The organism is Roseisalinus antarcticus, from assembly GCF_900172355.1.
GTDB classification, from domain to species: Bacteria; Pseudomonadota; Alphaproteobacteria; order Rhodobacterales; family Rhodobacteraceae; genus Oceanicola; species Oceanicola antarcticus_A.
In genome coordinates, this window is record NZ_FWFZ01000007.1 from 1 (window position 1) to 108701 (window position 108701).

General features: G+C 67.8%; 108 protein-coding genes, 1 tRNA gene and 2 pseudogenes (1 of these 111 running past the window's edge). 58 read left to right on the top strand and 53 right to left on the bottom strand.

The features are described from left to right. Positions 1 to 170: 170 nt before the first annotated feature. A pseudogene (locus tag ROA7023_RS08275) lies at positions 171 to 1015 on the top strand (ATP-binding protein); the annotation flags it as partial. A 126-nt stretch (positions 1016 to 1141) separates the two neighbouring features. Here the strand turns inward: ROA7023_RS08275 and ROA7023_RS08280 are convergent. The 4 genes from ROA7023_RS08280 to ROA7023_RS08295 form a co-directional block, all read right to left on the bottom strand. After that, on the bottom strand, positions 1142 to 3313 hold the full coding sequence (locus ROA7023_RS08280) for a GumC family protein (protein ID WP_085878556.1): 2172 nt from the start codon (positions 3311 to 3313) through the stop codon (positions 1142 to 1144). A gap of 266 nt (positions 3314 to 3579) precedes the next feature. Then, positions 3580 to 4596 (bottom strand): isopenicillin N synthase family dioxygenase, encoded by a 1017-nt coding sequence (locus tag ROA7023_RS08285; RefSeq protein ID WP_085878557.1) that lies wholly within the window; start codon positions 4594 to 4596, stop codon positions 3580 to 3582. Then, complete coding sequence (locus tag ROA7023_RS08290; protein WP_085878558.1) at positions 4593 to 5270, bottom strand: pyroglutamyl-peptidase I; 678 nt, start codon at positions 5268 to 5270, stop codon at positions 4593 to 4595. Before ROA7023_RS08290 ends, ROA7023_RS08285 begins: the two co-directional genes overlap by 4 nt. After that, a complete protein-coding gene (locus tag ROA7023_RS08295; protein WP_085878559.1) occupies positions 5267 to 6082 on the bottom strand; it encodes an alpha/beta fold hydrolase in 816 nt (271 codons plus the stop codon). The genes ROA7023_RS08290 and ROA7023_RS08295 overlap by 4 nt, the downstream gene beginning before the upstream one ends. Positions 6083 to 6466: 384 nt before the next feature. Here ROA7023_RS08295 and ROA7023_RS08300 point away from each other — a divergent pair, with 384 nt between their 5' ends. From ROA7023_RS08300 to ROA7023_RS08325, 6 genes are read left to right on the top strand one after another with little or no spacing between them, the layout of a single operon-like run. Beyond that, the gene (locus ROA7023_RS08300; RefSeq protein ID WP_159458466.1) at positions 6467 to 7438 is read left to right on the top strand and encodes an ABC transporter substrate-binding protein; all 972 of its coding nucleotides are present in this window, start codon (positions 6467 to 6469) and stop codon (positions 7436 to 7438) included. A gap of 1 nt (position 7439) precedes the next feature. Next, the gene (locus tag ROA7023_RS08305; RefSeq protein ID WP_085878561.1) at positions 7440 to 8918 is read left to right on the top strand and encodes an amidohydrolase family protein; all 1479 of its coding nucleotides are present in this window, start codon (positions 7440 to 7442) and stop codon (positions 8916 to 8918) included. Further along, entirely contained in the window at positions 8915 to 9685 is a 771-nt protein-coding gene (locus tag ROA7023_RS08310) for an ABC transporter ATP-binding protein (protein WP_085878562.1), read from the top strand. The genes ROA7023_RS08305 and ROA7023_RS08310 overlap by 4 nt, the downstream gene beginning before the upstream one ends. Next, positions 9682 to 10455 (top strand): ABC transporter permease, encoded by a 774-nt coding sequence (locus tag ROA7023_RS08315; protein ID WP_085878563.1) that lies wholly within the window; start codon positions 9682 to 9684, stop codon positions 10453 to 10455. Before ROA7023_RS08310 ends, ROA7023_RS08315 begins: the two co-directional genes overlap by 4 nt. After that, positions 10448 to 11254, top strand: coding sequence for an ABC transporter permease (locus ROA7023_RS08320; RefSeq protein ID WP_085878564.1), 807 nt, complete (start codon positions 10448 to 10450; stop codon positions 11252 to 11254). Before ROA7023_RS08315 ends, ROA7023_RS08320 begins: the two co-directional genes overlap by 8 nt. After that, a complete protein-coding gene (locus ROA7023_RS08325) occupies positions 11251 to 12045 on the top strand; it encodes an SDR family NAD(P)-dependent oxidoreductase (protein WP_200812477.1) in 795 nt (264 codons plus the stop codon). The genes ROA7023_RS08320 and ROA7023_RS08325 overlap by 4 nt, the downstream gene beginning before the upstream one ends. A 2-nt stretch (positions 12046 to 12047) precedes the next feature. On the opposite strand, the gene ROA7023_RS08330 is transcribed toward ROA7023_RS08325, so the two are convergent. Continuing rightward, complete coding sequence (locus ROA7023_RS08330) at positions 12048 to 12761, bottom strand: GntR family transcriptional regulator (RefSeq protein WP_085878565.1); 714 nt, start codon at positions 12759 to 12761, stop codon at positions 12048 to 12050. Positions 12762 to 12964: 203 nt separating this feature from the next. On the opposite strand from ROA7023_RS08330, the gene allB reads away from it, so the two are divergent. From allB to ROA7023_RS08345, 3 genes are read left to right on the top strand one after another with little or no spacing between them, the layout of a single operon-like run. Then, positions 12965 to 14395, top strand: a complete 1431-nt coding sequence (gene allB, locus ROA7023_RS08335) for an allantoinase AllB (protein WP_085878566.1) — start codon at positions 12965 to 12967, stop codon at positions 14393 to 14395. Then, the gene (locus ROA7023_RS08340; protein ID WP_085878567.1) at positions 14389 to 15423 is read left to right on the top strand and encodes a Gfo/Idh/MocA family protein; all 1035 of its coding nucleotides are present in this window, start codon (positions 14389 to 14391) and stop codon (positions 15421 to 15423) included. The genes allB and ROA7023_RS08340 overlap by 7 nt, the downstream gene beginning before the upstream one ends. Then, positions 15420 to 16292: an amidohydrolase family protein gene (locus ROA7023_RS08345; RefSeq protein WP_159458467.1), complete on the top strand. Its 873-nt coding sequence runs from the start codon at positions 15420 to 15422 to the stop codon at positions 16290 to 16292. Before ROA7023_RS08340 ends, ROA7023_RS08345 begins: the two co-directional genes overlap by 4 nt. A 12-nt stretch (positions 16293 to 16304) precedes the next feature. Here the strand turns inward: ROA7023_RS08345 and ROA7023_RS08350 are convergent, their stop codons facing one another. From ROA7023_RS08350 to ROA7023_RS08365, 4 genes are all read right to left on the bottom strand, one after another. Beyond that, the gene (locus tag ROA7023_RS08350; RefSeq protein ID WP_085878568.1) at positions 16305 to 17324 is read right to left on the bottom strand and encodes an NAD-dependent epimerase/dehydratase family protein; all 1020 of its coding nucleotides are present in this window, start codon (positions 17322 to 17324) and stop codon (positions 16305 to 16307) included. Positions 17325 to 17426: 102 nt separating this feature from the next. Then, on the bottom strand, positions 17427 to 18416 hold the full coding sequence (locus ROA7023_RS08355; RefSeq protein WP_085878569.1) for a cyclodeaminase: 990 nt from the start codon (positions 18414 to 18416) through the stop codon (positions 17427 to 17429). Next, a complete protein-coding gene (eutB, locus tag ROA7023_RS08360; RefSeq protein ID WP_085878570.1) occupies positions 18406 to 19407 on the bottom strand; it encodes a hydroxyectoine utilization dehydratase EutB in 1002 nt (333 codons plus the stop codon). The genes ROA7023_RS08355 and eutB overlap by 11 nt, the downstream gene beginning before the upstream one ends. Before the next feature lie 86 nt (positions 19408 to 19493). Continuing rightward, positions 19494 to 20519 (bottom strand): LacI family DNA-binding transcriptional regulator, encoded by a 1026-nt coding sequence (locus tag ROA7023_RS08365; protein ID WP_085878571.1) that lies wholly within the window; start codon positions 20517 to 20519, stop codon positions 19494 to 19496. 119 nt (positions 20520 to 20638) lie between these two features. Between ROA7023_RS08365 and ROA7023_RS08370 the strand changes: the two genes are divergently transcribed. From ROA7023_RS08370 to ROA7023_RS08375, 3 genes are all read left to right on the top strand, one after another. Next, positions 20639 to 20715 (top strand) — tRNA-Arg (locus tag ROA7023_RS08370). Positions 20716 to 20937: 222 nt separating this feature from the next. Next, positions 20938 to 21456 carry a hypothetical protein gene (locus ROA7023_RS23745; RefSeq protein ID WP_143535490.1) on the top strand — a complete coding sequence of 173 codons (519 nt, stop codon included), beginning with the start codon at positions 20938 to 20940 and terminating at the stop codon, positions 21454 to 21456. Positions 21457 to 22003: 547 nt separating this feature from the next. Continuing rightward, a complete protein-coding gene (locus tag ROA7023_RS08375; RefSeq protein WP_159458468.1) occupies positions 22004 to 22357 on the top strand; it encodes a hypothetical protein in 354 nt (117 codons plus the stop codon). A 27-nt stretch (positions 22358 to 22384) separates the two neighbouring features. On the opposite strand, the gene ROA7023_RS08380 is transcribed toward ROA7023_RS08375, so the two are convergent. After that, a complete protein-coding gene (locus ROA7023_RS08380; protein WP_085878573.1) occupies positions 22385 to 23089 on the bottom strand; it encodes a winged helix-turn-helix domain-containing protein in 705 nt (234 codons plus the stop codon). Beyond that, positions 23061 to 23342 carry a hypothetical protein gene (locus tag ROA7023_RS08385; protein WP_085878574.1) on the bottom strand — a complete coding sequence of 94 codons (282 nt, stop codon included), beginning with the start codon at positions 23340 to 23342 and terminating at the stop codon, positions 23061 to 23063. Before ROA7023_RS08385 ends, ROA7023_RS08380 begins: the two co-directional genes overlap by 29 nt. Before the next feature lie 162 nt (positions 23343 to 23504). Between ROA7023_RS08385 and ROA7023_RS08390 the strand changes: the two genes are divergently transcribed. The 3 genes from ROA7023_RS08390 to ROA7023_RS08400 all read left to right on the top strand — a co-directional run bounded on the left by ROA7023_RS08390 (position 23505) and on the right by ROA7023_RS08400 (position 26048). Further along, complete coding sequence (locus ROA7023_RS08390) at positions 23505 to 24092, top strand: hypothetical protein (RefSeq protein ID WP_085878575.1); 588 nt, start codon at positions 23505 to 23507, stop codon at positions 24090 to 24092. A 124-nt stretch (positions 24093 to 24216) separates the two neighbouring features. Beyond that, on the top strand, positions 24217 to 24855 hold the full coding sequence (rnhB, locus tag ROA7023_RS08395; protein ID WP_085878576.1) for a ribonuclease HII: 639 nt from the start codon (positions 24217 to 24219) through the stop codon (positions 24853 to 24855). Between the two features lie 86 nt (positions 24856 to 24941). Then, positions 24942 to 26048: a site-specific DNA-methyltransferase gene (locus tag ROA7023_RS08400; RefSeq protein WP_234992100.1), complete on the top strand. Its 1107-nt coding sequence runs from the start codon at positions 24942 to 24944 to the stop codon at positions 26046 to 26048. 146 nt (positions 26049 to 26194) lie between these two features. Here the strand turns inward: ROA7023_RS08400 and ROA7023_RS08405 are convergent, their stop codons facing one another. Beyond that, positions 26195 to 27328 carry an alkane 1-monooxygenase gene (locus ROA7023_RS08405; RefSeq protein WP_085878577.1) on the bottom strand — a complete coding sequence of 378 codons (1134 nt, stop codon included), beginning with the start codon at positions 27326 to 27328 and terminating at the stop codon, positions 26195 to 26197. Between the two features lie 57 nt (positions 27329 to 27385). Further along, positions 27386 to 28444, bottom strand: a complete 1059-nt coding sequence (gene mutY / locus ROA7023_RS08410; protein ID WP_085878578.1) for an A/G-specific adenine glycosylase — start codon at positions 28442 to 28444, stop codon at positions 27386 to 27388. Between the two features lie 67 nt (positions 28445 to 28511). On the opposite strand from mutY, the gene ROA7023_RS08415 reads away from it, so the two are divergent. From ROA7023_RS08415 to ROA7023_RS08425, 3 genes are read left to right on the top strand one after another with little or no spacing between them, the layout of a single operon-like run. After that, positions 28512 to 29024, top strand: a complete 513-nt coding sequence (locus ROA7023_RS08415) for a DUF721 domain-containing protein (protein WP_085878579.1) — start codon at positions 28512 to 28514, stop codon at positions 29022 to 29024. A 24-nt stretch (positions 29025 to 29048) separates the two neighbouring features. After that, entirely contained in the window at positions 29049 to 29717 is a 669-nt protein-coding gene (locus ROA7023_RS08420) for a DsbA family protein (protein WP_085878580.1), read from the top strand. Continuing rightward, positions 29714 to 30832 carry a CaiB/BaiF CoA transferase family protein gene (locus ROA7023_RS08425; protein ID WP_085878581.1) on the top strand — a complete coding sequence of 373 codons (1119 nt, stop codon included), beginning with the start codon at positions 29714 to 29716 and terminating at the stop codon, positions 30830 to 30832. Before ROA7023_RS08420 ends, ROA7023_RS08425 begins: the two co-directional genes overlap by 4 nt. On the opposite strand, the gene lpxK is transcribed toward ROA7023_RS08425, so the two are convergent. From lpxK to ROA7023_RS08460, 7 genes are all read right to left on the bottom strand, one after another. Then, complete coding sequence (gene lpxK / locus ROA7023_RS08430) at positions 30814 to 31827, bottom strand: tetraacyldisaccharide 4'-kinase (RefSeq protein ID WP_085878582.1); 1014 nt, start codon at positions 31825 to 31827, stop codon at positions 30814 to 30816. The two genes, ROA7023_RS08425 and lpxK, sit on opposite strands and share 19 nt — an antisense overlap. Before the next feature lies 1 nt (position 31828). Further along, on the bottom strand, positions 31829 to 32983 hold the full coding sequence (locus ROA7023_RS08435) for a 3-deoxy-D-manno-octulosonic acid transferase (RefSeq protein ID WP_085878583.1): 1155 nt from the start codon (positions 32981 to 32983) through the stop codon (positions 31829 to 31831). A gap of 14 nt (positions 32984 to 32997) precedes the next feature. Continuing rightward, a complete protein-coding gene (locus tag ROA7023_RS08440; protein ID WP_085878584.1) occupies positions 32998 to 33243 on the bottom strand; it encodes a DUF4170 domain-containing protein in 246 nt (81 codons plus the stop codon). A gap of 56 nt (positions 33244 to 33299) precedes the next feature. Next, a complete protein-coding gene (locus ROA7023_RS08445) occupies positions 33300 to 34091 on the bottom strand; it encodes a 3'(2'),5'-bisphosphate nucleotidase CysQ (protein ID WP_306372480.1) in 792 nt (263 codons plus the stop codon). Further along, positions 34078 to 35424, bottom strand: a complete 1347-nt coding sequence (locus ROA7023_RS08450) for a TldD/PmbA family protein (RefSeq protein ID WP_085878585.1) — start codon at positions 35422 to 35424, stop codon at positions 34078 to 34080. The genes ROA7023_RS08445 and ROA7023_RS08450 overlap by 14 nt, the downstream gene beginning before the upstream one ends. A gap of 104 nt (positions 35425 to 35528) precedes the next feature. Then, positions 35529 to 37079 carry a DUF2125 domain-containing protein gene (locus ROA7023_RS08455; RefSeq protein WP_085878586.1) on the bottom strand — a complete coding sequence of 517 codons (1551 nt, stop codon included), beginning with the start codon at positions 37077 to 37079 and terminating at the stop codon, positions 35529 to 35531. A 96-nt stretch (positions 37080 to 37175) separates the two neighbouring features. Then, the gene (locus tag ROA7023_RS08460) at positions 37176 to 38693 is read right to left on the bottom strand and encodes a DUF2125 domain-containing protein (RefSeq protein ID WP_143535493.1); all 1518 of its coding nucleotides are present in this window, start codon (positions 38691 to 38693) and stop codon (positions 37176 to 37178) included. A 129-nt stretch (positions 38694 to 38822) separates the two neighbouring features. Between ROA7023_RS08460 and ROA7023_RS08465 the strand changes: the two genes are divergently transcribed. Continuing rightward, on the top strand, positions 38823 to 39572 hold the full coding sequence (locus tag ROA7023_RS08465) for an SDR family oxidoreductase (protein WP_085878588.1): 750 nt from the start codon (positions 38823 to 38825) through the stop codon (positions 39570 to 39572). A 45-nt stretch (positions 39573 to 39617) separates the two neighbouring features. On the opposite strand, the gene ROA7023_RS08470 is transcribed toward ROA7023_RS08465, so the two are convergent. Further along, the gene (locus ROA7023_RS08470; protein WP_085878589.1) at positions 39618 to 39917 is read right to left on the bottom strand and encodes an HNH endonuclease; all 300 of its coding nucleotides are present in this window, start codon (positions 39915 to 39917) and stop codon (positions 39618 to 39620) included. Positions 39918 to 39957: 40 nt separating this feature from the next. Between ROA7023_RS08470 and ROA7023_RS08475 the strand changes: the two genes are divergently transcribed. After that, positions 39958 to 41142 (top strand): TIGR03862 family flavoprotein, encoded by a 1185-nt coding sequence (locus ROA7023_RS08475; RefSeq protein ID WP_085878590.1) that lies wholly within the window; start codon positions 39958 to 39960, stop codon positions 41140 to 41142. Here the strand turns inward: ROA7023_RS08475 and ROA7023_RS08480 are convergent. Further along, positions 41123 to 42037 carry a glutathione S-transferase family protein gene (locus ROA7023_RS08480; RefSeq protein WP_085878591.1) on the bottom strand — a complete coding sequence of 305 codons (915 nt, stop codon included), beginning with the start codon at positions 42035 to 42037 and terminating at the stop codon, positions 41123 to 41125. The genes ROA7023_RS08475 and ROA7023_RS08480 overlap by 20 nt on opposite strands. A 611-nt stretch (positions 42038 to 42648) precedes the next feature. Between ROA7023_RS08480 and ROA7023_RS08485 the strand changes: the two genes are divergently transcribed. The 3 genes from ROA7023_RS08485 to ROA7023_RS08495 all read left to right on the top strand — a co-directional run bounded on the left by ROA7023_RS08485 (position 42649) and on the right by ROA7023_RS08495 (position 45782). Further along, entirely contained in the window at positions 42649 to 44775 is a 2127-nt protein-coding gene (locus ROA7023_RS08485; protein WP_085878592.1) for a YjbH domain-containing protein, read from the top strand. Then, positions 44772 to 45446 (top strand): YjbF family lipoprotein, encoded by a 675-nt coding sequence (locus ROA7023_RS08490; RefSeq protein WP_085878593.1) that lies wholly within the window; start codon positions 44772 to 44774, stop codon positions 45444 to 45446. Before ROA7023_RS08485 ends, ROA7023_RS08490 begins: the two co-directional genes overlap by 4 nt. Positions 45447 to 45536: 90 nt before the next feature. Beyond that, the gene (locus ROA7023_RS08495) at positions 45537 to 45782 is read left to right on the top strand and encodes a hypothetical protein (RefSeq protein ID WP_085878594.1); all 246 of its coding nucleotides are present in this window, start codon (positions 45537 to 45539) and stop codon (positions 45780 to 45782) included. Between the two features lie 139 nt (positions 45783 to 45921). Here ROA7023_RS08495 and holA read toward each other — a convergent pair whose 3' ends face one another. From holA to ROA7023_RS08520, 5 genes are all read right to left on the bottom strand, one after another. Then, positions 45922 to 46950 (bottom strand): DNA polymerase III subunit delta, encoded by a 1029-nt coding sequence (gene holA, locus ROA7023_RS08500; protein WP_085878595.1) that lies wholly within the window; start codon positions 46948 to 46950, stop codon positions 45922 to 45924. Beyond that, complete coding sequence (gene lptE / locus ROA7023_RS08505) at positions 46947 to 47441, bottom strand: LPS assembly lipoprotein LptE (RefSeq protein WP_085878596.1); 495 nt, start codon at positions 47439 to 47441, stop codon at positions 46947 to 46949. The genes holA and lptE overlap by 4 nt, the downstream gene beginning before the upstream one ends. Next, a complete protein-coding gene (gene leuS / locus ROA7023_RS08510; protein WP_085878597.1) occupies positions 47428 to 49992 on the bottom strand; it encodes a leucine--tRNA ligase in 2565 nt (854 codons plus the stop codon). Before leuS ends, lptE begins: the two co-directional genes overlap by 14 nt. A 74-nt stretch (positions 49993 to 50066) precedes the next feature. After that, entirely contained in the window at positions 50067 to 50519 is a 453-nt protein-coding gene (locus tag ROA7023_RS08515) for a DUF3576 domain-containing protein (protein WP_085878598.1), read from the bottom strand. Positions 50520 to 50752: 233 nt separating this feature from the next. After that, positions 50753 to 51895, bottom strand: a complete 1143-nt coding sequence (locus tag ROA7023_RS08520; protein WP_085878599.1) for a porin — start codon at positions 51893 to 51895, stop codon at positions 50753 to 50755. A 244-nt stretch (positions 51896 to 52139) separates the two neighbouring features. Between ROA7023_RS08520 and ROA7023_RS08525 the strand changes: the two genes are divergently transcribed. Then, on the top strand, positions 52140 to 52790 hold the full coding sequence (locus ROA7023_RS08525; RefSeq protein ID WP_085878600.1) for a YggS family pyridoxal phosphate-dependent enzyme: 651 nt from the start codon (positions 52140 to 52142) through the stop codon (positions 52788 to 52790). On the opposite strand, the gene ROA7023_RS08530 is transcribed toward ROA7023_RS08525, so the two are convergent. The 3 genes from ROA7023_RS08530 to ribA all read right to left on the bottom strand — a co-directional run bounded on the left by ROA7023_RS08530 (position 52787) and on the right by ribA (position 55446). Beyond that, positions 52787 to 53281: a L,D-transpeptidase family protein gene (locus tag ROA7023_RS08530; protein ID WP_085878601.1), complete on the bottom strand. Its 495-nt coding sequence runs from the start codon at positions 53279 to 53281 to the stop codon at positions 52787 to 52789. The two genes, ROA7023_RS08525 and ROA7023_RS08530, sit on opposite strands and share 4 nt — an antisense overlap. Then, positions 53281 to 54279, bottom strand: a complete 999-nt coding sequence (locus tag ROA7023_RS08535) for an LLM class flavin-dependent oxidoreductase (protein WP_085878602.1) — start codon at positions 54277 to 54279, stop codon at positions 53281 to 53283. The genes ROA7023_RS08530 and ROA7023_RS08535 overlap by 1 nt, the downstream gene beginning before the upstream one ends. A gap of 87 nt (positions 54280 to 54366) precedes the next feature. Continuing rightward, the gene (gene ribA / locus ROA7023_RS08540; protein WP_085878603.1) at positions 54367 to 55446 is read right to left on the bottom strand and encodes a GTP cyclohydrolase II; all 1080 of its coding nucleotides are present in this window, start codon (positions 55444 to 55446) and stop codon (positions 54367 to 54369) included. A 189-nt stretch (positions 55447 to 55635) separates the two neighbouring features. On the opposite strand from ribA, the gene ROA7023_RS08545 reads away from it, so the two are divergent. The 5 genes from ROA7023_RS08545 (at position 55636) to ROA7023_RS08565 (ending at position 60414) form a co-directional block, all read left to right on the top strand. Beyond that, complete coding sequence (locus ROA7023_RS08545) at positions 55636 to 56322, top strand: response regulator transcription factor (protein WP_085878604.1); 687 nt, start codon at positions 55636 to 55638, stop codon at positions 56320 to 56322. Positions 56323 to 56526: 204 nt separating this feature from the next. Beyond that, entirely contained in the window at positions 56527 to 57204 is a 678-nt protein-coding gene (locus tag ROA7023_RS08550) for a DUF2270 domain-containing protein (RefSeq protein ID WP_085878605.1), read from the top strand. 68 nt (positions 57205 to 57272) lie between these two features. Next, on the top strand, positions 57273 to 58322 hold the full coding sequence (locus tag ROA7023_RS08555; protein WP_085878606.1) for a trans-3-hydroxy-L-proline dehydratase: 1050 nt from the start codon (positions 57273 to 57275) through the stop codon (positions 58320 to 58322). Positions 58323 to 58402: 80 nt separating this feature from the next. Continuing rightward, a complete protein-coding gene (locus ROA7023_RS08560; protein ID WP_085878607.1) occupies positions 58403 to 59551 on the top strand; it encodes an aminotransferase class I/II-fold pyridoxal phosphate-dependent enzyme in 1149 nt (382 codons plus the stop codon). Between the two features lie 74 nt (positions 59552 to 59625). Beyond that, the gene (locus ROA7023_RS08565) at positions 59626 to 60414 is read left to right on the top strand and encodes an exodeoxyribonuclease III (RefSeq protein ID WP_085878608.1); all 789 of its coding nucleotides are present in this window, start codon (positions 59626 to 59628) and stop codon (positions 60412 to 60414) included. Positions 60415 to 60448: 34 nt separating this feature from the next. Here the strand turns inward: ROA7023_RS08565 and ROA7023_RS08570 are convergent, their stop codons facing one another. Further along, positions 60449 to 61084, bottom strand: a complete 636-nt coding sequence (locus tag ROA7023_RS08570) for an SGNH/GDSL hydrolase family protein (protein WP_085878609.1) — start codon at positions 61082 to 61084, stop codon at positions 60449 to 60451. 135 nt (positions 61085 to 61219) lie between these two features. On the opposite strand from ROA7023_RS08570, the gene trxA reads away from it, so the two are divergent. Genes trxA through ROA7023_RS08585 form a run of 3 tightly spaced genes read left to right on the top strand, consistent with a single transcriptional unit; the run spans position 61220 to position 63036 of the window. Next, the gene (gene trxA / locus ROA7023_RS08575; protein WP_085878610.1) at positions 61220 to 62140 is read left to right on the top strand and encodes a thioredoxin; all 921 of its coding nucleotides are present in this window, start codon (positions 61220 to 61222) and stop codon (positions 62138 to 62140) included. Positions 62141 to 62167: 27 nt separating this feature from the next. Further along, positions 62168 to 62806, top strand: a complete 639-nt coding sequence (locus ROA7023_RS08580) for an LON peptidase substrate-binding domain-containing protein (protein ID WP_085878611.1) — start codon at positions 62168 to 62170, stop codon at positions 62804 to 62806. Beyond that, entirely contained in the window at positions 62803 to 63036 is a 234-nt protein-coding gene (locus ROA7023_RS08585; RefSeq protein ID WP_085878612.1) for a Trm112 family protein, read from the top strand. Before ROA7023_RS08580 ends, ROA7023_RS08585 begins: the two co-directional genes overlap by 4 nt. A gap of 40 nt (positions 63037 to 63076) precedes the next feature. Here the strand turns inward: ROA7023_RS08585 and ROA7023_RS08590 are convergent, their stop codons facing one another. Continuing rightward, positions 63077 to 64318 (bottom strand): UbiH/UbiF/VisC/COQ6 family ubiquinone biosynthesis hydroxylase, encoded by a 1242-nt coding sequence (locus tag ROA7023_RS08590; protein ID WP_085878613.1) that lies wholly within the window; start codon positions 64316 to 64318, stop codon positions 63077 to 63079. A 44-nt stretch (positions 64319 to 64362) separates the two neighbouring features. Between ROA7023_RS08590 and ROA7023_RS08595 the strand changes: the two genes are divergently transcribed. The 5 genes from ROA7023_RS08595 to ROA7023_RS08615 all read left to right on the top strand — a co-directional run bounded on the left by ROA7023_RS08595 (position 64363) and on the right by ROA7023_RS08615 (position 71691). Further along, positions 64363 to 65688, top strand: coding sequence for an amidase (locus tag ROA7023_RS08595; RefSeq protein ID WP_085878614.1), 1326 nt, complete (start codon positions 64363 to 64365; stop codon positions 65686 to 65688). Between the two features lie 120 nt (positions 65689 to 65808). Beyond that, on the top strand, positions 65809 to 66996 hold the full coding sequence (locus ROA7023_RS08600; RefSeq protein WP_085878750.1) for an aminotransferase class I/II-fold pyridoxal phosphate-dependent enzyme: 1188 nt from the start codon (positions 65809 to 65811) through the stop codon (positions 66994 to 66996). A 9-nt stretch (positions 66997 to 67005) separates the two neighbouring features. Further along, positions 67006 to 70047: a DNA translocase FtsK gene (locus tag ROA7023_RS08605; protein WP_085878615.1), complete on the top strand. Its 3042-nt coding sequence runs from the start codon at positions 67006 to 67008 to the stop codon at positions 70045 to 70047. A 105-nt stretch (positions 70048 to 70152) separates the two neighbouring features. Beyond that, complete coding sequence (locus tag ROA7023_RS08610; RefSeq protein ID WP_085878616.1) at positions 70153 to 70947, top strand: pyrroline-5-carboxylate reductase family protein; 795 nt, start codon at positions 70153 to 70155, stop codon at positions 70945 to 70947. A 135-nt stretch (positions 70948 to 71082) separates the two neighbouring features. Next, the gene (locus tag ROA7023_RS08615; RefSeq protein ID WP_085878617.1) at positions 71083 to 71691 is read left to right on the top strand and encodes a LolA family protein; all 609 of its coding nucleotides are present in this window, start codon (positions 71083 to 71085) and stop codon (positions 71689 to 71691) included. A 45-nt stretch (positions 71692 to 71736) separates the two neighbouring features. Here the strand turns inward: ROA7023_RS08615 and ROA7023_RS08620 are convergent, their stop codons facing one another. Further along, positions 71737 to 72324, bottom strand: a complete 588-nt coding sequence (locus ROA7023_RS08620) for a transglycosylase SLT domain-containing protein (RefSeq protein WP_085878618.1) — start codon at positions 72322 to 72324, stop codon at positions 71737 to 71739. A 229-nt stretch (positions 72325 to 72553) separates the two neighbouring features. Between ROA7023_RS08620 and hspQ the strand changes: the two genes are divergently transcribed. After that, on the top strand, positions 72554 to 72880 hold the full coding sequence (hspQ, locus tag ROA7023_RS08625; RefSeq protein ID WP_085878619.1) for a heat shock protein HspQ: 327 nt from the start codon (positions 72554 to 72556) through the stop codon (positions 72878 to 72880). Positions 72881 to 72890: 10 nt separating this feature from the next. On the opposite strand, the gene ROA7023_RS08630 is transcribed toward hspQ, so the two are convergent. Further along, complete coding sequence (locus tag ROA7023_RS08630; RefSeq protein ID WP_085878620.1) at positions 72891 to 73541, bottom strand: TetR/AcrR family transcriptional regulator; 651 nt, start codon at positions 73539 to 73541, stop codon at positions 72891 to 72893. Positions 73542 to 73617: 76 nt separating this feature from the next. On the opposite strand from ROA7023_RS08630, the gene ROA7023_RS08635 reads away from it, so the two are divergent. Continuing rightward, on the top strand, positions 73618 to 74322 hold the full coding sequence (locus ROA7023_RS08635) for an NAD(P)-dependent oxidoreductase (protein WP_085878621.1): 705 nt from the start codon (positions 73618 to 73620) through the stop codon (positions 74320 to 74322). 38 nt (positions 74323 to 74360) lie between these two features. Here ROA7023_RS08635 and ROA7023_RS08640 read toward each other — a convergent pair whose 3' ends face one another. Then, complete coding sequence (locus ROA7023_RS08640; protein WP_085878622.1) at positions 74361 to 75932, bottom strand: gamma-glutamyltransferase family protein; 1572 nt, start codon at positions 75930 to 75932, stop codon at positions 74361 to 74363. Between the two features lie 251 nt (positions 75933 to 76183). On the opposite strand from ROA7023_RS08640, the gene msrC reads away from it, so the two are divergent. Both msrC and ROA7023_RS08650 read left to right on the top strand, forming a co-directional pair. Further along, positions 76184 to 76636 (top strand): free L-methionine (R)-S-oxide reductase MsrC, encoded by a 453-nt coding sequence (gene msrC, locus ROA7023_RS08645; RefSeq protein WP_370739209.1) that lies wholly within the window; start codon positions 76184 to 76186, stop codon positions 76634 to 76636. Positions 76637 to 76693: 57 nt separating this feature from the next. Beyond that, positions 76694 to 77341 carry a pseudouridine synthase gene (locus ROA7023_RS08650; RefSeq protein WP_085878623.1) on the top strand — a complete coding sequence of 216 codons (648 nt, stop codon included), beginning with the start codon at positions 76694 to 76696 and terminating at the stop codon, positions 77339 to 77341. Here the strand turns inward: ROA7023_RS08650 and ROA7023_RS08655 are convergent. Then, positions 77338 to 77991, bottom strand: a complete 654-nt coding sequence (locus ROA7023_RS08655; RefSeq protein WP_085878624.1) for a peroxiredoxin — start codon at positions 77989 to 77991, stop codon at positions 77338 to 77340. The genes ROA7023_RS08650 and ROA7023_RS08655 overlap by 4 nt on opposite strands. A gap of 186 nt (positions 77992 to 78177) precedes the next feature. Between ROA7023_RS08655 and ROA7023_RS08660 the strand changes: the two genes are divergently transcribed. Next, entirely contained in the window at positions 78178 to 79107 is a 930-nt protein-coding gene (locus ROA7023_RS08660; protein ID WP_085878625.1) for a ring-cleaving dioxygenase, read from the top strand. Continuing rightward, positions 79104 to 79697, top strand: a complete 594-nt coding sequence (locus ROA7023_RS08665; RefSeq protein WP_085878626.1) for an alpha/beta hydrolase — start codon at positions 79104 to 79106, stop codon at positions 79695 to 79697. Before ROA7023_RS08660 ends, ROA7023_RS08665 begins: the two co-directional genes overlap by 4 nt. Before the next feature lie 68 nt (positions 79698 to 79765). On the opposite strand, the gene ROA7023_RS08670 is transcribed toward ROA7023_RS08665, so the two are convergent. From ROA7023_RS08670 to ROA7023_RS08720, 10 genes are all read right to left on the bottom strand, one after another. Next, the gene (locus ROA7023_RS08670; protein ID WP_143535494.1) at positions 79766 to 80341 is read right to left on the bottom strand and encodes a L,D-transpeptidase; all 576 of its coding nucleotides are present in this window, start codon (positions 80339 to 80341) and stop codon (positions 79766 to 79768) included. Positions 80342 to 80482: 141 nt separating this feature from the next. After that, a complete protein-coding gene (locus ROA7023_RS08675; RefSeq protein WP_085878627.1) occupies positions 80483 to 81034 on the bottom strand; it encodes a L,D-transpeptidase in 552 nt (183 codons plus the stop codon). 58 nt (positions 81035 to 81092) lie between these two features. Next, positions 81093 to 81662 (bottom strand): L,D-transpeptidase family protein, encoded by a 570-nt coding sequence (locus ROA7023_RS08680; protein WP_085878628.1) that lies wholly within the window; start codon positions 81660 to 81662, stop codon positions 81093 to 81095. A 155-nt stretch (positions 81663 to 81817) separates the two neighbouring features. Beyond that, positions 81818 to 82063 carry a LysR substrate-binding domain-containing protein gene (locus tag ROA7023_RS25655; RefSeq protein WP_085878629.1) on the bottom strand — a complete coding sequence of 82 codons (246 nt, stop codon included), beginning with the start codon at positions 82061 to 82063 and terminating at the stop codon, positions 81818 to 81820. Between the two features lie 3 nt (positions 82064 to 82066). Next, positions 82067 to 82720 (bottom strand): LysR family transcriptional regulator, encoded by a 654-nt coding sequence (locus ROA7023_RS08690; protein WP_085878630.1) that lies wholly within the window; start codon positions 82718 to 82720, stop codon positions 82067 to 82069. 315 nt (positions 82721 to 83035) lie between these two features. Then, a complete protein-coding gene (locus ROA7023_RS08700) occupies positions 83036 to 84253 on the bottom strand; it encodes an MFS transporter (RefSeq protein ID WP_085878632.1) in 1218 nt (405 codons plus the stop codon). A 198-nt stretch (positions 84254 to 84451) separates the two neighbouring features. Beyond that, on the bottom strand, positions 84452 to 86584 hold the full coding sequence (gene pnp, locus ROA7023_RS08705; protein ID WP_085878633.1) for a polyribonucleotide nucleotidyltransferase: 2133 nt from the start codon (positions 86582 to 86584) through the stop codon (positions 84452 to 84454). Positions 86585 to 86880: 296 nt separating this feature from the next. Continuing rightward, positions 86881 to 87150 (bottom strand): 30S ribosomal protein S15, encoded by a 270-nt coding sequence (gene rpsO, locus ROA7023_RS08710; RefSeq protein ID WP_085878634.1) that lies wholly within the window; start codon positions 87148 to 87150, stop codon positions 86881 to 86883. A gap of 142 nt (positions 87151 to 87292) precedes the next feature. After that, positions 87293 to 88561, bottom strand: coding sequence for a calcium-binding protein (locus tag ROA7023_RS08715; RefSeq protein ID WP_085878635.1), 1269 nt, complete (start codon positions 88559 to 88561; stop codon positions 87293 to 87295). A gap of 133 nt (positions 88562 to 88694) precedes the next feature. After that, positions 88695 to 89225 (bottom strand): DUF1643 domain-containing protein, encoded by a 531-nt coding sequence (locus ROA7023_RS08720; protein WP_085878636.1) that lies wholly within the window; start codon positions 89223 to 89225, stop codon positions 88695 to 88697. A 418-nt stretch (positions 89226 to 89643) separates the two neighbouring features. Between ROA7023_RS08720 and ROA7023_RS08725 the strand changes: the two are divergent. Then, positions 89644 to 89931: pseudogene (locus ROA7023_RS08725) on the top strand (DUF4386 family protein); the annotation flags it as partial. 45 nt (positions 89932 to 89976) lie between these two features. On the opposite strand, the gene truB reads toward ROA7023_RS08725, so the two are convergent. Genes truB through rbfA form a run of 3 tightly spaced genes read right to left on the bottom strand, consistent with a single transcriptional unit; the run spans position 89977 to position 92030 of the window. Next, positions 89977 to 90885, bottom strand: a complete 909-nt coding sequence (truB, locus tag ROA7023_RS08730; RefSeq protein WP_085878637.1) for a tRNA pseudouridine(55) synthase TruB — start codon at positions 90883 to 90885, stop codon at positions 89977 to 89979. 30 nt (positions 90886 to 90915) lie between these two features. Beyond that, positions 90916 to 91644 carry a phosphodiester glycosidase family protein gene (locus ROA7023_RS08735; RefSeq protein WP_085878638.1) on the bottom strand — a complete coding sequence of 243 codons (729 nt, stop codon included), beginning with the start codon at positions 91642 to 91644 and terminating at the stop codon, positions 90916 to 90918. Continuing rightward, complete coding sequence (gene rbfA / locus ROA7023_RS08740; protein ID WP_085878639.1) at positions 91641 to 92030, bottom strand: 30S ribosome-binding factor RbfA; 390 nt, start codon at positions 92028 to 92030, stop codon at positions 91641 to 91643. The genes ROA7023_RS08735 and rbfA overlap by 4 nt, the downstream gene beginning before the upstream one ends. 66 nt (positions 92031 to 92096) lie before the next feature. Here rbfA and dapB point away from each other — a divergent pair, with 66 nt between their 5' ends. Beyond that, complete coding sequence (gene dapB / locus ROA7023_RS08745) at positions 92097 to 92906, top strand: 4-hydroxy-tetrahydrodipicolinate reductase (protein ID WP_085878640.1); 810 nt, start codon at positions 92097 to 92099, stop codon at positions 92904 to 92906. A gap of 45 nt (positions 92907 to 92951) precedes the next feature. Then, positions 92952 to 93320: a hypothetical protein gene (locus ROA7023_RS08750; protein WP_085878641.1), complete on the top strand. Its 369-nt coding sequence runs from the start codon at positions 92952 to 92954 to the stop codon at positions 93318 to 93320. Between the two features lie 14 nt (positions 93321 to 93334). On the opposite strand, the gene ROA7023_RS08755 is transcribed toward ROA7023_RS08750, so the two are convergent. Further along, positions 93335 to 93511 carry a DUF1674 domain-containing protein gene (locus ROA7023_RS08755; protein ID WP_085878642.1) on the bottom strand — a complete coding sequence of 59 codons (177 nt, stop codon included), beginning with the start codon at positions 93509 to 93511 and terminating at the stop codon, positions 93335 to 93337. 87 nt (positions 93512 to 93598) lie between these two features. Here ROA7023_RS08755 and ROA7023_RS08760 point away from each other — a divergent pair, with 87 nt between their 5' ends. The 10 genes from ROA7023_RS08760 to ROA7023_RS08805 all read left to right on the top strand — a co-directional run bounded on the left by ROA7023_RS08760 (position 93599) and on the right by ROA7023_RS08805 (position 105677). Beyond that, positions 93599 to 94876 (top strand): RsmB/NOP family class I SAM-dependent RNA methyltransferase, encoded by a 1278-nt coding sequence (locus tag ROA7023_RS08760; protein ID WP_085878643.1) that lies wholly within the window; start codon positions 93599 to 93601, stop codon positions 94874 to 94876. A gap of 75 nt (positions 94877 to 94951) precedes the next feature. Then, a complete protein-coding gene (locus ROA7023_RS08765; protein ID WP_234992101.1) occupies positions 94952 to 96721 on the top strand; it encodes a heparinase II/III family protein in 1770 nt (589 codons plus the stop codon). After that, the gene (gene purH / locus ROA7023_RS08770) at positions 96718 to 98307 is read left to right on the top strand and encodes a bifunctional phosphoribosylaminoimidazolecarboxamide formyltransferase/IMP cyclohydrolase (protein WP_085878644.1); all 1590 of its coding nucleotides are present in this window, start codon (positions 96718 to 96720) and stop codon (positions 98305 to 98307) included. The genes ROA7023_RS08765 and purH overlap by 4 nt, the downstream gene beginning before the upstream one ends. 15 nt (positions 98308 to 98322) lie before the next feature. Continuing rightward, positions 98323 to 98814: a signal peptidase II gene (gene lspA / locus ROA7023_RS08775; protein ID WP_085878645.1), complete on the top strand. Its 492-nt coding sequence runs from the start codon at positions 98323 to 98325 to the stop codon at positions 98812 to 98814. 53 nt (positions 98815 to 98867) lie between these two features. Further along, positions 98868 to 99377, top strand: a complete 510-nt coding sequence (locus ROA7023_RS08780) for a DUF3035 domain-containing protein (protein ID WP_085878646.1) — start codon at positions 98868 to 98870, stop codon at positions 99375 to 99377. A gap of 93 nt (positions 99378 to 99470) precedes the next feature. Continuing rightward, positions 99471 to 100814: a M16 family metallopeptidase gene (locus ROA7023_RS08785; protein ID WP_085878647.1), complete on the top strand. Its 1344-nt coding sequence runs from the start codon at positions 99471 to 99473 to the stop codon at positions 100812 to 100814. Next, entirely contained in the window at positions 100811 to 102121 is a 1311-nt protein-coding gene (locus tag ROA7023_RS08790) for a M16 family metallopeptidase (protein WP_085878648.1), read from the top strand. Before ROA7023_RS08785 ends, ROA7023_RS08790 begins: the two co-directional genes overlap by 4 nt. 89 nt (positions 102122 to 102210) lie before the next feature. Continuing rightward, positions 102211 to 104064 carry a DNA mismatch repair endonuclease MutL gene (mutL, locus tag ROA7023_RS08795; protein ID WP_085878649.1) on the top strand — a complete coding sequence of 618 codons (1854 nt, stop codon included), beginning with the start codon at positions 102211 to 102213 and terminating at the stop codon, positions 104062 to 104064. Continuing rightward, the gene (locus ROA7023_RS08800; RefSeq protein ID WP_085878650.1) at positions 104061 to 105236 is read left to right on the top strand and encodes a DNA recombination protein RmuC; all 1176 of its coding nucleotides are present in this window, start codon (positions 104061 to 104063) and stop codon (positions 105234 to 105236) included. Before mutL ends, ROA7023_RS08800 begins: the two co-directional genes overlap by 4 nt. 42 nt (positions 105237 to 105278) lie before the next feature. After that, entirely contained in the window at positions 105279 to 105677 is a 399-nt protein-coding gene (locus ROA7023_RS08805; RefSeq protein ID WP_143535496.1) for a hypothetical protein, read from the top strand. Here the strand turns inward: ROA7023_RS08805 and ROA7023_RS23750 are convergent. The 3 genes from ROA7023_RS23750 to ROA7023_RS08815 all read right to left on the bottom strand — a co-directional run bounded on the left by ROA7023_RS23750 (position 105598) and on the right by ROA7023_RS08815 (position 107530). Then, positions 105598 to 106194, bottom strand: a complete 597-nt coding sequence (locus tag ROA7023_RS23750) for a hypothetical protein (protein WP_143535497.1) — start codon at positions 106192 to 106194, stop codon at positions 105598 to 105600. The two genes, ROA7023_RS08805 and ROA7023_RS23750, sit on opposite strands and share 80 nt — an antisense overlap. Before the next feature lie 126 nt (positions 106195 to 106320). Beyond that, the gene (locus ROA7023_RS08810; protein ID WP_085878652.1) at positions 106321 to 106974 is read right to left on the bottom strand and encodes a ChrR family anti-sigma-E factor; all 654 of its coding nucleotides are present in this window, start codon (positions 106972 to 106974) and stop codon (positions 106321 to 106323) included. Positions 106975 to 106978: 4 nt separating this feature from the next. After that, positions 106979 to 107530 (bottom strand): sigma-70 family RNA polymerase sigma factor, encoded by a 552-nt coding sequence (locus ROA7023_RS08815; RefSeq protein WP_143535498.1) that lies wholly within the window; start codon positions 107528 to 107530, stop codon positions 106979 to 106981. Positions 107531 to 107754: 224 nt separating this feature from the next. Between ROA7023_RS08815 and ROA7023_RS08820 the strand changes: the two genes are divergently transcribed. Next, on the top strand, positions 107755 to 108701 hold the 5' portion of the coding sequence (locus tag ROA7023_RS08820; protein WP_085878654.1) for an NAD(P)/FAD-dependent oxidoreductase. 352 nt of this gene lie beyond the right edge of the window; 947 of the gene's 1299 nt are visible here — the first part of the coding sequence; the start codon lies at positions 107755 to 107757; the stop codon falls past the right edge of the window.

Sequence of the window (108701 nt, forward strand, 5' to 3'; positions counted from 1 at the left end):
TACAGGTCTCGCAACCCGAACCTTCTCCGAAGATCGACGGTGACCGCCAGCGTCACCACCGGCCGCGCACTGCGCTACGCCGGAGGCTCCGCGCGCGGCCTCCTACACCACTTCCCGGGACACTACCAAGGCGTGCCGGAGGCACGACGGGCCAGCTGAAGCTCTACGGCATGAGGACAGCCTACGACGAGATCATCGCCGTCTTGCCGGAGGCACGCTTCCGTCGTGACGGTCAAGCGACGGCACGAACCACAACAGGTCATTCATTGCCCGGCAGGCGATTGCGAAGCAATCTGCCGAGAGGGGCGACCTCCCGGCCGCCGAGATCAGTGAGAAGCAGGCACGCTCGATCGAATGCCAGCCGACCATCGCCAAGGTGCCGCTCGCCAGGAAGATCGAGGAGTGCGACGTCGAGGGTCGTCCAGAAGGGCGCCATCGGGTCGAGCCCGATGGACGACGAGGTCAACGGGACCCCGATCCGTGACCTCGCCACCGGAGACGTCCTCGACCACCCGCGCAATCTCGTGCTGATCGGCGGAACGGGAACCGGCAAGACCCGTCTTGCCGTCGGTATCGCCCGTGCCTGCATCCGCAACGGCCGTCGCGGCCGGTTCTTCAATGGTGTCGATCTGGTGAACAAGCTCGACGCCGAAGCCCGCGCCGCAGCGCGGACCTGATCTTTCGCCTCGACGTGTTCGCCATCGGTCTCGAACGCATGGCGACGCGATGGCTCACTCCTTGACGGGCTCGGCTATCTCCCGTCCGCTCGGAAAGGCGGCCAGCTCGTTCAGCGGGGAAACGGCCCAGTGGACCGTTTCCTGAACCCGCGTCACGCCACCTCATCGGCAAGCCCCACGAGCGGAGCTCGATCATCGCCACGACCAATCCCGCCTTTGGCGAATGGCCGACCGTCTTCGGCGACGCGACGATGACCGCTGCGCTCCTCGACCGCCCGACGCATCGCTGCGAGACCGGCGGCGGCGGCAACGAAAGCTGGCGCTTAAAGAACCGAGCCCAACGCAAAAGCCACCCCCGCCGGCCCGCCGCCGCTGCGTCACACGAGGACTGCGCAGCGCCGGACCAGCTCAGCTCCGGAGGGGTCAATGCCGGACGCCGATGAGGGGGCACGAATAGATGCTGATCAGCTGGTGTAGTACTTCGACCCGTAACTGGAATAGGCGCCGTAGCGACCGCCGTAGCCGTAGCGCTTCATGCCCTTGGGGCTGATCTGGCTCAGGACCAGGCCGGTGATGGCCTGGTTGCTGACCTCGAACAGGCGAAGCGCTTCCTCGACCTGGCTGCGCGAGGTGCTGTCCCAGCGCACCGTGAAGATCACCGCGTCCGACACCTGGGCGATGATCCGCGCGTCGGGCACGACCAGTGCGGGCGGGGTGTCGATGATGATGTTGTCGTAGCGGCCGCGCATTTCCAGCAGGAACTCGGCGAAGCGTTTGGAGGAGAAGAGATCGGCGGCATTGGTCTTGGTCCCTTCGCCGCCGAGGACGTCGGCGCCAAATTCCGGCAGCGTGTGGATCACCTCCCCCAGCGTGGCCTCTCCGGAGAGGAGCGAGACGAGGCCCTTCTTGGGCAGGTTCTCGAAGTAGATCCCGAAGGTTCGGCGGCGGATGTCGCCCTCGATGATCAGGACGGAGCGCCCCATTCCGACGAGATTGTGCGCCAGGGCGAGGGAATTCGTGGTCTTGCCCTCGCCCGGGATCGACGAGGTCGAGACGATCACCTTGGGCGGATTGTCGACATTGGACAGCATCAGCGAGGTGCGCAGGTTGCGCACGGCCTCGGCCGCGGCAGAGGTCGGCTTCTCGGAGAGATACTGGACGACCCGCCGGCGTTTGCGCGCGGGGATGACCGGGATCTGGCCGATCACGGGATAGCCGATGTCCTGCTCAAGGCTGCGGGCGGTGCGAAAACCCGTGGACATCGCCTCGCGCACCAGGATCACGAGGCTGCCGAAGATGATGCCGAGGAGCGCCGCGCCCAGAACGATGAGCGTCTTTCGCGGCGAGAATGCGGCGATCGGCGGGACGGCATCTGACAGGATCCGGCTGTCGGCTTCCTGTATCCCCTGCTGGGCGGAGGTCTCGTTGAGCCGGTTGAGGAAGTATTCGTAGAGCAGCCGGATCGCCTCGGCCTCGCGGGTCAGCTGCTGCAGCCTGATCAGGTCCTCGCCCTGGGTGGCGATCTGGGTTTCGAGCCCGGCGATCGAGGTCTGCAGGGCTTCGATCTGCTGCTCGGAGCGCATGGCCTCCAGCTCGGCGCGCTGGATGATCTGCTGGAACCGGGTGTCGAAGGCCTGGGCGATGGTCTCGCTCGTGGCGACCCGGGGCAGGAATTCCGACAGCTGGGAATCATTGGCGGCGGCCGCCTTGGCCCCGGGGGTCTCGGCGGCGCGCATGGCCGCCAGCCGGGCCTCGGCCGAGGCCGCGGCGATCGAGGCGGCCTCGGCCCGGTCGCGCACGTCCTTGAGCTGTCTCTCGAGCCCGGCGAGCGCCTCCGGCGAGACCAGATCGGTCGATGTGCTGAATTCCGCGCGGACCGCTTCGGCGCACTCCAGGTCGACCTGGAGCTCTGCGACGCGGTCGGACAGCCAGCTGGTGGCCTGCTCCATAGCCTCGAATTTCACGTCCAGCTGGTTGACGATGTAAAGCTCTACGATCGTGTCGGCGATCAGGGCGGATTTCTGGGCGCTCTCAGTCTCTACGCTGACTTCGAACACATAGCTTTGCGGCACGTTCCGCACGGCCACATGGGCCAGCAGCGAGGTGATCACGTTGTCGCGAATCCGGGCCTCGACCTCTTCGATGGGGCGGGGCGGCGGGGGTTGCCGCGGCCCGAGGATGAGCACGCGGACCCGTTCCTTCAGGACCCGGAACCCGGAGGGGTCGTTCAGGGCCTCGTTGAATTCGGGATCGGTGATCAGGTCGAGCTCGTCCACCACGCGGCCCATCAGGCCCCTGGCGCGCAGGATCTGCACCTCGGAGTTGAGCTCGGCCGTGCCGCCTGTGATGCCCGAGGTCAGACCTTCGAGGTTGGTCACGTTCGCCTGCTCGGTCTCGAGGATGACCACGGCGGTGGACCTGAACATGGGCGTGGCCGCGACATAGGCATAATAGCCGCCGGCCAGCACCGTCAGGGTCGTCAGCAGAGCGATGACCCACTTGCCCCGCCAGAGCGTGCCCAGCAGCGCGACAAGATCTATGGTGTCACCGTCGCTCTGTCCGTTGGACGGAGGCAGGGCCGCCTCGGCCTGGTTTGACGGTCCGATTGAACGGATGGCCGGAAAGCCCTTTGTCATTCTGTCTATCCCATCCCGTTCGGCGGCGTCTCACGTCCGTCACAAGGCATTGCTTCGACACTCCTGCCGAAGGGAATACTATCTGAAAAATCGTCAGGCCGCGAATAACGAACCATTGTCAACGCACAACATGCGTCAAAGCGCCTTTTTGAGGCATCTGTCAATCCAGTGGCATCGAATGACCCGCTCCCGGACACCGAAACGCATCCGGGCGATCAACCAAGGGGCGCCGAGGACCGTGCGCGGGGGTGCAGCGAAAGGGACGCTCAGGCGGCCGGGGCGGTGTCGAGGTAGGACATGCCCTTCTTGTAGAAATCGTCCATGAACTGCCCGAAATGCAGCGGCGGGTATGCGTTGGTCGTTCCCGGTTCGACCAGGCAGGGCACCGGCGAGATGATCGAATCGTAGTCGGGGTTCGCGAAATACGGCATCGAGTAGCGGTCCTTCACCGACCGGTTCACCACGCGGTGCATGGTCGAGATGAAGCGGCCGTTGGTCCAGCGCATCATCATGTCGCCGATGTTGATGACATAGGTGCCCTTGATCGGCCGGGCCGCGACCCATTCCTGCTCCAGGTGCCCGACCTCCAGGCCGCCGGCGTCGTCCTGCATCAGGATGGTAAAGGCCCCGGTATCGCGATGCTCGCCGGCGCCGATCTGGAAATCCTCCTCGCGCTGCGACGGCGGCTTGGGATAGAACAGCAGGCTCTGCTGGATCAGCGGCCGGCGGTAGAACGGGTCGAACCAGCCTTCGGGCAGGCCGAGGCCCAGGGCGAACGCGCGGCGCAGCAGGGCGGAGAGCACTTCCATCTCGGCCATGTAGGTCTGCATCGTGTCGTTGAAGCCCGGCAGGTGGTCGACCCAGCGGTTGGGCAGGTGCATCGGCTTGCGCATCACCACGTCCGGGTCGTCTTCGGGCAGGTCGAGCATAAAGCGGTAGGTCTGGATGCTGCCGCCGACGGCGCCGCCCTCGCCCTGCTGCTTGGTGGGCACGTATCCGCGCCACCAATCCTTGGTCGCGGCGGATTCCATCCGCTTCTCGAAGGGCTGGTCGAAAAAGGCCTTGTTCGCGCCGAACGCATCATCGATCAGCGATTGCGCGATGCCGTGCCCGGAGATGTAGAAGAACCCGACGGTGCGGCAGGCTTCGGCAATCTTGTCGGCGACGGCCTGGCGGTCGCGCAGCATGCCGTGGCGCAGCCTGTGCAGGTCGATGACGGGAATTTCGTTGGCCGAGATGTCCTTGGCCTTGTCGTAGACGCGCGGGGTGTTCTGGTCGGTCATGAGACGTCTCCGTTTGCGGTGGAAGAGAGCGCCGCCAGCAGGATGCGCAGCCCGGCGATCTGGTCGGCCAGGGCCATGCTGGGCAGGGCGCGGGGGGTGAGGGGCGCGGTATCGCCGCCCGGGGGCCCCTCGGACATGAAGCGGGCGACCTGCTCGGGCAGATACGGCAGATGGAAAAAGCCGCAGGGGCCATCGAGCCCGGCGGCCTCCATCGCGCCGAGGGCGGCGTAAAGGGTCGTGTTGCACAGGTGGGTGCCTGCAAAATGCGAGACGCGGGCAGGCAGGCCTGCCGCGCGGATGCGGGCGGCAAGGCCATGGGCGTCCCATGTGGCCAGCCGCGCCGGGGGGCCGTCCGGATCTATCGGGCGCCCGTAGGCGGGGCGCTGGCCGTAATTGTCGGCGACGCCGAAATCGAGCCGGTTGATCGAGGTCGTCTCGCACCGCATCACGCATTCCCCGGGCGCGAGGCCAAGCGAGACCACGAAGGCGGGCCTGTGCTCGGCGATCAGTTTGGCCATGTTGCCGGCAACACGCTCCAGGCTGACGTCGGTCGCCACGGTGTGAATCCGGACATCGCCGAACTCCAGCCCGTCCAGGTGGGACAGCAGCGTCTGGGATGGGCTGTCGGGCAGGCCGGCGAAGGGCTGGGATCCGGTGACGAGACCTGTCTTCATGCCGCGGCCCTCCCCAGTAGCCGCGAGAGCGCGGCGTTGAACAGCTCGGGCTGCTCGACCGTCGCCATGTGACCGCTATCGGGGATCATCTCGAGCTCCGCGCCCGGTATCAGGCCGGCGAGCCGGGCGGCGGCCTCGGCGGTGACGAAGCTGTCGTCGCGGGCGGTGATCACGGCGGCGGGGCACGCGATGTCGGCCAGCGCGGGTTCGTAGTTGCATCCGAAGGTGGCGCGGAACGCGTGGTGCAGGCTCTGCTGATCCATCGCGGCCCGCCACCGGATGAAATCGGCCACCGGCCCGGGATTGGCCTTGGCCCAGCTGCGCCCGAAGATGCTGTCAGCCTGTTCCGTGGCGAATTGCTGCGGACCCAGCGACACGGCGCGGTCCAGCATCGCCTCGGTTCCCGCCTGTCCCTCCGGAGAGCTGCGCACCCCGCCGCAGGCCAGCACGAGGCCCCGCAGGTCGAGGCCGTGGCGGCTTGCCAGGTCCACGGCGACGCAGCAGCCCATGGAGAAGCCGACGAGCACAAGCGAAGAGATCCCGAGCTCTGCCAGCAGCGCCTCGAGGTCGTCGGCATAGTCCGAAATCGTGATCGGCGCAGTGATGTCGCTCGATTGTCCGACGCCGCGCAGGTCCGGCGCGATCACCTGCCAACCGCCGATCACCAGCGGGTCGATCTGCTCGCGCCACAGGCGCTCTGCGTCCCAGCCAAGCCCGTGGATCAGCAGAACGACGGGCCATTCCGCCTCTCCTGCGTGAAGATACGAGATGGTCCCGCTCTCGGAGGACGCTCTGATCGCCAGTAATTCCATGACGGGAGATGGCCAACCGTGCTTCACCGAAACAATGGCTTTTTCGGCCTTCCCGACCTGAATCGCGCATTAATCGCCGATCGCCTAATTCCTGTGCATCCCAGCCTCGAATCTGCGAGTTTTTCGACAATCCAAGGATTATCGAAAATATTGAGCTGCTGCGCCGCGGCGGAGACTCTGCGCTTTGTGCGAGCGATGGTCTTGTTCGCGCAGGCTGGGGCACACCGACCCAGCGGTCGCGAGAGTGGCCTGACAATTGTCAACGATCTGATCAGGGGGACTACAAAAATGACCAAGACACGCCGTCCGGAAAGCAGACTTTTCACGCCACATCTCAGCCGCCGTGGATTTTTGCAGCGCTCTGCCGCCGCATCGGGCGCCTTCATGTTGCCCGCCGGGCTTGCCGGCCAGGCCTTCGGTGAGGCCCACGGGTTCGAAAAGGTCGTCCACCAGCTTGGCTGGGTGAAGTCGATCCAGTTCGGCGGCCATTTCGCCGCCATCGAGAACGGATATTTCGAGGACGAAGGCATCGAGGCCGAGTTCGTCGCGGGCGGTCCCGGCGGCATCGGCACCGACGTGGCCGTGGGCTCCGGCCAGGCGATGACCAGCGACACGGATGTCGAGGGCACGGTGCGGTCGCGGATGAGCGGGATCCCCCTGAAGGCCTTCGGGGCCATCATGCAGAAGGCCCCGGGCGCGATCATGTCGCTGGCCGACAAGCCACTGACCTCGCTGTCCGACTTCTCGGGCAAGACGGTCGCGTTGCCCGACGGGATGCGGCCTCAGCTGAGCGCCCTGCTTGCCACCGCCGACGTGGACCCCGATTCTGTCACCTTCGTGCCGGTCGGGACCGACCCGGGCATCCTCGCCGCCGGTCAGGTCGACGGCTATTACGGCTGGGCGACCAACCAGGGTGTCATGCTGCAGACCCGCGGCGTCGACATCGAGATCGCCTACATGAACGATCTTGGCGTGCCGGGTTACGCCGGTGTTCTCGTCGCCACCGACGAGACGATTGCCGAGAAGTCCGACCTGCTGACCGCCTGGCTGCGGGCCGAGATCAAGGGCTGGCAGTGGCACCTGGCCAATCCCGAAGAGATGGCCGTGCTCATGGTCGAGAAATACGGTCAACGCGGTCTCGACCTCGAGGCGCAGACGCTCGAAAGCAAGATGATGGCCGATTTCGTGCCGGTCGGCGACGCGGCCGAGAACGGCCTGCTGTGGATCGAGCCTGCGCCCTTCGAGGCGGCCATCGCGTTCAACGTGGCTGCGGGCGAGTTGGAAGAGGGCGCGATGAGCACCTCCGATGCGATGACGCAGGACCTCATCGCGGCCGCCCACGCGACGCTGGGCTGACGTGACCGAGACTGCGACAGAGCTGGCCTTCGACCACCTCCTGCGGGGTCCGTCCCGGCAGGAGGTGGGCGGGGGCACAGTCACCTTCGGTCCCGACGGCATCACCGCCGTCGAGACCGGGGGGTCCGGCCCGCCCGTCGGCCAGGTCGTGCTGCCCGCGCTCTGCAACGCCCATGACCACGGGCGGGGGATGCGGACCACGGCCTTCGGCGCGGGGGACGACGCGCTGGAAGTCTGGCTGACCCGCCTGGGGCTGGAGCCGAAGGTGGACCCCTATCTGCGGGCCGCCGTCGCCTTTGCGCGGATGGCGCAGGGCGGCATCGGCATTATGAATCACTGCCACAACACGCAGGACCCCGACGCGCTGATGGACGAGGCTCGCGCCGTCGCCCGCGCCGCACGGGATGTCGGGGTGCGCGTGGCCTTCGCCGTGCCGCTGATGGGCCACAACCCGATCACCTACGGCGATCCGGCCCCCCTGCTGAAGGCCGTCGGGCCGGAGGCCGCGGCGCGGATCAAGGCCCGCAAGATCATGCCGTTCGCCGATCAGCTGGCCATCGCCGAAGACATATTCGCCCTCGAAAGCCCGCATTTCATGCCGCAATACGGCCCTGTCGGGCCGCAATGGGTCGATGACGCGACGCTGGCCACCGTGGCAGACCGCTCCGCCAGCCTGGGGCGCAGGGTCCACATGCACCTGCTGGAAACGGAATCGCAGCGGCAATGGGCCGACGCGGCCTATCCCGGTGGCTTGGTGTCCCACCTCGATGGCCTCGGCCTGTTGTCGGAGCGTTTGACCGTCGCCCACGGCGTCTGGCTGACGCCGGATGAGTGCGCCCTGCTGGCAGAGCGCGGGGTGATGGTGTCGGTCAACACCTCGTCGAACCTGCGGCTTCGGTCCGGCATCGCGCCGGTGGCTGCCTACATCAAGGCCGGGCTGCGGTTCGGCATGGGGATGGACGGGATGTCCTTCGACGATGACGAGGACGCCCTGCGCGAATTGCGCCTGCTGTGGACCCTTCAGCGCGGGTTCGGTGTGCACGACGTGCTGGACCGGGACCGGCTGTGGCAGGCGGTGGTCGCGGACGGGCGGGCGGCGATCCTCGGCCCGGACGATGGCGGCCGGATCGCGCCAGGGGCGCCGTCGGATGTGCTCGCGCTCCGGACCGACCGGATGATGGCCGATGTGGTGCCCGGCCGGGCGAGCGCCGAGGACCTGATCCTGGCCCGCGCGACCAAGGCTGATGTGGCAGGACTGTGGATCCACGGCCGCAAGATTGTGACCGACGGTGCCTGCCTGGGCATCGACCTGCCGGCGCTGGAGGCGGAGATGCTCGCACAGGCGCGATCGGCCGCAGAGGCCGCTCCGGCCGACCTGGACGAGGTCGCCCGGATCGAGGCGGCCTACCGCGATTATTATCGCACGGGCTGTCATTGCCACCCGGCCCCGGGCCCGGCTGGGGCGGAGACGACACCATGACCGAGATCGCGATCTCCGGCGTGTCCAAGAGTTTCTCGCTTGGCAAGGGCGAGATCCAGGCACTTGCGGATATCGAAATCACCTTTCCGTCGGGCAGTTTCACCGCCCTCATCGGCCCCTCGGGCTGCGGAAAGTCGACCCTGTTGCGGCTGATCGCCGATGTCTTTCCGCCGACCACGGGCAGCATCCGCGTGGGCGACCATGGCCCCGACGCGGCGCGGCTGTCGCACGAGATCGGCTTCGTCTTCCAGGATCCGACCCTTCTTCCCTGGCGCAACGTGGTCGAGAACGTGCGCCTGCCCGCGGAGGTCGCCAAGATCGCGCCCCGGCGGGACCCTGCCGCGCTGACCACGCTGGTCGGTCTGGCCGGGTTCGAGGAGGCGCGGCCGTCGCAGCTGTCGGGCGGGATGCAGCAGCGCGTCGCCATCGCGAGGGCGCTGGCGCTCGACCCCAAGGTCCTGCTGATGGATGAACCCTTCGGCGCCCTGGACGAGATCACGCGGCAGCGCATGAACATGGAGCTGCTCAGGATCTGGAAGGAATCGGGCGCGACCGCGGTCCTCGTCACCCATTCGATCAGCGAGGCCGTCTTCATGGCGGACACCGTGGTCGTCCTGTCGGCCAACCCGGGCCGTGTGTCAGAGGTCATCTCCGTGGATCTTCCGCGGCCTCGGCGGCTCGACCTGATGCGGGACGCACGGTTCAACAGCTACGAGAACAAGGTGCGCGAGGCCCTCTTCGGGGACGACATGAAGGTGCCGGCATGACCCCCGCGGGGACGTTGCGCAGCATCGCGCCGCCCGCAGCGGTCATGGTGGCCTTGCTGGCGCTCATGGAGATCGCCAAGGCCGCCGGCTGGCTGCCGATCACGGTTCCCGCGCCCAGCCAGGTCGTCGCCGTGATCCCCGCCCAATGGGACAACCTGGTCTATCATGCGGGGGGCACGCTGCGGTCGGCCCTGCTTGGCTATTTCGCGGCGGCCTGCGCGGCGCTGGCGCTGGCCTCGCTGGCGCTGTCGCGCGAGGGGGCGGAACGGCCGATCCTCAGCCTCGGCGTGCTGATCGACTGCGTGCCGCTGATCGCGCTGGCGCCGATCTTCGTCATCTGGATCGGCCAGGGGTCCGCGCTCTACATCACCATCGCAGGGATTTCGTCGTTCTTTCCGCTGCTTCTGGGCACGGTACAAGGGTTCAAGGCGACGGACCGGTCGACCAGAGAGCTGTTCCACGTCATGGCCGCGAACCGCTGGCAGCGGCTGCGCCTGCTCGCGGTGCCGAGTTCCCTGCCCTATCTCTTCGCGGCGATGAAGGTTGCGGCCCCGCTGGCCCTTCTTGGCACACTCATCGCCGAATGGATGGGGGCCGAGCGGGGGCTGGGCGCGATGATCCTCTACGCGCTCTTCTCATTCAACGTGCCCGTGGTGTGGCTGACCATCGTGACGATCTGCGGCCTGTCGGCAGGGGCCTACGGGCTGATCGCCCTGCTTGAGGCGCGGATCGTGAACTGGGGCCCCAAGGGGGTGTCCGGCCATGGCTGATACCGCGCCCCACCAGGCCGACAAGCGCCCCTCGCGCTATGCCGAGTCGCAGGAGCGGCTGGCCGCCCTGGGACGGTTCGCGCGGTTCGTGGCGGTCGTGCTCGTCGTCGTCGTCGTCCTTTGGCAGGGGGCGATCAGCCTGCTGGATATCGAACCCTTCGTGGCGCCGGACCCGCTCAGTGTCGGGCAGGCGCTGGTCCAGGAAACCGATGCGCTTGCGGTCGCTCTGGCCTATACCCTGCGCAGCACGGTGGGCGGCGTGGCGCTGGCGCTGGTCCTCGCGGTGAGCATCGCCGGGCTCTTTACGCTGTCGCCGCTGCTGTCGCGGGCGCTGTTGCCGCTTATCATCATGCTGCGCACCGCGCCGATCCTGGCGATCGCGCCGCTGCTGATCCTGATCTTCGGACGCGGGCAGACCACCTCCATCGTGGTTGTGGTGATCGTCTCGTTCTTTCCGATCATGGTGAATGCGGCGCGGGGCTTTGCCTCGCCCAAAGCCAATGCGCTGGAGCTGATGCATGTCTGCGGCGCCAGCTGGTGGCAGACCTTCACCCGGGTCCGGGTGCCCTTCGCGCTGCCCTTCATCTTTACCGGCATCCGCATGGCCAGCGCCGGCGCCGTGCTGTCGGCGATGCTGGCCGAATGGCTGAGCGGGGCGCCGGGGATCGGCACGCTGATCCTCGAGGCGTCGTCGTTCCGCAAGCTGCCGCTGATGTGGGCAGGGGTGGTGGTCAGCATGATCACCGCGACGGCGATCTACGGCCTGACCGTCTGGATGGAGCGGAGGCTGTCACGATGAGCATCCCGATGGGGCTGGAGGGGCAGGCGGTCTTCGTGACCGGCGGTGCCAAGGGAATGGGCCGGGCGATCACCCTGCTGCTGGCCGAGGCGGGCGCTGACCTGGTGCTGGCCGGGCGCGACACCGACGCGCTGGAAGCGGTCGCCGAAGAGGCCCGGGCGCTGGGCCGCGCCGCCCTGGTGGTGCCCTGCGACGTGACGGACGAGGCGAGCGTCCAGTCCGCCGTCGCCAGCGCGACCCGGACGATGACGCCCGCGTCCTGGGGGCTGGTCAACATCGCGGGCGGGACCGGACCCTCGGGCAAGATGCTGTGGGAGCACAGCGTGGCCGACTACCACGATGTCTTCGACGTCAACGTCCTGGGCCCGTTCCTGACGATGAAGCACATGCTGCCGGTCATGCTGGGCATGCAGGCGGGCGCCGTGGTCAACATCGGCGGCACCTTCGGCTTCAAGGGGGTGCGCCAGGCATCGGCCTATGGCGCCACGAAATGGGCGCTGCGCGGTTTCACCAAGTCGGCCGCGCTGGAGGCGGGGCCCTTCGGTGTCCGGGTCAACATGGTCTCTCCCGGCGGTGTCGAGGGGCCGCGCCTGACGCGGCAACTGGGCGAGGCCGCCGTGCGCGAGGGGATCGAGCCGCAGGAGGCCTATGACCGGTTCTGCCGCACCGCGGCCCTGGGCCGGATGAGCACGGACCAGGACGTGGCGCTGTCGGTGCTGTTCCTGCTTGGGCCGGGGGGGCGCAACATCACCGGGCAGGACCTGCTCGTGGATGGCGGGACGATCGTATGACCTTAGGTCAGCCGCGTCAGCGCGTCGGCCACCGCCTCTCCGGTGTCGGTCACGTGCACAGCCAGCAGGTCGCGGCAGGCCACCGCGTCCCGGTCGAGGGCGGCGATCAGCAGGGCATCGTGCTGCAGGGCAAGGCGGCTTTGCATCGACCGGGCCGGAATGGCGAAACGGCGATACCGGTCGAACTGGTCGATCAGCAGCGTGCAGAAATGGATCGTCCAGTCAGAGCCGCAGGCCGCGATCAGGCTGAAGTGAAAGTCGCGGTGGCACTGCTCCCACTTGCCGGAGCGGTCGCTGTCGCCCAGCGGCGTGACGATCTCGGCCGCCGAGCCCAGCCGCTTCAGCCGCCTGTGGGCCAGCAACAGCGCTTCTTCCCAGCCCTCGTCGCCGCGGGTGACCGAGGCCTCGGCCGCGCCGGGTTCCAGCCGGCGGCGCATGGCGACGATATCTGCCCAGTCGGCGGGATCGAGCGGCGGCACACGAAAGCCGCGATTGCTCTCCTGCAGGACCAGTTTCTGCGAGGCGAGCCGGAACAGCGCCTCGCGCAGCGGGCTCGCGCCGATGTCGTAGCGGGTGCGCAATTCGGCAAAGCGCAGGTTCGAGCCCGGCGCGAAGACCCCCATCAGGATGTCGCGCCGCAGCACCGCATAGGCATGGTCGCTGGCCAGCAGAATGCCGCCGTTCTCGCCCGCGCCGGCCTGGTCCTGAAGCGTCATTCGCCTGCCGGCCTTTGTGTCATGCCTCTACCTGTTCCCGAATGTCGCCGTTCCGAAGGCGCACATCAAGTCAGCTTCGCCCGCGTCCGCGCCTCCGTCGCCCGGAATGATGATTTGCGCGGCCGGATCGGGCCGGATGTTGCCAATGACGGCGTATCGGTGATCTGACAAGCCAAGAATGCCCAAGACCAGAAGGAAACGTGATGAGCGAGCGCAGCGTCGAGACGGTGATCTCCAACGGAACCATTGTGAACGAGGACGGCCGTCAACAGGCTGACATCGCCATCGACGACGGCCGCATCGTGGGCATCGGCGCCCCCGGCACGCTGCCCGCCGGACGCGAGGTGATCGACGCCGAAGGCCAGATGATCCTGCCCGGCATCATCGACGTCCACGTCCATTTCCGCGAGCCCGGCATGACCCACAAGGAGGATTGGGGCACCGGCAGTGCGGCCGCGGCGCTGGGCGGGGTCACCACCGTCTTCGACATGCCCAACACCGACCCGCCGGTCGACACGCCAGCGCATTTTGCCGAGAAACTGGCCTTCGCCGAAGAGAAATCCATCGTCGATTTCGGCATCTACGGCCTGCTGGGCGAGCATAACCTCGACCAGCTCGAGGCCTTGGCCGAGGCCGGTGTCTGCGGCTTCAAGCTGTTCCTGGGCAACACGACGGGCGATCTGCCCTGTCCCAACGACGGGGCGGTGCTCGAAGGGTTCGAGATCCTGGCCCGGCTCGGCCTGCGCTGTTCGATCCACGCCGAGAACTCGCCGATGCTGTTCTGGCGTCAGAACCGGCTGAAGGCGGCGGGGCGCAACGATCCGCTTGCCCATCTTGCGGCGCGGACGGACGTGGTCGCGGTCGAGGCGCTCAGCCGGTCGGGGGTGATCGCCGAATGGACGGGCGCACGCATCCATATCGTGCACGAAAGCTGTGCCGCGAGCCTGCCCTATATCCGCTTCTTCAAGGAGCGCGGCGTGGACATCACCGTCGAGACGCTGCCGCAGTATCTCTATCTCGCGGCCGAGGAGATGCTGAGCCCCGGCGGCGACCTGATCCGCATGAACCCGCCGATCCGCCAGCGCGCCCACCAGGAGCCGCTCTGGGCCGGGCTGAAGGACGGCACGATCGACATGGTCTCCACCGATCACGCGCCCCATGCGCTGAGCGAAAAGGACGCGCCGACGATCTGGGACATCGCCTGCGGTTTTCCGGGGGTGCAGACCTCGCTGCCGCTGATGCTGGATGCGGTGGCCAAGGACCGGATGACGCTTGAGGACGTCGTGCGCACGATGAGCGCGGCCCCGGCCCGGGCCTTCGGCCTGTTCGGGCGCAAGGGCGTCGTGCGGGTGGGGGCCGAGGCAGACCTCGCCCTGGTCGATCCGAACAAGGCGCATACGATCCGCGCCAGGGAACTGGCGTCGCGCGGAAAGCTGACGCCCTATGACGGCTGGACGGTCCAGGGCAGCGTCATGCGGACGCTGGTCCGCGGCCAGACCGTCGCGGTCGATGGCAAGATTGTGGGCAAGGCGGGCTCCGGCCGCCTGGTCCGGCCCGAGATGCCGCCGCCCGCGCCACGCAACACCGCCACGACCATGCAGGCGATCATGACGCCGGGTGCGCAGCCGTGGTGATCCGCGTCGGGCTGATCGGCGCAGGCATGATCGGGGGCTGGCACGCGCGGATCGTGGCCGAGGGGGCCAGCGCACTCGCAGCGGTCTGTGACCTGGACATGGCCCGGGCCTCGGCGCTGGCCGACAGATACGGGGCGGCGGCCTTTGATGATCCGGCCGCGTTCTTCGCCTCTGGGCTCGACGCCGTCATCATCGCCACGCCCGAGGCGGCCCATGCGGGCAACGTCGCCATGGCCGCCGAACAGGGCTGTGCGGTGATGATCGAAAAGCCCGTGGCCCCCGACCTCGCCACCATGCGCGAGATCATCGCCGTGGCCGAGGCGGCGGGCATCACCGCCATGGCCGCCCATGTGGAACGGTTCGAGACCGGATCCGCGCAGTTGCAATCGGCGGTGGCCGAGGGTGTCTGCGGCCGCGTCGCCTCTATCCTCGCGCGGCGGCAGTTCGGCCCCGGCGAGGTCGGGCGCTTTGCCGGCAGCTCCTCGACCCTCAGGATCCTGGGCATCCATGATTTCGACCTGGTGCGCTGGGTCCATCCGGGCGCGATCGCTTCGGTCCATGCCATGGCCGGCCGGGGCGCGCTGCACGCGGCGCACGGGATGGACGATCATGTCATCACCACCATCGGGTTCGAGGATGGCGCCGTCGCCTGCGTCGAGAGCGCCTGGACCCTGCCCCCCGCCTATGCGCGGTTCGACAGCCCCGAGGGTTGGCAGGCGGCCGGCAACAACCGGCTGGATGTCTACGGGGCGAAGGGCTTCGTCTCCAACGACATGTCCCTTCGCAATCAACAGCTTGTAGCATTCGACGCGGCCGAGGGCTTTCGCGCGGCGGGAATCCGTCATCAGCCCGTGGTGCACGGCCGGGTGCAGGGTGCGTTGCGGGCGGAGGTCGAGCATTTCCTCGATTGCGTCGCAAGCGGCGCGGCGCCGATTGTGGGGCTTGGAGATGCGCTGCGCTCCGTCGCGTTGCTGGAGGCCGCGGAGGCCGCGCTCGCAAGCGGGGTGCCGCAGGTCCCGGTCCTGTGAGCGATGCGCCGCGCCTCGTGGACGCCCATCACCACCTGTGGCGTCGCGTCCCCGGCAGCCATCCGTGGCTGGCCGGCAACCCGGCGCTGGACCGGGATGTCACGCCCGCGACCTATGATGCCGCGTTCGCCGGGTTCGACATCGCCGCGACGGTATGGATCGAGGCGCTGGCCGCCGATCCCCTGGCCGAGCTGGCCGCCGCCGAAGAGATGCGCAAGGCGAGCGGCGGGCGGGTCGGTGCGGCGCTGATCGGGCATCAACCGCTCGACGCGCCCGATTTCGGCGAGAGATTGGACCGGTGCCGCGCCATCAGCCCGGCGTTCCGCGGTATCCGCGACATTGTCGCCGCGGGGCCCGAGGGGCCAAGCCTCGCCCGCTCCGCTGACCTGCTGGACCGGCCCGCGTTCCTGGACGGGCTGCGCGAACTGGCGCGGCAGGGCCTGGTGTTCGACCTCATGCTGCGGCCCCGGCAGATGGCACGGGCGGCGCGGGTCCTGTCGCAGGTGCCCGACCTGCGCGTCGCCATCGAACACGTGGCCAGCCCCAACGACCGCAGCGTCGACAACATCTCCGCCTGGCACGAGGGGCTTGCCGCCCTGGCGGAGCTGCCCGGAACGGTGATGAAGGTCTCCGCCCTGCAATGCCTGGAGCCGGGCTGGACCGACGACAGCCTCGCAGGCATCCTCGCCCCGGTCACCGCCGCCTTCGGTGCGCAGCGGATGTGTTTCGGCACGGATTTCCCGGTCCACGACCAGACCTGCCCCGGGCCCGAGGCGATCAGGGCGATGGACCGGATCACGCGCGACTGGACAAAGCCCGACCGCGCGAGCCTGTTCGAAGGCACCGCACGAGAGCTCTATTCGCTCTAGGCGGGCGCCGGGTCAGGCCTGGTAATACTCCCGATACCACTCGACGAACCGCGCCACGCCCTCGCGGACCGGAGTTTTCGGCGAATAGCCGGTCAGCGCCTGCAACTGGGTGGAATCCGCCCATGTCGCGGGGACGTCGCCGGTCTGCATCTCCATCATGTTGCGGATCGCGCGGGTTCCAGTCGCGGCCTCGATCGCGTCGACGAAGTCGAGAAGGCAGACGCTCTCTCCGTTTCCTATGTTGACAACGCGCCAAGGAGCGGCATCTGAAAGTGTGTCATTTTGCACATCCTCTAAATCTGCGCGTGCGTCGACGCGCGGTGGCGCCGCCTCAATCAGCAGGGAAATCCCGCGCACCAGATCGTCGACATAGGTAAAGTCGCGCCACATGTCACCGTGGTTGTAGATGTCGATGGGCGTGCCTTCGAGGATGCCCTTGGTGAATTTGAACAGCGCCATGTCGGGTCGCCCCCAGGGCCCGTAGACCGTGAAGAAGCGGAACATCGTCACAGGCAGGCCGTGCAAGTGCGCCCAGGCATGGCCCATCGCCTCGTTCGCCTTCTTGGTGGCGGCATAGATCGTCAGAGGGGAATCCGCCTTGTGCGTCTCGGCATAGGGCATCTCGGTGTTGGCACCGTAGACCGAAGAGGTCGAGGCCATCAGCAGGTGATCGACCTTGTGCCGGCGCGCGGCCTCCATGACGGTGAAGGTGCCCATGACATTGGCCTCGAGATAGGCACGGGGCGCCTCCAGCGAATAGCGCACGCCCGCCTGCGCCGCGAGATGCACGATCACGTCCGGCTCGAACGCATCGGCCGCGCGGTCGAAGGCCCCGGTATCCTCGAGCCGCGCCTCGGTCGCGGTAAACCCCTCGTTCTGAAGCAGGATCTGGTGGCGGCGCTGTTTCAGCGTGACGTCGTAATAATCGGTCATGCCGTCATATCCGGCGACCTGCCAACCCTCGGACAGCAGCAGCCGTGCAAGGTGAAAGCCGATGAAGCCGGCCGTTCCGGTGACAAGCGCACGGCGCATCAGATGTCCTTTCAGATCGAGGGTCGATGCCGCGGGTCTACTGTCCATCCCGGCGCTGGGCAATCATGGTCTGGGGGAACGGTGAAACGGGATGGGTGGCGGTCAGGCGCTGATCGTGGTGCCGCCCCTGGTCTGACGCATGGCGGCGAGGGCGCGGGTGGCGATGGCGGTGTCCTGCGCACCCGTGCCCGTCAGGTCGCAGACGGTGACCGCATCCGCGCTCTGCCGTCCGGCGGCCTGGCCGGTGACGATCTGGCCAAGCTCGGGCGGATCGCCGGTCATCAGCCCGGCCGCGCGTGCGCCGCGAAGCTCTCCCATGACCGCGCATTGGCTGACCCTGTCCGCGACGTAGAGGTCGGCGGCGGCCAGCGCCTCGGGCGCGACCTCGGTCTTGCCCTGCTGGTCGGAGCCCATCGCCGTGATGTGCACCCCGGGGTGCAGCCACTCGGCCCGGATCAGGGGCTGTTCCGACGGCGTGGTCGTCACCACCAACTGCGACTGCGCCATGAGCGTTGGGATATCCTCGGCAACGTCGGCCGTCGCGCCCGTCGCGGCGGCGATGTCCCGGGCGCAGGCGGCGGCCCGCTCCGGATCCCGGCCCCAGACCAGGACCCGCTCGAAGGGGCGCACGAGATGGGCGGCCTGCATCTGCAACCTGGCCTGTGCGCCCGTCCCCAGGACCCCGGCGGTCCGCACGTCCCGAGGTGCAAGGTGCCGGGCCGCAACGGCCCCGGCGGCGGCCGTCCGCAGGTCGGTGAGATAGCCGTTGTCCAGAAACACCGCCTGCGCCACACCCGTGCGGGCCGAGAACAGCAACATCAGCCCGTTCAGGCTGGGCAGGCCGAGCCCCGGATTGTCGAAGAAACCGGGGCTGACCTTGATCGCAAAGCCCTCGAAGCCCGGCAGATAGGCCGTCTTGACGTCCACCTCGCCGTTCACGGCCGGCAGCGCCATCGACAGCACCGGGGGCATGACCACCCCGTCGCCGGCGAGCGCCGCGAAGGCGCTTTCGACACAGTCGATGGCGGCGAGGTCCAGCGGCAGCGCGGCGCGAAGCTCCGCCTCGGTCGCGATCAGGATGTCAGCGGGCATAGGCGCGCCCCTCGACGACATAACCATCGAGATCGACGCTTTGCCCGGTCACCACCCGGGTGAACAGCGCCATGTCGCAATTGCGCCCGGTGATGACAGCGGCCGTCGGCCCGGTGAGGGTCAGCTTGCCGGCGAGCAGCGCGGCGATGCCCACGACACAGGCCCCTTCGGCGACGATACGGTCCTCCCAGTAAAGGATTTGCATCGCGCGATAGATCTCTTCCTCGGAGACCAGGATCGTCTGGTCGAGCAGATCGCGGCAGAGCGCCAGCGAAAACCGGTTGTCCGCCCCGATGCCGCCGCCGAGACTGTCGGCGAGGCTTTGCACCTCGTCGACCTCGACCGGATGTCCGGCGCGGATCGAGCGATACATCGCGGGGCCGCGATCCATCGAGATGCCGACCACGCGGATGTCGGGCCGGATCGCCTTGGCCGCCAGCGCAATGCCGCCCGCGAGGCCGCCGCCCGACAGCGGCACCAGCAACGTCGTGAGGTCCGGCCGGGCCTCCAGCATCTCGAGCCCGATGGTGCCTTGTCCGGCGATGACATGGGCGTCATCGAAGGGCGAGATCTCGGCCAGCCCCTCTCGGGCGACCAGCCGGTCGACCTCGGCCTGGGCGTCGTCCTGGCTCTGGCCGACGATGCGCACCTCGGCGCCCAGGGCGCGGATGCCGTCGATCTTGGCCTGCGGCACCAGGTTCGACATGCAGATCACGGCCCGGATGCCCCGCTCTCGGGCCGCGAAGGCGACGCCGCGCCCGTGGTTGCCGGTGGAGCAACATGTGACGCCGGCGCTGCCCCCGGGCAGGCGCGAGACAGCATTCAGCGCCCCGCGCAGCTTGAACGCGCCGATCGGCTGCATGTTCTCGAGCTTGAGCAGGAACGGCTGCCCCGAGACCTCTGACAGGTAGGGCGACGGGACCAGCGGCGTGCCGGTCGCGACCGGCGCGATCGCCGCCCTGGCCGCGAAGATGTCAGCGAGTGTCAGCATGTGCGCTCTCCTGCCTGTGCTGGTTCAAAGCCCAACCTAACGCGAAGTGCGCGACGCTTCATCCCCGCCCCGGACGGCGCAGGGCGTCAGCCGCGCAAGAGCGTGTCACCAAGGCTGAGCGTGGGTTGCAGCTCCTCGACCACGGGATCGGTGGGGGCGTCTTCCTCCTGCCGCGCGAGGATGATCCGCGCGGCGCGCTGACCGATCTCGCGGCGGCAGGCATCCATCGTTGCGAGCCGTCGCGGCAGACCTTCGAGCAGCTCGACCCCGTTGAACCCTGCGAGACCGATCTGTCCGGGCACGGCGATCCCCTTGTCGAGCAGGTAAAGCAAGCCGCCTGCCCCAATCATGTCGTTGGAATAATACATGAAATCTATGTCTGGGGTCCGCGCTAGCAGTTGCGCCGTCATCTCGCGACCCTTGGCGAGGGCGGAGCCGCCGGAGTAGAACTCCCGGTCGGCGATCTCGAGCCCGGCCTTGCCGAGCGTGCTGGTGAAGCCCTCGAAACGCTTCCGCGCCCGGTGGTCCAGAGGCATCTTGCTGCCGAGAAACCCGATACGCCTGTAGCCGGCCTTGAGGATCTCGTCGGCCATCTGGCGCCCGGCGCGGCGGTGCGAGATGCCGACACAGCTGTCGATCGGCTCTCCGTCGGTGTCCATGATCTCGACCACGGGACAGCCGGCCTGGGCCAGCATCGCCTGCGAAGCCTCGGAATGTTCCAGTCCCGCGATGATCACGCCGGACGGTCGCCAGGACAGCATCTCGAAAAGGACCTTTTCCTCCTTCTCCGGCGTGTAGTCGGTGACCCCGACAACCGGTTGCAGGGGGGAGCCCTCGAAGGCTTCGGACACGCCCGACAACACTTCGGGGAAGACCATGTTCTTGAGCGAGGGAATCACCACGGCCACGAGGTTCACCCGGTTGGAGGCAAGCGCACCGGCGATCTTGTTGGGCACATAGCCCAGCCGTTTGGCCGCCTCCTGAACCTTGGCACGGGTCTTCTCGCTCACGTCACCCTTGTTGCGCAGAACGCGGCTGACGGTCATCTCGCTCACACCCGACGCCTCGGAGACATCACGAAGCGTTAGCGGGCGGCGGGGGGGTCTTGTCACGGTGATTGCTTTCTGAACGGTGCCTCGGCAACTTTGTTACCCGCCCGGCGCGGGGATGTCCAAGCTGCAACGCCTCCCGCGTTGACCAAAGATCGAAACCCGGGCAATGAAGGGTCGACGGCCCCGTGGCTCAACTGGATAGAGCAGCCCCCTCCTAAGGGGCAGGTTGCAGGTTCGAATCCTGCCGGGGTCACCAGCTTCCCTTTGAGATCGAGCGCGGAGCGGTCACGATCCCGACCGTGGGCGTGTCGCCGTTGACCGGAGAAGGATCTAGAATTGAAACGGTTTGAGTCGGGAGAGAAATGGCCGTGCGAAACCAGATTGAAGGCGCTCGGCGCACCACTGAAGAAAATTGAGATTGCCGAAGATATAGATCGGATTCTCCCAACCTTGGAAAATTGCGTCCAAGAATTTCGGCATGGCCTCGATTTGGAGATTTCATCAAACAATTGGCGCCGCCAATAATTATCAGAGGACCCCTTCGGCAATCAGAAACGAGAATATTCCTCTGAGTTGCAGACGTTTCTGGTCTGGACCGGGGCGGGAACCCAAACCTTTGTTCTCTCCCTCAAGGCCTTTGCAGAAAAAATCGGTGCTATCGGGCAGGGCTCAGGAGATCAGGGAATTTATCGACTTTGAGAAAATAGAGGAATCCAACAATATTTTTCGTTTGGCGTTCCCTGACCTTGATCAAATGAGAAACGCCACCTTTCACCCAAAGATTGGGGCCAAAGAGCTCGAAAAACATGCGTTCGGAGGTCTTGTTGAAGCAGGCTTGGCCATTGTCAATGGTGCCCTCTTGGCCGGCCACAACGGGTTCGTGGTTCAGGCAGCTTTTAGACGGAGGTTGTGCGAAATAGCAATTGGCTCAACCAGCGAAACTTTCCTAATCATGAGTGCAAAACTCTTCTTCGGGGCTTTCCAAAGTGATGCTTGATATTCGCGTGTCTCGATGGGCCCAACCCTCGTAGGCCACGACCTTCGGCATGCACTTTCCAACGAGCCAATCTGGCTGCCATCTTGCTACGGTCGTGCGCGATGCCATCCTGGCAGCCCAAATATCCAGGCAATCGGGTGCACTACGCTCCCGGACATCGCCAAGGGCGTCCGTTCAGGGCCAGGCGTGAGATCCCGTTCTCCCGAGTGACAGGCAGCGGCCCGTCGGAGCGCTCGGATCAGGCCATTGTCCCGAAGGTCCAAACTTGCCCGACCCGGGTGAGGACAAGCTTCGCTCGGGGAGAGGTTTCCTCCACATACTGTGTGCGCTACTGCATCGAGGGGACGCGGCGGAGCATTGTGGCGTCGGTCTTGCCCTCGGCCAAGGTGCAAGCTGCACAGTCAGGTCCCGCCGGGGTCACCAGCGCTCCGATCGTCCCGACACCCCGCCGCCGCACAGGCGTTAACGAAGTCTTAATTTCTTCGGCGACGTCCGTCGCCCGAACCGGTAGTTTGCACGAGGTTTATTCAATTTTGAGAGGTGTAGCGTGACTTCAGAGCGACAGGCGGCATTGGACGACATGATCGAATTCGCGATGGAGGAACTGCTGTCCGGTGTGCCGGAGCGGCAACGGACCCTTGTCCGGCGTCTCGCCGAGAAATGGGCCGAGGAGCCGGCGTTGGCGCTGGCCTTTGCCTTGACCTCCGCTACCGAGGGGATCGAGGACACGTTCGGCAGCGCCGCCAAGATCGACCCTGTCGTGCCGCTGGGATACCGGCTGGCCGCGCTGGTCTCTGCCGATATCTTTGCGGTGCAATCCATGGGGCAGCATCCGGCTCTGGCCGAGGATCTGCTGCACTTCTGGCGCCGGGTCGACCCGCGCTTTCCCCGACTGATCTGACCGGGCCCCGGCCCGCCGCCCGGGCCGTCAGACCATCCGGATCACACCCTTGTCGATGGCCAGCATGTAGCCGCGCCTTGCGATGTTCTTGACCAGTAGCTCCGACATCATCTGGTTCCCGAGGGAATCCCGCAGGCGCTTTATCCGGGTGGCGCCCGCCGCCTCGTCGCAATCGACCGCGTTGCGGCCGGAAATTACCCCCTCGATCTCGGCGCCGGTCAGAACCTCGTCGTCCAGCCGCGCCTCGGCGAGGACGCTGAGCGTCTCGATCGCGGCGGCCGTCAGCTTGAACTCGAAGTTGTTCAGGTAGACTAGGTTCTGTTCCCGGGCGATCATCAGGGAATTGACCTCGATCCCTTTCTGTTCGATCCGGCCCATGCGCCTGTTCAGCACCACCAGCATGACAAGGAACGCGACCGCGGCCACCAGAAGGGCCGTGGCAAAGACAAGCAGCACGAAGATCACGAACCGGTAGCTGGTGAGCGTTTCCGAGAAAGCCGTGCCCGATTGCGCAAGGATCTCCAACAGCTTGATTTCGGCCTGCGAGGTCAGGTCGGAATTCTCGACGAACAGCCGCTCGACCCGCGCGTTGAAGGCATTGGCGTCGGGCAGGTTGAGGAACAGCAAGACGGCCGCGGCCCCGAGAATGAGAACGATCGCCCCGAGGCCGGCCGCGACCGTCCGGGTGCCGGTCTGTCTCGCATCAATAGCGGAGGTAGTTGTCTCCCGCATCGTTTCTCCTCGACTCGGCTGCCGCCCGGTCGAATGTGCCGAGCACTTCCAGCAGCTGCCAGCCCCCGGAGGACAGACGTCCTTCGAGTTCCTGCTCTGCTGTGGCAACACTACACGACCCGTCGATCTCTGCCACACCGTAGTGGAGCCTGAGCGGGTCGTCCTGCTTGGCCTTGTAATCGGCATAGCACTCGGCCTGAGCCGCGGTGCCCAGGGCCATCAGGAGTGCGAGGGGGAGGATGCTGTATCTCATGCCCTGACACTGCGCGAGACGCGCTTGCTATTCAATATCCGCCGCTGGATTGGCGCCGCTAACCGATAGCGGTCGGCTGTTATTGTCTGCTTTACCCGCATCCCCCCATGTCTTTCGGCATAGCGCCCGACCTGCTCTCGGGCTCAACCGAAAGGAAACGCGATGTTCAGGAAACTCACCGCCTATGCTCTCGCCGGGCTGCTGGCCACCACCGCTGCCCTGCCGACGGGGGCCTTTGCCGACACCAAGTCCGACGACACCCGGGACAACCAGATCGGGGCGCTGCTCTTCGGGCTGACGGCGCTGGCCGTCATCTCTCACGTGGCCCGCAACAATGACGACGACGACGACGATGATGACGACGACCGCGACCACGAGGCACGAACGACCCACCCGCAGCCCCCCGCGCCGCACCAGCCGCAGGCTGGCCGGCCGGACCATCGGCCGGGCCAGGGGTATTCGAACCGGGACGGCCGGCCCGGCAATCAAGGCCGGCACCAGGGCGGCAACCGCCCGGATCAGGCGGATGTCCGGGCGCTGCCGGGCGAGTGCCTGCGGACGATCCAGACCCGCCACAACGGCGACCTGCGCATGTTCATCCGCCATTGCATGAGCCGCACCTACCCGGCCGCCCACAACCTGCCGCAAAGCTGCTTTGTCACGGTTCGCGAGCGTGACGGCGATTACCGCTACGGCTGGATCCCGCGCTGCCTGCGGAGCGAGGGCTACTACATCGCCGGTCGCCGCTAGGCACCGGTCGAGCAGTGGGCGCGGCATCTCCCCAGTCGCCGCGTCCGCGAAAGGGGCGGGAGGATGACATGGCCTTCCGCCCCAATCTGCTTGCGGTCCCGATCCGGGCCGGGGCAGATGGGGCATGGCACGATCTGCTTTCTCTCCCGATTTCTCGTTTGAAGAGGCTGCACGGCTGCGCGGTGCCCTCCGGATTGCCGGCGTCGACGAGGTCGGGCGCGGCCCGCTGGCCGGGCCTGTCACCGCCGCCGCCGTGATCCTGGATCCGGCGCGGATCCCGACGGGGCTGGCCGACAGCAAGACGCTCTCCGCCGCCGAGCGCGAGCGTCTTGCCGCAGAGCTTCATGCCAATGCCGCGGTCGCCGTCGCCCATGCCAGTGTCGAGGAGATCGACGCGCTCAACATCCTGCGGGCCTCGCATCTCGCCATGGTCCGTGCGCTGACCGCCCTGGCCGCGGATTTTGCCATCGTTGACGGGCCTTATCTGCCGCGTGAGATGCCATGCGAGGGCACCGCCGTGGTCAAGGGGGACGGGCGAAGCCTGTCGGTCGCGGCGGCCTCAATTGTGGCCAAAGTTGGGCGCGATGCGATCATGGTGGATTTGGCGCAACAGCATCCCGGCTACGGATGGGAGACGAACGCGGGCTATCCCACGAAGCGTCACATTTCGGCACTCCAGAATCTTGGTGTGACCCCTCACCATAGATGCAGTTTCAAGCCCGTCCACAATATCTTGTATCAAGGGAAATCCATAACACCTTGATTCATTAAAGTTTTTGACAGCGAATCGTCGCTGACTCATCTTGGTGCCAACCAAGAGCGGAACACCCGCCGGGGACGAGGCAGACGATGATGACGAAGACGATCAAGAGCGCCCCGGTGCTCCCTCTCAACACGATTCTCGGCGGCGATTGCATCGCGGCCATGAAAAGCTTGCCGGACCAGAGCATCGACCTGATCTTTGCCGATCCGCCATACAACCTTCAGTTGAAAGGCGACCTGCATCGCCCGGACAATTCCCGGGTGGATGCGGTCGACGATGCCTGGGATCAATTCTCGGGGTTCGAGGCCTATGACCACTTCACCCGGCAATGGCTGGCCGAGGCCCGTCGCCTGCTGAAGCCAAACGGCGCGATCTGGGTCATCGGCTCCTATCACAACGTTTTCCGGCTGGGCGCCGAGTTGCAGAACCAGGGCTACTGGATCCTCAACGACGTGGTGTGGCGCAAGTCGAACCCGATGCCGAACTTCCGCGGCAAGCGCCTGACCAACGCGCATGAGACGCTGATCTGGGCCTCGCGGTCGGAGGCGGCGAAATACACGTTCAACTACGAGGCGCTGAAATCCCTCAACGAGGGGATCCAGATGCGCTCCGACTGGGTGCTGCCGATCTGCACCGGGCACGAGCGGCTGAAGGACGAAGCCGGCGACAAGGCCCACCCGACGCAAAAGCCCGAATCACTGCTGCACCGCGTGTTGCTGGGGACGACGAACCCGGGCGACGTTGTGCTCGATCCCTTCTTCGGCACCGGTACGACGGGGGCGGTGGCCAAGATGCTGGGCCGGGATTTCATCGGCATCGAACGGGAAGCGGCCTATCGCGAGGTCGCGGAGAAGCGGCTTGCGAAGGTGCGGAGATACGACCGCGATGCGCTGATGGTCTCGACCTCCAAGCGGGCGGAGCCGCGCGTGCCCTTCGGCCAGCTGGTGGAGCGCGGGATGCTGCGGCCAGGCGAGGTGCTGACCTCGCTGAACGGGCAGAAGACCGCCAAGGTCCGGGCTGACGGGACCCTCGTGGCCGACGACGTGCGCGGCTCCATCCATCAGGTCGGGGCGCATCTGGAAGGGGCGCCGTCCTGCAATGGCTGGACCTACTGGTGCTTCCGCCGCGACGGCAAATCGGTGCCCATCGACCTCTTGCGGCAGCAGATCCGGGCAGAGATGCGCGACGGCTGACCGCCCCCTGAACACCGAGATTCCCGAGACCGCCGGTGCCTGCGGCCAAAGCCGCCAGATGGCACTACCTTGCCCCCGTGTGTCGCGATGACACCGGGGGCTTTTTTCTCTCCTGCGCTTTTCCGTTCCGCGCTTTTCCGACCGGCCTAGCGCGGCATCGGCAGCGTACCGGTCTTGTAGGGCTGCCAGTCGGTGATCTCGGGGTAATAGGCCCGGCGCCAGGCCCTGACCTTCGGGTTCATCACCCGGCGCCACAGCGGCGGCACCATCGCGAGGGCCGTCATCATCGGATAACCGTAGGGAAGCTGCGGCGCGTCTGCCTCGGAATAGGTCTGGAGCAGCGGAAAGCGGCGGCTGGGCTTGTAGTGGTGGTCGGAATGGCGCTGGAGGTTGATCAGCAGCCAGTTCGATGCCCGGTGCGAGGCGTTCCACGAATGCCGGGGCAGCACGTGTTCATACCGGCCCTCGCCCAGATGCTTGCGGGTCAGCCCGTAGTGCTCGACGTAATTCGTAAGCTCCAGCGCCCAGACAGCCGTGCCCGCCTGGATCAGGAAGAGGCCCACGCCCTGCCACCCGCCGATCAGCGCGGCCAGCAGCACCATACCGGCCTCCAGTGTCCAGTAGCGCCAGAACGGGTTCGAGCGGTGCCACCACGGCAGCCCCTTGCGCGCAAGCATCGCCTGTTCGGCGCGGAAGGCCGAGACAAGGCATTGCCAGAGGACGCGGGGATAATAGCGGTGGAACCCCTCGTTGTAGCGGGCGGTCACCGGGTCGCGCGGGGTGCCGACATAGCGGTGATGGACCAGCAGATGCTCGGACCGGAAATGGGAATAAAGCACCATCGCCAGAAGCAGATCGCCCAGCGAGCGTTCCACCCGGTTGCGTTGATGCAGCAACTCGTGGGCGTAGACGATGCCGACCGTGCCGGTCACCACGCCGACGCCGAAGAAGTTCACCACTTTTTCCAGCGTCGACAGATGCTCTGCCTGCACCGTGTAGGCCATGGTGCCGAACAGCAGCGCCGCCTGTACCGGGGCCCAGATCAGCACGATCAGCTTGTACCAGAGGAGCGAGTCCTCGCCGGTCTGCGGATCCACGTTTTCCTCGTTCCGACCGGCGAAGGCGTCGATGATCGAGAACATGTTCCAGGTGCAGAGCGGCGCCAGCAGGACGGTCCAGCCGCCCTGCACCGCGCCGACGACAGGCAGCGGGACCAGCGCCAGGGACAGCCAGAAGGGCAATGCGTTCGACAGACGCGCTGCTTGGGAAGACGAGATCATGGGATCGACCTAACCGCTCTTGTTTTGCCACAAGGTTAACCGCGCTCGGGCCGGCGCTCAATCGGACAGAAGCGCACTGCTGGCAATGTCGTAGACCTTGCGCATCACCGTCGGCAGATCGGCGGGGCGAAAGCTCTCTTTCGCAACGAACATGCCCTCGCCCGGGGGCGTGTCGGCGGGCACCTCGGCCACCTCGACCCGCAGGCGGAGGTGGAAATGGGTGAAGGTGTGGCGGGCCTCGGCCCCCGCGTCGCGCCAGCCGGCATCAAGCGGCGGGGCCGGGGTGGGGGCCTCGCCCCAGTCGCTGCCCGGCCAGCCGAGCATCCCGCCCAGCAGCCCCTTGTCGGGCCGACGCTGCAGCAGCCAGGCGCCGTCGGCGCGGCGGGCCACATAGGCGATGCCCAGCCGGATCGGCTTGGCCGCCTTGGGCAACTTGCGGGGCAGGGTGTCGGCGATCCCCGCGGCCCGGGCCGCGCAGGGATCGCGCCAGGGGCAGATGCCGCAGGCGGGCCGGCGCGGGGTGCAGATCGTGGCGCCCAGGTCCATGACGGCCTGCGCATGGTCGCCGGGGCGGGTCTGCGGCGTCAGAGCGGCGGCGCACTCGGTCAATTCGGACTTGGCGGCGGGCAGCGGCGACTTTATCGCGTGGAGCCGGGCCATGACCCGCTCCACATTGCCGTCGACGACGGTCGCGGGTCGGTCGAAGGCGATCGCCGCGATCGCCCCCGCGGTATAGGGCCCGATCCCCGGCAGACGGCGGAGCCCGTCGACCGTGTCAGGAAAGACGCCGCCAAGGTCGCTTGCGACGACCCGGGCGCATTTCAGAAGGTTGCGGGCCCGGGCGTAATAGCCAAGCCCGGCCCAGGCGGCCATCACGTCCCCGTCCTCGGCGGCGGCGAGGGCCTCGACGCTCGGCCAACGCTCTGTGAACAGGCGGAAATACTCGCGCACGGCCGCGACGGTGGTCTGTTGCAGCATGATTTCGGACAGCCACACGCGATATGGGTCGGCGCGGATACCGGCGGCGCGATCCGCGGGGCCGACCCGCCACGGCAGGGTCCGGCCGTGGGTATCATACCAGGCCAGAAGGGCGTTGCTCAGCTCCGCGTCACGCATTCTTTATTCCCTGTCCCATTCTCGCTCTGGCCCCGGCCACCGGCTATACACTAGGGTGATCGCAGCAATGACCCAGCCCCGTCGCCCCAGCACCACGCGCGGCTTTGCCCGTGCCTCCGGCCTGATGCAATCGCGCATCCGCGCGGCCACGCAATCGCGCGGCTTCGCTGAATCGCGCCTGCTGACCCATTGGGCCGAGATCGTCGGTCCCGAGATCGCCGCGATCTGCCGCCCGGTGGAGGTGACTTACGGCCGTCAGGGCATGGGTGCGACCCTGTGCCTGCTGACCACCGGGGCGCAGGCCCCGATGCTCGAGATGCAGAAGGGCGAGATCACGACGCGGGTCAACGCCTGCTACGGCTACCGAGCGATCAACCGCATCCGCATCACCCAGACCGCCCCCATCGGGTTCGCGGAAGGACAGGCCGCGTTCGGCCACGCGCCCAAGGCGCAGCCGTCGGCCCCCGACCCGAAGGTCACCGAAACAGCACGCGATGTCGCGCGTGACGTGGCCAGCGACGATCTGCGCCTTGCACTCGAGGCGCTGGGGACCAATGTCCTGTCCAGACGCAAACGCTGACCTTTCCCATTGAAAAGGCCCAATATGACCAAGATTCTCTCTATCCTCGCCCTTGCCGTGGCCTTCGTCGCCGGCGGAACATGGTTCCTTGCGAACCGCGGCAATACCACCGACATGCCCGTCGGCGCGGCCCTTGCCCAGACCGAGGACGCGGCCGACCTGGACACCTCCTCCATCGTCGAGATGTCGATCGGGGCCGAAGACGCGCCGGTGACGGTGATCGAGTACGCCTCGTTCACCTGTCCGCACTGCCGCAATTTCCACGAAACGGTCTACCCCGAGTTCAAGGCCAACTACATCGACACCGGCGAGGTCCGGATGATCTACCGCGAGGTCTATTTCGATCTGCCGGGGCTCTGGGCCTCGATGATCGCGCGCTGCGGCGGCGAAGAGCGGTTCTTCAGCACCGCCAGCATGATCTACGAGCGCCAGGCCGAATGGGTCCAGGGCGACGGCAACGCGATCGCCGACAACCTGCGGCGGCTCGCCCTCAGCACCGGGCTGACCTCCGACGAGGTCGATGCCTGTTTCTCGGACGCGACCAAGGCGCAGACCCTGATCGCCTGGTTCGAGGAGAACCGCGAGGCCGACAACGTGACCTCGACCCCGACCTTCATCATCGACGGTGAGAAGTTCGAGGGCAACTGGGTCAGCGGCCTGCTGCCCGCCATCGACGCCGCCATCGGCGAATGACCCGCCCCCTCGAGGGCCTTCGGGTCGTCGAGCTGGCGCGGGTGCTGGCCGGTCCTTGGGCCGGCCAGATGCTGGCGGACTTGGGCGCGACGGTCATCAAGATCGAGGCGCCGGCGGGCGACGACACCCGCGCCTGGGGGCCGCCTTTCGTCGATCGTGACGGGTCGGCCGCCTATTTCCACGGCACGAACCGGGGCAAGCGCTCGCTTGTGGCCGACCTCAAGGATGCGGGCGACCTTGCCCGCGTCAAGCGGCTGATCGGCGGGGCCGATGTGCTGATCGAGAACTTCAAGGTCGGCGGGCTGAGAGCCTACGGCCTTGACGCCGCGACGCTTCGCGCCGCCGATCCGAGGTTGATCGTCTGTTCGATCACGGGATTCGGCCAGGACGGGCCCTATGCCGCGCGGGCGGGCTATGACTTCATCATCCAGGGCATGTCCGGCCTGATGTCCGTCACCGGAGAGCCGGACGGCCAGCCGCAGAAGGTCGGCGTGGCCGTGACCGACATCTTCACCGGCTGCTATGCCGCCACCGCGATCCTTGCCGCGGTCCATCGCCGGCAGGCGACGGGGACCGGCGACCATATCGATCTTGCGCTGTTCGATACGGCCGTTGCGGTGACGGCGAACCAGGCGATGAACTACCTCGCCTCCGGCACGGCGCCCCACCGGATGGGCAACGCGCATCCGAACATCGTGCCCTACCAGGTCTTCGACTGTGCCGATGGCCATGTCATCCTGGCGGTGGGCAATGACGGCCAGTTCCGGCGTCTTTGCGGGTTGCTGGGGCTGGAGGCGCTGGCCACCGACCCGGCCTATGCCACCAACCCGGCCCGACTCGCGTATCGGGAGGATCTGGTGGCCAGTTTGACCGCCGCGACCCGGCTGCGCACCAAGGCGGACCTGCTGGCGGCCTGCGAGGCCCAGGGCGTGCCGGCAGGGCCAATCAACGACATGGACGAGGTCTTCTGCGATCCGCAGGTCGTGGCCCGCGGGCTGCGGATCGCGCCGGAGGGCGTGCCCGGCGTGCGCAGCCCGATCCGCTTCGCCGAGGCGGAGGTCGGCGGCGACAGGCCCTCTCCCGCGCTGGGCGAGGATCAGGACTTCGACTGGTGAGCGAAGAGGTCGTCCAGCGCCGCGTCCAGCGGGCCGGGCGTGTCGAAGCTCAACCGGACCGGCAGGGTCAACACCTTCATCCGGAACGCGGGCGGCAGCCGCACGGCGTCTTTCTCGGTTGTGACGAGCTGCGCGTTCGCGACCGCGGCGTCCCGCTCCAGCCGCTGCATGAGCGCCGGTGACAGGGCCTGGTGGTCCGACAGCGGCACGCTGCGCACGATCTCGGCCCCCAGCGTCCGCAAGGTGGCGAAGACCTTTTCCGGGTGGGCGATCCCGGCGAAAGCCAGCACGCGCATGCCGCCCCAGGGCATGCCGGTCGCCAACGGCTCCAGCTGCCCGGTGATCCGAGGCAAGGCGGGGGGCAGCGACGGCCCCCAGGTCTCGGCAAAGCTGACCTGCGCCGCCGCGCCGCCGATGGACAGCAGCAGATCGGCCCTGGCGAGGCCGGCCGCCACAGGCTCGCGCAGCGGGCCGGCGGGCAGGCACAGGCCGTTGCCAAAGCCGCGCTGGGCGTCGACGACGACAATGGACAGGTCCTTGGCCACGGTCGGGTTCTGGAACCCGTCGTCCAGCAGGATGACATCGGCCCCGGCGTCCTGCGCGGCCCGGACGCCGGCGGCGCGGTCGCGTGCGATCCAGACCGGGACGAAGGCGGCCAGAAGCAGCGGCTCGTCCCCGACATCCGCGGCGCCATGGGACGCAGGATCAACCTGCGCAGGACCCTCGAGCCGCCCGCCATAGCCGCGCGAGACCACTTGTACCGCCAGCCCGCGGTCGACCAGCCGCTGAGCCAGCGCGATGACTGTCGGGGTCTTTCCGGTGCCCCCCGCGTTCAGGTTGCCGACGCAGATGACCGGCACCCCGGCCCGGTGGGGCCGCCCGAGGGCCAGCCGCCGCGCCGTCGCCCATGCATAGAGTGCCCCGAGCGGCGCCAGGAGCCGGGACCTCAGGCCCGGGCGCCCGGCCGAATGCTGCCAGAAGCGCGGCTCGGGCATCTCAGACGCCCGCTTCGTCTAGGGTGTCCACGATCAGCTCCATCAGCCGGTTGGTGACCGGCGCGGTCGCCGAACTTGCGGACCAGGCCGCGTGGGCCAACCGGGCCGCCACATCCGGGGCCAGCGCCCAGGTCACCTGCTTGCCCAGGGCGGTGGCGTCGCGGACGCCATGCGCTGCCCTCGCGTCGGTCAGACGGTGATAGGCCGTGGCCCAGGGATCCAGCCGCGGTCCGTGCAGCACGGCTGACCCGAGTGCGGCGGCCTCGTAGGGGGACCGTCCGCCGCCGGCGTCCAGCGTGCCTCCGAAGAACGTAACCGGGGCCAGGCGATACCACACGCCAAGCTCTTCGGCGCGGTCGGCGACGATGACCTGCGAATCCTCGATCGGGGCGCCGTCGGCCGAGCGCAGCTCCGTCCGCAGGCCCAGCTCTCGCAGGATCTCGGCCATCTCGGCGCCCTCGGTGCAGGCACGGGGCATGATGACCAGCAGCAACCGATGCGACCGCCGGCAGGCGGCCATGTGGGCATCGGCAAGCGCCGCAAGCTCCGACATCGGGACACCGGGGGCAAACCAAAGGGGCCGGCCGGCGAGCGCCGTGGCCATCTCGCGGCGCAGGGTCTCATCCCCGGGCAGGGGGGCTGCGCCTTCCTCGAGCGGGCCGGTCACCTCGATCCGCGAATCCTCGAGCCCGAGCCGCCGCAGCCGGGTCGCCGCCTCCTCGTCAACAGCCAGGGCATGGCGGAAATTCCGCACGAGCCCCCGGCGTATCCGCCCCAGCCATCCGGCTCGGACAAGGGTCAGATCCCGCGCGTCGGTGTCGATCAGCAAGCGCGGGATGCCGCGCGAATCGACCTCCGACAGGATCGGTCCCAGCAGGCCGCCCTGCATCCAGATCGCGAGGCTGGGCCGCCAGTAATCGAGGAAGGAGTGGATCGCGGCAGAGCTGTCGCCCGGCGTCGCCACACCGATCAGCGGCGCATGACGCGAGGACGGCTCTCCGGTCACGATCCAGGTGGCGGTGACGTCGTCGTTGGCCAGTCGCGTGGCCAGGGCCGCCACGGCATCCATGTTCGACTGCGGCGCGGCATGGACCCAGACGATCGGTCCCGTGGGGCGCGGCCGCGCGTCGGGCGTCGAGCTCTCTGGCCCCCGCATCCGCCTTGGCCCGCTCAGGCGCCCAGTTCTTCGGTGGAGGAGGTCGCCCTCTCCTCGTCGAGCAGCCGGTGCAGGTGGGCGATGAAATAGCGCATGTGCGCGTTGTCGACCGTGCGCTGTGCTTCGGCCTTCCAGGCGTTGTAGGCGCTGGCGTAGTCCGGAAACATGCCGACGATATGAAGGTCGTCGATGTTCTTGAAAGCGGTCTTCGAAGGATCGACGAGCTCGCCGCCGAAGACGAGGTGCAAACGCTGTGCCATGGGCCTCTCCATATGGGGCTGGGTCGCGCCGGACCTTACATCCGGGACCCCGGCGGTCAACCCGGGCTGCCGAGCTCTGCGACCAGGGCGGGATGCAGGGCGCCGCCCGCCACCACCCCGTCGGCCTGGGGCAGGCCGCGGTTGAACTTCAGCTCGCGCCCATGGCGGTCGGTCACGGTGCCGCCGGCCTCCTGCACGATCAGGGCGCCGGCGGCGATGTCCCATTCCCACGTCGGGCGGAAGGTCAGCATCGCGTCGAACCGGCCTTGGGCGACAAGGCACATCCGGTAGGCCAGCGACGAGCGGAAATGCCGGGTAACCGGCGGCGGCTCGGCGTCGCGCCAGTTTTCGGGCGCCATGGTCACCCGGTTGGCCAGCACGTTCGCCCGGTCGAGCTGATCCTCGGCGCTGACCGCAATGGTCCCGCCGTTCAGCCGGGCGCCGCCGCCGAGCGAGGCCGAGAACATGGCTTCCCGCAGCGGCAGATAGACCGCGGCCGCGACGATCTGTCCTCCATGTGCCACGGCAATGGAATGGGACCAGTCCCTGGCCCCCTCGATGAAGGCGCGGGTGCCGTCTATGGGGTCGACGATGAACTGCCGCGAAGTGGTCAGGCGGCTGTCGTTGTCCTCCGTCTCTTCCGACAACCAGCCATAGTCTGGACGCGCGGAAATGAGGCGGGATCTCAACATGCCATCTACGGCGAGGTCGGCCTCGCTGACCGGGCCCTGATTGTCGTCCTTCTCCCAGACCTGCGGCGCGGCGCCGTGATAGCGACGGGCGATTTGCCCGGCCGCCTCGGCCGCCGAGACGATCAGCTCGAGGTCAGCGGCATCAATCCCCGGCAAGGGTCAGCCCTTCGACCAGAAGGGACGGAACGACCCGCGACAGGTGAGCCCGCGCGTCGTTCGCCGGGACGATCCCGCGCAGCATGTCGCGGAGGTTTCCAGCGACGGTGATCTCGTTCACGGGATAGGCGATCTCGCCGTTCTCGACCCAGTAGCCCGAGGCGCCGCGGGAATAGTCGCCGGTATTGGGGTTGATGGTCGAGCCGATCATGGAGGTGACAAGCAGCCCGGTCCCCATGTCGCGCATCAGCTCTTCGCGGCTTTTGGGGCCCTGGGTCAGCGCCAGGTTCGACACGCTCGGCGAGGGTGGCGCCGAGGTGCCCCGGCTTGCGTTCGCCGTGCTCTGCATGCCGAGCTTGCGGGCGGTGGCGAGGTCCAGGGTCCAGCCGGTCAGTACGCCGTTGTCCACCAGGGCGCGTTTGGCGGTGGCCAGCCCCTCGGCGTCGAACGGGCGAGAGCCGCCGGTGCGCGGGCGGCGCGGGTCCTCGACCAGGCTGAGGTGGGCGGGCAGCACCTGTTCGCCCAGTGCGCCGCGCATCCAGCTTGACCCGCGCGCGATCATCGACCCGTTGATGGCCTGCACCAGGTGGCCGATCAGCGACGAGGCGATTCGCTCGTCATAAAGGACCGGATAGGCGCCGGTCTTGGGCCGCCGGGCGCCGACACGGGCGATGGCCCGTTCGCCGGCGCTTTGGCCGATGTCCTCGGGCGCACGCAGATCGCCCTGAAAGATGCGCGAATCGTAGTCGTAGTCGCGCTCCATCCCGGTTCCGCTCCCGCTGATCGCCACACAGGAGGTCGAGCGGTCGGACCGGCCATAGCCGCCCGAGAAGCCGTTGCTCGCCGCCAGGTGGATCCGGCGCCGGCCGTATCCAGCCGAGGCGGACTGGACCTGGGACACACCCTCGACCGCCAAGGCGGCGGCCTCGGCGCGGCGGGCGTCCTCCTCCAGCTCGGCGGGGTCGGGCTCTGCGCTGTCGTCATAAAGGTCGAGGCCGGCGGCGTCGCGCACATCGGTCAGCTGGTCCGGGTCGGCGAGGCCGATATAGGGGTCCTCGGGCGCCTCGCGGGCCATGGCCACGGCCCGCTCGGCCATCTGGGCGATCACGTCCGCGCTGGTGTCCGAGGCCGATACGCAGGCCTGGCGTTGGCCGATCAGCACCCGCAGGCCGATGTCGACGCCTTCGGCGCGCTGGGCCTCCTCCAGCACGCCGGTGCGCACGTCGATCGACACCGATGTGCCGTCGACCGCGATCGCATCGGCCGCATCGGCCCCGGCCTTGCGGGCGGCGGCGACAAGCTGATCGGTGAGGGCGGCAAGATCGTGTGCCATGAAAGTCCTTTCGCGCGGGGTCACCCGGGAGGTAGTCCGCCCGGGGCCGCACCGCAAGCCATCGGCGCCCGGACGGAACCCGCCCGAGGCCCCGATCCCGTCGGCTAGCGCATCCGTGCGCCGTTTACGAAGACCTGTGCCTCCGGCGTGATCTCGACGTTGCTCTCGAGCATGTCGTCGCCGACCACTCGGGTCATCATCCCCAGGCCCATCCGCGCGGCCCCGGCCTGGCCGTCGCCCAGCAGCCCGACCGTGACGAGCCGGTCGAGCAGCTGGTTGACCCCGCTCAGCCGGGCGGTCGCCGTGCCTTCGGGGCGCGGCATGCCGTCGAAGCTCTCCAGGTCCTCGAAATCGAGGGTGAAGTGTCCGGAGCTTTCGACCGCGGCGCCGAAACCGCTCAGGTTGCCCTGGTTCAGGGTCACCTCGGATACCTCGACCGGGTTGATGAACATCCGGATCATCTGGCCGATTGTGGCGAAGTCGAGCACATCGGCCAGCAGGCGCACCCGCGACTCGACGTCGACCTCGAACGACAGCGGGTCCTGCGGAACAAGCCCGGTGGGGTCCAGCAGCCGAAACAGCCTGTCTTCCACCGCGAGGTCCGACAGCGCCACTGCGTAGGACGCCCGCTGCGTGTCGCCCGAGGCGAGCACCGGAAAACTGGCCGAGAATTGCAGGCCGCCGACGGTGCCGTTGACCGCGAAGGGCAGCAGGTCCGGCATGGAGTAGGACAGCGCGATCCCGGTCGTTTCCGCCAGGACGGCAAACCCGCCGGACCCGAGCCGGAGGGTCGCGTTGCCCGAGGCGCTGCGGCTGTCCTGCAGGCTCGACGCCTGGTCGCCGATGCTGCTGATCGCCATCGTGGTGGTGCCCGACGTCCGGGTGGCAGCCTCCAGCGTCATGCCGGCCCGCAGCGATGACGAGAGGTCGGCATAGTCGATCCCGCCGCGCGGCAGGGACAGGGCAAAGCTGGTCTCGGTGGCCGCGGTCGTGCCGTAGTTCTGGGACCGGACCCCGGCCTCGGGCAGGTCGATCACGAATTCGTACGCGATCTCGCCGGCGGTCGATTGCGCCTCAAGGTGCACGAGCCCGTCATCGCGACGATAAAACCGCGCGGATTCGGGGCTGCTGATCGAGTAGGACAGGCGGATCTGTTCGCTCGACAGGCCCTCGATCTCCGGATCCCCGCGCAGCCGCAACTCGGCGAGGCGGAATTGCAGGGAGCTCGACGAACTGCGCAGCAGGATCTCGACGGGCGTGCCAGTGGCGACGGAGGTATGGTCCGCCATCGCCACGGTGATGGCCGCGTCGAGCTGCAGCTGGGGATTCTCGGCCGATCTGCCGACGATCCTGATCCGCGTGTTTTCGGGGTAATGGATCGAGACCGACCCGTCCTCCTGCCCGGTCAGTTGCACCGGACCGGCGAGGATTTCGAGGCTGCCGATCGCATCGGGGAGGGGGACCGCAAAAAGGATGTTGGACAGCACGAGGGTCTGCCCCACCCGCGATTCGGTCGCGCGGATCTCGAGCCCGGTCGCGCGGACCTGCTCGGCGTAGAGCGTCCAGGCATCCTCCGGTGTGATCTGCGCGGGGGCCTGCCCGGCAAGAACGGCGGAGACGGCAGAGAGGGCGGCGGCGGGCAGGATGTGGCGCATGGGCAGTCTCTTCCGTGGAATCCCGTTGCGGTGGAAGAACGGGCCGCGCGATGGCATCACCGCGCGGCCCGTTCCAAGGGGCACGTCAGGCCCGCATCACTGGATGCGCTGGCCGTTGACGATGATGTGACCCTGGTCGTTGACCTCCAGCGAGGATTCCAGCTGGTCGTCGCCGACGGTGTTGGCGAACATGCCCATCATCATCCGGGCGCCCATGACCTGGTCTTCGGGCAGCAGACCCATCTGGACCAGGCTGTCGATCAGCTGGTTCGCACCGCTGACCTGAAGCTCTGCCGAGCCCTCGGGGGCCGGGAAGCCGCCGAATGTCTCGAGGTCGGAATTGTCGAAGGTGAACTCGGCACCGCCCAGCACGTTGAGCCCCGCGACGCTGATCGTCAGGTCGTTGATGCTCAGCGATTCGAGCTCGCCGGGCATGTCGGACATCATCATCGACTGCATCTGCGCGGGGTCGAGCACGTCGAAATAGAGCTTGCCCGTGCCCGACACGTCGACGCTGACCGTCGCCGGATCGTGGCTGAGCATGCCGGTCGGATCGACCATGCCCCAGACCTCTTCGTTGACCGACAGCTCGCTGAGCAGGATCGCGAGGCCGAATTCCTCGGAGTCCTCGGTCGCGGCCAGCGGCATCTCGATCGCATAGCCGTATTCGGCCATCGACACGTCCACGGGGAACGGCAGGTCCGGGCCGGCGAAGGTGACATGGGGCGCCATGGCCCCGCCGGAATAGGCAAAGCCGCTCGCATCCATGAAGATGTTCAGATCGCCGCCCTCGGCGGAAGCGGTGCCCTGGATGGTGTCGTTGCGCTCGGTGAAGCTGAAGGCGTAGTTCGACGCGCCGAAGGAATAGCCGGCGTCGAGCGACAGGCCGTCGACAAACGCCGTCTCGGGCGAGTCGATGTCCATCTCGCTTGGCACGGCCGCGACGGCATCAGTTTCCAGATCGCTGATCGTGCCCAGGAACTGGAACGTGCCGGGGCCGCCGTCTTCGGCGATGTCAACGACGGCGCTGATCTCGCCGGTGCTGAAGCCGTATTCGACGTTGTCCAGACCGTCGGCGCTGCTCATGACGTAGCCGCCTTCTATATCGGACATCACCAGCTGGACGGCGTTCACGATCACGTCCTCGGTCTCGCCCTCGATGCTGTCCAGCGAAATCGTGTAGCGGGCGGCGGTGAGGTCATAGCTTATTTCCTCGGGCGTGCCGCCGGCGACGAGGCTCGCGCCTTCCTGGGTGACCGACATGTTGATCGTGGTCGCTCCGCCGTAGGTTGGCGTCAGTTCCACGGTCATCGGCGTGACCTCAGCCATGTCGATCGCCACCGTGCCGTCACCCTGTTCGGTGAACGTGATGGTGCCCATGTTGCTGGTCACGGTCACTTCGGGATCGGAGAAGGTCAGGACCACATCCGACGCGGTCAGCACGCCGCCGTCCATGGACTCGGATCCGACCGTCAGGGACTGTTCGCCGTAGATGGCGAGATTGTCCTTGAACGTGGTCCAGACCTCCTGGGCGGTCACGTCCGCGGTGGCGGCGGTGCTGCCGAGCAGGCTCGCAATAAGGACAGCTCGGCCCGTTGTATTATTAATGGTCATGTTCGACACTTCCCTGTTAATTCATTTCGACAGGTTTCCCGTCCCGGCGCTTCAGGTCAAGGTCGGGAAATCTTGACCTGAACCTAGTTGGCTTCAGGTCTTTAAGAAAGATGTCAGAGGATCGGTTTCATGGATATGACTGGCAAGGTCGTCGTTATCACCGGGGCAAGCCGCGGAATCGGCGCCGCCGCGGCGCATCGCTTTGCCGATGCAGGGGCAAAGGTCGTGCTGCTCGCGCGCAATGGGGACAAGGTGGCCGAGGTCGCCGGAGAGATCGGACCGGCCGCGCTGGCCGTGCCCTGTGACGTCTCGCGCTACTGGGAGGTCGATGCCGCGGTGGAGGCCGCTGTGCAGACCTTCGGCCGGCTGGACGTCTTCATCGGCAATGCCGGCGTGATCGACCCGATCGCCCATATCGCCGAGGCGGACCCGGCCGCATGGTCGCAGGTGATCGACGTCAACCTCAAGGGCGTCTTCCACGGCATGCGCGCCGTCCTCCCCGTCATGCTCGCCCAGTCGGGCGGGACGATCATCACGATCTCGTCAGGCGCGGCCCATGCCCCGGTCGAGGCCTGGTCGCATTACTGCTCGTCCAAGGCGGGCGCCTACATGCTGACGCGGATGGCCGACAAGGAATACCGCGACAAGGGAATCCGTGCGCTGGGCCTGTCGCCCGGCACCGTCGCCACCGAGATGCAGCGCGAGATCAAGGCCTCCGGCGTGAACCCGGTCAGCAAGCTCGACTGGTCCGACCATGTGCCGCCGGAATGGCCGGCCGAGGCGCTCTTGTGGATGTGCGGCCCCGAGGCCGACCCCTGGCTCGGCGACGATATCTCGCTGAAGGACGACGAGATCCGGTCGAAGGTCGGGCTGGTCTAGGTCGGGTCCGGCCCGATTCGCCTTCGATTGGCGTCGCCGCGGCGGTCAGCGTTTCCTGTGCCCGCCCGGCACCCTGGACCGGAACGCCGGCGGGCGCTTTCGGATCCACGCGATGAACCGGGCCAGACGGGGATGCTGACGCAGCGCCTCCAGCGTGGCGAAGTCGCGGGCAAGCTCGACCTCGGTCAGGGTCGCATGGATCTCGCGGTGGCAGATGTGGTGAAGCAGAACGACAGGGCCACCCTTGCCGCCTTTGAGCTTGGGCACCAGGTGGTGGAGGCTTTGCGGCACGGTCGGCGGAATCGGCCGTCCGCACAGGCCGCAAATGGGATCGTCCTGCGGCATCGTCCTTGTCCTTTGCAGCCCCGAACGCCAAGAGACTGCCATGACGCCCCATGATGACAACCCCGACGCGCTGGTGATTGGCGCTGGACCGGCGGGCCTGATGGCCGCAGAGGAGCTTTCGGCCGCGGGGGTGTCGGTGCTGGTCGCCGACGCCATGCCGGCCCCGGGGCGCAAGTTCCTGATGGCGGGCAAAAGCGGGCTGAACCTGACGCGGGAGGAGCCGCTCGCGTCCTATCTCGCCGCCTTCGGGCCCGTGCCCGACAGCCTTCGCGGGATCCTCGCGGACTTCGGGCCGCCGCAGGTCTGCGCCTGGGCAGAGGGGCTGGGCCAGACCCTGTTCACCGGCAGCACCGGCCGGGTCTTTCCGACCGTGATGAAGGCCTCGCCCCTGTTGCGGGCCTGGCTCGCGCGGCTCGACGGGCGGGGGGTGCGGCTGCGCACCCGCTGGCGCTGGACCGGCTGGAGCGACGGGGCCCCGCGCTTCGAGACGCCCCAGGGCGCCCGGCTGCTGACGCCGAAGGTCACGGTGCTGGCCATGGGCGGGGCCAGCTGGCGGCGGTTGGGGTCCGACGGCGCCTGGGCCGGGGCCTTCCCGCCCGAAGCGCTGGCCCCGTTCGCGCCCGCGAACGCCGGGCTCTGTGTCGAGTGGTCGGCGCCAATGGCCCGGCACTACGGGCGCCCCGTGAAGGGCTGTGCGCTGACCGCAGGCGGGACGACCAGCCGGGGCGAATTCGTGATCTCGGGGCGGGGTCTGGAGGGCGGGGGCCTCTACACCCTCACGCCGGCGTTGCGTCAGGAGGTGCCGTTGACGCTGGACCTCGCCCCGGACCGGAGCGTCGATGATCTGCGCCGCCGCCTCGCGCGGCCTCGGGGCAAGGCGACGCTGGCCAACCACCTGCGCCGCACGTTGGGCCTCGGCCCTGCGCAACTGGCGCTGCTGCAGGAGTTCGGGCGCCCCTTGCCCGACGATCTGGCCCCGCTTCTGAAGGCGCTGCCCCTGCGCCATGCCGGGCCGCGCCCGCTGGACGAGGCGATCTCGACCGCCGGGGGGCTGCGCCTCTCCGCCCTGGACGCCGACCTGATGCTGACCGTCCGCCCGGGCACCTACGCCGCCGGCGAGATGCTGGATTGGGATGCGCCGACGGGCGGCTACCTCATCACCGGCTGCCTTGCGACCGGGCGCCATGCCGGCCAAGCCGCAGCCGTCAGAGCGACCAGTCGATGATCGGGCCTTTCGGAACTATTCCCAATGGGTTGCGCAACTCGGACGGGGAGAAATAGCCCCCCTTGTAGATGTCGAATCGGACCGTTTCGGCGACGCCCGGCATTGCATAGATGCGCCGCGCGTAGTCCCAGAGGTTGGGATGGTCGATCAGCCGGTGCAGGTTGCATTTGAAGGCATAGTGATAGGCCACGTCGAACCGCGCGAGGGTCGGGAAAAGCCGCACGTCGGCCTCTGTCATCACATCGCCGGCAAGCCAGTCGTGCGCCTCCAGATGCGCCTCGATCCGGGCGAGCGTGTCGAAGACCTCGACCACCGCCGCGTCATAGGCCTCTTGCGTCCGGGCGAAGCCCGCGCGGTAGACGCCGTTGTTGAGCGTGTCGTAGATCAGCGCGTTCCAGCGGTCGATTTCGGGGCGCAGCGCCGCGGGGCAAAGGTCGGGGACGCCGGGAAACCGGCCCAACATCCGGATCACGTCCGCGGATTCGTTGGACACGATGCGCCGGGCCACGCGGTCCCAGAGGACGGGCACGGTGACCCGTCCGGTATAGGGCTCGGGCTGGCGGGCATAGACCTCGTGCAAGGCCGCCACGCCCAGTTCCGGGTCGGAATAGGGCCCCTCCGGGTCATAGACCCAGCCCTGATCGGTCCGCCGGGGCCGCGCGTAGGAGACGCCGATCGCGTCCTCCAGCCCGAGAAACACCCGCGTCAAAAGAGCACGGTGCGCCCAGGGGCAGTTCCACGCGGCATAAAGGTGATAGCGCCCCGGCTCCACCGGGTGGGCGTCGGTGCCGATCCAGTCGCGAATCGTGGATTTCGTGCGTTGAAACGTCCCGTCATCGGCGGTCTGCGGGGCGGGATCCTCGGCCAGATATCGGCCCTCCAGCATCAAGCCCATGTGATCGCGCCCCGCCGCCCGGCCGCGGGTTTCGGCGCCGTCGACATGGTGGGGCAGGCGTGGAGGAGGGCGTCTATCGGCATGGGGCTTCGCCTTTCGGACTCGTGTTGGGGCCATTGGTAAAAGCGCAAAACCGTCCTTCGGCATGGGCCTTGTGCATGGGTGGGCTTCGGCCCCGGCAACCCGTGACCCGTCACTCGCAAACTTGGGCAATCCCGGGCAGATGACAAGCCCGCGGACGGCCCGGCGCGTGGCCCCTTGCCCCGGAAATGAGCCTGCCACAGGGCAGGCCGCCGACCGAGAGGACAGGAAAACAGGGGTCCGACGCGCTGGCAGGCCGGTTCGTTCCAGCCCTTGGTGCCGCGCCGTCGAGCCGGCCCGATCCGATTGTTCAAGACGCTGGAAATGAATGATAAATCTTCGACTGCGTCGGTGGTCGGGGCCGGCCTCGGCAGGCGTCCTCCGTCCCCGATATGGCGTCCAACGCCGGTCTGGCCCGGTGACGAGGGCGCAACATCCCTCCGATTGCGCAACTAGCTCGCGGGGGCGGCTTCTCTCCGGCGCGTGTATGACGTAAAGACGTTGCAAGACTTTTCGGCTGGGGGTGCCCGATGCGATTGCGAACGACCACGATCTTGACCGGCCTTGCCCTGTGGGCGGGCGCCGCCGCGGCGCAGTCCGACTGGCGCCCGTCCTACACGACCTACGGCACGCCGGGCCTGATCGAGATGCCTTCGGGCCTCAGCGAACCGGACGCGCAGTTCTCGCTGACCGTGGGCGGGTTCGACCTTCAGCAGCGCTACACGATGAGCTTCCAGATCTCGGACCGGCTGGGCGGCACCTTCCGTTACAGCCGGATCGACCAGTTCGGCGGGCCGGGCGAGAAAGCCACCTACGATCGCAGCTTCGACATCCGCTACAGGTTCGTCGACGAAGGCCGCTACTTGCCCGCGATGACGGTCGGCCTGCGCGATTTCCTCGGTACGGGCCGTTATTCCGGCGAATATATCGCGGCGACCAAGACTTTCGGCGACCGTCTGCGCGTGACCGCCGGTCTCGGCTGGGGGCGGCTTGGGTCCGAGGGCGGCTTCACCAACCCGCTCGGCGTGATCGACGAGGGGTTCGAGACCCGGCCGAACCAGGACGACGAATCCTTCTACGGTGAAGGCGGCACGGTCGGCGATGCGGCGTTCTTCCGTGGCGATGCCGCGGTGTTCGGCGGCGTGGAATACCGCTTCAACGACCGGTTCACGGGCGTCGTGGAATATTCGACCGATGCCTATACCCGCCAGGCCGGGCGCGGGACATACGATCACGAGAGCCCGCTCAACTTCGGTGTGACCTACACGCCGCGCCCGGAATACGCGGTGCAGCTCGCCTATCTCAACGGCTCGACGCTGTCGCTTGCGGCCACCTTCTCCGTGAACCCGTTCGAGCGGCCGACCTTCGGCGGCATGGACCCGGCACCGGTGCCGGTGGCGGTGCGCCCCGCCGACACCCGCGCGGCGCTGTCCTGGAACCGCTCGGCCTTGCCAGAGGGGACCTTGCGCGACCTGATCGCGCAGACGCTCGCCTCCGATGGGCAGGAGGTGACCGGCGTCGAGCTGACCGACCGCTCGATCCGCATCCGATATGAGAACACCAAATACCGCACAGAGGCGCAGGCCATGGGACGGATCAACCGCATCCTGACCAATGCCCTGCCCGCGTCGATCGAGGTGATCACGCTGGAGCCGGTTCGTGCCGGAGTGCCGGTGGCGTCGGTGACCTTCCGCCGGTCCGATATCGAGCAGCTCGAGAACGTCGCCGGCGGGACAGCCGCCAGCCTCGACCGCGCGGTCTTTGCCGATCCGGCCGGGACAAACGCGGGAATCGTCGCTGTCGACAACGGCGAGCCGCGCTTCCAGTGGGGCATCGCGCCCTATTTCGCGCCGCGCCTGTTCGATCCGGATTACCCGTTCTACGCCTCCATCGGCATCGAGGCCTCGGCCGATTACTACGTGCGGCCCAACCTCGTGCTGTCGGGCGCCGTCCGCTACCGCGTCTTCGGCGACCGGGATCCGGACGACCGGGTGAACGACGGGGCGCTGCCCCCGGTCCGGACCCAGGCGAACTCCTACCACGAAGAGGGCAACCCCTCGATCGAGCGGTTGACGCTGACCCATTTCGGCCGGCCCGCGCAAAACCTCTACAGCCGGGTCTCCATCGGCTACCTTGAGGAGATGTTCGGCGGGATCTCGACCGAGCTTCTGTGGCGCCCGGTGGGCAGCCGCCTCGCGCTCGGGGTCGAGGCCAATTACGTCATGCAGCGCGACTTCGACCTGATGCTGGGCTTCCGCGACTACGATGTCGTGACGGGCCATGCCTCGGCCTATTACGACCTCGGCAACGGCTACCACGCCCAGGTGGACGCGGGCCGCTACCTGGCCGGGGATTGGGGCGCGACCTTCGCGCTGGACCGTGAATTCGACAACGGCTGGCGCGTCGGGGCCTATTTCACCCGGACGAACGTGAGTTTCGAGGATTACGGCCAGGGGTCCTTCGCCAAGGGTCTGCGGGTGACGATCCCGACCGACTGGAGCATCGGAACCCCGAACCGGCAGGCGTTCGATACCCAATTTGCATCCCTGCGGCGCAACGGCGGCGCGCGGCTCGAGCTTGACAACCGGCTCTACGAGACGCTGCGCGACGCCCAGAGCCCGATGATCGAAGACAGCTGGGGAAGGTACTGGCGATGAAAGCAACCCGTCTTACACGCTGGGTGGCCCTCGCCGCCGGAGCGCTGACCCTCACGGCCTGCGGCCCCCGGTACGAAGACGCGCCGGATGTGCTCAGCATCGTGCGCAACGGGATCGTGCCGCTGCTCTCCGGCGGGCGCGGGGAAAGCGGGCCGACCGGGCCCGGCATCTCCCGTGCGCTGGTGGAAGAGTCGGGAATGGATTTCCTCTACGCCTCGGTGCCGTCCCGCCAGTCTTTCGCGCTGTTGCAGCGCGCCGGCGAGAACGGCCGCAAGATCACCTGGCTCAGCGAAGACGGCATTTCGGTGACCTACGAACAGGGCCTTCTCGTGGCGACCCGCGGACTCGGCCCCGACCTGATTGCGGCCAGCGTTTCGGGGACCGTTGCAGCCATGCGTCAGGGTGGGGGAGAGGCGCGGAGGGTGCACGAATACCTTGACGGTAACGATGCCATTGTCCGGGTCGATTTCGACTGCCGAATCAATCGTGTCGGAAGTGACCCGATCACCATCTACGAATACAGCTATGACACTGTAAAGTATGAGGAAAACTGCCAATCCGGCGGTCAGCGCTTCACCAATACCTATTGGATCGATCAGGCAGGTGTTGTTTGGAAGTCGCGCCAGCTCATTTCTCCGCCTGTCGGCTACCTTGACACCGAGAGACTCTAGAGAAATGTAGGCGCTACGGCTTGAGTTTCGGTCCTTTGGACGGTAAACAAGCTTTGGGCCTAACGAAACGCACCTGATGGAGTATCAATAATGCGCATCACTACCCTCACCGCGGCGGCACTGCTCGCTGTTTCCGGTCTGTCGGCTACCGCTGGCGGCTTCGACGACGAAATCGTTGTCATCCCCCCCCCGATGATCGATCCCCCGGCTCCGACCGGCTCGCTGGGTTCGCTTGGTTCCCTGGGCGGCGGCGCTGTTGGCGTCCTCATCCCCCTCGGCCTGATCGCTGCCGTTGCTGCCGCGAACACCGACGAGGACGAAGAGAGCGATCACTAAGATCGGTTTCCATGCCCCTCTCGGGTGTGACTGAATTTGACAAGGCGGGCCTCAGGGCTCGCCTTGTTCAGTTTCCGGGGGGCGTTTTGTCGGGCCGGCTTCCCGCTGTCGCAGAGGCCAGTGGCCGTTGCAGAGCGGCTCAGCGCGACTGCGCGGCCAGCATGGCCAGACGGATCAACGCCCGCTCCATAAGCGCCATCTGAGGCGCGGTTGAGACCGAGCGCAATTGCAGATCCGTATCGGTCAGGACTGACAGCGCGGTCTCCAGCCGATACATCCCCCAATGCTGCGCCTGGCGCACGATCCGGTCCCGACGCGGGCCGAAGACCGGCGGCCGCAGCCGTCCGACCCCCGCCCCCGCGCCGCCGGGATCCGATGCCGCCGTGTGTAACTGGCGGAAATGGCGCAACGCGCCGATGCACAGCGTCACCGGCAGCACACCCTGCGCCATGAGCCGCCGCAGCATGGGGCCGATCTCGCGCGGCTTGCCGGAGGCCACGACCTCCAGCAGGTCATCGAGCGCCGCGTCGGGCGCCTGCGGGGCGACCAGCTGGACCTCCTCGGCCGTCGCCTCGGACCGATCACCGTGCTTGTAGAGCGCGAGCTTTTCCAGGGTCTGGCGAAAGTCACCCGGCGGCAGTTCGCGCCCCAGCAGGCCAAGCGCGGCCTCGGCATCGGAGGTCAACCGGTCCAGACCGGCATCGGACAGCATCCGCGCGATCTCTTCCCGGCCGGGCGGGTCGTCGTAGATGCCGACAGCATAGGCCGTGCGGTGGCCTTCGAAGAGCTTGCGCAGGCTGGATCGGGCGGTCAGCTGGCCGGCAGTGACCACCATGACCGCATCGCCCTCGCGCCAATCCTCCAGTGCCGCAGAGAGCGCCTGAGTGGCCGTGTCGGTGGCCTCTTCGACAAAGACCGCCCGTTGCCCAGGAAAGAAGCCCTGCGCCTTCACAGCGTCCAGCAGCGCGGCCGAATCCTTGCGCAGGTCCGAGGCAGGCAGGCGGGTCAGCCGCATCTCTGACTCGCCCTCCGGTCCAACCAGCGCGGCGATCACCTCTTGCCGGCGCGAGGCGACCCGCATGGTGTCGCCGCCGTAGATCAGCAGCCCCGGCCGCCGCGGATCGGGCGCCCGGAAATAGCCCGGTGCCTCGCGCGGCGAGAGCTTCATGGCAAGGTCACCGTCGCGAGACGCGTCACGATGAGGTCGGCGAGCGCGACGGCCAGGCGACGGCGGGCGTCCGCCTCGGCGGCGAAGGTCGAGACGGCCGTGCCGGTGGCCGAATAGCTGGTGAAGGTATCCACTGTGCCGCTCTGGATCAGGTCGCCCGTGGTGCGGTCCGTCAAACGATACTGCGCCGCACCGGGCAGGTTGAACCGCGTGGTCGCCTGCTCGGCGGTGATCGCCACCGCGGCGTCGCGCAGATCCAGCGCGACGACGATATGATAGCGCGGCGCATCGGCCGCCCCCAGCCGCTGAATCAGCCGCTGGCGCAGGCGATAGCCGGTGTCGGTCGCGGGCGCCTCGACCGAGACCTGGCCCCGCAGCCGCTCGGCCACGCTGCCGGGCCCGTAGACCGGGCTGAAGCCGCAGGCGGCCAGCAGGACAGCGGCGCCGAACAGCGCCGCGCGGCGGGAGAGCCTGGCCTCAGACGACCACATTCACGATCCGCCCCGGTACGACGATCAGCTTCTTCGGGCTGCCGCCATCCAGTGCCTTCTGAACCGCCGGATCGGCCAGCACGACCTTCTCGACCTCGTCCTTCGGCAGGTCCTTGGCGACCGTGATCTCGGACTTGCGCTTGCCGTTGATCTGGATCGGCAGCGTCACGCTGTCCTCGACCAGCATCGCCTCGTCTGCTTGCGGCCAGTCCGCCTCGGCCACCAGCCCCACGCCGTCCAGCATCTGCCAGATCTCCTCGGCCAGGTGCGGCGTCATCGGCGACATGAGCTGCGCCAGCGTGCGCGCCGCCTCGCGTTTGGCGGCCGTGCCGGCGCCCGACTTCTGCAGGGTGTTGGTGAAGGCATAGAGCTTCGCGATGGCGGCGTTGAAGCCGAAGCTCTCGACCCCTTGCGTCACGTCGAAGATGCACTTGTGCATGGCCCGCAGCAGGTCTTCGTCGCCCTTGCCCGGCGTGTCCTCTGCCCCGGCCACCTCGGCGGCGATGCGGTAGACGCGGCCCAGGTGGCGATAGGCGGCCTCGGCACCGGAGGCGGTCCATTCCACGTCCCGCTCGGGGGGCGAATCCGACAGCACGAACCAGCGTGCCGTATCGGCGCCGTAGCGGGCGATGATGTCGGCGGGGTCGACCACGTTCTTCTTTGATTTCGACATCTTGGCCGACGAGGTCACCTCCACCGCTGTTCCGTCCTTCAGCCGAGCCCCGCCGTCGACCAGCTCCACTTCCTCGGGGAAGTGATAGACCGGGCGGCCGTTGGCGTCCTTCGTCTCAAAAATCGCGTGGGTCACCATGCCTTGCGTGAAGAGAGCGTCAAACGGCTCGATCGCCGAGGCCGGCAAGTGGCCGGTGATCTGCATCGCCCGGGCGAAGAACCGCGAATAGAGCAGATGCAGGATCGCGTGCTCGATGCCGCCGATATACTGGTCGACGTTCATCCAGTAGGCGGCCTCGGCCATGTCGGTCGGCGTCTCGGCGCGGGGGGCGGTGAAGCGGGCGTAATACCAGGACGAATCCACGAAGGTGTCCATCGTGTCGGTCTCGCGCCGCGCCGTGGCGCCACATTTCGGGCAAGGGGTGTCGCGCCAGGTGGGGTGCCGGTCCAGCGGGTTGCCGGGGATGTCGAAGCCGACATCGTCGGGCAGCACCACGGGCAGGTTCTCCTTCTTCTCGGGGACCACGCCGCAGGTGTCGCAATGCACCACCGGGATCGGGCAGCCCCAGTAGCGCTGACGCGAGAGGCCCCAGTCGCGCAGGCGGAACTTGGTCACGCCCTGACCGACGCCGTTTGCCTCGCAGAAGTCCACGGTCGAATCGATGGCTTCCTCGCCCGTCTGCTCGACCTCGCCCTGAAGTCCACGCACGAAGCGCACGGTTTCCGTCTTGGGCGGCACATAGGCCTCGCCGCCGTCCTCCGGCAGCACATGGTCGCCCGCCAGCGGCACGAAGGTCGAGGCGACAGGCAGGTCGTATTTGCGGGCGAAGTCCAGGTCGCGCTGGTCATGGGCGGGGCAGCCGAAGATCGCGCCGGTGCCGTACTCCATCAGGATGAAATTCGCGATATAGACAGGCAGTTCCCAGCTGGTATCGAAGGGATGGCGGACCTTGATGCCGGTGTCGAAGCCCAGCTTCTCGGCCTTTTCCAGCGCCTCTTCGGTGGTGCCGCCCTTGCGGGCTTCGGCGCAGAAGGCGGCGACCTCGGGCGAGTGCCGCTCCAGCTGCCGCGCAAGCGGGTGGTCGGGCGAGACGCCGACGAACGACGCGCCCATCAGCGTGTCGGGGCGGGTCGTGTAGACCTCGATCCGGTCGAACCCCTCCGGGGCCTCGACGGTCGAAAAGGCGAACTGCAGCCCGCGCGACCGGCCGATCCAGTTGGCCTGCATCAGCTTGACCTTGGCAGGCCAGTCGTCCAGCCCGTCGATCGCGTCCAGCAGCTCTTCGGCGAAGTCCGAAATCTTGAAGAACCATTGCGTCAGCTCGCGCCGTTCCACTTCGGCGCCGGACCGCCAGCCCTTGCCGTCTATCACTTGTTCGTTCGCCAGAACGGTCATGTCGACCGGGTCCCAGTTCACGACGGCATTGCGGCGATAGACCAGACCGGCCTCGAGGAAATCCAGGAACAGGGCCTGTTGCTGGCCGTAATATTCCGGGTCGCAGGTGGCGAACATCCGCGACCAGTCGAGGCCAAAGCCCAGCGGCTTCATCTGCGAGACCATCGTGTCGATGTTGTCGTAGGTCCAGGTCTTGGGGTGCCCGCCCGAGGCCATGGCGGCATTCTCGGCCGGCATCCCGAACGCGTCGAAGCCCATCGGGTGCAGCACGTTGTGCCCCACCGCCTTCTTGTAGCGCGCAATCACGTCGCCCATCGTGTAGTTGCGCACGTGGCCGATGTGGATGCGCCCCGAGGGATAGGGGAACATTTCCAGCACGTAGTACTTCGGCTTGTCCTCCGACCGGACGGCCTTGAAGGTTTCGGCCTCATTCCAGGCGCCCTGCCACTTGGGCTCGATCAGGGATGGCTCGTAGCGCGACATTCTCGTCCGTCCTTACACATGCGAAAGCCGGGCGCGGGGCCCGGCATGGTGGTAGCCCCTGCTGCGGCCGGTGGCTAGAGTTGACCGTCGCGAATGCGCAGCTCGCGGGCGCGGGCGAGGATCGCATCCTCGACGGCGCGGCTGGTTTCCTCGGCGACCGGTCCGTTGCGGGAGGCGAGCGCGACGTTCAGCGCCCGCGCGTCCAGCGCCGGATCCGAGACGTAGACGGTGGCGCGGTAGGCGCGGCCGCCGCCCGGCGGGGTGCCGTAGCCCATGACGATCACACCGGTGAACGGGTCGACCGACTGGATCGGCAGAAAGCTCAGCACATCGAGCGAGGCGTTCCAGAGGTAGCGGTTGACCGCGACGCTCTCAGCGCCCCGGGCCCGGGTGGCCTGGCGGGTGGCCGGGGGCGACGTGCCGGGCCCCGATCCGAGCGAGGCGAAAGGCGTGGATCCAAGCGAGCCGCCGCCGCCGCAGGCCGCGAGCGACAACAGGCTGATGGCGAGAGCGATGCGCCCTGTCATGACTTTGCTGCGCAAGGTGATCCCCTTTGCCCCGAACGATTTCTTCTTGGTCTATCCGAGGGGCAGGCAGCGAACAAGCCTTTGACAAGTCGTGCGCTGTCAAAAGGGCGGCAGCCCCGATCGCAGCGGCGCCATCGCGGCGTTCGGAGAGGGCCAGGTGCGGCACGGCTCCCCCAAACGAAAAGGAGCGGCTCCCGGGGGAGCCGCTCCGATCTCTGCCTTGCAGCCTTCGATCAGAAGGTGAAGGACATCTCGACGGTGGTGCCTTCCTGAAGCTCAGGAGCGCCGATTGCGTCTTCTTCGGACTGGTCGTCGTCGACGGCATAGGAGGCCAGCAGCGAGACGTTGTCGGACAGGGCCAGCGTGCCACCGATGTAGTAGTCGGTTTCGGCAGTGCCGTCGCCGTCGTTCATGCCAGCCATGATGGTCACACCGCTGCCAACGTCGTAGGTGGCGTCGAGGGTGACTTCCTCGTCGGTGCCGTCGACGTTGTCGGCGTAGACAACATCAACAGTGACGGGGCCGTTGGCATAGCCGACGGAAACCTCATAGGTGTCGATCCCATCGGGGTTCGAACCGAAAGCTGCGCCGAGGACAACGGGGCCGAACGGGTAGGCGATCGCGACACCAGTGGACGAGGTGTCCATGGTCTGGTTCGAAGCGTACGCGATGGAGATGTCAGCGGCACCGACGGTGGTCGAGCCGAAGATCGCGAAGATCTCGTCCATCGTGAAGTCGCCGTTGGCGGAGGGGTCGTAGGACCCGCCGGCAACCGCATCGGACTCGGCCTGGTAGGCCATGCCGACGGTGAAGTTGCCGAAGGTGCCGACAGCACCGACCGACAGCTGGTCGAAGTCGCTGTCGACGCCTGCGTCGTCACCGACCAGGTTGCCGTCAACGTCGGCCACAACGTAGGAGAAGCCGCCGGTGAAGGAGCCGAACATGGCCTCGCCACGCAGAACGATTTCGCCGTCAGCTTCCGAGAAGCCGTCGGCTTCGAGGTCGCCGGCGCCGGCGTAGTAGGTCTGGGCGGCAAAAGCGGTGTCGCCGAAGAACATGCTGGCGCCTTCGCTGGTCAACGACAGCAGGAAGCCGCCGGAGGACAGGTCGAGGCCGAGGCCGTCGGTGTCGCCATCTTCTTCAACGTCGAGGACGTCGAAGTCGAACGTGGCGGCAGCGGTCAAGCCGTTGTCAGTGGTGGTCGACAGGGTGACAGCGACGTTCGAGCTGAAGTAGAAGCCCTGGGCGTCGGTGTCGAAGCCGTCGGTGTCGTTGTAGCCGACAGTCGCATCGCCGGCAAAGCCGACTTCTGCGGAGGCCGCGCCCGCGATCGTGAGGCCCACGATCGAAGCGGATGCGAGGAGGATGCTTTTCATGATATTCCCTCGTGTTTGCATTCCCGAGAATGCCAGTTGCACTAGCATTGAATGTGTCTTTGCGCTGAACCCCCTGCACACTCAAGAGCAATGGGATCGGACCTTGGACAGTGCCATCGAAATGATGCACTAACGCCACACAGTTGCGGGGGGTGCTCGGCGGCCCGCCGCCGACTCCGCATCGGTCTGGCGGGCGTCGCTGGTTGGAATTCGGGAAATAACGTGGAAACAAAGGAACTTGCACATGTCGCTTTCGGAAATTCAGGCGCGAGTCCTCGCGGCCGAAACTGCAGCTGGCAGGGCGCCCGGTTCGACCCGTCTTATCGCCGTTTCCAAGCTGCAGCCGCCGGAGCGGGTCGAGGCGATTCTTGACCGGGGGCACCGGCTGTTCGGCGAGAACCGTGTGCAGGAGGCCGCCGGGAAATGGCCGGATTGGCGCGAGCGGTTTTCCGGTCTGGAAGTGCATCTGCTGGGCCCGTTGCAGTCCAACAAGGCGCGCCAGGCGATGGAGCTTTTCGAGGCGATCCATTCGGTCGACCGGCCCAAGATCGCCCAGGCCATCGCCCGGCTGGCGCAGGAGACGGGCGCCTGTCCCGACCTCTTTCTTCAGATCAACACCGGCGAGGAGCCGCAGAAGGCCGGTGTGCTGCCGTCCGGGGCCGACGCCTTCGTGGCGGAGTGCCGGGGCCTGGACCTGCCGGTGCGCGGCCTGATGTGCATCCCGCCGGTCGACGAGGAGCCCGCGCTCCACTTCGCATTGCTGGCCCGGATCGCCGAGCGCAACGGGCTGGAGGGACTGTCCATGGGCATGAGCGGCGATTTCGAGCGCGCCATCGCCCAGGGGGCGACCCACGTCCGCGTGGGGTCGGCGATCTTCGGGGAACGTCCGACCTAGGCGACGATAAGCTTGACGCCGTGGCGCAGGCGCGGCGCGATCCACAGAAGATCCGTCCGCGACAGCGCCACGCAGCCGGCAGTCGGGTGCCGGGGTTTGCGCCAGACATGCACGAAGATCGCCGACCCCCGCCCGCGCACCGCCCGGGGCCAGTTCCAGTCGGTGATCAGCAGCAAATCATAAAGCGGATCGGCGCGGCGCAGGGCCTCGTGGCTGTGCGGGTAGGGGGCGCCGACCATCAGGTTGTAGTCCTCGTCCGCCGGATCGTCGGACCAGAGGTCGCCGGGCCGGATCGGCACCGCCCAGCCGGCGGGTTTCGCGATACGGTCGGGGCGGTAAAGCATGCCGACGATGTCATGGGCGCCGCGCGGGGTCGCGCCGTCGCCTTCGCGCTTGTTGCCGGTCAGCCCGCCGCGCCCGATGGCGCAGGGAAACGTCCGGCCCATGAAGCGCAGGCCCCGCGGGCTCAGCACCATGTCGGTCGGCCGCATCAAGCCGCCCGGGCTTCGAGCGTTCCGAGCACTTCGGCGGCGATCTCGAACGAGCGCAGACGTGCGGCGTGGTCGTGGATCTGCCCGGTCAGGATCAGCTCGTCGGGACAGTGACGCTCCACGATCTCGGACAATTGCCGGCGAACCGTCGCGGGGGCGCCCACCGCGCTGATCCTCAGGGCGCCGTCAACCGCATCGCGGACCTCCGGGCCGATCTCGGCGTCGATGTCGGCCACCGGGCGCGGCAACTTCCCCGGCACGCCGAAGCGGAGCCGGGCGAACGCCTGCTGCATGGTGGTGCGCAGATAGGCGCCCTCGGCGTCGGTGTCGGCGGCGAAGACGTTCACCGCGATCATCGCATGGGGCCGGTCGAGCTGCGCCGAGGGCCGGAACTGGCGTCGGTAGACCTCCAGCGCCTGCTCGAGCGCCTGGGGCGCGAAATGCGAGGCGAAGGCGTAGGGAAGCCCCATCTGCGCGGCCAGTTGCGCCCCGAAGAGCGAAGATCCGAGGATCCAGAGCGGCACCTCGGTGCCCTCGCCGGGATGGGCGTGAACCGGCATGTCCGGGCGGCCGACGCCGAGATAGGCCTGCAGCTCGGCCACCTGCTCGGGAAATCGTCCGGCCGATTCGTGGGTGACGCGCATCGCGCGGGCGACGGCCATGTCGCCACCGGGCGCACGGCCCAGGCCGAGGTCGATCCGTCCCGGATGAATCGTGGCAAGGGTGCCGAATTGCTCGGCAATCGCGAGGGGCGCGTGGTTCGGCAGCATGATCCCGCCCGCACCGACCCGGATGGTCCGGGTGGCGTCGGCAATGTGACCGATCAGGACGCTGGTCGCCGCGCTGGCGATGCCGGGCATGTTGTGATGCTCGGCCAGCCAGTAGCGATGATATCCCCAGCTTTCGGCATGGCGGGCGAGGTCCACCGAATTGGAGATGGCCCGGGCGGCATCGGCGCCTTCGGGCACGGGGGCAAGATCGAGGATCGAGTGGCGCATGGGTCCGTCCTTTCGCGCTTTGCTCCGATCTAGGGGCGCCGTGGCGAATGCGCCAGCCCCCAGCCCACCCCCAAGCCGCAAGACCCGCTAGAGCAGGTGCCCCGACTTCCGCGCCTTGGTCTGCAGGTAGTGGTGGTTGAATCGGGTCTCGCCCACCTTGAGGGGGACACGCTCCACCACTTCGATGCCGCAGCTTTCCAGCCGCTCGACCTTGGCGGGATTGTTGGTCATCAGCCGGACCTTCGCGAACCCCATCTCGCGCAGCAACGCGGCACCGATGCGGAAATCGCGTTCGTCGTCCTCGAAGCCCAACCGGTGGTTCGCCTCGACCGTGTCGAAGCCCTGATCCTGAAGACTGTAGGCCCGCATCTTGTTGGCAAGTCCGATCCCGCGCCCCTCCTGGTTGAGATAGAGCAGGATGCCCTCGCCCTCGGAGCCCATCTGCGCCAGCGCCCCCTGCAATTGCGGCCCGCAATCGCACTTCAGCGACCCCAGAAGGTCGCCGGTGAAACAGGCCGAATGCAGCCGGCAGAGCACCGGCTTGTTTCGGTCGGCGTCGCCGATCTCTATCGCGTAATGCTCCTCGGCGCCGTCATCGGGCCGGAAGATGTGCAGCCTTGAGCGCTCCGCCGCCTCCAGCGGCACCCGGGCCGCCACAAGCCGGTGCAGCGGCGACAGCCCCTCGGGCGAGACATCGGCGGCCGGCACGGCGGTCAGACCCTCGCGCAGGGCGAGGTCCGTATCGGCCAGCGGCACGACGACGGCGGCGGGCAGCAGCCGCGCCGCCTTGCACAGGGCGATCGCGGCGCGGTGCAGGTCCGCCGTGCCGTCCCGGTCTGTCACCAGCGGGCCCTTCATCGGGGTGCGCAGATCGCCTGCCGGATCGGCAACCCCCGCGACCCAGGCCGCATCGGCATCGGCCGGCACCCGCACACGCGCCACGTCGCCGTCATAGGCCCGGGCTTTCAGCGTCTCGGCCCGGCGCCCGGTGATGGCGAGCGCCGCCGCGCCCAGCGCCTTTGCCGCCGCCAGCCGATCCGCGGTCAGCGTCTCGGCCGCAAGCACGACGGCCGCGCCTTCGGTGCCGGTCAGCACCACGGGAACCCCCATGCGCAGATCGCCCCGCGCACGGGCCAGAAGCTCTGTTATGTCGGGTGCAAGTCCCATCTGCCCGGTCGGTGCCTCGTGCTTGACGGCGCGCGAACACTGCCGCGGTCCTGCGCCAGATAGCCTTCGGACGCCGAAAATGAAACATTAGGGTTTGTCATTACACGAGCGCGTGAAAACCGTGCCACAATCCTTGCCCGTGACACGGTCGCCGCACATCTCACAGGACAGTGATAAGGAGGCGGTCCAATGGGACAACTCAAGAAAATTCTACTCGTCGACGACGACGATGACCTCCGCGAGGCCCTGAGCGAGCAACTCGTGATGACCGAGGATTTCGACGTCTTCGAAGCCGGCAACGGGTCCGAGGCGATGACCCGCGCCAAGGAACAGCACCACGATCTGGTGATACTGGACGTGGGCCTGCCCGATACCGACGGACGCGAGCTGTGCCGCCTGATGCGCAAGCAGGGGGTCAAGTCGCCGATCCTGATGCTGACCGGGCACGACACCGACAGCGACCAGATCCTGGGTCTCGACGCGGGGGCGAACGACTATGTGACGAAGCCTTTCAAGTTTCCGGTCCTGCTGGCCCGGATCCGGGCCCAGCTGCGCACCCACGAGCAGTCCGAGGACGCTGTCTTTGCCCTCGGCCCGTATTCATTCCGTCCGGCGCAGAAGATGCTGCTGAACGATGACGAGAAGAAGATTCGCCTGACCGAGAAGGAGACGAACATCCTCAAGTTCCTCTACCGCTCGACGGAAGGCGTGGTCCCGCGCGACGTGCTGCTGCACGAGGTCTGGGGCTACAATGCCGGCGTGACGACCCATACGCTGGAAACCCACATCTACCGGCTGCGCCAGAAGATCGAACCCGATCCGTCGAACGCGCGGCTGCTGGTGACGGAAAGCGGCGGATATCGCCTCGTCGCCTGACCCGAGGATGTGATCCGGACCGTTCGCGGTTCCGGATCGCAGACCTCCCCAAAGCCCCTGTTGGCGGGGTGTTGCCAGCAACGATCCTCCCTCCCGAGATGCCCGGGCCCCGGCCCGGGCATCTTTCTTTCGCGCCCCCCGATACGTTGATTTCCTTGCCAGTTTGATGCCAGCCGTGGCACCTTGGGGTCGGAGGAAAACGCCATGCCGGATGCCGGGCCAGTCGATCGCAAGGAGCTCGATGCCGCCGAGATCGGCGCCATCGCCCATCTCTATCGCGGCGAGGTCTATCGCTCGACGCTTTGGCGCACGCGGCTGGACACCACGACGAACTGGTCCGTCGTCACCCTCGGCATCGCTCTGTCCATCGCCTTCTCCTCGCCGGCGGCCTCGGCGCTGCCGCTCATCCTCGTGGGTATCCTGATCGTCTTCTTCCTGATGCTCGAGGCCCGGCGCTATCGCTATTTCAACGTCTGGCGGGCGCGCTGCCGCTGGATGGAGGTGCATTTCTTCGCGCCCATGCTGCATGACGGCGATCTGCACATGGAGGATGGCTGGCAACGAACCCTGGCCGAGGATTACTGGACGCCGCGCCATCACGTCTCGATGCGTGTCGCCGTGGGCCGGCGGATCCGGCGCAATTATTTCTGGATCCTGCTGATCCAGACCTCGGCCTATATCGGCAAGCTGGTGGTGCATCCGACACCTCTGACCAGCTTTGCAGAGCTGACCGAACGCGCCGCCATCGGCCCGCTTCCCGGCAGCGTCGTGCTTGTCCTCGGGGCGGGCTACTGCGTTGCCTGGGGCGTCATCGCCGCATGGAGCTGGCGCGACGATACCCGCCGCGCCCTGGCCCGCGCGGACCCCACGAGCATGGGCTGACGCGCCGGCGGCTTGCCCGGCCGCGGGGGCCTGTCTAGCGTGAAGCTTTCCGGCAGGGGGAGGGGCCCATGCGCAGCAGCAAGACGATCCATGTCATCTCGGCCCATGCCGAGGGCGAGGTTGGCGACGTCATCGTCGGCGGCGTGGCCCCGCCGCCGGGCGACACGCTCTGGGCACAGCGCGACTGGATCGCCCGCGACGGGACCCTGCGCAATTTCATGCTGAACGAGCCGCGGGGCGGTGTCTTTCGTCACGTGAACCTGCTGGTGCCGCCCCGGCATCCCGACGCGGCCATGGGCTTCATCATCATGGAGCCCGAGGACACGCCGCCGATGTCGGGCTCCAACGCCATCTGCGTGGCGACGGTCCTGCTGGATGGCGGTATCATCCCGATGCAGGAGCCGGTGACGGAGATGTGGCTCGAGGCGCCGGGCGGGCTGGTCCATGTCCGCGCCGACTGCGCGGGCGGCAAGGCCCGGCGCATCACCGTGCGCAATCTGCCCTCCTTCGCGGCCGGGTTCGGGCTGACGCTGGAGGTGCCGGGCCTCGGGGCGATCCGCGTGGACACGGCCTATGGCGGTGACAGCTTCGTGGTCGTCGATGCCGCGGCGCTGGGCTTTGCGCTGGTCGAGGCGGAGGCGCGGGAGCTTGCGCAACTGGGCGTGCGGATCACCGATGCCGCCAATGCGCAGCTTGGCTTCGTGCATCCCGAAAACCCCGATTGGTCCCATGTCTCGTTCTGCCTCTTCGCCGGGCCGGTCGAGGGCGCGGCGGGGCGGCTGACCGCGTCGGCGGCGGTGGCGATCCAGCCCGGCAAGATCGACCGCTCGCCCACCGGCACCGCCCTCTCCGCCCGGATGGCGCTGCTGCATGCCGCGGGAGAGATGTCGCCGGGCGATACGCTGACGGTGCGCTCACTGATCGGGTCCGAGTTCCACGGACGCATCGCCGGGCTGGCCCGGGTGGGCGACCGGCCGGCGATCATCCCCGAGATCACCGGCCGGGGCTGGATCACCGGCATCCACCAGCACATGCTGGACCCCGACGACCCCTGGCCCGAAGGCTATCGCCTGACCGACACCTGGCCCGTGCGCGGCGGATCTGCCGGCCCGGGCTGAACGGACCCGTTTCCCAGCGGCGCCCGGCGGTGCTAGAGACCTGACCGACAGCCGCCCGATCCAGCAAGACAGGAGCCCCCATGCAGATTCCCCCCTTCGGAGTCGAGCAATGGATGAATACCTGGGAGAATAACTGCGCGCTCAACCTGGCCGAGACCTGTGTCCAGTCCCTCACCGTCGGTGAGCTGTTGGAGATCGCCGGTCTGCGCGGCGGGCTCGAGGCGGCGCTGGCCGATCTTCCCCTGACATATGGCCCGATCACCGGGTCCGAGCGGCTGCGCGGGCTGGTGGCCGGGCTGCATGCCGCGAAAAGGGCCGGCAACGTGCTGGTGACCCACGGCACGATCGGTGCGAACATGCTGATCTACCAGACCCTGGTCGAGCCGGGGGACCGGGTCGTCGCCATCACGCCCACCTACCAGCAGCATACGGCGATCCCGCGTTCGCTCGGGGCCGAGGTGGCGGACCTGCCCCTGCGCGCCGAGGACGGCTACCTGCCCGATCTCGACCGTCTGCGGGCGCTCGTCACGCCGGGCACCAGGATCATTGCGCTGACCAACCCGAACAATCCCACGGGCAGCCTGATGCCCGCGCCGATGCTTGACGCCATCGTCGAGATCGCCCGCGCCGCCGGCGCCTGGATCCTGTCCGACGAGGTCTACCGTGGCACGGCCCCCGAAGGCCTGACGCCGGCAATCGCGGACCTCTACGAGCGCGGCATCTCGACCGGCGGCATGTCCAAGGCCTTTTCGCTCGCGGGTCTGCGTCTGGGCTGGATCGTCGGCCCGCCCGAGCTGATCGCCGCGGCGGAGGTTCACCGGGATTATTCGACCATCAGCGTGGGCCGAGTGGACGATTACCTCGCCTGCCTCGCCCTGACCGAGGCCAGCGCCATCCTGGGTCGGGCCCGCCGTATCGCCGGCGAAAACCGGGCCGTCCTGGCCGACTGGATCGCCGCGACCCCGGGCGTGTCCTGGGTCCCGCCCCGGGCGGGGACCACGGCGCTCCTGCACTACGACTGGGCGGAGCCGTCCTACGCCCTTGCGGAACGGCTGATCGCCGAGACCGGTGTGATGTTCACGCCCGGTTCGGTCATGGGGATGGAGGGGACCCTGCGCATCGGCTATGCCTGCGCCCCCGATGTCCTGACCGCGGGCCTGGCCCGGCTGGCACCCGCGATGGCCCCCCCGGCGTCTGCATCTGCGTCAGCGGCCGCGGCCCGGACCTAGCGCCGCGGAGGGGCGCGGGCCCTTGTGGCCGCGCCTGCGCCTTGGCATGAGGGGGACGACAACAGGAGACGCCGATGCCCTTCACCCTCGCCACCTGGAACATCAATTCCGTGCGTCTTCGCGAAGGCCTCGTCGCGCAGTTGCTGCGCGACGAAGGGCCCGATGTCCTGTGCCTTCAGGAGTGCAAGTCGCCGGTCGAGAAAATCCCGGTCGAGACCTTCCAGGCGCTTGGCTACACCCACATGGTGGCGCGGGGGCAGAAGGGCTACAACGGGGTGGCGATCCTCTCGCGCCTGCCTCTGGTCGATGCCGGGGGCGCGGATTATGCCGGACTGGGCCACGCGCGGCATGTGGCGGGGCAGCTGGAAAACGGGGTCGTGATCCACAATTTCTACGTGCCCGCCGGGGGCGACAAGCCCGACCGGACGGTGAACGAGAAATTTGGCCAGAAGCTCGACTACCTGACCGAGATGCGCGACGCGTTCCGCGCCGAGCCTCCGAAGCGGTCGATCCTGGTCGGCGATCTGAACATCGCGCCGCGCGAGGACGACGTCTGGAACCACAAGCAATTGCTGAAGGTCGTCAGCCATACCCCGATCGAGGTCGCGCACCTGGCCGAGACCCAGGAGGCCGGCGGCTGGGTCGACGTAACCCGGGCGGATATCCCCGAGGGACCGTTATATTCATGGTGGTCCTACCGCTCTCCCGATTGGGACGCGGCCGACAAGGGGCGCAGGCTCGACCATGTCTGGGCAACCCCCGACATCGCCGGGGCCGCGCACGACAGCCGCATCCTGCGCGCCGTGCGCGGGTGGGAGCAGCCGTCGGACCACGCGCCCGTATTCGCGACGTTTGATCTTTGAGCGCCCAGAAAATTCGCGAATTTTCTGTCTCCGTTCAGAGCGACCGCACGGCATCGGCCACGGCTGCCCCCAGCACCCGGTGCGCCGATGCCTCCAGGTGGATCCCGTCCACATCGCTGACAGAGATCATGTTGTTGGCGTCCAGAAAGCCCGCCCCGCGCGCCGCGGCCAGGGCTGCGTAGCGGTCGGGCAGCGCGGCGGCGACGCTTTCGGCGCCAAGGAACTCTCCCTTCAGGATGCCGACTTCGCGCACCTTCGGCGGGCAGATCACCAGCACCCTGAACCTGCCGTGCCGAAGCTGCATCTCGTCGCTCAGAGCGATGTCCAGCAGGCAGGCGATGCCGGCCGTCACCCGCCCCGGCTCCGGGGCGAACCGGGTCTTGATGTCATTGGTCCCGAGCATCACCGTCAGAACGTCGATCGGCCCATGGCTCTGCAGCGCGATCCGCAGGCCCGTGCGGCCATCCATGAAGGACCCCATGACCGGATCCTCGAACTGCGCGGTCCGGCCGGGCAACCCCTCTTCGACCACCTCCCACCCGGGCCCCAGCTCTGCGGCGCAGACACCTGTCCAGCGGACGCCACGGTCATACCGCTCCGGCACGCCCCGCGCGACCATCGGCGGCGTGCCGTATGTGTTGCTGTCGCCAAACGTGAGACACACCGGCATTGCGAACCCTCCCCTGTTTCGCGCCACGCTAGGCCCAGCGCGGCCGTGGGCGCAAGCATTGGCCCTTTTCCTCTGGCGCCGCGACGCCCATATAAGGCGGGAAATGACACACATATCGACGCAAAGAGGTGAGTGATGATCGAACTCGGCGCACGGAGCGAGGCCCCCGCGGCAAAGGACCTCATCAAGGACGGTAGCGACGCGACCTTCATGGCCGACGTTGTCGAGGCCTCGAAGGAGGCCCCTGTTATCGTCGACTTCTGGGCCACGTGGTGCGGCCCGTGCAAACAGCTTGGACCGGCGCTCGAGGCGGCGGTGACCAAGGCCGGGGGCAAGGTCAAGCTGGTGAAGATCGACGTCGACCAGAACCAGGGCATCGCCGGGCAGTTGCAGGTCCAGTCGATCCCCACGGTCTATGCCTTCTGGCAAGGCCAGCCGGTGGACGGCTTCCAGGGCGCCCTCCCGCCCTCGCAGATCGACGCCTTCGTCGAGAAGCTCTTGGCGCTGGGCGGTGGCGAAGAAGAGGGCGGCGGGCTCGACGAGGCGGTCGAGGCAGCCGAGACCATGCTCGCCGAGGGTGCCGCCGCGGACGCGGCAGAGACCTTCGCCGCGATCCTGCAGGAGGACGGAGAGCATGCCGGCGCCTATGGCGGGCTCGTCCGCGCCTATCTCGCGCTGAACGAGACCGAGCAGGCCGAAGCGATCCTCAACGGCGCCCCCGCGTCGATCACCGACACCCCCGAGCTTGAGGCCGCCCGCGCCGCGCTGCACCTGGCACAGCAGGCCGCCAACGCGGGCCCCGTCGACGACCTGCGCAAGCGGCTGGAGGCCGATCCCGCCGACCACCAGGCCCGGCTCGACCTGGCCGTGGCCCTGCATGCGAGCGGCGACACGGCCGGCGCCGTGGACGAGCTGCTGGACCTCTTCCGCCGGGATCGGGAGTGGAACGACGGCGCCGCCCGGGCGCAGCTCTTCACGATCTTCGAGGCGCTCAAGCCCAATGATCCGATCGTTCTGAACGGCCGCAGACGGCTCAGCTCGATGATATTTGCCTGACCCGGTCAGAGGGCTAGCTAGAGGGTCATGATACAGGCCACCGATCTGCCGGGGACGCTCCCGGTCTTCCCTCTTCCCGGTGCGCTGCTCCTGCCGCGCAGCCGGTTGCCCCTTCACATATTCGAGCCGAAATACCTCGCGATGCTCGACGACACGCTAAAGACCTCGCACCGCCTGATCGGGATGGTTCAGCCCTACGATCAGAACGGGCGCAGCCACCTGCACGCCATCGGCTGCGCCGGGCGGGTCTCGGCGTTCTCCGAGACGGAGGACGGCCGCTACATGATCACCCTGTCCGGCATGTCCCGGTTCCGCGTCGCCAGGGAGGTGGAGGGCTTTGCCCCCTACCGCCGCTGCGACGTGTCCTGGGACGGATTCGACCGCGACCTGGGCCAGACAGAGACCGATCCCGGCTTCAACCGGCCGAGGTTTCTGGCCTTGCTCGGGCGCTATTTCGCGGAACAGGGCCTGTCGACCGATTGGGACAGCCTCAAGGAGGCCGAGGACGAATTGCTGATCAATTCCCTGTCCATGCTCTGCCCGTTCGAGCCCGAGGACAAGCAGGCGCTGCTCGAGGCGCCGTCGCTGGAAACCCGGCGCGAGACGCTGGTGACGCTGATCGAATTCGCCATGCGCGGCGGCTCCGGCGAGGAGATGATGCAATGACCGCCGAGGACCTGCCCGTCGCAAACGAGGGCCCCCCCGAACTGCCCCCCGAAGGGCCTCATTTCGATCGCCGGATGCTCGAGGCGCTGATCTGTCCGCAGACCCACGCGCCCCTGCGTTTCGACGCCGAGCGGCAGGAGCTGATCAGCAAGGCCGCGCACCTGGCCTACCCGATCCGGGGCGGCATTCCGGTCATGCTGGCCGACGAGGCGCGGCAGCTCGAAGACTGAAGGCGAGCAGCCTCGGGGCCGCACCGACTGCGGCCGGGTGTCAGGGCCTCATAAGCGGTGGCAGGTCGCCGGAGAGACCGGCGGCCTCGCGCATGAAGGACCGTCGCAGCCCCGGCACCGCGTTCACCACCCCGAGCCCCAGGTCGCGCAATCCCCGCGCAAGAGGGTTATCGTTGGAAAACAGCCGGTTGAACCCGTCAGTCGCCATCGCCAGCGTGGCCGTGTCGAACCGCCGCCAGGTCTGATACCGATCCAGCACCTGCAGCGCCCCGATATCTTCGCCCCGCGCACGGGCCTCGGACAGCACCGCCACGAGGGCGCCGACATCGCGCAGACCCGCGTTCAGCCCCTGTCCCGCGATCGGGTGAACGCCGTGGGCCGCATCGCCGACCAGCGCCAGCCGGGCATCGACGAACCTCTCGGCGATCGTCAGGCCCAGCGGATAGCCGAAGCGGGCGCCGACCAGGGAAATCTCGCCCAGAAAGGAACCGAATGCGGGCCGGAGCGCCTCGACGAAATCCGCGTCCTCCATGGCAAGCAGGGCCTCGGCCCGGGCCGTGGTCTCGGACCAGACGATGGAGCATCTGCGGCCCTTGAGCGGCAGGATCGCCAGAGGCCCGCCCGGCATGAAGAACTGGTGCGCGATACCGCCGTGATCGAGTTCATGCGCCACTGCACAGACAACCGCGGTCTGGTCGTAGCCCCAGGCCATCCGCCCGATGCCGGCCCGCCGGGCGGTGCCGCTGCCGCGCCCGTCACAGCCGATCAGTAGACTTCCCTCGACCGTTTCGCCCGAGCCAAGCGTCACGCCGGCAGAGCGGCCGAGCGCCTGGTCTGTCACCGTCTCTTCGGCGCGGTGGGTCACGCCGGCCTCCGCCATCGCGGCCAGAAGCGCCGGGCGCAGGTGGCGGTCCTCGACCATCCAGCCCATCGGCCCTTCCTCGATCTCGGCGTGGTCGAAATGCATCATCCAGCCGCCGGGCCCTTCGCCGGCGCGGCCATCGGTGACCTTGATCTCCAGCATGGGCTGGGCGTCATCGGCCACCGCGTCCCAGACGCGGATGCGCCGCAACAGCCGCTGGGAGGCGAGCGCGAGCGCATAGGAGCGTCCATCGAACCCTTCCGCGGCACGTTCGGACAGGGGGGCGGAGTCGATCACCGTCACCGCGAATCCGGCTCGGGCAAGGGCGACGGACAGGGCGCAGCCGGTCAATCCGCCGCCCACGATCATGATGCTCGGTGTCATGAAATGGACTATGGCGTCGAGCCGGGGATTGTCCATGGCGCAGCGGCCCGATAGCGTGCGCCGCGACAGGAGGGCGCATCATGGAAGACTGGCTTTGGGCCACAGCCGCCGATCTCGGGCGCGGGATCGAGGCGGGAGAGATCGACCCTGTCGCGCTGACCCGCGTCTATCTCGACGCGATCGACAGCCACCCGCTCGCGTCCCGGATCTATGCCCGGACCACGCCGGAACGGGCGGTGGCCGAGGCGCTGGCCGCCGAGGCCCGCGCGAAGGCGGGGCAACGCCTGTCGCTGCTGGACGGTGTGCCGATCAGCTGGAAGGATCTTGTCGACACCGCCGGCACCGGCTGCGAGGCCGGAACCCCGCTGATTGCGGGGCGCGTGCCGGAGGCCGACGCAAGGGTCGTGCGGAACGCCACGTCGATGGGCCTTGTCTGCCTGGGCAAGACCCACCTGTCCGAGATCGCCTTTTCCGGCCTCGGCCTGAACCCCAACACGGCGACGCCGCCCTGCGTGAACGATGCCGATGCGGTTCCGGGCGGGTCGTCGTCGGGGGCCGCGACTTCGGTCGCGTTCGGCCTCGCGTCGGCGGGGATCGGCTCTGACACCGGCGGGTCGGTCCGGGTGCCCTCGGCGTGGAACGATCTTGTCGGTCTCAAGACGACCCACGGCCTGTTGTCCAACGAAGGGGTCGTGCCGCTCTGCGCGACCTTCGACACCATCGGCCCGCTCACCCGGAGCGTCGAGGACGCGGCGCTGCTGCTGCAGGCCATGGGCGGCCCAGGCACAGACCTGCGCGGCGCGAGCCTGGACGGTGCGCGGCTGCTGGTGATCGAGACCACGTTGATGGAAGATCTGGAGGATGCTCCCCGCGCGGCCTTCCAATCCGCCGTCGAGCGACTGCAGAATGCCGGCGCCACCGTGACCCGTGCCGACTGGGCGCCGCTGACCGAAGCCTATGCGCTCGCCGCGACGGTGTTCACCGCCGATGCCTGGTCCTATTGGGGGCCGATGGTGGCGGCCGACGGCGACAAGATGTTCTACCACATCCGCGACCGGGTCTCGGCCGGCAAGGACGTGCTGGCCGCCGACTACATCGTGGCCTGGCGCCGGCTGCGGGAGCTGCGCGCGGCCTACGCCGCCTTCACCGCCTCCTTCGACGCGGTCATCAGCCCGTCGGCCGCGCTGATGCCGCCGAAGGTCGAGCGGTTGCTGGCCGACGACGCCTATTACATCGCCAGCAATCTGAAGACCTTGCGCAACACGCGTCTTGGCAACCTCATGGGGCTTTGCGGGCTAAGCCTGCCCACGGGCGTGCCGTCCACCGGCATCATGTTCTCGGCCGCGCCGATGCAGGAGGCGCGCCTGCTGCGGCTGGGGGCCGCGGCCGAGGCGGCGCTGGCCTAAAAGCCACATCGCGCCCCCGCCCCCCGGCTTTTCGCCGCGGTCATTCTGGACAGACCGGCGTGCCCCGGTCTACCTTGCGCGAAACCGGGGCGAAAACGATCCCGGGCTCTGAGGCAAATGATGCAGTTCCCCGAAAGGTTTTCGGACCTTCCTCCTTACGCGTTCCCGCGTCTGCGGGCCCTGCTCGACGGTCATGCGGCCGGCGGCACGCCGCTGCACATGTCGATCGGGGAGCCCAGGCATCCGATGCCCGGTTTCGTGGCCGAAACCCTGGCCGAGGCCATGGACGGTTTCGCGAAATACCCCGCCAACGACGGCACGCCAGAACTTTTGGCGGCGATCACCGGCTGGATCGGGCGCCGCTATGGCGTCACGCTGGCCGAGGATCGCGTGCTTGCGCTCAATGGCACGCGCGAAGGGCTTTACAACGCGGCGATGGCGCTCTGCCCCGAGACGAAGGGCGGCCGCACGCCCACGGTGCTGATGCCGAACCCGTTCTACCAGGTCTATGCCGTGGCCGCCCTGTCTGTCGGGGCGGAGCCCGTCTTTCTGCCCGCGACGGAGCAGACCGGCCACCTGCCGGACCTCGACGCGATCCCGGCCGAGACGCTGGACCGGGCCGCGCTCTTCTACCTCTGCTCGCCCTCGAACCCGCAAGGCGCCGTGGCGACCGAGGCCTATTGGGCGCGATTGCTGGAGCTGGCCGAGCGCCATGATTTCCGCGTGCTGGCGGACGAATGCTATTCCGAGATCTACAGGGACACGGCCCCGCCCGGGCTGCTGCCAGCGGCAGAGAAGGCGGGGGCCGATCCAGATCGCGTCCTCGCCTTTCATTCCCTGTCCAAGCGGTCGAACCTGCCCGGCCTGCGCTCGGGTTTCGTGACCGGCGGCGGCGGCAATATCGGCGCGATGCGGCGGCTGCGGGCCTATGCCGGGGCGCCGCTGCCCAACCCGTTGCAGGCGGTCGCAGCGCGGGTCTGGACCGACGAGGCGCATGTCGCCCGCAACAGGGCACTCTATGCCGAGAAGTACCGCGAGGCCGATGCGATCCTGGCCGGCGTGCCGGGATACAAAGGTCCCGAGGCGGGGTTCTTTCTCTGGCTGCCCGTCCCCGACGGAGAGGCCGCCGCGACCGCCCTTTGGCGCGAAACCGGCGTGCGGGTCCTGCCGGGCGCCTACCTGGGCCGCGACGCCGGTGCCGGCAATCCCGGCGTGGGATATATTCGGGTCGCCCTCGTGGCACCCATCGACGAGATGCGGCGCGGTCTGACACTGATCCGCGGCTGCCTTTATGGCGACGAAGACTGAGGAGCGACGATGGCGTACCAGACACGACAGCGAGATCCCCTTCTGGACAGCACCACGCAGGCGGCGCTTGAGCGCCGGGGGCAGGAGCTTTTCGGAATCGTGCTGGTGGTTGCCGGTCTCGCCGTGCTGGCGATGATCTGGTCCTACACGCCCGACGACCCGTCGTGGATCACGGCCACCGACGCGCCGGTTCAGAACTGGCTGGGCCGTGGCGGCGCCGCGGCGGCCGCCCCGCTGTTCACGATCGTGGGCTGGGGTGGGCTCGGCATTGCCGCGGTGCTGATCGGCTGGGGCCTGCGCTTCACCTTTCACAAAGGTCAGGAGCGGGCGCTTGGCCGCGCGATCTTCTTTCCGATCGCCGTCGCCTTCGTCTCGATCTATGCCTCGACGCTGACACCCTATGAGAGCTGGACGCTGACTTTCGGGCTGGGCGGGATGTTCGGGGACACGGCGCTTTCCATCGCGCTGATGGTCATTCCCGTCGGCCCGCTGCTGGGGGTCAAGATCATGTCCGGCGTGATCGGCCTGTCGACCGTGGCGCTTGCGCTTTTCGTGCTGGGCTTCACCGGGGACGAGGTCAGGTCGGGCATTCGCTTTCTGGTCCGCAGCGTGGTGCTCGCCTACGCGGCGCTGCTGCGCCTGCTGGCCCGCGTCTCGGGCGCGGGACTGTCGGGGGCCTCGGCCGCCGTGACCGCCGCCCGCGCGGCCCGGGCCCGCCGCGCCGATGCGCGCGCGGGTGACGCCGAGGCCATGACCCATGAGCTGCCCGAGGTCGATGCCCCTTCGCCGGCGGACCGGGTCGCCGCGGTCATCCGGGCCCGGCGCACCACGGCCGCCGTCGCGGATGCCGCCCCCGTCATCGAGGCCCCGGACAGCCCCGCGCCCGAAACCCGCGCCCCTCCGGAACGCACCGGGCTTCTTGCCCGGATGCCAAGCCTGATGAGGCGGGCCGACCCGGCCCTCGCCGAGCCCGAGGACGACCGACCCGAGCCCGAGGACAGGATCCGCTCGAAGGTCAGTGACATCATCAAGGCCCGTGTGCGGGGCGCACCGCTGACGGCAACTCCGGCGGTCCGCGCCGCGACGGCGCAGCGGCACCGCGGCCCCAAGCCGCTGCTGATCCAGGCCGGGCCCCATGCTGGCCTGCCCGAAGAGCCGCCAGTGACCGGGGGCGCCCGGCTTGCGTCCCAGCCCGAGACCGAGACCGAGAGCGAGCAGAGCGCGTTGATGTCCCGCGTCCGCGCGGCCTCGCAACGCGCACCGGCCCCGCAGGAGGCCGAAGACCTCGCGGACGCCGAGATGCCATCGCCGGAGCTTGTCGACGGGCCCATGCCCGAGCCCCGCGGCTACGACACCCCGACCCATGCGCAGCCGGGACGCCCGATCATGCGCCGCACCACGGACGAGGCGCCCACGCCGCCGGTCGCCGAACCCGCGCGCCCCGTGGTCCAGCATGCGGCCAAGCGGTCGGTCAAACCGTCGCGCCAGGCCATGGCCGAGGCGCAACCCGGCCTGGCCTTCGCCGACAGCGAACACGCCTACGAGATCCCGCCCCTCGGCCTGCTCACCAGCCCCGACACGGTCGAGCGGCACCACCTCGCCAAAGAGGCGCTGGAGGAAAACGCCCGGATGCTGGAAAACGTGCTCGACGATTACGGCGTGAAGGGCGACATCGTCTCCGTCCGTCCAGGCCCCGTGGTCACGATGTATGAACTGGAGCCCGCGCCGGGCCTCAAGGCGTCCCGCGTGATCGGCCTTGCCGACGATATCGCGCGTTCGATGTCGGCGCTGTCGGCGCGGGTCTCGACCGTGCCCGGGCGCTCGGTCATCGGGATCGAACTGCCCAATGAAAAGCGCGAGACCGTGGTTCTGCGCGAAATGCTCTCGTCGCGCGATTTTGGCGACGGCAACCACAAGCTGCCGCTGGCGCTGGGCAAGGACATCGGCGGCGACCCGGTCATCGCCAACCTTGCCAAGATGCCCCACCTGCTGATCGCCGGGACCACCGGGTCGGGCAAGTCGGTCGCGATCAACACCATGATCCTGTCGCTGCTCTACAAGCTGAGGCCCGAGGAATGCCGGCTGATCATGATCGACCCCAAGATGCTGGAACTTTCCGTCTACGACGGCATCCCGCACCTGCTGTCCCCCGTTGTGACCGACCCGAAAAAGGCCGTCGTCGCGCTCAAGTGGACCGTGGGCGAGATGGAGGACCGCTACCGCAAGATGTCCAAGTTGGGCGTCCGCAACATCGAGGGCTACAATTCCCGGGTGGAGGACGCGCTCGCCAAGGGCGAAACCTTCAGCCGCACCGTCCAGACCGGGTTCGACGACGAAACCGGCGATCCGGTGTTCGAGACCGAGGAGATCACGCCCGAGGCGATGCCCTATATCGTTGTCATCGTCGACGAGATGGCCGACCTGATGATGGTTGCCGGCAAAGAGATCGAAGCCTGCATCCAGCGCCTGGCGCAGATGGCGCGCGCGTCGGGCATCCACATCATCATGGCCACGCAGCGGCCGTCCGTGGATGTCATCACCGGCACGATCAAGGCGAATTTCCCCACCCGGATCAGCTTTCAGGTCACCTCCAAGGTCGACAGCCGCACCATCCTGGGCGAACAGGGGGCCGAGCAGCTTCTGGGCCAGGGCGACATGCTCTACATGGCCGGCGGGGCCAAGATCACCCGTGTGCACGGGCCGTTCGTCTCGGATGAAGAGGTCGAGGAAATCGTCAACCACCTCAAGCAATTCGGCCCGCCCGACTACAAGTCCGGCGTGGTCGAGGGCCCCGACGAGGACAAGGGCAGCGACATCGACGCGGTGCTGGGCCTGACCTCGGGCGGCAACGGCGATGCCGAGGATGCGCTCTATGACACCGCGGTGCATATCGTGGCGAAGGATCGCAAGTGCTCCACCTCCTATATTCAGCGCAAGCTCGCCATCGGCTACAACAAGGCCGCGCGTCTCGTGGAACAGATGGAGGACGAGGGCGTCGTCAGCGCAGCCAACCACGTCGGCAAACGTGAGGTGCTGGTCCCCGAGCCATAGGGCCCGCCGCGGCTGTCATCGTCCTGCCTCCGGCTGGTCCGTCCATGGGACGCTGACAGGGGCGCAAGGCTGAGCTAATCTGCTGGCGCAACCGGGAGGATCCCAATGACACGCAACAGCAGCATCGCCATCCTGGGCGGCAACGGCGCCCTCGGCAGCGCGATCGCCACGGCGCTTCTGGCCCGGGGCGTGGTCGAGGCCGGTGCGCTCTGGATCTCCAGCCGCAGCGGAACCGCGGGGCCCCTGACCGGGACCGGGGTCCGGACCACGAGCCAGGCGCAAGAGGCGGCCTGCGCCTGCGGGACCGTCATTCTCGCCGTCCCGCCCGCGCAGGCCGGGGCGCTTGGCATCGCGGCGGCGGATGCGCTGGTCATATCGGTCATGGCCGGTGTCCCGCGGTCCCGGCTCGCGGCGCTTGCCGGCGCCGGCCGCGTCGTGCGGGCGATGTCGAGCCCCGCCGCCGCCACCCATCGCGCCTTCAGCCCCTGGTTCGCGCCCGATCTGGGCGCGGCGGACAAGGCGCGGACCGACCGGATCCTCTCGGCCTGCGGGCTGGCGGACGAGGTGACGGAGGAGGCCCATATCGACCTCTTCACCGGCATCACCGGCCCCATCCCCGGCTTCGTGGCCTATCTCGCCCAGTGCTTTGCCGATCACGCCACGGCACGGGGCGTGGCGCCCGACGTGGCGAATCGCGCGGCGCGCCAGTTGTTCCTGGCCTCGGGCGAGGCGCTGGCGGCCAGCGATCTGCCGCCCGCCGCCCATGTGCAGGCGATGATCGACTACGCGGGCACGACGGCCGCCGGATTGCGCGCGATGCAGGCCTCGCCACTGGCCGCGGCCATCGCCGAGGGGGTGGAGGCCGCGGTCGCCCGGGCGCAGCAGATGGGGCGGGGCTGACGCAGCGGGCGGGCGCTCGCCACTGTCAAAGGCGTGATATCGCCTAGCATGGGCAATTCGGCGACAAGGACCTTATGTTGGGACTGACCAAGTGTGGGGACCGACCAAGGCCCCGGCCCAGACGATAGGAACGCCATGAAGACCCTCCGCCTCCTCCTGCTTCTTCTTCCCCTCGCGATTGCCGCGCTCGCGGGCACGGCCCAGGCGCAGCAACTCAGCCTTGCCGAGATCAGCCGCTATCTGAACTCCTTCACCACGGCGGAGGGCGAATTCACCCAGATCAACGCCGATGGCACGATCTCCACCGGGCAGATCTACATCAAGCGGCCGGGCCGCATCCGGTTCGAATACAACCCGCCCGACGGCTCTCTGGTGATCGCGGGGGGCGGCGCCGTGGCGATCTTCGATCCGCAATCGGATCGGAACCCCGAACGCTATCCCCTGGCCGAGACGCCGCTGAAGATCGTGCTCGAGGCCAACGTGGACCTGTCGCGCTCCGGCATGGTGACCGAGCACAGCTTCGACGGCACGGCCACCACGGTGACCGCGCAAGACCCCCAGCGCCCCGAGCTTGGGAGCATCCAGATGAAGTTCACCGGCTCTCCGGCCGAGCTGCGGCAATGGATCGTCACCGACGAGAGCGGGACCCGCACAACGGTCATTCTCGGCGATCTGGCCCGGAACGTCGCCATCAACGACGCCCGGTTCAACATCATCGCCGAAACCAACCGCTGGGCGAATTAGGCGCAGCCGGGCCCCGCCGCGGCGGAGCCCTTGCCCGTCAACCGGTCACAGCCGGCGCGGGCATTGCGCAAGCTGTGCCTGATAGACGACGGCGCGGGTCTCGACCTCGCCCGCGACCCGCATCAGCCAGCCCTTGCTGCGATAGGATTGCCGGCGGAACCCGGTCCGTCCCTCGTGATAGGCTAGGTACTGGTTGCGCACATCGCTCATGTCGATGCCCAGCTCCTGCTCGCTCAGTTTCATGTACCAGCCCATGAAGTCGGCAGCGTGCCGCATGTCGTCACGCCGCGCTCCGCGGGCGTGCTGGGCGGTGACGTATTCATCCCATGTGCCGTCCAGCGCCTGGCTGTAGCCAAACGCCGAGCTTTGCCGCCCGGTCGGGATGATCCCCAGCGCGTATTGGTGCGGCGGCCGGTTGTTCGAGATGAATTTGCTTTCCTGATAGATCATCGCCATCAGGACATGGGCCTGAACGCCCCACTTCCGTTCCGCCTGCCGGAAGGCGCGGGCGTAATGTGGACGTTCCGCCAACAATGCACAGGCATTGTCTAGATTTTCCGGCGCATCAGTGTTGCGTGGTGCGCAGCTGCCCAGCGCACCAACCAAGACCAATGCGAGAATGAGTCTGCTCATCTGCCTCTCGCTCTTATCGTATTTTTATTGAAACCGAGTGTAGCACAAAGCCGTGCCTCAGGAAAATGGTCTTGGGGCGGCGGCTGCGGCAATGTGAAGCTTGGTGTGACGCCGGGTGCGCACATCGATTCGACACACTGTTTCCAGTCAAATCGCTGCTTTTTGCCGCGGACAGGTAGACTCTTGGCGCCTGGGACGGTTACCAACCGTTTAAAGGGGTCGGAAAAACATGCTGAAAACTCGTGCCAAGTACCATCTCGGGCAGGTCGTCCGGCATCGCAAGCACCCGTTTCGCGGTGTGGTGTTCGATGTGGACGCAATGTTCAGCAATACCGAGGAATGGTACGACGCCATCCCCGAGGACAGCCGCCCCAAGAAGGACCAGCCGTTCTACCACCTGCTGGCCGAGAACGACCAAAGCTACTACGTCGCCTATGTGTCCGAGCAGAACCTCGTCGCCGATTATTCCGGTGAGCCTGTGGACCACCCCGACCTCGACGACCTCTTCGGCCCGTTCCAGGACGGTCACTATCCGCTGCAGGTTCAGCTGAACTGACGGCCGGCCGTCACGTGAGCGGCCGCATTCCTTCCATTCCGTCCAGCATCAAGTCCAGCCCGAATTCCAGGGTCTGGATCCCGTCATGCTCGCGCACCGCGATCTTTTCGGCGAGCCCGCGCAGGTGCGGAAAGAGATCGGCGGGGATCATCTCCATGTTGGCGGCGGCGGCCTCCGCGTAGTCTTCGGGCTGAAACGGGAAGGTCTGCCGCTGGATCGTGTAGCCGTAGATATAGGCGTCGAGCGTGTTCCAGATGTGGTCGGCCTGCGGATAGCTGAACCCCGCCCCGACGAGACAGGCGAGCGTCGCCTCGACATAGGCCAGCATGTTCGGCCCCGGCTCTGCATTGGTCAGGATCAGCTGCGCCGCCCAGCGGTGGCGCATCAGCGCCGCATGGGCGGCCTGCGCCCGATTGCGCATCTCGCCGCGCCATTCGCCGGGCCCGGGGCGGGCGAATTCGCCGGCCACCAGGTCGACCATCCCCGCCAGCAGGTCGGCCTTGTTCGACACGTGATTGTAGAGCGACATCGCCTCGACCCCCAGTTGCTGGGCAAGTTTGCGCATGGACAGGGCCGCAAGGCCCTGGGCGTCGGCAAAGGCCATGGCCTCGGCCAGGATACGGTCGCGGGTGAGCGGGGTGCGGGATCCGGATGTTGACATGCTTACAATGTAAGTCTAAAGCCGGGACATCGCAACATACATCGTAAGTCAACTTGGCGGAATCAGGAGAATCATCATGAAAAAGGTTTGCATCATCGGAATTTCGGGAAAGCTGGGGCAATACATGGCCCAGCACTGCCTCGACCGCGGCTATGAGGTGACCGGCGTTTGCCGTCCCGACAGCGTCGAGAAGCTGGCCCGCTTCGGCGACCGGATCACGGTCTACCCCGGCCGCACCGATGACCGCGAGGTGGTCGCGCGGGCCGTCGGCGACGCGGACGGCGTTCTGACCGTTCTCGTGCCCTGGGGGCGGACGGATTACGCCAGCGGCACGGCACGGGCCGTGATGGCGGCGGCCAAGCCCGGCGCGCGGCTGATCTATTCCTGCGGCTGGCACATCAGCCGCGATGGCAAGGACGTCTACTCGTGGAAGCTCAAGGCCATCGTCGCCCTTTTCGGCCCGATCGCCCGCTGGATGGGTTTTGCCGATCTTGACGACCAGGTCCGGGCGACCGACCTGATCTTTGCCAGCGATACGGACTGGACGCTGGTGCGCGGCAGCAGCCTGGAGGAAGGCGAGAGCGAGGGGCTGCCTGTCTGGGCTGACCATGTGGGCGACCCGATCCTGGCCAGCGACAAGACCCGCCGGGTGGACTTCGCGCTGTTCATGGTCGCTGCGCTGGACACGCCCGGCCTGATCCAACGCGCCCCCGCGATCAACGGGTGCAAGACGCCCTCGGCGCTGGAACACGGGCATGGGGCGTCGTTGGCCCGGGCGTAGGGGGCGCTACAATTGCGCGCGGCCGCCCGCCCCATAGCTCAATATCCCAGGGCGCAGCCGTCCTTGCGCGGGTCGCTTGCCCCTTCGAGAACGCCGCTCTCGTGAATCCGGATGGCCTGCGCCCCGCCGATCGGGCCATCCGGCACTTCCACCTGGTGGCCGAGGTCCGACAGCGCGTTTCGCACCGCGTCGGGATAGCCGCGCTCTACCTGCAGCACACCGTCCGTCGCGAATGACCGAGGTCCGTCGATCGCGGCCTGCGGCGACAGGCCGAAGTCCAAGAGGTTGGTCACGAATCGCGCATGGCCGTTGGCCTGGTATTGCCCACCCATGACACCGAACGGCATGACGGTCTCGCCATCCTTGCGCAGCAGGCCGGGGATGATCGTGTGCATCGGGCGCTTGCCCGGGGCGGCCTCGTTGGCGTGTCCCTTTTCCAGCGTGAAGCCCGCGCCGCGATTCTGCAGCAGGATGCCGAACTTGTCGCTTGCCACCCCCGAGCCGAAGGTCCGGAAGATCGAATAGATCAGCGACACCGCCATGCGGTCGCGGTCGACGACGGTGATATAGATCGTGTCCTTGTGCGCCTCGCCAGCGCCCGGAAGGCCGGGCGGCAGCACCGCGTCGGGCCGGATCAGCGCGGCCAGCCTGGCGGCGGTCTCGGGCGCGAGCATATGCTCCAGCCGTGTCATGTGATCGGGATCCGCGAGAAAGCGATTGCGGGCGTCATAGGCGAGCTTTGTCGCCTCAGCCTCGATATGCGCACGCTCTGCGCCGAACGGGTCCATCGCCGAAAGGTCGAATTGCTTGAGGATGTTGAGCAGCAGCAGGGCCGTGGCGCCCTGACCGTTGGGCGGATGCTCCATGACCTCGTGTGCGCCGTAGGCGGTGGTGACGGGCGTCGTATACTCGGCCCTGGCCTGCGCGAAATCGTCGAGCGAATGGGCGCCGCCCAGACCGCGCAGCGTATCGACCATATCCTCGGCAACCTCGCCCTCATAGAACCCGGCCCGCCCCTCGACGGCCAGCCGGCGCAGCGCCTCGGCGACGCCCGGCTCGCGAAAGACCGTGCCGGTGGTCAGCGGCTTGCCGCCGGGCATCAGCTTGCGCTGGGCGGCGTCGTTCAGATGGCTGGCCTCGGTCCAGTCCCGCGCAACGCGGGGGGCAACCGGGATGCCGGCCTCGGCATGATAGACCGCCGGTCCGATCACGTCGCCAAGGCCCATCCGGCCGTGGTCCTTGTTCAGGCGGCAAAAGGCATCGACGGCGGTCGGGATGGTGACGCTCTGCGCCCCGGTCCGCGGCATGGCACTGTGCCCCGCCGCCCGCAAAGCCTCGGCGTCGAAGGCCGCGGGCGCCCGGCCAGAGCCATTCATGGCGATGGGCGCCTCGCCGGGCCTGGAGATCAGGGCAAAGCAATCCCCGCCGATCCCGGTCATCTGCGGCTCGGCCGTTCCGAGCAGCAGCGCACCGGCAATGGCGGCGTCGAGCGCGTTTCCGCCGGCCTCGAGCATCTGTATCGCCACCTTGGTGCCCAGCGGGTGCGAGGTCGCGGCCATCCCGTTCATCGACAGGACGGCGGAGCGGCCGGGAAGTTGGAAATCGCGCATGATACTCTCCTTGGCAGTGCGCAGACCATAGGTCCGGCGGCTGGCTCTGCAAGGGGAGGAATGTAAGCCTCGACGCCGCGTGCTGGGTGGGGGCAATTTCGCGCGGCGCCGAGGGAAGCTATATGCAGCTACAGGTCCATGTTTGCCCCTTGTTTCCGGCCGCAAGGCGGAGGCAATGAGGCAATGTATGGGCATGCAATGAACAATGGCTGCCGCCACCCGGGATTGTTGCCCGAAGAGAGGAGATCACCGTGCCCGATTATTCCGAACTCGCCCGGACCGTCGCCGCCCTGACCGAGGGCGAGGATGACAGCGTCGCCCTCATGGCCACGCTTGCGTGCGAAATCCATCATTCCGACGAAAGGTTCGACTGGACCGGGTTCTATCGCGTTGTCGCCCCCGAGTTGATGAAGATCGGGCCCTACCAGGGCGGCCACGGCTGCCTGGTGATACCGTTCTCCCGCGGGGTCTGCGGGGCCGCGGCCCGCACCAGGCAGGTGCAGATCGTGGCAGATGTAGAGGCCTTCCCCGGCCACATCGCCTGTGCCGCCTCTACCAGGTCCGAGATCGTGTTGCCGGTGTTCGACCCCGAGGGAGAGGTGATTGCCGTCCTCGACATCGACAGCGACCGGCCCGACGCGTTCGATGCGGCGGATGCCGAGGGGTTGGCCGCAATCCTGGCCTGGGTCTTTTCGCGACGGTGACGCGGTCGGCACCGCTGTCCCTTGCGGGCCGGCCGGGCGCGGACTAGGCCCCGCACCATGGACAACGTCTATTCTCCGCCGACCGACCCGCTGGTGGTTCTGCACGAGGACCACGAGGTGCTTCTCGTGGACAAGCCCGCGGGCCTGCTGTCGGTGCCGGGCAAGGGGGCCGATCTGGCCGATTGCCTGCTGGCGCGGGTTCAGGCCGCCTTTCCGACGGCGCTTCTGGTGCATCGGCTGGACCGGGACACCTCTGGCGTGATGGTCTTTGCGCTGACCCCCCACGCACAGCGGCATCTTGGCCTGCAGTTCGAGAAACGGCAGACGAAAAAGACCTATGTCGCGCGGGTCTGGGGGCGGATGGCGGAAAAGACCGGGACGGTGGATCTGCCGCTGATCGTGGACTGGCCGAACCGGCCTCTGCAGATGGTAGATCACGAGCGCGGCAAGGCGGCCGTGACGGACTGGCGCGTTCAGCGGGCCAGCGTTGCCGAGACCCGTGTCCGTCTGATGCCCAGGACCGGGCGGTCACACCAGCTGCGGGTTCACATGCTGGCGCTCGGGCATCCGATCCTGGGCGATCCGTTCTATGCAACGGGTGAGGCGCGGGATTTCCCGCGCCTCATGCTGCATTCCGAAACCCTGCAATTTCGTCATCCGGACGGCGGGGCAGGGACCCGCGTGACGGCCAAGGCGCCGTTCTAGGCCGGCAGCTTGGCCTTGCGCAGATAGGGCAGGACCGTGTCGATGCTGCCATACTTGGCGATCGCATCCTCGTCGGACACCGCCACCGGCACGATCACGTCCTGGCCGGGGACCCAGTCGGCCGGCGTCGCCACGCCCGCGGTGGCCGAGGTCTGGAGCGCATCCACCGCACGCAGCACCTCGGCGAAGTTCCGGCCCACGGTCATCGGGTAGGTCATCGACAGCTTGAGCTTCTTGTCCGGCCCGATGATGAAGACGGACCGCACGGTCTGGCTGTCGGCCGGGGTCCGGCCTTCGGGCAGGTAGGCCTCGGAGGGCAGCATGTCGAAGGCCTTGGACACTTCGAGACCGTCGTCCGCGATGATTGGAAAGCCCGCCGCCGCGCCGCCGTATGTCTGGATGTCGGTCTTCCATTTCTTGTGGTCTTCCACGCCGTCGACCGAAACGCCGATCACCTTGACGCCGCGCTTGTCCCACTCATCGGCAAGCTGCGCGACGGCGCTGAATTCCGTGGTGCAGACCGGGGTGAAATCCTTGGGATGCGAAAACAGGATCGCCCAGCTGTCGCCGACGAAATCATGCAGGGCAAAGCTGCCCTGGTCGGTCGTGACGGTCAGGTTCGGGATGGTGTCATTGATTCGCATTGCCATTCGGTCGCTCCTTATGTGGATGGGCCCGGTCTCCGAGCTTCCCTCTTCAGATGCTCTTGCCGGACCGCGTGTGCAAGCCCTCCGGCCTCGTGTGCGTTTCCGGACAGAAGCGGTGCGCATGTCAGTCTTTTGCGCATTTCGGTCCAGACTATCTCGATTGCAACAGCCAACGAAGGGGTTCGTCTCATGCTCAGGCAGATCAAGGGTCTTCACCACGTCACGTCGCTGGCCTCTTCGGCCCGCGAAAACAACGCTTTCTTCACCAACGTCCTCGGCCTGCGCCGGGTCAAGAAGACGGTGAATTTCGACGCGCCCGACGTCTATCATCTCTATTACGGCGACGAGGTGGGCACGCCGGGCACCGTCATGACCTATTTCCCCTTTTCCGGCGCGGCCCGCGGCCGGCGCGGGACGGGCGAGGTCGGGACCACCCGCTTCACCATTCCCGTCGGCAGCGCCCAGGCCTGGGCCGAGCGGCTGGGCACCTTCGACATCGCCAATGTCAGCGTCGGCACCCTGTTCGGCACGCCGGTCGTGGGCTTCGACGGCCCTGATGGCGACCGATTCGCGCTGGTCGAGGGCGAGGATGACCGGGCACCCTGGACCGGCAACGGCATCTCGGAGGAGATGGCGATCCGTGGCTTCCATTCCGCCGACATGCGCCTGCGCGAAGCTGGCGCACAGGCCGAATTGCTGCGCTTCATGGGCTATGAGGAGCAGGATCGCGACGGTGCCCTCATCCGCTATGCCGTGCCCGGCGGCAACGCGGCCAACGTGATCGACATCGAAGAGGCGGGCAACCTTGCCCCCGCGGGCCAAGGGGCCGGATCGGTGCACCACATCGCCTTTGCCGTCGAGAACCGCGCCCGGCAGCTGGAGGTCCGCGAGGCGCTGCTTGACACCGGCTATCAGGTGACGCCGGTGATCGATCGCGATTATTTCTGGGCGATCTATTTCCGCACGCCGGGCGGGGTTCTGTTCGAGGTGGCGACCAACGAGCCCGGTTTCGACCGGGACGAGGACACCGCGCATCTTGGCGAGGCGCTCAAGCTGCCCTCGCAGCACGAGCATCTTCGCGCGGCGCTGGAGCGGCACCTGGAGCCGATCGGCCAATGACTTACCAAGCTGCAATCACCAAGGGCACGGACGGCGCACCGCTGGTCCTGACCTTTCACGGCACGGGCGCGACAGAGGACCAGTTTCACGAGGTCGCTTCCGCCCTCAAGCCCGGGGCGCACGTGGTCTCTCCGCGGGGCGATGTCAGCGAAAACGGGGCGCTGCGCTATTTTCGACGGACGGGCGAGGGGGTCTATGACATGGACGACCTCGCGCGGCGGACCCAGGCGATGGCCGGCTTCATCGCCGAGCAGAAGGCCCGCGTGGACGCGCCCGAGGTCATCGGGCTGGGCTATTCGAACGGGGCCAATATCCTGGCCTCGGTGTCGTTTTCCGCGCCCGAGCTGGTCGACCGTCTGGTGCTGATGCATCCGCTGATCCCGTTCGCTCCGGCGCCGCAGCCAGGGCTTTCGGGTCGCAAGGTGCTTGTGACCGCTGGGCGCCAGGATCCGATCTGTCCCGCGGCGAGCACCGAACGCCTGGTCGCCTGGTTCGAAGCGCAGGGCGCGGCTGTGACCGTTGCCTGGCATCCCGGCGGGCATGAGATCCGGCAGGAGGAGGTCGAGGCGATCTCTGCCTTTCTGACGTGATGTGCCGGGTCGGGCCACATGGCGAAAGCCGGGCGGCGCGGCCCTGATCGCGGGCTACCGCGGCGGCGTCAGATCACGACCACGGGCGTGCCGACCGGCACGCGAGCGTAGAGATCCATCATGTGCTCGTTCACCAGCCGCAGGCAGCCGGAGGAAAACGACCGCCCCATGGTCCAAGGCTGCGGCGTCCCGTGAATGCGATAGAACGTGTCCCGCCCGCCTTGATCAAGATAGAGCGCGGCCGCACCGAGTGGGTTCATCGGATGCCCGCCGGGCAGGCCGTTGCGGAACCGGCCGTAGATCTGCGGCTCCATCCGGATCATGCTCTCGGTCGGGCGCCAGCCGGGCGCGATCGCCTTGCGCGAAACGCGGGCTGTGCCCTCGAACGCGCGGCCCTCGGCGCCGATGGCGATCACGTACCGCATGGCCCGGCCCGGCTCCTGGACCCAGAAGAGCTGTCGCGTGGAGTTCCAGGCATAGATAACACCCGGCGTCAGTTGCGTATCGACCCGGACCCAGCGCGGCCGGTGTCGATAGGGCACCCGGTAATTGGAATGGCTCAGGGTCTGCGCCTCGGCCGGCGCACATATCCCGATGCTACCCGCGGCCAAAGCGGAGAGCGCGATCTCTCGTCTGTTCAGCATCTGCCCGAATCCTCAGATCCACGTTTCTTAGCTTCGGGCGTAGCAAGAGAATGCGGCGAAATAGCGAACGACCTCGGAAACTGTCCCGAGGCCGCAAACAATCCCGACAGGATGTGGCAAATAAGTCGATTGTCTGAGGCGCTAGTGCGCGACGACCGTCGCCCCGATCTGCACGCGCTCATAGAGGTCGATGACGTCCTCGTTGAACATCCGGATGCAGCCGTTCGAGCTTGAAAGCCCAACCGTCCAGGGCTGCGGCGTGCCGTGGATGCGATAGAGTGTGTCCCGGCCCCCGCGGTAGAGGTAGAGCGCACGCGACCCAAGCGGATTGTTCGGCCCGCCGGGCACGCCACCCGCGAATTGGCGGTATTTGTCAGGGTCGCGCCGGACCATGTTGGCGGTCGGCGTCCACGACGGCCATTCGACCTTGCGCTGGATCGTGGTCGCCCCGTCCCACTGACGCCCCAGCTCTCCGACGCCGATCTTGTAGGCCATGGCCTGGCGGTTCGGCATGATGAAATAGAGGTTGTGGCTGTTCTTGTAGAGGTGGATGTCGCCCGGCGTCAGGTTGGTGTTCAGCTCCACCAGTTCGCGGCGCATGTCGGCCGGAATCTGCGTCGGCGCATTGGCCAGGGCCGGCGCGGCCAGAAGCGAGGCACCGGCGCTGGCCAGAAAGTTTCGTCTGTTGATCATGGCAGCGATCCTTTGGATTGGTTGAGTGACGGGGGCCGCGCTGGCGCAGCCCGTCCCGTCACAGCAGCACGACGCGGGTGCCCTGCGGCACCTGTTCGTAGAGGTGCGCGATATGCGAGTTGACCAGGCGGACGCAGCCGTTGGACACCCGGCGCCCGATCGTGCGGGGCGCGGTGGTGCCGTGGATGCGCAGGAACGTGTCCCCGCGGCCCGGCTCGAACAGGTAGAGCGCACGCGCCCCAAGCGGGTTGTTCGGGCCGCCCGGCATACCGTCGGCATATTGCTCGTAAGAGCCCGGGTCCCGCGCGATCATCTCGTCGGTCGGGCGCCAGGACGGCCATTCCTTCTTGGCGCCCACGTAGAACTCGCCCGATTCATAAAGCCCGGCGCGCCCGATCCCGACCGAGTAACGGATCACGCTGCCGTCGCCCGCGGGCAGCGACCAGTACAGCCCGAAATCGTCGGGAAACACGTGGATTTCACCAGGCGGAAGCGGCTCGGCCAGGCGGAAAAGCCGGGGCATCATGGATTCGGGAAAGACGTAGCCCTGGGCCTGGGCCGCGGGCCCCAGCGAAACGGCGGCCCCCGAGGCAAGGGCGGTGGCGATGAATGAACGGCGAGACAGCATTGGACAGCCCTGATTCCTGGTAAATTAGATTTGGCAGCGTCCCCAGGCACGGGACCAATCAGACATTAACGGCAGGCCCGGGGGAAGCCAAACCTTTTGTTCCGCACAAAGGCGTGAGGGTCGAACCTGTCGCCACCGCGCGCCATGTCCGGGGATCATTGCCACTGACGCACCATGGCGATGAACCGGGGCGCGAAGAACGCCGAGAAGGCCTTGACCTCCGGCCGGCGCCAGGCCTCGGGGCTGATCACCAGCCAAGAGGAGGTGTCGGTTCCCTCTGGCGGGTCAAAGCACCGGATCAGGCCGGGTTGGTCGTGCGCCAGCGAGGTCGGAACCGGCCCGATCCCGATACCCGTCTTGAGGGCGGCGATCATCGATTCCGCGTCCGAGCAGCGCGACACGACCTAATCGGGCCCGATCCGCGCCAGCATCCAGTCGTTGATCAGGCGGGGCGTATGGGGGCCCGCATAGGCGACGAACCGGTGCCCGGCGAATTCGTCGGCCGAGGCCGGCAGGCCGTGGCGGTTCGCATAGGCGGCGGTGGCGTGGAGGGTCGACAAGGCCGTGGTCATCCGGCGGCAGATCAGCCGGTCGTCCTCGACCTCGCGGTAAATGCGGATCGCCACGTCCGCCTCGCCCGCCGCAAGGTCGAGGAAGGTGTAGCTCGAGATACATTCGAAGTTGATCCTGGGCCGGATCTCGGCGAACTCGGCCAAGATCGCCGCGAGGCCGTCGGAGAAATTGACCCGCGGCGCGGTCAGCCGGATGGGCTGCAGGTCGGTCGCGCGGGCCCTCTCCGCAGCCTGGCCAAATTGCGCGACCGCGGCTTCCATCGCCTCGGCGGCTGGTCTCAGCCGGATCGCGGCGCCGGTCGGGTGAAAGCCGCGGGTGTCACGCTCGAACAGGGTCAGGTCCAGCGCATGCTCCAGCGCCTCGACCCGCCGCGCCACGGTGACCTGCGCAAGGCCCAGCTCCTTCGACGCCGCGAGGGTGGAGCCGCGCCGCAGCACGACGAGGAAGACGCGCACGTCGGACCAGTTGTGAAACCGGCTCTTCATTTCCGAAGACCCGCACAATGCCGGAGCGGATACCGCAGGGCGGCCGCGGGCCCCAGGATCGGATCAGTCTCATGTCTCCGAAACGACCGCCCGATGACCTCGATCTCTCGCCCCGTCAGCCTCCGGTCCCGCCTCGCACGGCTGCTGCACCGCCCCGCCCGTCAAGCCTGCTGTGACACGGACCGCGACCTGCTTTTGGCCGAACGCGCTTTCCTTGCCGAGAGGATGGCTGCGGACCCGGAGTTTTTCGCTGGCGACATCGCCCCCCTCTGCATGACGTATCTCTATCCTGGCCGCGACTGACCGGGCCGGCCGTCAGGCCAGCGCCGGGCTGGGCCGGCGATGGATCGTCAGCCAGAGCGCCGAGACAATGGCCAGGTTGATCACGCCGGCGATGGCCGCATTGGCGAAGGTCCATTGGTAGGCGCCGGTCTGGTCGAAGAAGACCCCGCCCTGCCAGCCGCCCAGCCCGTGGCCGGCATAGGCGAAGGCCATGACAACCCCGAGCGACGAGGCCCGCCGCGCCGGGGCGGTCAGGTTGCGCGTGGTCACGATGATCGTGGTCATGACGCCTGCGTAGCCGAAGCCGTAGACCACGGCATAGGCGTAGAAGACCCCGATCCGGTCGATGAAGTAGAAGCCGAAGACCATGACGGTCTGCCAGGCGGACGCTGTCAGATAGGCGGGCAAGGCGCCGATGATATCGGTCAGCTTGCCGAAGGCGACCCGGCCGACGATGGCCGTCAACAGCATGACGAAGAGAACGCCGCTCGCTTCGGGCGCGGAAAAGCCGCGGCCCTGGATCAGCGGGACGAGATGCATCAACGGCACCGCCATGCAGGTGCAGCAGAACACGGTGGCCAGCGCGATCCACAGCATGATGACCGTGTTGGGAAGGCCGGAGGGCGTCTCCTCCGACGCGGCGGCGGCGCCTTTGACCACGGGCGGATCGCGCAGCAGCAGCCCCACGGGCAGCAGGACCAGGAGGGTGACGATGCCTTGGGTCATCATCGCGCCGCGCCAGCCCATGGCCTCGATCAGCAGGGCACCGGTGAAGGGCACACCGCCCTGTCCAAGCGCCTGGCCCGCCGAGGCGATGCCGATGGCCAGCCCCGCCCCCGCCGCGAACCAGTTGCCGACCAGCGCCATCAACGGCGCCGAGATCGCGCTTCCTCCGAGGGCCCCGGCGATGAAGTAGAGCACGTAGAATTGCCAGAGGTCCGTCGCCCAGGAGGCCAGCATGGTCATCGCACCAACCGTCGCGATGCCCATCAGGACGACAGGCCGGACCCCGAACCGCTCGGACGCGAAGCCCATGACCAGCGAGCCCAGGGCAAGGCCCAGCAGGCCGGAAGAATTGATCAGGGCGATGTCGCCGCGGCCCCAGCCCTCACTCTCGCTCATCGGGACGAAATAGACCGACAGGCCATTGACGATCTGCCCCATGGTCACCGCGAGGATGATCGTGGTGACGGCAAGGACCGTCCACCGGTAGCGCGGTGATGCATCCGCCGCTGATCCTGCTGACCTCATGATGCTCTTTCCCCGGGCTGACGTGTTGGCGTTCCCGTCAGTATACCATGTTCGCCGCGGTCGGTACGCGTGAATTGCCCGGGTCTGGACGCTGGGCCCGGCGGTGACGGCGCGGGCGACCGAACAAAAGAAAACGCCCGCCGAACGGGTCGGCGGGCGTTTCCGGTCTGTCTGTCCGACACGGTCGGAAGAGGCGGATTACTCCGCCGCTTCTTCCTTGGCCAGTTCTTCGCCGGTCTCCTGGTTCACGACCTTCATGGCAAGGCGCACCTTGCCGCGATCGTCGAAGCCGAGAAGCTTGACCCAGACCTCCTGGCCCTCCTTGAGGACGTCCGAGGGGTGGTTCAGGCGGCGGTTCTCGATCTGGGACACGTGGACCAGCCCGTCGCGCTTGCCGAAGAAGTTCACGAAAGCGCCGAAGTCCACGATCTTGACGACCGTGCCCTTGTAGATCTTGCCCTCTTCCGGCTCCGCCACGATCGAATAGATCATGTCATAGGCCTTCTGGATGGCCTCGCCGTTGGGCGATGCGATCTTGATGATGCCCTCGTCGTTGATGTCGACCTTGGCCCCCGAAAGCTCCACGATCTCGCGGATCACCTTGCCGCCGGAGCCGATCACTTCGCGGATCTTGTCGGTGGGGATCTGCATGGTCTCGATGCGCGGCGCGTGGACCGAGAAGTCGCCGGCGGTCGAAATCGCCTTGGACATCTCGCCCAGGATGTGCAGACGGCCGGCCTTGGCCTGCGCCAGCGCCTTTTCCATGATCTCGGGCGTGATGCCCGCGACCTTGATGTCCATCTGCAGCGAGGTGATGCCGTTCTCGGTGCCAGCGACCTTGAAGTCCATGTCGCCGAGGTGATCCTCGTCGCCAAGGATGTCGGACAGGATGGCGTAGGAACCGTCATCCTCAAGCACGAGGCCCATGGCCACGCCGGCCACCGGCGCCTTGAGCGGAACGCCCGCGTCCATCATCGACAAAGATCCGCCGCAGACCGACGCCATCGAGGACGAGCCGTTGGACTCGGTGATCTCGGAGACGAGGCGGATCGTATAGGGGAAATCGGTCGCCGGCGGCAGGACCGCCTGCAACGCGCGCCACGCCAGCTTGCCGTGGCCGATCTCGCGCCGACCGGGAGGGCCCACGCGACCCGCTTCGCCGACCGAGTAGGGCGGGAAGTTGTAGTGCAGCAGGAAGTTCGACTTGTAGGTGCCCTGCAGCGCGTCGATCATCTGTTCGTCGTCGCCGGTGCCCAGCGTGGTCACGACCAGTGCCTGCGTCTCGCCGCGGGTGAACAGGGCGGAGCCATGCGTCCGGGGCAGGATCTGCGTCTCGGACACGATCGGCCGGATCTGGTCCAGCGCACGGCCGTCGATGCGGCGGCCGTTCTTGACGACATCGCCGCGCAGAACGGTCGACTCCAGCTTCTTCACGGCCGAGCCGAGGTTCGGATCTTCCAGCTGCTCTTCGGTCAGGGCGGCCTTGATGGCGTCCTTGGCCGCGGCGATGGCGGTCACACGCTCCTGCTTGTCGGAGATGGCATAGGCGGCGCGGATGCCCTCTTCGCCAGCGGCTTTCACCACCTCGTAGAGGTCGCTGTAGTCCGGCGGGGCAAAGTCGAACGGCTCTTTCGCCGCCGATTCCGCGATCTGGATGATCAGGTCGATGACCGGCTGGATCTGCTCGTGTGCAAACGTCACCGCGCCCAGCATCTCGGCCTCGGTCAGCTCATAGGCCTCGGACTCGACCATCATCACGGCGTCCTTGGTGCCGGCGACGACAAGGTCCAGGCGCTGATCGGGGTTGTTCTTGAGAACCTGCATGTCTTCGACGGTCGGGTTCAGAACGTATTCGCCATCCTCGAAGCCCACGCGGCAGCCGGCGATCGGGCCCATGAAGGGGGCGCCGGAAATGGTCAGCGCGGCGGAGGCCGCGATCATCGCCACGATGTCGGGGTCGTTGACCAGGTCGTGCGACAGCACGGTGCACATCACCAGCACTTCGTTCTTGAAGCCGGGCACGAACAGCGGGCGGATCGGACGGTCGATCAGGCGGGCGGTCAGCGTTTCCTTTTCGGTCGGCCGCGCCTCGCGCTTGAAAAAGCCGCCGGGAACCTTGCCCGCGGCGTAGTATTTTTCCTGGTAATGGACGGTGAGCGGGAAAAAGTCCTGCCCTTCCTTTGCTTTCTTGGCAAAGGTCACGTTGGCCATGACAGAGGTCTCGCCCAGTGTGGCGATGACCGAACCGTCAGCCTGACGGGCAACCTTGCCGGTTTCCAGTGTCAGCGTCTCTTCGCCCCACTGGATCGATTTCTTTGTGACTTCAAACATCTAGCGTATCCTGATTGGGAGCACTCCCGGGCGTTCCCGGGTCTCCCGTTTGCGTGGCGGCCCCATTGCCGCCGACCCCATCATCATCCCATGCGCCGGGGTCATGGCGTCACGTCCCAGATTGCGGGGCCATACACGAAAACGGCGGTGGTGGAAAGCGGCCTGTCGGGGGGCCGCGCCAGGCATGCCTCGCCAAGGTCGGGCCGCTCCTCGCTGACCCGCGCCGTGGTGTGAACGGGCGGGCATGAAAAAGGGGCCGCTCTCGCGACCCCTTCCCGGACAGCGTTTGTCCGCGCTTAGCGGCGGATGCCGAGGCGCTGGATCAGGCCCTTGTAGCGGGCCTCGTCCTTGGCTCTCAGGTAGTCGAGAAGCTTCCGGCGCTGGGCAACCATCATGAGCAGCCCGCGGCGGCCATGATTGTCTTTCTTGTGGATCTTGAAATGTTCGGTCAGCGTCGCGATGCGCGAGGTCATGATGGCAACCTGCACCTCGGGAGAGCCGGTGTCGCCCTCCTTGTCGCCGAATTCCTTGATGAGCCGGGTCTTTTCTTCGGGCGTAATCGACATCGGGGTCTCCTGTCTGGAAGGTGATGGCGCGAGCCGGGATGTCGTCCAGCAAGGCCCTTGGAGGTTTCTGCCGCCCGGGCAACCCGAACGGAAGGCCGTCCCCTAGGGCATCCCCGCGCCAAAGGCAACGGGTTTCGGCACGTCAGAGCCGGATCAATGCCACGTTGCCAAGATCAAGCTCGGACAGGCCCGCGAGATGGGCGACTATCTCGCCATCCGCATAGAGGTCGACGCCGGTATCGGTGACCGTCTGGCTCAGCGTGGGCGGGGTATCGCCGACATAGCTGACCTCGAGCATGTCCTCGTCCGGGTCGAAGTCGGAGATCTCGGCACCGGTGCCCTGCAAGGCGAAGACGTCCGCCTCGGTGCCGCCATTGGCGACATCGCCGGTGCCCAGCTCGATCCTGTCCTCGCCGGCGCCGCCGTTGAGGAAATCGCGTTCCGAATCGTCGCCGCCACGCAAGGTGTCTTCGCCCGACCCGCCGTGCAGGACGTCGGCCCCCGCGCCGCCGTCCAGCGTGTCGTTGCCGAGATTGCCGGCGAGCGTATCGTCCCCGGTGCCGCCCGAGAGATCGTCTTCCCCGTCGCCGCCGATCAGCGTGTCGTTGCCGGCGTCGCCCTCGATCGTGTCATCGCCCACGTGACCGGCGAGCGTGTCGTCCCCGTCGCCGCCCGCGAGGCTGTCGTCGCCGCGTCCGCCGTGGATATCGTCATTGTCCGCGCCGCCGTCCAGCGTGTCGTCGCCGTCGTCGCCAGAGATGTAATCGTCGCCCTCGCCGCCCGCGGCGAAATCGTCCCCGTCCCGGCCAAGGATCAGGTCGCGCCCGTCTTCGCCCTCAAGGCTGTCATCCCCAGAGGTCCCGGTGAACCACGTTTCCGTCTCGTGCCGGGTGATCTCGATTTCTTCCAGCGGCTCGGTCTCTTCCGGAGTTTCGGAGGGCGGGGCCACGTCTTCAGGCTCAGTCTCGGGCGCAGGCTCAGGCTCGGACTCGGGCGCAGGCGCGGGTTCCGGCGGCGGTGCCGCCGTCTGCGGGCCGGGGCTGTCTTCGGCACCTGTGTCTTCGGCAAACGGCGCTTCCGCGTCGAGGCCTCCGGCGGCGGAGACGGAGGCGGTCTGGCTCAGGACTGGCCCGGGCGACTCCTCGGCCCCGTCGGTCCCGTGCCTGGCCGCGTGGCTTTCGGAGGAGGCGGCGTGGCCGTCCTCGCCGCAATCCCAGAGGTTCAGGACTGGAGACTCCTCTTCGGCTCCGCCCTCGCCCGTCAGGACAGAGCTCCCGTCCGCGCCCGCGGGATCGTCGCCGGTGGTCGGATCTTCATTGTCGGCGCTGTCCGAGGCCTCTTCAGTGGGGCCGAAATCCATCAGCGCCCCCCCGAGGAGTGCCACACCAAGAAGCCCCAACAACCCGATCATCGGCAAAATTCCTGAATGCAAGACTGCGACAGGCACGCACGCCCGTCACTAGGCGCGGACACTAGCATTTTTTCGCCCATCTCCGGCGCGGATTCTGGTGCAAAGGTTAACGGCGGTGAGCCGGGCGGGCGGATCAGCCTGGCGTCCAGGGCTCGGGCTGGACCGAATAGCCGATGTAGAGCGGGTGGCGGGGGTGGCCGTCCTTGGTCAGCCCGAGGTGATAGAGCGATCCGTTCGCGGCCCCGAGGAGGGTCGCCACGGCCGCGCTCCGGTCAAGCAGGGCGCCGTGGGTGCCCCAGGCGCAGATGATCCGGTCGCCGGTGCCGGGGCGGATCCACCGGGTCGCACTTTCGATCAGGGCGGCGTCATTGCCCGGCCCGACGGGGTCGGCCACCTGCCGCAGGGCCTTGGGATCGGTCGCGCGCCAGGCAAAGATGTTGGTGACCCGGAACGCGCCGAAGCCCAGGGCGCGGGCCCGGCGCTCGCAGCGCTCGACGGTGGGGTCGTTCTGGCGTTCGGTCGCGGTCGAGGGGTTCAGCATGACGAACAGCGCCCGTGCGCCGTCCGGGTCCCAGGTCCGGGTCAGCAGGTAGCGATAGTTCTCGCAGGGCGAATAGACAGCGACGGACTCGGCGTCACCTTTCATGTGGCTGCGTTCGATCATGGGGCGCTTCTAACGCCTGGGCGGCGCCGGGGGAAGCGGTCGCCGCACACCGGGTCTTGATCTCAAGTGGACTTAAGAAATTACCAAGAAGGCATCGAGCGCGAATCACCTTCAGAAAGGACCCTCCGATGATTGGACGCAGACTCCGCCGGCTGTTTCACGACCGGCAAAGGCCGCCCCTGCCGGAGCTGCCCGACCTGTGCGGACCCGCGGGGATCTGTCGCCGGGCCCTGCCGGATGCGCTGCGGTGCGATGTCGGACTCAACTGCGGTTGCGGCGACTCCCGGCCCTCGGGGTGGTCGTATCTCGACCACCGGTGCGACACTTGATGATACTTACGTTGTAAGCCAATGCTCTCGTACGCTTACAGCGTAAGCATCATCGCAACACCACATTCAGCACCGTCATGAGACCCGTCATGCAATCATCCTTCCCCCCAGCGACCGCCCGCGCGGCCGGCGGCCTCTACGTTCTCATCATCGGCCTTGGCCTGACGGCAGAGCTTGTCTTTCGCGCCGGCATCGCGGTGCCGGGCGACCCGGCCGCGACGGCCGTGGCCATCACTGCCGGGGCGGACCCCCTGCGCCTGGCCATCGCCGCGGACGCGGTCATGGCGCTGGCCGATGTCGGGCTGGCCGTCCTGCTGCTGAGGTTGCTGCGGCCCCTGGGCGAGGGGTTGGCCATGGCCGCCTTCGCCTTTCGGCTGGTGCAGGTGGCCGGCAGAGCGCCTGCGCACAGGCGCTCTGCCGGCCTAGCCGACGAAGACCCGGGAGGGGTGCAGCTCGCCCCCCTTCCAGCGGCCCACCGCGATGGCATGGCCGTCATGGCTGGCCCAGCATTCGTCGCCGTAATCCAGCCCCGTGCCGATGACCGGCGCGGGGTTTCCGTTGCGCAGGCGACCCACGCTTTCGGCGGGGCAGCTGGCCTTCGGCAGGTCGAACAGGCCGTCCTCGAGCGGCCGCAACATCTCGTCCAGCTCCGGCGTGCCGGCGGCCGCCTCGATGGCGTCGAGCGTCACCCCGTCCTCGGCCGCGTCGAACGGGCCCGACCAGATCCGCCGCAGATGCTCGACATGGCCGTAGCAGCCCAGCGCCCGGCCCAGATCGCGGGCGATTGCGCGGACGTAGCCGCCTTTGCCGCAGGTCATCTCCAGCTCTACCAGGTCCGGGGACGGGCGGTCGGTCAGCACCAGCTCTTCGACCCAGAGCGGGCGGGCCGCGATCTCCATCTCCTCGCCGTCGCGGGCCCGCTTGTAGGCGCGTTCGCCGTCGATCTTGACGGCCGAGAAGGCGGGCGGCACCTGCATCACGTCACCGACGAACTGGCCGAGCGCGGCCTTGATCGTCTCGTCATCGGGGCGGCTTCCGGAGGTGTGGACGATCTCGCCCTCGGTGTCGTCGGTATTGGTCTCGGCGCCCAGGCGCACGACGAAGCTGTAGGCCTTCATCGCGTCAGTGATGTAGGGAACCGTCTTCGTCGCCTCGCCCAGGGCGATCGCAAGCACCCCGGTCGCCGCGGGGTCGAGCGTGCCGGCGTGGCCCGCCTTGTTGGCGTTGAACGCCCGCCGCACGCGGTTGACCACCGTGGTCGAGGTCAGCCCGGCGGGCTTGTCCACCACCAGCCAGCCGGAAATGTCGCGTCCCTTGCGCCGCCGTCCCATGTCGCCTCCGTCCTGAAAGAAGGCGGGGTGCTAGCCCCCCGTGCCGCCCCCGTCAAGCACGCCGACCATCGGCCCCATGGCCCAGCCCGCGTCCGACCGACCGATACCGGGCGCATGCAGGCGGCTGATCCTGCCATCGAAATAGAGCGCGTTCGGCAGGCCCAGGTGATCGCGGAACAGCGTGGCGAAGTCGTAGAAATTGACCACGCCGTCGGAGATCGCGAACACCACCCGACGGCCGTCCGCCGAGGTGCCGACGCCGTTGCGCACGTGGCGGCTGTCGGAGCCCTCTATGAACCGCGGATGCAGCGCCCCGTCGATCACCAGCATCGGCCCGGACTGGGTCGCAAAGCGGCAGTCGGGGCGATCGCGCTCGTAGGCGAGGGTCTCGATCACGAAGGCGCGGGCCTCCTGGATGCAGAAGACCCCGTTGGGCAGCATGCCGAAATTGCCGGGGCCCTCGTTCGGGATCACCCGCATCTCTTCGCGGCCCTCTTCGACGTAGTGCCCGACCGGCGACAGGTCGGGGTGATACATGCCTGCGTTCATCGCGAAGCGCAGCGGGCCGAGCTCGTCCTCCACCGCGCGGAAGCTGCGGTAGGGCCGGCCCGCGGCGTCGGACAGGAACAGGCGCAGGCCCTCGGTCGCGGGATCGACCTGGCAGATCGTGAAGTCGGTCTCGGCCCATGTGGTCTCGAAACAGGTGGTCGCGGCCGCCGGTCCGGCCAGCAGCACCAGAACGGCCGCCAGCCGGATCATTCGTCGAGGTCCTGCCTGACGTGAGGATCCGACAGCAGGGCCCGGGTCTCGTCGATCTGGTCGAAGGTCTTGTCGATCTGGAACCGCAATTCGGGCGCGAACTTGATCGTCAGCCCTTTCGAGACCAGCCGCCGCAGCTCTCCGCGGTTGCGGTTCAACGCTTCGATCGCGCCTTCCGCATCGTGGCCGCCAAGGGGCAGGACGAACGCCGTCGCGACCCGCAGGTCCGGCGTCGTGCGCACCTCGCCGACCGTGATCGACATGCGGCCAAGGTCGGGATCGTGCACGTCGCCGCGCATCAGGATGTCCGACAGGGTCCGCCGGATCAATTCGCCCACGCGCAGCTGTCGCTGGGATGGGCCTGCATTATCTCTATTCTTAGCCATGGGGGCGATGTAAGCCGCGAGGGATCGGTTGCCAAGCGGGGCAGCCAAAGGAATGAGGGGAAAACCATGACCGACACCCCGGGGATTGTCGTTACCGGCGCATCCGGCCGCATGGGCCAGATGCTTGTTCGCGAAGTCAGCGCGTCGCCCGATTGCCATCTTGTGGCGGCGCTGGAACGCGAGGACAGCGACTGGATCGGCCGTGACGTGGGCACAGCCATGGGCGGCGCAGAGCTGGGCGTGACGGTCACCTCGGACGCGCTGGAGGCCTTCGCCCGGGCACAGGCGGTCATCGACTTCACCGCGCCGGCCGCGACGGTGGAGTTCGCGGCGCTTGCGGCCCAGGCCCGCGCGGTGCACGTCATTGGAACCACGGGGCTTTCCGGCGACGACCTGAAAAAGATCGACGCCGCGGCCCATCACGCGGTCATCGTCCGGGCGGGGAACATGTCGCTTGGGGTCAACCTGCTGGTGGAGCTGACCCGCAAGGTCAGCCAGGCGCTGGGCGAGGCTTTCGACATCGAGATCGTCGAGGCCCACCACAAGGCCAAGGTCGATGCGCCCTCCGGCACGGCGCTGATGCTGGGCGAGGCCGCGGCCGAGGGGCGGGGCGTGGCGCTGGACGACGTGGCCGACCGGGGGCGCGATGGTATGACCGGCCCGCGCGAGGCCGGGGCGATCGGCTTCTCGGCGATCCGGGGCGGCGACATTGTGGGCGAACACGATGTGCTGTTCGCGGGGGCGGGCGAACGAATCGTCCTGCGGCACGTGGCGACCGACCGCGGCATCTTTGCCCGTGGCGCCCTGCGCGCCGCGCTTTGGGGGCAGGACAAGCGGCCGGGCCAGTATTCCATGGCGGATGTGCTTGGGTTGTAGGCGGCCGAGTGTGAACCAACCCGGCGCCCCGCGCGTATCAGGAGGATGAAACACCTCGATTTTGTCCTCGCCCTCGCCCTCGCGTTTGCCCTGCCGGCCGCCCCGGCGCTGGCGGAGTTCGCGCCGATCCGCGACCGGGCAAGCTTCGTCGCGACCGTTCAGGGCCGAGAGCTTGCCATTCCGCTGCTGGGGATCGCCCTGGCCGTCCGGGCGGACGGCAGTATCGGCGGCTCTGCCCAGGGTCAGGCCGTCACCGGCACATGGTCCTGGGACGCCGGATATTTTTGCCGCACGCTCAGCTGGGGCAGCCGGTCCTGGCCACTCAATTGCCAACTGGTCGAGACCGACGGCAACCGTGTCCGGTTCACCGCCGACCGGGGCACGGGCGACCAGGCGCGGTTCGCCCTGCGCTGATCGCGCCGCCCGCTTCAGAAATCGACGGCGATGCCCTTCGTCTCCCAATCGCCGTAGCGGATCGGTTCGGGGCCGTCGCGCCCGCCAAGCTCCACCGGCAGGTCGGCGGCTTTCGCGGCCTTGCGCCTGGCCTCGGCCTCTTCGAGGGCTCGGATCGCGGCGGGGGGAAGGTCGGATTTCGGGTCTGACATCGTTGCCTCCGTTTCAATGCCCGGGTCGCTTGCCGCGGGGATGGGTCTGATATACCCCGCCCCATCCGTGAAACAAGGGAGCGCGCCGTGTCCGAGACCTCCGATCCCAAGGGCCTGGCCCCGCGCCGCGCCGCCCTGCGCCTTGTCACCGGCGCGACCGACGAAGCCCGCCTGCTGTCGGAGCTGACGCCGACGCTCGACACCCTGCCGGCGGGCGACCGCGCCCGTGCGCTGCGGCTTGCGACCGATACGCTGCGGGCATTGGGCCGGGCCGACCGGGTGCTCAAGCCGCTGCTGGCCCGCCGGCCGCCGCCCGGGGTGCGCAACGCCCTGCGCCTCGCGACGGTCGAGATCGCGCAGGGCGCCGCGCCGCATGGTGTGGTGAACGCCTATGTCGAGATCATCGGCACCACGCGGCACACCGCAAAGTTTCGCGGGCTGGTGAACGCGGTGCTGCGCAAGGTCGGCGAAGGCGCGACCCAGGGATGGGACAGCCTGCCGGTGCCGAACCTGCCCAAATGGCTGCGCCGCCCGCTGGCCGAGGCCTGGGGCGACCGCGCGGTGCAGCGGATGGAACACGCCCATTTCCACGGCGCCCCGCTGGATCTGACCGCCAAGGGTGATCCGCAGGCGCTGGCCGACAGCCTTGGCGGCACGCTCTTGCCGTCGGGCAGCGTCCGGCTCGCCGATCCCGGGCAGGTCTCGGCGCTGCCGGGCTATGCCGAGGGCGCGTGGTGGGTGCAGGACGCCGCCGCGGCGATCCCGGCGCGGCTGCTTGGGCCGCAGCCGGGGGAACGGATCCTCGACCTCTGCGCCGCGCCGGGGGGCAAGACCCTGCAACTGGCCGCCGCGGGCGCCGATGTCACGGCGCTCGATCTGTCCGAGGCGCGGCTGGCCCGGCTGGCCGAGAACCTTGCCCGCTGCAGGTTGCCCGCGCGGACCGAGGCCGCCGATGCCCGCAGCTTCGACGTGGGCGGCTGGGACGCGATCCTGCTGGACGCGCCCTGTTCGGCGACCGGCACGATCCGCCGCCACCCGGATCTGCCCCACGCCAAGGACGGGGCGGAGTTCGCGGGCCTCATCGACCTGCAGGCCGACCTTCTGTCTCATGCGCTGACCCTGCTCAAACCCGGCGGGCGGCTGGTCTATTGCACCTGCTCGCTGCTGCCCGACGAGGGCGAGGCGCAGATCGACGCGGCGCTGGCCGCCGACCCCGGGCTTGCCGTCGACCCGTTGCCGGACTGGCCGTGGATCGAGGCGGACTGGCGTTCGTCCGAAGGAGGGCTGCGCCTGAGGCCGGATTTCTGGGGCGACAGCGGCGGGATGGACGGGTTCTATATCGCCACGCTGCGAAAGCGCGCGTGACTTGAGCTGCCAAGGCCGCTATCCTCTCTCCCCAAGAACGAGGGGCTTCATGCCCCCGCTGTGAGGCAGCAGAACTTGGTCAACGTCCGCATCCGGTCCGCGCGCACGACGCGCCTGCTGAACCGTCTGCAAGCTCGGGTGCAAGCCCGGCGCGGACGGGCGACGGGCTTTGTCTCGTCGCCCGAGCCCCGGTCCATCGGACATTTCGCCAAGGGCCGGCAGCTTTGCGCGGGCAACATCCTGTTTGCCGGCCACCTGGTCGAGACCGAGGGAAAGAGCCTCTGGTCCATTGCGCCGCCCGGCAGCGCCTTTGCCGAGGCGATGCACGGGTTCACCTGGCTCGACGATCTGGCCGCCGTCGGCGACGCCAAGGCCCGCGCGACGGCGCGGACCTGGGTCTGGGAGTGGATCGCGAGCTATGGCGCGGGGCAGGGGCCGGGCTGGGCTGCGGACGTGGCCGGGCGCCGCGTCATCCGCTGGATCACCCACGCGCAGTTCCTGTTGCGCGGGCAGGACAAGCCCGCGTCGGACGCCTTCTTTCGCAGCCTCTCGGGCCAGACCCGGTTCCTGGCCCGGCGCTGGCGGGCGGCGCGGCCGGGCCTGCCGCGATTCGAGGCGCTGACGGGCCTGATCTATGCCGGCCTGTCGATCGAGGGGCACGACGATGTCGCCGACCCCGCCGTCCAGGCGCTGGCCCGCCATTGCGATGAACAGATCGACGCCGATGGCGGCCTCGCGACGCGCAGCCCCGAGCATCTGATGGAGGTCCTCACCCTGCTCAACTGGTGCGTCGAGGCGCTGACAGCCTCGGACCGCCCCGTTCCCGCCGAGTTCGGCACCGCCATCGCGCGGATCGCGCCCACGCTGCGGGCGCTGCGCCACGCGGACGGGGGGCTCGCGCGGTTCCATGGCGGGGGGCGGGGGCTCGACGGGCGGCTCGACCAGGCGCTGGCCGCCTCGGGCACCCGGACCCGGCCGGACCTTGGCGCACTTCACATGGGCTTTGCCCGGCTCGCGGCCGGACGCACCACCGTCATCGCCGATGCCGCCGCGCCGCCCGCCGGGCCGAGTTCGGCCGATGGCCATGCCTCGACCCTCGCGTTCGAGGTGACCTCTGGCCGGCGGCCCATTGTGGTCAATTGCGGGTCGGGGGCCATCTTCGGCGATGCATGGCGGCGCGCGGGCCGGGCCACGCCAAGCCATTCGACCCTTGGGCTCGACGGGTATTCCTCGGCCCGCCTTGGCGCGCCCGCCCGGCATGACGGGATGCTCGAGGAATGGCTGGAGGAGGTCCCCGCGGACGTGATCGCCGAAACCAGCCGCCTGTCTGACGGGATGCGGGTGGAGTTGGCCCATGACGGCTATCGGATGTCCCACGGCCTGACCCATGCGCGGACACTTGAGCTGACCATCGACGGGCGCGGCCTGGTGGGCGAGGATGTGCTGGCCACCCTGTCGGACGGCGACGAATCCCGGTTCGACCGGCAGTTGCACGGCGGCACGCCCGGGGGGGTTCCGTTCTCGGTTCGGTTTCATCTGCACCCCGACGTGGATGCCGCGCTGGATCTGAGCGGCGCGGCCGTGAGCCTTGCGCTGAAGTCCGGCGAGATCTGGATCCTGCGCCATGACGGCAGCGCCGAGATGACGCTGGAGCCGTCGGTTTACCTCGAAAAGGGGCGGCTGCGGCCGCGCGCTGCGAAACAGGTGGTTTTATCCGGCCGCGCCATGGCCTATGCGACGCGCGTCCGCTGGTCGCTGGCCAAAGCGCGGGAAACGCCGAACGTCATGCGCGATCTGGCCGAGACCGACCCATTCGCGGACCTGGAAGCCGAGGAGAGCCCATGACTGATCTCGCCCCCCTGCGCCGCGCTCTGCTGTCCGTCTCGGACAAGACCGGTCTGCTGGACTTGGCCCGCGCCCTTGCCGACCACGGCGTCGAGCTCTTGTCGACCGGCGGCTCTGCCCAGATGCTGCGCGACGAGGGGCTGGAGGTGCGCGACGTCTCCGACCTTACCGGTTTCCCCGAGATGATGGATGGCCGGGTCAAGACCCTGCACCCCAAGGTCCACGGCGGGCTGTTGGCGCTGCGGGACAAGGACAGCCACGTCGCGGCGATGGACGACCACGGCATCCTGCCGATCGACCTGCTGGTGGTGAACCTCTACCCGTTCGAGGCGACCGTGGCCGCCGGAGCCGATTATGACACCGCGATCGAGAATATCGACATCGGCGGCCCGGCGATGATTCGCGCGGCGGCCAAGAACCACGTCCATGTCGCCGTGGTGACCGACCCCGAGGATTACGACGCGCTGCTGGCCGAGATGGCGTCGCATGACAGCCAGACCTCCTACGCCTTTCGCCAGAAACTGGCGCTGACCGCCTATTCCCGCACCGCCGCCTACGATGCCGCGGTCTCGGGCTGGATGGCCAGGGCGCTGGACGCGCCCGCGCCGCGCCGCCGCGCCTTTGCCGGCACGCTGGCGCAGACCCTGCGCTATGGCGAGAACCCGCATCAGGCGGCCGCGTTCTACACCGACGGCAGCGACCGGGCCGGGGTGGCGACCGCGACGCAATTGCAGGGCAAGGAGCTGTCCTACAACAACATCAACGACACCGACGCCGCGTTCGAGCTGGTGTCGGAGTTCCTGCCCGCCGACGGCCCCGCCTGTGTCATCGTCAAACATGCCAACCCCTGCGGCGTCGCCCGGGGCGCCACCCTGCGCGAGGCCTACGGGCGCGCCTTCGACTGCGACCGCACCTCTGCCTTCGGCGGGATCGTGGCGCTGAACGCGCCGCTTGATGGCGAGACGGCGCAGGCGATCGCCGAGATCTTCACCGAGGTCGTCATCGCCCCCGGCGTGCACCATGACGCCCGCGACATCTTTGCGAAAAAGAAGAACCTGCGCCTGCTGATCTCTCCCGGGCTGGCCAACATGGCGGCGCCGTCGCTGACCTATCGGCAGGTCTCGGGGGGGATGCTGGTGCAGGACAAGGACACCGGGCGGCTGTCGCCCGACGCGCTGAAGGTCGTGACCAGGAAGGCCCCGACCGAGCGGGAGATGGCGGACCTGCTGTTTGCATGGACCGTCGCAAAGCACGTTAAGTCCAACGCCATCGTCTATGCGAAGGACGGCGCGACCGTCGGTGTAGGTGCCGGCCAGATGAGCCGGGTCGACAGCACCCGCATCGCGGCCCGCAAGGCCGCAGACATGGCCGAGGCGCTGGGCCTGCCCGCGCCGCCGACCGAAGGGTCGGTCGTGGCCTCCGACGCGTTCTTTCCCTTCGCGGACGGGCTGTTGACCGCGGCCGAGGCCGGGGCGACGGCCGTGATCCAGCCGGGCGGATCGGTGCGCGACGACGAGGTGATCGCCGCCGCCGACGAGGCCGGGCTGGCCATGGTCTTTACCGGCATGCGGCATTTCAGACATTAACGGGAGGGCGGACCGATGCGCGTGACATACTGGACGGCCTTCTGGGTCTTCCTGATCGACCAGGCCACCAAGTGGATCGTCGTTCATGGCATGGACCTGATGACCCGCATGGTGATCGACGTCGTGCCGCCGCTGCTGACCTTTCGCATGGCGTGGAACCGGGGCGTGAACTTCGGCCTCTTCGCCGGGTTCGACGCCCGCTGGCTGCTGGTGGGGATCGCGGTGGCGGTGTCGGCCTTCGTGCTGGTCTGGATCGGGCGCGAGGGCGGGTCGCGCATGACCTACCTGTCGGCCGGGCTGCTGGTCGGCGGCGCCATGGGCAACGTGGTGGATCGCGTCCTCTACGGCGCGGTGGCGGATTTCATCAACATGTCCTGTTGCGGGATCAACAACCCGTTCGCCTTCAACGTCGCCGACATGGGCGTCTTTGCCGGGGCGCTGGGTCTCGTGATCTTCACCGGCCGCGGATCCGGCGCGGGCAACGGCAAACGCCGAAACAGCGCGTGACGAACCGGCCGCCCTGCGCTAAACCTCAAGGCCAAACCCAGTGGGAGGGCCCCATGTCGCGTTTCGCGCTCGCCATTCTTGCCTGCTTTGCCGTCGCCGCCTGCGCCGGGCCGGACGGGCTGCGCAGCTTTCAATCGAACGGGCCGGGACCGGACGAATTCTCGGTCCTGCCGGTGCAGCCGCTTGAGATTCCGGACAATCTGAACGCCCTGCCCCCGCCCACGCCGGGCGGGGCAAACCGGGTCGATCGCAACCCGATCGGCGAGGGTATCGCGGCGCTCGGCGGCAACGCGGGCGCGGCCTATGCCGGGGGCATCCCCGCAGGCGACACGGCGCTGCTGACGGCGGCGGGCCGCTATGGCGTGCCGCAGGGGATCCGCCGGACACTTGCAGAGGAAGACGCGGCGTTCCGGGGTCGCCGGGCGGCTGTCGGCCTCGGCATCTTCGGCGGCGACAGGTATTTTCGCGCCTATGCGCCGCAATCGCTGGACGCGCAGGCCGAAACCCGGCGGTTCCGGCAGCTCGGCGTCGCCACGCCCACGGCCCCGCCCCCCGCGCAATAGCGGTCGCGCTGCGGTCACAAGCGCGTGGCGAACCTTGCACCGGGCGGGATCGAGCGTAGATTCCGGATCAGGTTTTCCAGCAAAGGATCCGCCATGCTCAGGTTGCTCTGTGCCTTTCTTCTTCTGCCGGCCGCGGTCGCGGCGCAGGATCAGGTCACGACCTACACCCTCGACAACGGCATGAACGTCGTGGTGATCGAGGATCACCGCGCCCCCGTCGTCACCCACATGGTGTGGTATCGCGCGGGCTCCGCCGACGAGCCTCCGGGCGCGTCCGGCGTCGCGCATTTCCTCGAGCATCTGCTGTTCAAGGCGACCGACGATCTGGCCTCGGGCGAGTTCTCGGCCACCGTCGCGGCCAACGGCGGCTCCGACAACGCCTTCACCTCCTACGATTACACCGCGTATTTCCAACGGGTCGCCGCCGACCGGCTGGAGCTGATGATGCGGATGGAAGCGGACCGGATGAACGACCTGCGGCTGACGCCCGAGGACATCGCGACCGAACGCGACGTGATCCTGGAAGAGCGCAACCAGCGGGTCGAGGCGCGTCCCGGCGCCCTGGCGCGCGAACAGATGATGGCCTCGCAATACCTGAACCATCGCTATGGCGTCCCGATCATCGGCTGGAAGCACGAGATGGAGACCCTGTCGCTGGAGGACGCGCTGTCGTTCTACGACCTCTACTATTCGCCCAACAACGCCATCCTCGTGGTCGCCGGCGACGTGGTCCCCGAAGAGGTGCTGGCCCTGGCCGAGGATTATTACGGCCCGATCCCGGCCGAGCCGCAGCTGCCCGACCGCTTCCGCTCCGAAGAGCCCCCCCAGACCGCCCCGCGTCGACTGGTTTTCGAGGATCCGCGCGTCGCCCAGCCCTACCTGCTGCGCAGCTACCTCGCGCCAGAGCGGGACGCGGGCGATCAGACCGCGGCCGCGGCGCTGGTCTATCTCGCCGATCTCATCGGCGGCTCGCCCTTCACGTCCGAGCTTGGCAAGGCCCTGCAATTCGACAGCGATGTCGCGGTCTACACCGGCGCGGGGTATGACGGGATCTCGCTGGACGACACCACCTTCACGATCTCGCTGGCCCCCAGTGTCGGCGTGACGCTGGAAGAGGGCGAGGCGGCGATGGACGCTGTAATCGCGCAATTCCTGGCGGACGGGCCGGACCCCGAGGCGATGGAGCGCATCCGCAACCAACAGAAGGCGGCGCAGATCTATGCCCGCGACGACGTTCAGGGGCTTGCGCGGCGCTACGGCCAGGGCCTGACTTCGGGCCTCACGGTCGAGGATCTGCAAGCCTGGCCCGAGATCCTGCAAGCCGTGACCGCAGAGGACGTGATGGCGGCCGCGCAGGTCGTCTTCGACCCGAGGCGTTCGGTCACCACTTACATAACGCCGCCCGCCGAGGGCCCGACCGAGGAGCTGTCCCAATGATCCGCCTTGCCCTTGCCGCCGTCATGACCCTCTGCGCGGCCACGGCCCAGGCCGAGATCGAGGTTCAGGAAGTGACCTCGCCCGGCGGCACCGACGCCTGGCTTGTCGAGACCCACGAGATTCCCTTTGTCGCGGTCGAGATCTTCTTTCGCGGCGGGGCGTCCCTGGACCGCGAGGGCAAGCGCGGCGCGGCGAACCTGATGACCGCCCTGATCGAGGAGGGGTCCGGCGATCTCGATGCGCAGGCCTTCCAGATCGAGCTGGAGACCATGGCTGCCGAGTTCAGCTATGACGTCTACGACGACGCGCTCACCGTGTCGGCCCGGTTCCTGACCGACAACCGCGACGCGGCCGTGGCCCTCCTGAACCAGTCGCTGACCGATCCGCGCTTTGACGAGCCGGCGATCGAGCGGGTGCGCGGGCAGGTGCTGTCCAACATCCGCTCCGACGCGCAAGACCCCAACGACATCGCGAGCGAGACATTCTACCGCGAGGCGTTCGGGGCGCATCCCTATGGATCGGACCTCAACGGAACGATCGAGAGCGTGTCGGCCCTGACGCGCGACGACCTGTTGCAATCGTTCGACGACACGATCGTGCGGGACCGCGCGTCCGTCGCCGTCGTGGGCGACATCACGCCGGAAGAGCTGGGAGCGATGCTCGACACCCTGTTCGACGGCCTGCCCGACAGCGGCCCGCCGCTGCCCGAGGACGTGGCCGTCGGGATCTCTGGCGGGCAGACGGTGATCGAGTTTCCATCGCCGCAATCCGTCGCCCTGTTCGGCCATGCCGGCATGGACCGCGAGGACCCGGATTACTTCGCCGCCTACATCCTGAACGAGATCCTCGGCGGGTCGGGCCGGCAGAGCATCCTGATGGAGGAGGTCCGCGAAAAGCGCGGGCTGACCTACGGGGTGGGCAGCTACCTTGTGGCCAAGGATCACGCCGACCTCTACCTCGGGTCCGTTGCCTCGGCCAACGACCGGATCGGCGAGGCGATAGAGGTCATTCGCGATGAATGGGCCCGGATGGCCGAAGACGGAGTGACCGCCGAGCAGCTGGCCGAGGCCAAGACCTATATCACCGGCGCCTATCCGCTGCGGTTCGACGGCAATGCCCGGATCGCCAACATCCTCGTCGGCATGCAGTTCACGGGTCTGCCGGCGGATTACATCGCCACCCGGAACGACCGGATGAACGCGGTGACGCTCGAGGACATCAACCGCGTGGCGGGCGCACTTCTGAAGCCCGAGGCGCTCCATTTCGTGGTCGTGGGCCAGCCCGAGGGCGTCGTCGGCACGAATTGAGGGCGTGGGCGCGGCGCGGGGCCGCCCGGGGGCGCAACGCCGCCATTTCCCCTCGCAGAATCGCGGGCGGCCATGCTATCCCTAGGGGCATGGCCGTTCCTGACCCCAAGATAAGCGAAGCTCGCCGTGTGATCCGGCAACTCGACGAGGGCGCGATCAATCGCATCGCCGCCGGCGAAGTGGTCGAGCGCCCGGCCTCTGCGGTCAAGGAACTGGTCGAGAACGCGGTCGATGCCGGGGCGTACCGGATCACCGTCGATTATGCCGATGGCGGCAAGCGCCTGATCCGGGTGACGGACGACGGGTGCGGCATGACAGCGCAGGATCTGCCGCTTGCGCTTTGCCGTCACGCGACCTCCAAGATCGACGGGTCCGACCTGCTGGACATCACCACCTTCGGATTCCGGGGCGAGGCGCTGCCGTCGCTGGGGGCGGTCGGGCGGCTGACGATCACCAGCCGGGCGGGGGCCGAGGGGGCCGAGATCTCGGTCAACGGCGGCCGGGCGAATGCCGTGCGGCCGGCCGCGATCACCGCCGGCACGCGGGTCGAGCTGCGCGATCTGTTCCACGCGACGCCCGCGCGCCTGAAGTTCCTGCGCACCGACCGGGCCGAGGCGCAGGCGATCGCCGAAACCGTCAAACGGCTGGCGCTGGCCGAGCCGTTCATCAGCTTCACATTGAACGACCTGTCCGGCGAAGCGCCGCGGACGATCTTTCGCGCCGACGCCCAGACCGGCGACCTGTTCAATGCGCTCCACGGCCGCACGGCCCAGGTTCTGGGCCGCGACTTCGCCGACAACGCCGTGCCCCTGAACGCCGAGCGCGAGGGATACCACCTGATCGGCCACGCGGCGCTGCCCACCTATTCGCGCGGATCGAGCGTGCAGCAGTTCCTGTTCGTCAACGGCCGCCCTGTCGCCGACAAGCTGTTGATCGGCGCCTTGCGCGGCGCCTACATGGATTTCCTCAGCCGCGACCGTCACCCGGCGGCGGTTCTGTTCATTGATTGCGACCCGCACATGGTCGACGTCAACGTGCACCCCGCCAAGAGCCAGGTCCGGTTCCGCGAGGCGGGCACCGTGCGCGGCCTGATCGTCTCGGGCCTGCGCCACGCGCTGGCCGAGGCGGGGCACCGCGCCTCCTCGACCGTTGCCGGCGCAACACTGGGCGCGTTCCGGCCCGAACCCGCCCCGGGGCCGTCGGCGCCGGGGCGGGTCTACCAGATGGACCGTCGCGGCAGCTCGCGGCCGATGGGTCACGGCTTTGACGGCTTCAACGAATTCCAGGCGCCGTCCGTCCGGGCCGATGCCGGTGCGTCTGCGCCGTCCGAGTCCGACAGCACTCAGGACGCAGCGCAGCAGGCAGCCCCGCTCGGGGCGGCAAGGGCGCAGGTCCACGAGAATTACATCATCGCCCAGACCGCGACCGGCATCGTCGTGGTCGATCAGCATGCCGCCCACGAACGGCTCGTCTATGAAAAGCTCAAACGCCAGATGGACGAGGCCGGCGTCGCGGCGCAGGCGCTTCTGATCCCCGAGATCGTGGAGCTGGACGAGACCGAGGCCACGCTCCTGCTCTCTCACGCCGAGGCGCTGTCGCGGCTTGGCCTTGCGATCGAGCCCTTCGGCGGCGGCGCAATCGCCGTGCGCGAGACGCCGGCTATTCTGGGCGAGGTCGACGCGGCCGCTCTGGTGCGCGACATCCTCGACGAATTGTCCGACCTTGGTGAATCCGGCGCACTGCGCTCGCGGCTCGACGCGATCCTGTCGCGCGTGGCCTGTCATGGCTCGATCCGGTCCGGGCGGCAGATGCGGCCCGAAGAGATGAACTCCCTGCTGCGCGAGATGGAGGCGACGCCCCATTCCGGCCAGTGCAACCACGGCCGGCCCACCTATGTGGAGCTCAAGCTGTCGGACATAGAGCGGCTCTTCGGGCGCACATGATCGAGATCGGCGGACAGAGTTTCGCGTTGTCCGACCCGATGGTCGTCGGGGCGCTGGTTGCGGGCCTGCTGGTGGTCCTGCTGTTCGTTCTGCTGATCACGGCGGTGCGCCGCGCGGGCGCCTCGGCCCAGGTGGCCGAGGATCTGGCGCGGCAGATGGGCGGGGTGAACGCCCGGGTCCACGCGCTGGCCGACGGGCAACAGCAGCTTTTCGGTGGGCTCTCGGCGGTGTCGGACGCGCAGGCGGCGGCCCAGGCGCGGACCCTGACCCTGATGGAACAGCGGCTGGCCAATGTGACCGAGGCCATGACCCAGTCGCTCGGCTCCTCCTCGCGCAGCACCGCGCAGTCGCTGGGCGAGTTGCAGCAGCGGCTCTCGGTGATCGACAAGGCGCAGTCCAACATCACCAAGCTCTCGGGGGACGTGCTGTCGCTGCAGGACATCCTGTCGAACAAGCAGACCCGGGGCGCGTTCGGGGAAATCCAGCTCAACGACATCGTCGGCAAGGCGCTGCCGTCGGACAGCTATACCCTGCAGGCGACGCTTTCGAACGGGCGGCGGGCGGATTGCCTGATCCACCTGCCCAGCCCCACCGGCCCCATCGTCGTCGACAGCAAGTTCCCGCTGGAGCCCTACGAGGCCCTGCGCAACGCCGTCACCGAGCAGGAGGCCAAGGCCGCCGTCCGGGATTTCAGGGCGGCGCTCCGGGCGCATATCCGGGCGATCTCGGAGAAATACATCCTCGAGGGCGAGACGGCGGACGGGGCGCTGATGTTCCTGCCGTCCGAGGCGATCTATGCCGAGCTGCACGGCAACTTCCCCGACATCGTGCGCGAGGGGTTCGCCGCCCGGGTCTGGATCGTCTCGCCGACGACCTGCATGGCCACGCTCAACACCATGCGGGCGATCCTCAAGGATGCGCGGATGCGCGAGCAGGCCGGGGCGATCCGCAAGGCGCTGCACCAGCTGCACCGCGACGTCGACCTGATCGCCGAGCGGGCGGGCAAGCTGGAAACCCACCTGCGGCAGGCCAATGACGACGTGTCGGGGATCCTAACCGCGTCCGAGCGGGCGGGGAAGCGGGCGCACAGGCTCGACAATTTCGATTTCGAGGAAATGGCGCCGGACGAGGATCGCGGGCGGATTGTTCCCTTGTCTGCGCCGCAAGGCTAGGTGAGTATCGGGAAACACAAGCATTCTTGGGGAAATGGTAAGATGCGTATGATCTGGATCGCTGCGGCGCTGGTTGGTCTTTCGGCCTGCGAGATGACGCCCGAGGGGCCGCGCCCCGAAACGCGCTTTTCATCCGATGTGCGGAACGACCTTCAGGATGCCTATCAGACGCTGCCCTTCGAGGACGGCGCCCTGCATGTGGTCGCGCCCGAACATGGCAGCATGCGGACCTATCGCCTGGTGCCCTGCGGCGGCGGCGCACGGATCTGCGCGGGGTCCGCCCATGGCCGGGCGGGCCATGTCAGCCGTGGCGCGGAATTCTACGAGGTCAGCGGAACCTACAGCGGGCACACCTTCTTCCTCAGCCCCGGCGGCGACGGCTACATGCGGGTGTTCCACCGGCAGGTTCCGATCGCATGGGCGGCGGACGACGGGCACTAGGCGCCGGGACATAGGCCTTCAGCCCTTTCAGAAACCGCCGGATGTCGCCGGGCACCGGGCCAGACAGCAGACGTTCAAGCGCCTCGGGGGTCCAGACCGCGCCCTCGGCCGGGATGAGAGCGGTTTGAAACCGGGCAAGCTCTGATCGCGCGTCGTCCGGCAGGGGAAGCGATTCGGCCGCCTGCAACAAAACCCGCAGCTGTTGCACCTGCGCGAGATCCCGGAAGGCGGCGGTCATCGGCGCGAGGATCGACGGATCCCGCTGCCAGGACGCGCCGTCGAACATCCGCTTGGTGACGTATTGCCCGGCCCCGTTGCATGTGTAGCGGGTGCAGCCGGAAAAGCCGTGCGCGTCTCGGTTGCCGTGGATGCCGCACAGCCCGGCACCCGTCAGGTGCGGACAGGGCGTGTCGGCAGGCTTGTCCAGTGCAAAGGCTGCGCCCCGGTCGAACGCCAGGCCGACGCAGCACAAAGCGGCACAGCTTGCGCAATCTTCCGTCAGCGGCGGTGCTGTCATCCTTGTCCCCGCAGGCCGGGCTGTCGCGACACAGGCGCGTGTCCTAGCCCCCGCTTATCGGATTTCCGACGGGAAACGAAAGGCCCCCGTCGCAATCCGCGTCCCGGCCCCCGGGGGGCGCGACGCTCAGATCCGCATGACGCGCTGGGCGATGCGGGGCAGCAGCTTGCGGAACTTCAACGGCGCCTCGGTCGCGGCCAGGCAGATGCAATCCTCGCCGGTTTCGGCCACGGGGGTGTGGTTCAAATCGTCATCGGCGAATTCCACGTCGCCCGGCCCGAAGCGGTCGATCTCGTCCCGGTAGGCGCCTTTCAGCACGAGGGTCAGCTCGCCGCCCTCATGCCCGTGGTCCGGAACCGCGGCGCCGCCCGGGATGCGCAGCAGGCGGACCTTGGCCTCGCCCTGCACCGGGATCACCGAATCGTAGACGCCGCCGCCCAGACGTCGCCATGACACCGCGTCCACGTCGCCGCCCACATAGCGCTGGATCGGTGTCGGCAGCACACCGCCGCGCCGGACGGGGAGCGGCTTTTCAGCCGGCGCGGTCTCGATCAGGCGCAGGGTCGCGGCCAGGCTGTCTTCGGAGACCTCGGCCTCTTCGGTGCTTTCCAGGACAGCGCCGCCAACCGTGTCGAACGCCATCATCCGGGCGCGGCAACTGTCGCAAAGCGACACATGCGCGGCCACCGCCAGATCGAAGGCTTCGGGCAGGGTCCCGGCGGAGTAATTCATCAGGAGCGCATCGGACAGGTGATGCTTGATGGTTTCATTTCGGTCCACGTCGTTACCTCATTTCGTGGCGCAACCGTTCCAGCGCCAACCTTATTCGTGATTTGATCGTTCCCAATGGCAGGCCGGTTTCCTCGGCGATTTCGGAATGGCTCAGCTCTCCGAAATAGGCCCTCTCGATCAGGGTTCTCTGCTTTTCGGGCAATGACTTCAACGCCTTGCCCAGTTTGTCCGTCTCTTCCTGCAGGACGATCGCCTCGTCCTGTTCCGGTTCCGCTTCGGGGCCCCAGGGCAGGTCCTCGGGCTCTGGCCGCTGATAGCGGCGCACCAGGTCGATCCGGCGGTTCCGAGCGATCGTGAACACCCAGGTGCTGACGCTGGCGCGGCCGCCGTCGAACAGATGCGCCTTTCGCCAGAGCGTCGCCATGACGTCCTGGGTCACCTCCTCGGCCATTTCGGGGGCCGACCCCGACTTGATCAGGTAGGCCTTAACCCGCGGCGCGAAATGCCTGAACAGGGCCGCGAAGGCGCCCTGGTCCTGCCGGTCGCGGATCGCCTCCAGTTCGGCGACCCAGCTCAGCCGGTCTGTCTTCGTCACGGGCGTCATGCCAGTGCTGCTCCCTACGGTCGGCGGATATGCCTGGTCCGGGGTCATTCCCGGCGGCAGGCCGTGCGCCTCTCGTCTGGTGTTTGGTTCTGTCGGCGTCAACATGACGTCTTTACGCATCAGGTGCCGAACCGGATCACGTTTTTTCACAGTTTCTGTTTCATCCGAGGCGGCGTAGTCCTCGTATCAAGGCGAGTATCAATAAAAACAGGACGACAGAGCGCATGCCATTCGAGACCGGGACGACCGCGCCCAGGACGATCGCAGTAATAGGGGCAGGTATTTCGGGGATGGGAGCAGCGCACAGGCTGGCCGCGCATCATCGGGTCGTTCTCTATGAAGCCGAGCCGCGGCTCGGCGGTCACGCGCGCACACGGCCTGCGGGGCGGAACGGGGATCTGGTGGTCGACACCGGCTTCATCGTCTTCAACTATGCCAATTATCCCAACCTCGCCGAGCTTTTCGCCGAACTCGACGTGCCGGTGCGCATGTCGAACATGAGCTTCGGCGCCTCCTTCGACGGGGGGCGGTTCGAATACGGGCTGGAGAGCCTCGGCGCCCTCTTCGCGCAGCCGGCGAACGCAGTCCGTCCGGCCTATCTGCGGATGATGCGCGACCTTCTGCGGTTCAACCGCCACGCGCTGGAGGCCGCGCAGGAAGACGGGCTGACGATCGGCGGGCTGGTCGAGAAGCTGCGGCTGGGGTCGTGGTTCCGCGACAAGTACCTGCTGCCGATGTCGGGCGCGATCTGGTCGACGCCCAAGGAAAAGGTCCTCGATTTTCCGGCCAGCACCATGATGACCTTCTTCGAGAACCACAATCTGTTGCAGGCGACCGGCCAGCACGATTGGTACACGGTCGAGGGCGGGTCGGTCGAATATGTCGGCCGCATCGCCCGCTCGATGGAGGCGCGCGGGGTCGAGATGCGGCTCGGCGCGCCGGTGGCCGGCGTCCGTCGGGGGCCGCTCGGGGTCGAGGTGCGCGGCACGGGCGGCGAGTGGGAGCTCTTCGACGAGGTCGTGTTCGCAACCCATTCGGACGACACTCTGCGCCTGCTGGCCGACGCCACCCCGGAGGAACAGGCGGTGCTGGGCGCGATCCGCTATCAGCCCAACGACGTGGTCCTGCACGGCGACACAAGCATCATGCCAAAGCGGCGCAGGGCCTGGTC

Bases quoted from the DNA above. Each gene is read 5' to 3' on its own strand.
- ROA7023_RS08580 (WP_085878611.1), top strand. From the start codon at position 62,168: ATGATACAGGCCACCGATCTGCCGGGGACGCTCCCGGTCTTCCCTCTT.
- ROA7023_RS08300 (WP_159458466.1), top strand. From the start codon at position 6,467: ATGTTGCCCGCCGGGCTTGCCGGCCAGGCCTTCGGTGAGGCCCACGGG.
- ROA7023_RS08640 (WP_085878622.1), bottom strand. From the start codon at position 75,932: ATGCGCGATTTCCAACTTCCCGGCCGCTCCGCCGTCCTGTCGATGAAC.
- ROA7023_RS08600 (WP_085878750.1), top strand. From the start codon at position 65,809: ATGCAGTTCCCCGAAAGGTTTTCGGACCTTCCTCCTTACGCGTTCCCG.
- ROA7023_RS08655 (WP_085878624.1), bottom strand. From the start codon at position 77,991: ATGGCAATGCGAATCAATGACACCATCCCGAACCTGACCGTCACGACC.
- ROA7023_RS08355 (WP_085878569.1), bottom strand. From the start codon at position 18,416: ATGCCCGCTGACATCCTGATCGCGACCGAGGCGGAGCTTCGCGCCGCG.
- ROA7023_RS08325 (WP_200812477.1), top strand. From the start codon at position 11,251: ATGAGCATCCCGATGGGGCTGGAGGGGCAGGCGGTCTTCGTGACCGGC.
- ROA7023_RS08380 (WP_085878573.1), bottom strand. From the start codon at position 23,089: ATGCGGGAGACAACTACCTCCGCTATTGATGCGAGACAGACCGGCACC.
- ROA7023_RS08480 (WP_085878591.1), bottom strand. From the start codon at position 42,037: ATGGGCTTGATGCTGGAGGGCCGATATCTGGCCGAGGATCCCGCCCCG.
- ROA7023_RS08630 (WP_085878620.1), bottom strand. From the start codon at position 73,541: ATGTCAACATCCGGATCCCGCACCCCGCTCACCCGCGACCGTATCCTG.
- ROA7023_RS08535 (WP_085878602.1), bottom strand. From the start codon at position 54,279: ATGCGCCACTCGATCCTCGATCTTGCCCCCGTGCCCGAAGGCGCCGAT.
- ROA7023_RS08610 (WP_085878616.1), top strand. From the start codon at position 70,153: ATGACACGCAACAGCAGCATCGCCATCCTGGGCGGCAACGGCGCCCTC.
- ROA7023_RS23750 (WP_143535497.1), bottom strand. From the start codon at position 106,194: ATGACAGCACCGCCGCTGACGGAAGATTGCGCAAGCTGTGCCGCTTTG.
- ROA7023_RS08490 (WP_085878593.1), top strand. From the start codon at position 44,772: ATGAAAGCAACCCGTCTTACACGCTGGGTGGCCCTCGCCGCCGGAGCG.
- ROA7023_RS08780 (WP_085878646.1), top strand. From the start codon at position 98,868: ATGTCGCGTTTCGCGCTCGCCATTCTTGCCTGCTTTGCCGTCGCCGCC.
- lptE (WP_085878596.1), bottom strand. From the start codon at position 47,441: ATGTGGTCGTCTGAGGCCAGGCTCTCCCGCCGCGCGGCGCTGTTCGGC.
- ROA7023_RS08750 (WP_085878641.1), top strand. From the start codon at position 92,952: ATGAAACACCTCGATTTTGTCCTCGCCCTCGCCCTCGCGTTTGCCCTG.
- ROA7023_RS08805 (WP_143535496.1), top strand. From the start codon at position 105,279: ATGCGTATGATCTGGATCGCTGCGGCGCTGGTTGGTCTTTCGGCCTGC.
- rbfA (WP_085878639.1), bottom strand. From the start codon at position 92,030: ATGGCTAAGAATAGAGATAATGCAGGCCCATCCCAGCGACAGCTGCGC.
- ROA7023_RS08700 (WP_085878632.1), bottom strand. From the start codon at position 84,253: ATGAGGTCAGCAGGATCAGCGGCGGATGCATCACCGCGCTACCGGTGG.
- ROA7023_RS08715 (WP_085878635.1), bottom strand. From the start codon at position 88,561: ATGATCGGGTTGTTGGGGCTTCTTGGTGTGGCACTCCTCGGGGGGGCG.
- ROA7023_RS08635 (WP_085878621.1), top strand. From the start codon at position 73,618: ATGAAAAAGGTTTGCATCATCGGAATTTCGGGAAAGCTGGGGCAATAC.
- ROA7023_RS08495 (WP_085878594.1), top strand. From the start codon at position 45,537: ATGCGCATCACTACCCTCACCGCGGCGGCACTGCTCGCTGTTTCCGGT.
- ROA7023_RS08650 (WP_085878623.1), top strand. From the start codon at position 76,694: ATGGACAACGTCTATTCTCCGCCGACCGACCCGCTGGTGGTTCTGCAC.
- ROA7023_RS08435 (WP_085878583.1), bottom strand. From the start codon at position 32,983: ATGCGGGGGCCAGAGAGCTCGACGCCCGACGCGCGGCCGCGCCCCACG.
- leuS (WP_085878597.1), bottom strand. From the start codon at position 49,992: ATGTCGCGCTACGAGCCATCCCTGATCGAGCCCAAGTGGCAGGGCGCC.
- ROA7023_RS08475 (WP_085878590.1), top strand. From the start codon at position 39,958: ATGACGCCCCATGATGACAACCCCGACGCGCTGGTGATTGGCGCTGGA.
- ROA7023_RS08405 (WP_085878577.1), bottom strand. From the start codon at position 27,328: ATGATCTCGTCTTCCCAAGCAGCGCGTCTGTCGAACGCATTGCCCTTC.
- ROA7023_RS08670 (WP_143535494.1), bottom strand. From the start codon at position 80,341: ATGCTGAACAGACGAGAGATCGCGCTCTCCGCTTTGGCCGCGGGTAGC.
- ROA7023_RS08660 (WP_085878625.1), top strand. From the start codon at position 78,178: ATGCTCAGGCAGATCAAGGGTCTTCACCACGTCACGTCGCTGGCCTCT.
- ROA7023_RS08565 (WP_085878608.1), top strand. From the start codon at position 59,626: ATGCCCTTCACCCTCGCCACCTGGAACATCAATTCCGTGCGTCTTCGC.
- ROA7023_RS08465 (WP_085878588.1), top strand. From the start codon at position 38,823: ATGGATATGACTGGCAAGGTCGTCGTTATCACCGGGGCAAGCCGCGGA.
- ROA7023_RS08785 (WP_085878647.1), top strand. From the start codon at position 99,471: ATGCTCAGGTTGCTCTGTGCCTTTCTTCTTCTGCCGGCCGCGGTCGCG.
- mutL (WP_085878649.1), top strand. From the start codon at position 102,211: ATGGCCGTTCCTGACCCCAAGATAAGCGAAGCTCGCCGTGTGATCCGG.
- purH (WP_085878644.1), top strand. From the start codon at position 96,718: ATGACTGATCTCGCCCCCCTGCGCCGCGCTCTGCTGTCCGTCTCGGAC.
- lspA (WP_085878645.1), top strand. From the start codon at position 98,323: ATGCGCGTGACATACTGGACGGCCTTCTGGGTCTTCCTGATCGACCAG.
- ROA7023_RS08385 (WP_085878574.1), bottom strand. From the start codon at position 23,342: ATGAGATACAGCATCCTCCCCCTCGCACTCCTGATGGCCCTGGGCACC.
- rnhB (WP_085878576.1), top strand. From the start codon at position 24,217: ATGGCACGATCTGCTTTCTCTCCCGATTTCTCGTTTGAAGAGGCTGCA.
- ROA7023_RS23745 (WP_143535490.1), top strand. From the start codon at position 20,938: ATGGCCTCGATTTGGAGATTTCATCAAACAATTGGCGCCGCCAATAAT.
- ROA7023_RS08440 (WP_085878584.1), bottom strand. From the start codon at position 33,243: ATGGCACAGCGTTTGCACCTCGTCTTCGGCGGCGAGCTCGTCGATCCT.
- ROA7023_RS08570 (WP_085878609.1), bottom strand. From the start codon at position 61,084: ATGCCGGTGTGTCTCACGTTTGGCGACAGCAACACATACGGCACGCCG.
- mutY (WP_085878578.1), bottom strand. From the start codon at position 28,444: ATGCGTGACGCGGAGCTGAGCAACGCCCTTCTGGCCTGGTATGATACC.
- ROA7023_RS08680 (WP_085878628.1), bottom strand. From the start codon at position 81,662: ATGCTGTCTCGCCGTTCATTCATCGCCACCGCCCTTGCCTCGGGGGCC.
- ROA7023_RS08675 (WP_085878627.1), bottom strand. From the start codon at position 81,034: ATGATCAACAGACGAAACTTTCTGGCCAGCGCCGGTGCCTCGCTTCTG.
- ROA7023_RS08415 (WP_085878579.1), top strand. From the start codon at position 28,512: ATGACCCAGCCCCGTCGCCCCAGCACCACGCGCGGCTTTGCCCGTGCC.
- ROA7023_RS08605 (WP_085878615.1), top strand. From the start codon at position 67,006: ATGGCGTACCAGACACGACAGCGAGATCCCCTTCTGGACAGCACCACG.
- ROA7023_RS08455 (WP_085878586.1), bottom strand. From the start codon at position 37,079: ATGCGCCACATCCTGCCCGCCGCCGCCCTCTCTGCCGTCTCCGCCGTT.
- truB (WP_085878637.1), bottom strand. From the start codon at position 90,885: ATGGGACGGCGGCGCAAGGGACGCGACATTTCCGGCTGGCTGGTGGTG.
- ROA7023_RS08545 (WP_085878604.1), top strand. From the start codon at position 55,636: ATGGGACAACTCAAGAAAATTCTACTCGTCGACGACGACGATGACCTC.
- ROA7023_RS08665 (WP_085878626.1), top strand. From the start codon at position 79,104: ATGACTTACCAAGCTGCAATCACCAAGGGCACGGACGGCGCACCGCTG.
- ribA (WP_085878603.1), bottom strand. From the start codon at position 55,446: ATGGGACTTGCACCCGACATAACAGAGCTTCTGGCCCGTGCGCGGGGC.
- ROA7023_RS08800 (WP_085878650.1), top strand. From the start codon at position 104,061: ATGATCGAGATCGGCGGACAGAGTTTCGCGTTGTCCGACCCGATGGTC.
- ROA7023_RS08515 (WP_085878598.1), bottom strand. From the start codon at position 50,519: ATGACAGGGCGCATCGCTCTCGCCATCAGCCTGTTGTCGCTCGCGGCC.
- ROA7023_RS08420 (WP_085878580.1), top strand. From the start codon at position 29,049: ATGACCAAGATTCTCTCTATCCTCGCCCTTGCCGTGGCCTTCGTCGCC.
- eutB (WP_085878570.1), bottom strand. From the start codon at position 19,407: ATGCTGACACTCGCTGACATCTTCGCGGCCAGGGCGGCGATCGCGCCG.
- ROA7023_RS08350 (WP_085878568.1), bottom strand. From the start codon at position 17,324: ATGCGCCGTGCGCTTGTCACCGGAACGGCCGGCTTCATCGGCTTTCAC.
- ROA7023_RS08525 (WP_085878600.1), top strand. From the start codon at position 52,140: ATGTCGCTTTCGGAAATTCAGGCGCGAGTCCTCGCGGCCGAAACTGCA.
- ROA7023_RS08290 (WP_085878558.1), bottom strand. From the start codon at position 5,270: ATGAAGACAGGTCTCGTCACCGGATCCCAGCCCTTCGCCGGCCTGCCC.
- ROA7023_RS08460 (WP_143535493.1), bottom strand. From the start codon at position 38,693: ATGACCATTAATAATACAACGGGCCGAGCTGTCCTTATTGCGAGCCTG.
- ROA7023_RS08315 (WP_085878563.1), top strand. From the start codon at position 9,682: ATGACCCCCGCGGGGACGTTGCGCAGCATCGCGCCGCCCGCAGCGGTC.
- ROA7023_RS08285 (WP_085878557.1), bottom strand. From the start codon at position 4,596: ATGACCGACCAGAACACCCCGCGCGTCTACGACAAGGCCAAGGACATC.
- ROA7023_RS08550 (WP_085878605.1), top strand. From the start codon at position 56,527: ATGCCGGATGCCGGGCCAGTCGATCGCAAGGAGCTCGATGCCGCCGAG.
- ROA7023_RS08735 (WP_085878638.1), bottom strand. From the start codon at position 91,644: ATGATCCGGCTGGCGGCCGTTCTGGTGCTGCTGGCCGGACCGGCGGCC.
- hspQ (WP_085878619.1), top strand. From the start codon at position 72,554: ATGCTGAAAACTCGTGCCAAGTACCATCTCGGGCAGGTCGTCCGGCAT.
- ROA7023_RS08330 (WP_085878565.1), bottom strand. From the start codon at position 12,761: ATGACGCTTCAGGACCAGGCCGGCGCGGGCGAGAACGGCGGCATTCTG.
- ROA7023_RS08620 (WP_085878618.1), bottom strand. From the start codon at position 72,324: ATGAGCAGACTCATTCTCGCATTGGTCTTGGTTGGTGCGCTGGGCAGC.
- pnp (WP_085878633.1), bottom strand. From the start codon at position 86,584: ATGTTTGAAGTCACAAAGAAATCGATCCAGTGGGGCGAAGAGACGCTG.
- ROA7023_RS08790 (WP_085878648.1), top strand. From the start codon at position 100,811: ATGATCCGCCTTGCCCTTGCCGCCGTCATGACCCTCTGCGCGGCCACG.
- holA (WP_085878595.1), bottom strand. From the start codon at position 46,950: ATGAAGCTCTCGCCGCGCGAGGCACCGGGCTATTTCCGGGCGCCCGAT.
- ROA7023_RS08530 (WP_085878601.1), bottom strand. From the start codon at position 53,281: ATGCGGCCGACCGACATGGTGCTGAGCCCGCGGGGCCTGCGCTTCATG.
- ROA7023_RS08555 (WP_085878606.1), top strand. From the start codon at position 57,273: ATGCGCAGCAGCAAGACGATCCATGTCATCTCGGCCCATGCCGAGGGC.
- ROA7023_RS08450 (WP_085878585.1), bottom strand. From the start codon at position 35,424: ATGGCACACGATCTTGCCGCCCTCACCGATCAGCTTGTCGCCGCCGCC.
- ROA7023_RS08595 (WP_085878614.1), top strand. From the start codon at position 64,363: ATGGAAGACTGGCTTTGGGCCACAGCCGCCGATCTCGGGCGCGGGATC.
- ROA7023_RS08400 (WP_234992100.1), top strand. From the start codon at position 24,942: ATGATGACGAAGACGATCAAGAGCGCCCCGGTGCTCCCTCTCAACACG.
- rpsO (WP_085878634.1), bottom strand. From the start codon at position 87,150: ATGTCGATTACGCCCGAAGAAAAGACCCGGCTCATCAAGGAATTCGGC.
- ROA7023_RS08390 (WP_085878575.1), top strand. From the start codon at position 23,505: ATGTTCAGGAAACTCACCGCCTATGCTCTCGCCGGGCTGCTGGCCACC.
- ROA7023_RS08815 (WP_143535498.1), bottom strand. From the start codon at position 107,530: ATGACGCCCGTGACGAAGACAGACCGGCTGAGCTGGGTCGCCGAACTG.
- ROA7023_RS08720 (WP_085878636.1), bottom strand. From the start codon at position 89,225: ATGATCGAACGCAGCCACATGAAAGGTGACGCCGAGTCCGTCGCTGTC.
- ROA7023_RS08280 (WP_085878556.1), bottom strand. From the start codon at position 3,313: ATGACAAAGGGCTTTCCGGCCATCCGTTCAATCGGACCGTCAAACCAG.
- ROA7023_RS08560 (WP_085878607.1), top strand. From the start codon at position 58,403: ATGCAGATTCCCCCCTTCGGAGTCGAGCAATGGATGAATACCTGGGAG.
- trxA (WP_085878610.1), top strand. From the start codon at position 61,220: ATGATCGAACTCGGCGCACGGAGCGAGGCCCCCGCGGCAAAGGACCTC.
- ROA7023_RS08425 (WP_085878581.1), top strand. From the start codon at position 29,714: ATGACCCGCCCCCTCGAGGGCCTTCGGGTCGTCGAGCTGGCGCGGGTG.
- ROA7023_RS08485 (WP_085878592.1), top strand. From the start codon at position 42,649: ATGCGATTGCGAACGACCACGATCTTGACCGGCCTTGCCCTGTGGGCG.
- ROA7023_RS08585 (WP_085878612.1), top strand. From the start codon at position 62,803: ATGACCGCCGAGGACCTGCCCGTCGCAAACGAGGGCCCCCCCGAACTG.
- ROA7023_RS08310 (WP_085878562.1), top strand. From the start codon at position 8,915: ATGACCGAGATCGCGATCTCCGGCGTGTCCAAGAGTTTCTCGCTTGGC.
- ROA7023_RS08295 (WP_085878559.1), bottom strand. From the start codon at position 6,082: ATGGAATTACTGGCGATCAGAGCGTCCTCCGAGAGCGGGACCATCTCG.
- ROA7023_RS08470 (WP_085878589.1), bottom strand. From the start codon at position 39,917: ATGCCGCAGGACGATCCCATTTGCGGCCTGTGCGGACGGCCGATTCCG.
- ROA7023_RS08590 (WP_085878613.1), bottom strand. From the start codon at position 64,318: ATGGACAATCCCCGGCTCGACGCCATAGTCCATTTCATGACACCGAGC.
- lpxK (WP_085878582.1), bottom strand. From the start codon at position 31,827: ATGCCCGAGCCGCGCTTCTGGCAGCATTCGGCCGGGCGCCCGGGCCTG.
- ROA7023_RS08690 (WP_085878630.1), bottom strand. From the start codon at position 82,720: ATGAAGAGCCGGTTTCACAACTGGTCCGACGTGCGCGTCTTCCTCGTC.
- ROA7023_RS08520 (WP_085878599.1), bottom strand. From the start codon at position 51,895: ATGAAAAGCATCCTCCTCGCATCCGCTTCGATCGTGGGCCTCACGATC.
- ROA7023_RS08615 (WP_085878617.1), top strand. From the start codon at position 71,083: ATGAAGACCCTCCGCCTCCTCCTGCTTCTTCTTCCCCTCGCGATTGCC.
- allB (WP_085878566.1), top strand. From the start codon at position 12,965: ATGAGCGAGCGCAGCGTCGAGACGGTGATCTCCAACGGAACCATTGTG.
- ROA7023_RS08755 (WP_085878642.1), bottom strand. From the start codon at position 93,511: ATGTCAGACCCGAAATCCGACCTTCCCCCCGCCGCGATCCGAGCCCTC.
- dapB (WP_085878640.1), top strand. From the start codon at position 92,097: ATGACCGACACCCCGGGGATTGTCGTTACCGGCGCATCCGGCCGCATG.
- ROA7023_RS08320 (WP_085878564.1), top strand. From the start codon at position 10,448: ATGGCTGATACCGCGCCCCACCAGGCCGACAAGCGCCCCTCGCGCTAT.